Source organism: Micromonospora sp. SYSU B005 (genome assembly GCF_055362685.1).
In genome coordinates, this window is record NZ_JAXCFU010000009.1 from 168,982 (window position 1) to 280,791 (window position 111,810).

A 111,810-nucleotide genomic window follows, 5' to 3' on the forward strand; every position below is an offset into this window, starting at 1 on the left:
CCACGATCTCGTCGTAGACCTCGGCGTACCGCCCGGCCAGGAACGCGCCCCGGTTGATCACCATGTCGATCTCGTCCGCGCCCGCCTCGACCGCCGCGCGCACGTCGGCGAGCTTGATCTCCAGCGGCGCCTGACCGGACGGGAACGCGGTCGCCACGCTGGCCAGGTGCACGCCGCTGCCGCGCAGCACCTCCGCCACGTACGGGACCATCGACGGGTAGACGCAGACGGCGCCGACGTGCGGGCAGCTCGGGTCCGCCGGGTCGGGGCGCAGTGCCTTCGCCGCCAGCGCCCGCACCTTGCCCGGGGTGTCCGCCCCTTCCAGGGTGGTCAGGTCGACCATCCGGATCGCCAGGTCGATCGCCTCGGCCTTGGCGGTGGTCTTGATGGAGCGGGTGCCGAGTTGTGCCGCCCGCTGCTCCGCGCCGACCTGGTCCACGCCGGGCAGGCCGTGCAGGAAGGTCCGCAGAGCGGTCTCGGATCGTCCCAGCTCGGTGAGGTCCGACCGGGCCGACGTCGTTGTCGCCGTCATGCCCCGAATAGTACGCACCCGCGAGTCGAGTGATCTTGCTCACGAACGACCGGTCGTGAGCGTCATACGTGAGCGGTGTCGCTGGTCGTACCGCACCCGCCCTGCGCCCGGCCGCCAAACGGTAGGTTGAGCGATCGTGGACGTAACCGTCATTGACCATCCGCTCGCCCAGACGCGGCTGACCGCCATGCGGGACGCCCGGACCGACTCGTCGTCGTTCCGGGCCGCGCTGCGCGAACTCACCACCATGCTGGTGTACGAGGCCGCGCGCTCCTTCCCGGTCGAGAAGTACTCGATCCAGACCCCGGTCACCGCCACCGAGGGCAGCCGGCTGGCGAACCCGCCGCTGCTGGTGCCGGTGCTGCGGGCCGGTCTCGGCATGGCCGACGCCGCGCTCGGCCTGCTGCCCGAGTCGTCGATGGGCTTCGTCGGCCTGGCCCGCGACGAGGAGACGTACGAGCCCCGGGCGTACATGGAGTCGCTGCCGCGCGACCTCGCCGGCCTGCCGGTGCTGGTGCTCGACCCGATGCTCGCCACCGGCGGCTCGCTGGAGCACTGCTGCCGGCTGCTCGCCGACCGCGGCTGCACCGACATCACCGTGCTGTGCGTGCTCGCAGCGCCGGTCGGCATCGAGCGGCTGGAGCGCTCCGGCCTGCCGCTGCGCCTGGTCACCGCCTCGATCGACGAGGGCCTGAACGACTCGAAGTTCATCGTCCCCGGCCTGGGTGACGCCGGCGACCGCCAGTTCGGCGGCATGCCCCGCTTCTGAGACCGGTCCGGTGCGGAGGGACGCCCTCCGCACCGTGGACCGGCCCTACCCGGCGAGTCGATGCGCGGGGGTGCGGGGAGGCGCTAGCGTTCCGGGCCATGACTGGTGTTGCGCTCGCCGAGGAGCTGCTGCTCCTCGCGTATGACGACGAAACCGGCAAGGCCACCATGCCGCGGATCAGCCTGGATCTGGGCATGGCCGCCGCGGTGCTGGTCGAGCTGGCCCTGGCCGGACGGGTCGCGTACGCGGACGGGAACCTGGCGGTGGTCGACCCGGCCCCGACCGGCGAGCCGATCGCGGACGCCGTACTCGCCAAGATCGCCGCGGACACCCCGCACACGCCGTCGTCGTGGGTGCAGCGACTGCGGCACGGGCTGCGCGACCGGATCCTCTCCGACCTCTGCGGCCGGGGCGTGGTCCGCGACGTCGACGAGACCGAGCTGGGCTTCATCCACGTGCACCGCTACCCGGTCGCCGACGCCTCGGTCGAGGCGGACATCCGGCAGCGGCTGGCCGACGCGCTGACCAGCGGGCAGCTCCCGGACGAGCGGACCGCCGCGCTCGCCACGCTGGTCGCGGTGCTGCGGATGGAACCCGCGCTCGGACTGACCGGCTCGGCCGCCGAGGACGCCGGCCGGCGCCTGGAGGAGATCGCCGCCGGCGCCGGGTTCTCCGGCACGGTGAGCCTGGACGACAGCGTGGTACGCCCGTCGATCAGCCTGGTCATCGCCGCGCTGGGCCAGGCCGTCGACGCCGCCCTCGGCAAGCGGTAAGGAAGGGCCCCTTCTTAACGCGAGGCGTTAAGAAGGGGCCCTTCCTTACATCCCGGTCAGAGGCCGAGGGCGGCGGCGATCTCGTTGCGCAGCTCGGTCACCGCGGCACGCGCGCGCTGCCGGGCCGCGGGCACGTCGCCGCCGGTCACCGGCTCCACCACCTCCAGGTACGCCTTGAGCTTCGGCTCGGTGCCGGACGGCCGGATCACCACCCGGGCCGCGCCGGTGCGCAGGATCACCACGTCCGCGTCCGGGAGCAGGTCGGACGCCTCGGTCACCGGCTGCCCGAGCAGCGCGGTAGGGGTGGCCGCCCGGATCCGGGCCATCGAGTCCGCGATCACCCGCAGGTCCTCCACCCGGACCGAGAGCTGCTCGGTGTGGTGCACGCCGAACTCGGCTGCGAGCTCGTCCAGCCGGTCGAGGAGCGTACGGCCCTCGGCCTTGAGACCGGCGGCCAGCTCGGCGACGGTCAGCGCGGCGGTGATGCCGTCCTTGTCCCGGACGTGCTCCGGCGCGACGCAGTAGCCGAGCGCCTCCTCGTAGCCGTACACGAGCGGCTCCCGGCCGCCGCCGGCCCGGACGATCCACTTGAACCCGGTGAGCGTCTCGTCGTAGGGCAGGCCCCGGGCCGCCGCCATGGCCCGCAGCAGCGCCGACGACACGATGGTGGTGGCGTACAGGCCGGTCACGCCGCGCCGCATCAGGTGGTCGGCGAGCAGTGCGCCCACCTCGTCGCCGCGCAGCATCCGCCAGGACCCGGCGTCGCGTACCGCAACCGCGCAGCGGTCCGCGTCCGGGTCGTTGGCGATGGCGAGGTCGGCGCCGGTGCGGTCGGCGAGCGCGACCAGCAGGTCCACCGCGCCCGGCTCCTCCGGGTTGGGGAAGCTGACGGTCGGGAACGCCGGGTCCGGCTCGGCCTGCTCGGGCACCACGCCCGGCACGCCGAATCCGGCGCGTGCGAACGCGGCGGTCAGCACCGCGCCGCCCACCCCGTGCAGCGGCGTGTACGCCACCTTCAGGTCGCGCGGTCCGGCCGGGTCCACCACGGCGGCGGCCCGCTCCACGTACGCGGCCACCAGGTCGTCGCCGAGTACCTGACCGGCCGGGCCGAGCGGCACCGCCGCGAGCGGGCCGACGGCGCGGATGGCCGCCTCGATCCCGGCGTCGGCGGGCGGCACGATCTGCGCGCCGGCGCCCAGCTCACCGCCGAGCTGAGCGCCCAGGTAGACCTTGTAGCCGTTGTCCTGCGGCGGGTTGTGGCTGGCGGTGACCATCACGCCGGCGACCGCGCCGAGCTGCCGGACCGCGAACGCCAGCACGGGCGTGGGCAGCGGCCGGGGCAGCAGCAGCGCCGGGCGGCCCGCGCCGGTGGCCACCTGCGCGGTGCGCTCGGCGAAGGCCAGCGAGCCGTGCCGGGCGTCGTACCCGATCACCAGCGGGCCCTCGCCGCCCTGGGCGGCGAGCCAGCCGACGAGCCCGGCGGCGGCCTGGGTGACCACGGCGAGGTTCATGCCGTTGGGCCCGGCCCGCAGCGGGCCGCGCAGCCCGGCGGTGCCGAAGGTCAGCGGACCGGCGAACCGGTCGGCCAGGTCGGCCGCCGTGCCGGGCAGCCCGTCGAGGACCGCGCGCAGCTCGTCGCGGTCGGCCGGGTCCGGGTCGTCGTCGAGCCAGCGCTCGGCGCGTACGCGAAGGTCGTCAAGGTCAGTGGTTTCCGCCGCCATTGCCTCATGAAAGCACGGCGGCGGATCACCACCGACCGTCGGCCTCGACTCAGTTCGCCGCCGTGAGCTGGAACGAGCCGACCATCGCGTCGAAGATCGGCTTGCTCTCGGCGAAGGTGGCGTCGCTGGAGGAGAGGTAGAACGAGTAGACCTTGCCGCCCTGGACCACGCCCCGCCACACGCCGTGCCGCTTCTCGTCGCCCTCGCCGCAGGTGTACTCGAACTCGGCGGCCGGCTTACCGGCCAGCGTCGTCTCGGTCATCGCGAGCTGTTCGTAGGGTTTGGCGCACGACTTGCTCTTGTCGCGGAGGTTGCGGGAGGCGAACTCGGCCCAGCTGACCGACGTGCCGCCCCAGTTCTCGGCCAGCACCCGCACCTTGCGGCTCTGGTCCTGCGGGTCGACGTAGTCGACGAAGACGCCACCGGTCTTGCGGTCCCAGCCCTTCGGCACCTGGACGGTGATGTCCTTGACGGTCTGCTCCTGCATCTCCACCGGCGAGGCGGCGGCCGAGTTCGACGGCAGCGCGCCCACGATCGGCGGGGGAGCGTCGTCGCCGCCGCTGGTCAACGCGATCACGCTCACCAGCAGCACCACGGCGAGGCCACCGGCGGCGGCGAGCTGGACCTTGCGCGGCCACGCCTTCACCCGGCCGAGCAGGCCCTTGGCCGCGCCCAGCGGGCCGCCATCACCGGCGGCGGCCGGTGCGGTGGCCGGGGTGGTCCACGCCTGGCCGGTGCCGGGCACCGACCACTGGTTGCCGCCGCCGTACACCGGCTGGGTGGCGTCGACGGTGCGGCCGTAAGCGGCGGGTACCGCCTGGGTCGCGTCCGCACCGGCGCCCGCCCCGAGCCGGACCGTGGCGTCCGGCGAGATGCGCTGGGTGGCCTCCGGCGTGCCCGGCCCGGACATCGCGCCGGTCGGGGTGTGCAGCGGACCGGCCAGCGCGTCGGCGCTGGTCTCGTCGAGCGCGGCGGCACCCGCTGCGGCCTTCTCGGCCTGGGGCCGCTCGCCGCGGCGCAGGGCGGCGAGGCGGTCGGTGAGCGACTCGTCCGGGCCGATCATCGCCCGGCCGCCGATCTGCCCGCTCGGCTTCGGCTCCGCGGCGATCGCCGGCGGCGTGGTCGGGCGCGGCACCGGCACCACCGCGTACGGGTCGGTGACCGAGTTGACGGCGGTCGCGGTGCTGGTCAGCGGCCCGGCGAGCAGCTCGCGCAGGTTGGCGCGGGCGCGGTGCACGTCCATCCGGCGGGCCGGGTCCTTCTCCAGCAGCCCCATCAGCACGCCGGTGAGCGGGCCGCTGCGCTGCGGCGTGGCCGGCGGGTCCTCGACCACTGCGTGCATGGTCTCGATCGGGTCGCCCTTGTCGAACGGGGGCCGGCCCTCGACCGCGGTGTAGAGCGTCACGCCGAGTGAGAACAGGTCGCTCGGTGGCCCGAACTCCTGGCCCATGGCCCGCTCGGGCGAGATGAAGTGCGGCGAGCCGAGCACCATGCCGGGCGTGGTGAGCTGCACGTCGGTGGGCATCCGGGCGACGCCGAAGTCGGTGAGAACGCAGCGGCCGTCGGTGCAGATCAGTACGTTCGCCGGCTTCACGTCGCGGTGCAGCACGCCGATCGCGTGCGCGACCTCCAGCGCGCCGAGCAGCGCGATCCCGATCTTGGCGACGGCGCGTGGCGGGACCGGCCCGTCCTCGATCACCATGTCGGCGAGGCTGCGGGCGTCCAGCAGCTCCATCACGATCCACGGACGGCCGCCCTCGGTGACCACGTCGTAGACCTGCACCACGGCCGGGTGCTGGATCGCGGCGGCGGCTCGGGCCTCCCGCAGCGTCCGTTCGTAGAGCGCGTCGCGATCGCTCGGGGCGAGCCCCGGCGGGAGGACGACCTCCTTGACCGCCACATCACGGCGCAGCAACGTGTCTGTGGCCCGCCAGACCGTGCCCATGCCTCCGTTGCCCACCGGGGAGCGCAGCGAGTAGCGACCACCGATGGTGGTGCCGGGCGCCGCGCGTCCAGTGGGGGGACTGGCCGGTCCGCCGCTCCACGTCGGAATCTGAGTCACAGAAAAGCCACCAGGGGATATCGAGGGGGCTGGGACACAACCCCTCTATCTTGCTGGTTCCGACGCCCGATGCGAAACCCGACGCGGCGGGCGTTTACCTACTCGACGGTATGTGGTCGGTCGCTCACCTCCGGTGGGTCGTGGCCGCGAGGTGTGCGGTATCCCTCACCCACCAGGCGGTCTGCGCGTCCTACCATCCGGTAATGAGCGATGCGCGGTCAAGCGAGTCGGGTTTCCCGATCCAGGGCGTCTACACGGCGGCAGACCTTCCGGCGGACCTGGACGCCCGGCTGGGCGAGCCGGGCGAGTTCCCGTACACCCGCGGGGTCTACCCGACGATGTACACGTCCCGGCCCTGGACCATGCGACAGTACGCCGGGTTCGGCACGGCGACCGAGAGCAACGCGCGCTACCACCAGCTACTGCGCGCCGGCACCATGGGCCTGTCGGTCGCGTTCGACCTGCCCACCCAGATGGGGTACGACTCGGACGACCCGATCGCGCACGGCGAGGTCGGCAAGGTCGGCGTCGCCATCGACTCCATCGAGGACATGCGCACGCTGTTCGGCGGCATCCCGCTGGACAAGGTCTCCACCTCGATGACCATCAACGCGCCCGGCTCGGTGCTGCTGCTGCTCTACCAGCTCGTGGCCGAGGAGAACGGCGTGCCGGGGGCGGCGCTCAACGGCACCATCCAGAACGACATCCTCAAGGAGTACATCGCCCGGGGGACGTACATCTTCCCGCCGAAGCCCTCGCTGCGGCTGGTCGCCGACACCTTCGCCTACTGCCGGGCCGAGGTGCCGAAGTGGAACACCATCTCCATCTCCGGCTACCACATGGCCGAGGCCGGCGCGTCGCCCGCGCAGGAGGTCGCGTTCACGCTCGCCAACGGCGTGGAGTACGTCCGCGCGGCGCTCGCCGCCGGGCTGGCCGTCGACGACTTCGCGCCCCGCCTGTCGTTCTTCTTCGTGGCCCGCACCACGCTGCTCGAGGAGGTCGCGAAGTTCCGCGCCGCCCGGCGGATCTGGGCCCGCCTGATGCGCGACGAGTTCGGCGCGAAGAACCCGAAGTCGATGATGCTGCGGTTCCACACCCAGACCGCCGGCGTGCAGCTCACCGCCCAGCAGCCGGAGGTGAACCTGGTCCGGGTGGCGGTGCAGGGCCTCGGCGCGGTGCTCGGCGGCACCCAGTCGCTGCACACCAACAGCTTCGACGAGGCCATCGCGCTGCCCACCGAGAAGGCGGCCCGGCTGGCGCTGCGGACCCAGCAGGTGCTGGCGTACGAGACGGACCTGACCGCGACCGTCGACCCGTTCGCCGGGTCGTACGTGGTGGAGGCGATGACCGCCGAGGTGGAGGCGGCCGCCACCGAGCTGATGGACCGGGTCTTCGACCACGGTTCGGCGGTGGACGCGATCGAGGCCGGGTTCCAGAAGCGGGAGATCGAGCAGTCCGCGTACCGGATCGCCCAGGAGATCGACTCGGGTGAGCGGGTGGTGGTCGGGCTCAACCGGTTCCGGATCGACGAGGAGGAGCCGTACGAGCCGCTGCGCGTCGACCCGTCGATCGAGGCGGCACAGGGGGAGCGGCTGGCCCGGCTGCGCGCCGAGCGGGACTCCGGCGCGGTGGAGCGGGCCCTGGCCGAACTGCGTGCCGCCGCCGAGGGGGACGCCAACGTGCTCTACCCGATGAAGGAGGCGCTGCGCGCCCGCGCCACAGTCGGCGAGGTCTGCGGGACGCTGCGCGAGGTGTGGGGGATCTACCGGCCCAGCGACCGGTTCTGAGTCGTCCGTCGGCGGCCCCGCCGCGCACCCTGAGTGCGCGGCGGGGCCGCTTTCGCGTGTGCGATTCGGCGATTCGGGTAACCGGATCGGGTGAACGGGACGGACAGCCTGTGCGGTCGGCGGTCGGGCGCTCGTGTCACCGTCGGGAGTCTTCCGGCAGCCGACGGTTGTCGTGCAATTGTCGGAGCGGCAGTTAATTGCCACGACTAATGCGACAATTCGGAACGACGGGTCGTTATTTGTGACCGATGAAACGGTTACGCGTTGTAGGAGGTGGGAGGCGGATGACGGCGTTCGACCGCGATCTACCTGCTGTCCCGCAGATATTCGAGCCCTCCCACCAGGGCATTCGTGACGCTGCGCGGTCCGACCGCTACGCGAAAGATGTTGCGCAGCGTCACCGTCGGAGGTCTAGGCTGTCTGCTGTCCGACCCGAAGATCCATCCACTTCTAGTGATCGAGAATTCGACGTGACGAGTGCGTTGACGCTGCCTTCCGGCGGCCCGCTGGCGTCGTCCCGGCCCGAGACGCCGACCGGTTACCAGCCCCTGCCCTTCGAGCTCGACCATCTGCTCGCTCTGCGCGTACCGGGCCTCATCGAGACGCGCCGTCACATCCACTCCCACCCGGAGCTGTCCGGCGAGGAGTTCGAGACGGCCGCGCTGGTGCACCGGGAGCTGTCCCTCGCCGGGCTGAAGCCGCGTCTGCTGCCGAAGGGCAACGGCGTCATCTGCGACATCGACGGCCGCCCCGACGGCCCGGTGATCGCGCTCCGCGCCGACATCGACGCGCTGCCGCTGAGCGACCCGAAGGACGTGCCGTACCGCTCGACGGTGGAGGGCGTCTGCCACGCCTGCGGCCACGACGTGCACACGTCGGTGATGCTCGGCGTCGGCATGCTGCTGGCCCAGCTCGCCGACACCGGCCGCCTCGACGGCCGGGTCCGGCTGATCTTCCAGCCGGCCGAGGAGATCCTGCCCTGCGGTTCGCTGGAGGTCATCGAGGCCGGCGGCCTGGACGACGTGGTGCAGATCTTCGCGCTGCACTGCGACCCGAACCTGCCGGTGGGCAAGGTCGGCCTGCGGGTCGGCCCGATCACCGCCGCCGCCGACAACGTCACCGTCCGGCTGACCGGGCCGGGCGGGCACACCGCCCGCCCGCACCTGACCGTCGACCTGGTGGACGCGCTCGGCCGCCTGGTCACCGAGGTGCCGACGCTGATCAGCCGCCGGGTGCCGGCCAACAGCGGGCTGCTGCTGGTGTTCGGCCACGCCTCGGCCGGCACCCGTTACAACGTCATCCCGTCCGAGGCGTGCGCGGCGGGCACGCTGCGGGTGATGGACCGCGACACCTGGGACCAGGCGCCCAAGATCGTGGCTCAGGTGGTGCGCGACGTGCTCGCCCCCACCGGCGCCACCGTCGACCTGGAATACCTGCGCGGCCGGCCCCCGGTGACGAACGACGCCCGGGCCATCGGTGTGCTCACCGCGGCCACCGCCGCCGCGCTCGGCCCCGACGGCATCGCCGAGACGCCGCAGAGCATGGGCGGCGAGGACTTCTCCTGGTACCTGGAGCACGTGCCGGGAGCGCTCGCCCGCCTCGGCGTCGGCCGTAGCGGGCCCAACGTGGACCTGCACCGGGCCTCGTTCGACGTGGACGAGCGCGCCATCGAGGTCGGCGTACGCCTCATGGTCCAGACCGCGCTGCGGGCACTGGCGGCGGCGCGCTGACCGGACCGTCGGCCGGCCCGGCCGGGCCCGGCGGCATCGGGCCCAGGCCGGGCGGCGGCATCACGCCCGGGCCGGGCGGCGGCGTCCGCCGGGCCCGCACCCGGCGCCGCCACAGGAGCAGCAACCACAGCGGTACGCCGATCACTACCGCGAACGGCAGCACCGCGCCGAGCACTGTGAGCAGGACCCGGGCCGAGGCCAGGAACGCCGTCCAGCCGCCGCCCAGCCCGGCCAGGAAGCCCAGGTCGGCCTCCTCCTCGGCGGTGCTGGCGTCCTGACCGAGGAACGTCACCGTGATGGTGGACAGCGAGGTCAGGTCCGCGAGCCGGCGCTTGCGGGCCTCCAGCGCGGCCAGGTCCGCCTGCCGGGTGCCCACCTCGTTCTCCAGCCGCACCAGCTCGTCCACCGACGTGGCCCGGGCCAGCAGCTTGCGGGAACTCTCCACCCGCGCCCGCTGGGTGGCGATCCGGGCGTCCAGGTCGACCACCTGCTCGGTGACGTCCTCGGTGCGGATCTCCCGGCGCTCCTGCCGGCCGAGACCGGCGAGCCGGTCGATCACCGCGCTGAACCGGTCCGCGGGCACGCGCAGCGTCAGCGCCGCCCGCGCCTCGGCGGGCTTGGCTCGACCGCCGGTCCGCGCCGACGAATCCGCCGGCCGCCGTCACCGCTGTGGTGGCTTCCCGTGCGGCGGCCTCCACATCGTCCACCCGGACCTGCATGGTCCCGGTGTAGATGATGGACCGCTGGTCGACCCGCAGGTCCGCGCCACCGGTGCCGCCCGGGGCGGCCTGGTCGCTGTCCGCACCGCCCTCGGCGGCCGCGTCGCGCCCCGCGCCCCCGTCGGCGGCCGGCGCGGCCGAGTCGCTGCCGGAGTCCCCGCCCGCGCCGCAGGCGCCCACACCCAGTGCCGCTATCAGACCCACAGCCACCAGGGCCACGCCCCGGAGTCGTCGTCCGCCCATACCCCGTACTCCGATCGTCGGCGGCCCCGACTGCCGGGACCGATACCTCGGACGTGACGCGTGGTCGCGCCGGTTCCGGCAGACTGCGCTGAGGACATCACGATTCGATAATCGAGGAGTCACGATGCAGGTGACCAAATTCGCCCACTCCTGTCTCCGACTGGAGCACGACGGTGCGGTGCTCGTCGTCGACCCGGGTGTCTTCAGCGATCCGGCGGCGCTGGACGGCGCGGACGCGGTGCTGATCACCCACGAGCACCCGGACCATGTGGACGTCGGCGCGCTGACCCGGGCGCTGGAGCGGCGGCCGGTGCCGGTGCACGGTCCCGCCTCGCTCGCCGGGGTGCTCGGCGACGCCGCCGAGGCGCTGGTGACGGTCGAGCCCGGACAGTCGCTCACCGTCGCCGGGGTACCGGTGCGGACGTACGGCGGGCAGCACGCGGTCATCCACCCGGACATCCCGGTGATCCAGAACATCGGCTACCTCTTCGCCGACGTGGTCTACCACCCGGGCGACGCGTTGTTCGTGCCCGACGACGTGCAGGTGGACACGCTGTTCGCCCCGATCCACGCGCCCTGGTCGAAGTTCTCCGAGGTGCTCGACTTCATCCGGGCGGTCGCGCCACGCCGGGCGTACGCGCTGCACGACGGGCTGCTCAACGACAACGGCTTCGGTGTGCTGGACCGGCAGTACACGGCGATGTCCAACACCGACTACCGCCGTCTGGAGCCGGGCACCCGGATCGACGCCTGACCATGGCCGAGGTGCCCGAGGAGGTGATCCGGCGGCTCTACGCCACGCCGCCGGACCGGTTCGTCGCGGCCCGGGACGCCGCCGTCGCGCAGGCGCGGCAGTCCGGTGACCCGCGTACCGCCCGGGAGATCGGCAAGCTGCGCCGGCCCACAGTGGCGGCCTGGCTGGTCAACCTGCTGGCGATCCGCCGACCCGAGCTGGTCGCCGACCTCACCCAGCTGGCCGAATCGCTGCGCGCCGCGCAACGCGACCTGCGCGGCGGCACGCTGCGGGAACTCTCCGCGCAGCGGCGCGCCGTCGTGGGCGCGCTGGTGGCGGAGGTACGCCGGCTCGCCGCCGCCGAACCCGCCGCGCCCTCGGCCGGGAAGCTGCCGCTGGGCGAGGTGGAGGCGACACTCAACGCCGCGCTGTCGGACACCGAGGTGGCCGAGCAGGTACGCGCCGGACGCCTGCTGCGGGCCAGCCACTACGCCGGGTTCGGTGAGGTGCCCCGCCCCCAGCTGCGGCTCGTGACAGGGGGCGAGGAGGCGCCTGTCGTACCGGATCGGGCGGCCGAGCGGGCCGACGCGCGCCGGGCCCGCGACGAGCGGGCGGCGCGGGCCGAACGGGCCGGGCGGCGGCGGACCGCGACCCGGGAGCTGACCCGGGCCCGCGCGGACCTGGACCGGGCCGAGAAGGAGCTGGCCACGGCCGACGCGGCCGAGCGGGACGGCGCCGCGACGCTGGACCGGATCGAGACCGAACTGGCCGAGCTGGAACGTCGCCGGGCCGTGGCCGAGCAGGAACTGAGCCGGGCCCGGCTGGCCCGCCGCGGCGCGGAACGGGCGGTCACCGCGGCCCGGCGCCGGGCCGGTGAGGTGGAGGCCGTGTTGGAGGCGCTGGACGCCGAAGAGGGGGATGCCGACACCGGTGACCACCCGGCAGACTGAGCGTGATGAATGGCTACGGTGGAGTCACGGCGACGGGCGGCCGATGACTCCGGAACAGCTCGCCGCCGCCTGCAAGCCGCTGGTGCTCGAACTCGGGGAGGCGTTCGCGCGCTGCCCGTCCACGCTGCGCCGGGCGCGGCTGCTCGGCATCTCCGGGTGGGCCTTCTACATCACCGGGCGGGCCGGTGCGCTCGGTGACGTCCGCGCCGAGACCGTCGCCGCGGCGCTCGGCTTCATCGCCCCGGAGGCGGTCACCGACGGCTGGGACGCCGCCGCGCGCACCGTCCCGCCACTGGAGGTGGCCACCGCCAACCTCGCCGAGTGCTGCCGGTGGGGCACCGCCCGGCTGGGCGACGGCGCCGAGTCGTCCCGGCTCGCCGCGCTGCTGGGCCGGGCGGTCGACGCGGCGGACGGCAGCGGCATGCCGCTGTTCGCCGCCTGGCGGGCCATGCCGGTGCCCGACCCGTCGCCGGGTGCGCGGGCGGCTGTCGGGATGCTGCTGCTGCGTGAGCACTTCGCCGGGGCGTACCTGCTGGCGGTGCGCGCGGCCGGGCTGACACCGCTGGAGGCGGTGCTGGCCGGGCCGGAGGGCGAGGCCGGTGCCGCCGCGTGCGGCTGGGTGCCCCCGTACCCGCCGGTCGGGCCGCTGGTGCGGCGCCGGCTGTGGGCCGAGGCGGTAACCGACCGGCTGGCGTCGGCGGCGTTCCGCGTGCTGGACGCCGCCGAGGGCGCTGAGCTGCTGGGTCTGCTCGGCGCCGCGCGGCAGCGCGCCCGCGGCGGATAAATGGGAGGCGATCCGGCCGGTGCGGCTGCCAGGATCTGGCCCGTGACGCTTCCCGCCGGCTGGTCGGCCCGCCGCCCGACCCTCGACGACGTGCCCGCGATCCTGGCGGTGGTGCACGCCGCCGACACGTTCGCCGTGGGCCACCCGGACTTCGACGACGAGGACGTGCGGTCCGCGCTGACCGCGCCGTTCGTCGACCCGGCTCGGGACTCGTGGCTGGTCACCGACCCGGACGGCACGGCGGTGGCCTGGTCGATCCTGGCCAACCCGAGCGGTGTCGGGCGGGAGTGGGTGGACGTGCTCGTCGACCCCGACCGCGGCGCCGACCTGCGCGCGCCGCTGCTGGCCCGGCTGCTGGAACGCGTCGCCGAACGGGCCGCCGAGCGCGGCCTGCCCGCGCTGACCGCCCGCGCCGGGGTGTACGCGCCGGAGACCCGCTGGGCCGGTGAGCTGGCCGAGGCCGGGTTCACCCGGATCAAGCGCTACATCCGGATGAGCCGCTCGCTCGCCGACCTGCCCGCCGAGCCGGCGCCCCCGCCCGGGGTGACGGTGCGGCCGCTGCGCGCCGACGACGAGGACGACCTGCGGCTGTTCCACCGGATCTACGACACCGCGTTCCGGGACACCCCCGACCACGACCCGCTCGACTTCGCGCAGTGGCGGGACCTGCTGCCGTCGTACGGCAAGGTCTGGGACGAGTGGTTCCTGGCCGAGGTCGACGGCGAGCCGGCCGGTGCGCTCCAGTCCTCCGACCAGGCGCTCGACCAGGACCGGGGGTGGGTGCGGACGCTGTCGGTGCTGCCCGCGTACCGGCGCCGCGGGGTGGGCGCGGCGCTGCTGCGCCGGGCCTTCGCGGTCTACGCGGCGAAGGGCCGCGCCGGCGCCGGGCTCGGCGTCGACCTGGCCAACCCGACCGCGCCGGTCACGCTCTACCGCTCCGTCGGGCTGGTGGAGGAGCACTGGGCCGACATGTACGAGCGGAGCGTGCCCGCCTCGCGGGTGTGACCCGGCACCCCTCGTACCGGGGTCGCCGAGCGCGGGTACGGCCGCCCGGCGCACACTGTGGGTGTGGGAGACGCGCTACGCCGACGCGGTGCCGGTGGGGCGGGACCGCAGCTCGGTGACGTAGTCGTCCGGCGCGCCCGCCTTCTCCGCGGCGTTCGCGAGCTCCGAGAGGTACCACGCGGTGGGCAGCCCGCCCTCGTACCCGTCGAACACGTAGACCCACGCCGTCACGTCGCCGTCGAGCGTCGAGACGCGGACGGTCAGCTTGCGGTACGTCCCGGAGGTCACGCCCTCGATCTCGTCGAGCTGCGCGGCGTCGTACGGGTGGATGTCGTAGAGCGCCACGAACACCCGGTCACCCGGGGACTCGACAACGGTGCTGACCGAGCCCTCCCAGCCGATGACGTCCTCGCCGGCGAAGGTGAGCCGCCAGCCCTCAAGCCAGCCGGTGCCCACCATCGGCGAATGCGGGCAGTAGGCGCGCATGCGGGCGGGATCCAGGTTCGAGCCGTAAGCAGCGTAGAGACCCACGGCGACGACGATAGCCCGGCTGGCGGGTGGGGGAGAATACGACAGTGCGTGTCGGACGGGACGGGGAGAAGAAAGTCACTGTGAGCACAGACGAGGGGCGACTGCTGTGAGCCAGATCGTGATCATCGGCGGCGGGCCGGCCGGGTACGAGGCGGCTCTGGTCGCCGCGCAGTTGGACGCCGATGTCACAGTGGTCGAGGCGGAGGGCGCCGGCGGCGCCTGCGTGCTCTCCGACTGCGTGCCCTCCAAGACGTTCATCGCCAGCTCCGAGGTGGTCACCGGCTACCGGGACACCGAGGAGTTCGGGGTGCACTCCGACGGCCTGGAGGCGGTCACCGTCGACGCCTCGGCGGTGCACGAGCGGGTCAAGCGGCTCGCGCTGGCCCAGTCCGCCGACATCCACACCAAGCTCGTCAAGGCCGGCGTCGAGTTCGTCGCCGGCACCGCCCGGCTCGGCGAGGACACGCTCGGCCACACCCACCGGGTGATCGTCACCCCGGCCGACGGCGGCGCCGAATACTCGATCGCCGCGTCGACGGTGCTGGTCGCGACTGGCGCGACCCCCCGCCAGCTGCCCACCGCCGTACCGGACGGCGAGCGCATCCTGACCTGGCGCCAGGTGTACGACCTGCCCGACCTGCCCGAGCACCTGATCGTGGTCGGCTCCGGCGTGACCGGCGCCGAGTTCGCCAGCGCGTACCTCGCCATGGGCGTCAAGGTCACGCTCGTGTCCAGCCGGGACCGGGTCATGCCGCACGAGGACGCCGACGCCGCGATGGCGATCGAGCGGGTGTTCCGCAACCGGGGCATGAGCATCCTGAACAACTCCCGCGCCGAGGCGGTCCGCCGCGTCGGCGACGGGGTCGAGGTGGTGCTCTCCGACGGAAGGCAGGTCACCGGCTCGCACGCGCTGATCGCTGTCGGCTCGATCCCGAACACCGCCGACCTGGGCCTGGCCGAGTACGGCGTGGAACTGGCCCGGGGCGGTTACGTGACGGTGGACCGGGTCTCCCGTACCAACGTGCCGGGCATCTACGCGGCGGGTGACTGCACCGGCGTGCTGCCGCTCGCGAGCGTCGCGGCCATGCAGGGCCGGATCGCCATGTGGCACGCGCTGGGCGAGGCGGTCCGGCCGCTGCGGCTGCGTACCGTCGCCGCGAACGTCTTCACCGACCCGGAGCTGGCCACCGTCGGCGTCTCCCAGGACGAGGTGGACGCCGGCAAGACCCCGGCCCGCCAGGTGATGCTGCCGCTGTCCGGCAACGCCCGGGCGAAGATGGACGACCTGGCCGACGGCTTCGTCAAGCTGTTCTGCCGGCCGGCGAGCGGCCAGGTGATCGGCGGCGTGGTGGTGGCGCCGAAGGCGAGCGAGCTGATCCTGCCGATCACGATGGCGGTGGAGAACAACCTCACCGTCAACGAGCTGGCGCACACCATCACCATCTACCCGAGCCTGTCCGGCTCCATCACCGAGGCCGCCCGCCAGCTCATGCTCCACGAGCTGGAGTAACCCCCTTTTTGCTCGTCGACGGCGCTGGGGTTGGGGCGAGGGCGGCTCGGGAGGGTGGCGTGCAGGGCCAGGGTGGCTATGACGGCTGTCTCCGTGAGGATGAGCAGGCGCTCGATCAGGCCGAGCAGGGCGCGGTCGCCGGGGTAGGCGGACCAGATCATCGCGCCCGCCAGCACCAGGCTGGCCACTGTCAGCCCGCGTAGCCAGGTGGCGGCTCCGGCGACCGGGTGACGGGCCAGCAGCCAGCCGGCCACCGGCAGGGCCAGGAACGACAGCACCGAGGCGTAACGGTGCACGTACGCTGCGGTGTCCATCGGTGTGCCCGGCTCGTTCGTGGGCACCACGGCGGCGGCCAGCAGCCCGGCCGACCAGGCGGTCAGCAGCGCGAGCGGCACCCGGCCCGCTCCGGCCCGGCGCAGCGACGGCAGCAGCACCAGGCTGGCCGCCGCGAGCACCGCCATCGCGGTGTCGATGACGCCGCCCCGATCGGAGACGGCGAAGTCGCTGACGGTCAGCGACCAGGGATCCAGGTCGTCGCTCACCTCGAGATGACCGACCATCGCGAGCACCGCCGCCAGGACGATCCCGCCGAGGGCCAACAGGCCGCTGCTCCGCGTTCCAGGCATACGGCCAGCCTGTCGCCGTAACCGCCCCAGACGGATCCGGGACCACCACCCACTTCGCTCCCCGGGTCGTCCCCTACCGGACCCCCGAGAACCGCGTCAGGTGAGGTCGGGTCGAGATGGATCGTCCGCCCGGTCTCCCGCCGGTTGCGCGGCGGCGATCGACGCCAGCATCTGTTCTCTGAGCTGCCCGCGCCGGGTCACGCGCTCGGCGTCATTCCATGCGGGATCGATTCGCCGAGCCCTGGCCTTGACGTCGTGCCACGCCGCCGCATCGCTCATGACCTGTTCTTCCTTCACGTCGATCAGGTGCTCGGGGGTCAACTGCCGGTCGAGTCGGCGGTGGCCTCGGCGCGGGTCTGCCGGTTGCTGCTGATCCAGGTCATCGCCCACCCGGCCAGCGCGAACCCGGCCGCGGCCACCCCGCCGATCAGCAGCAGCCGCCACGCCGAGTGGGTCAGCGCCGTACCGCCCAGATGGCCGACGAGCGCGCCGTAGCTGGACCACGCGAGCGCCGCCGCCGCCTCGTAGGGCAGGAACAGCCGGTACGGGTAGCGGCTGCGCCCGGCCGAGAAGCAGGCCGCCATGCGGCCACCTGGTACGAAACGGCAGAGCAGGATCACCATCGGCCCCGGCTCGCGCAGCCCACGGGTGACCCGGGTGACCGCCCGGCGTGCCCGTCCCGGTGTCGTGGCGCGCGCCGCGCGCCGGGTCGGCGTACTGCGGCCGATCAGGTAGCAGGCCAGGTCACCGATGAACACACCGGCAGCGCCGACCGCGATGGTGAGCGGCAGGCTGAGCCCGCCGTACACGGTCAGCGCCCCGCTGGTGATCATGACGAGCTGGGTCGGCACCACCGGGACGAAGGCGTCGGCGATCAGCAGGATCAGCAACAGCGCGTACGCCCACATGGGCGACGCGACGTCAGAGATGAGCTCGGCCACGACCGCCACCTCGCCGGAGTTCTCCGTTCGACCGGATCGAGCCTGACGCCGTGTCCGGCGTCACCACCACCGGCCCCGCCGCACGGTGACAGCCGACACCGGCAGGCCGTAGGTGTGAAACGAGGCGGCCCGCCCGCGGGTGACGGGCCACCGGCGCGTACACCACGGGGCGGGGCGGCGCATCGTCGATTCCCGGCGTACCGTTGGTCGGACGCGGCACCGGAGTCGTCGGGTCCCCCGTTCCTGACGACCGGGCCGCCGCGGGTCGCCGGCAGGTCCCGTGCCGGCGACCCGCACCCACACTCCGAAACTCAGGTGCGCCGTCGATGCCCGCGCGCCTACGGTCGGGGCATGCGCAGCGCGGTAGTGACCACGACGCCGGGTGTTCCCGGCGCGCCGCACTGACGTTTCCGTCGACGAGGCCCCGGGGCGATCCGCTCCGGGGCCTCGCGGCGTACCGGGCCTGCTCGCCTCCGGGTCGTACCCGATCAAGGAGAGCGACATGATCGACCACCGCAGGCTCGGCCGGGACCTGGAGCTGTTCGTCTCCGACCCGCTCGCGGGCGCCGGGCTGCCGATCTGGCTGCCGGCCGGCGCCGCCGCCCGGCACGCCGTCGAGGAGTACGTCCGGGAGTTGGAGCGCCGGGCCGGCTACCGGCACGTCTACTCGCCGCCGCTCGGTAAGCGGGAGCTGTTCGAGCTGTCCGGGCATCTGGGCTACTTCGCCGACGACATGTTCCCGCCGATGCGGCTGAGCGCCGACGACGAGTTCGTGCTGCGCCCGGCGCTGTGCCCGCACCACGCGCTGGTGTTCCGCGCCCGCGGCCGCTCCTACCGCGAGTTGCCGCTGCGGGTCGCCGAGCTGGGCGGCATGTACCGGGCGGAGCGCTCCGGTGTGCTTGGCGGGCTGTCCCGGGTGCGCGCCATCTCGCTCAACGACGCGCACAACTTCTGCGCCCTGGAGCAGGTCGGTGACGAGGTCCGCGAGATCCTGCGGCTGATCGGCGAGGCGCACGCGGCGCTCGGCGTCCGTCCCGCCGGGTTGCGGCTGTCGCTGCGCGGGCCGGGCCAGCGGTACGTGGGCGACGACGCCGGCTGGGCGCGGGCCGAGGAACTGCTCCGCGCCGCGCTCGACGGGGTGGACGTCGTCGAGGCGCCGGGCGAGGCCGCGTTCTACGGCCCGAAGATCGACATTCAGATCGTGGACGCGGCCGGCCGGGAGTCGACCATCTCCACCGTCCAGCTCGACTTCGACAAGCCGGAGCGGTTCGACCTGTCGTACACCGACTCGGACGGCCGCCGGAAACGGCCGGTGATGGTGCACCGCAGCCTGGTCGGCAGCATGGAGCGGCTGTTCGCGTACCTGATCGAAGTGCATGAGGGCGCGTTCCCGGCCTGGTACGCCCCGGTGCAGTTGCTGCTGCTCCCGGTCGACGCGGCCCAGGCCGAGGCGGCCGTCGGGCTGGCTCGCCGGGCCGAGGCGGCCGGGCTGCGGGTCGAGGTGGACCACGCCGGTTCGCTGGGTGCCCGGATCCGGGACGCGTCCCGCCGCCGCGTCCCGTACACCGGGGTTCTGGGCCCCCGGGAGGCGGCCGACGGTTCGGTCTCGCTGCGCCTGCGCGACGGCCGGGTGCTCGACCCGATGCCCGCTGCCGAGGCGCTGGGCCTGGTCGGCGCGGTGGTCGCGAGCCGGTCGGCGGCGCTGCTGCCGGCCTGACCCCGGCCCGTCCGGGTGCCGGTGAGGCGCCCGGACGGGGACCGGTGTCGGACCTGTGGCCGGGTCCACGTCAGTTCCCGACCGGCGTGCCGGCACCGGCCCGCATCCCCGGCGGGCCGGCCGGGGCGGGCGCCGGCACCTCGTCTTCGATGACCGCGCCGCTGAACTGCGCCCGGTAGAGCCGGGCGTACGCGCCACCGGCGGCGACGAGCTGGTCATGGGTGCCCTGCTCGACGATCCGGCCCTGCTCCATCATCAGGATCAGGTCGGCGTCGCGGATCGTGGAGAGCCGGTGCGCGATGACGAAGCTCGTCCGGTCCGAGCGCAGCGCCGCCATGGCCCGCTGGAGCAGCACCTCGGTCCGGGTGTCCACCGAGCTGGTCGCCTCGTCCAGGATCAGCAGCGACGGCTCGGCCAGGAACGCCCGCGCGATGGTGATGAGCTGCTTCTCCCCGGCGCTGACGTTGCTGCCCTCCTCGTCGATCACCGTGTCGTAGCCGTCCGGCAGGCTGCGGACGAACCGGTCCACGAACGTCGCCCGGGCGGCGGCGAGGATCTCCTCCTCGGTGGCGTCCGGCCGGCCGTAGGCGATGTTGTCCCGGATGGTCCCGCCGAACAGCCAGGTGTCCTGCAGCACCATGCCGATCCGGCCGCGCAGGTCGTCGCGGCGCATCGTGGCGATGTCCACCCCGTCCAGCGTGATCCGCCCCGCATCGAGCTCGTAGAACCGCATGACCAGGTTGACCAGCGTGGTCTTGCCGGCACCGGTGGGACCGACGATGGCGACCGTGTGACCCGGCTCGGCGACCAGCGACAGGTCGTCGATGAGCGGCTTCTCCGGGTCGTACCGGAAGGAGACGTGCTCGAACTCGACCCGCCCGTGCGGGTCGGCGACCCGGACCGGCTCGGCCGGGTCGGGGCTCTGCTCGTCCGCGTCGAGCACGGCGAAGACCCGCTCGGCCGAGGCCACCCCGGACTGCAGCAGGTTGGCCATCGACGCGACCTGGGTGAGCGGCTGGGTGAACTGCCGCGAGTACTGGATGAACGCCTGCACGTCGCCGAGGCTCATCGAGCCCGACGCCACCCGCAGGCCGCCGACCACGGCGATCGCGACGTAGCTGAGATTCCCGATGAAGAACATCGCCGGCATGATCAGCCCGGAGACGAACTGCGCGCCGAAGCCGGCCCGGAACAGCTCCTCGTTCTTGGCGTGGAAGGCGGCCTCGACCTCCTTCTGCCGGCCGAAGACCTTCACCAGCTCGTGCCCGGTGTACGCCTCCTCGATCTGGCCGTTCAGCTCGCCGGTGTGCTTCCACTGGGCGATGAACTTGCCCTGCGACCGCTTGGCGATCTGACCGGTGACCACCACCGACAGCGGCACCGCGACGAGCGCGACGACAGCCAGCAACGGCGAGATCCAGAACATCATCGCGAGTACGCCGACGACGGTGAGCAGCGACGTGAGCAACTGGCTCAGCGTCTGCTGGAGCGTCTGCGACACGTTGTCGATGTCGTTCGTGACCCGGCTGAGCAGCTCACCGCGGGGCTGCTTGTCGAAGTAGGGCAGCGGCAGCCGGTTGAGCTTGTCCTCCACGTCGGCGCGCAGCGTCAGCACCGTGCGCTGCACCACGCCGTTGAGGACCCAGCCCTGCGCCCACTGGAGCATGCTCGCGCCGACGTAGAGCACCACGGCGAACGCCAGCACCCGGCCCAGCGCGTCGAAGTCGATGCCGGCGCCGGGGATCACGTCCATCCGAGCCAGCATGTCGGCGAAGTTGCCGTTGCCCTCGGCGCGGGCCGCCTCCGCCGCCGCCTCGGTGGTGGTGCCGGGCGGGAGCTGCCGCCCGATCACCCCGCTGAAGATGATGTCGGTGGCGTGGCCGAGCACCTTCGGCCCGATGACGCTGAGCCCGACGCTGGCCAGGGCCAGCGCGAGCACGCCGGTGAGCTGGAGCCGGTACGGCCGCAGCCGCGCCAGCAGCCGCCGTGCCGAGGGCCCGAAGTTCATCGCCTTCTCGGCCGGCATGCCCATGCTCATGTGCGGCGGACCACCGCCGGGCCGCCGCCCGGCCGGAGGCAGCCGCGTCGGCTCGTTCTTCTGCTGCGGCACCGACGACGTCATGCGGCCACCTCCGCCGTCTGCTGCGACGCGACGATCTCGGCGTACGTGGGGCAGCTCTCCAGCAGTTCCTCATGTCGTCCCATCCCGACGACACCCCCGTCCTCGAGCACGATGATCTGGTCGGCGTCGACGATCGTGGAGACCCGCTGGGCCACGATCACCACCGCCGCGTCCGCGGTGACCGGCTTGAGGGCGGCCCGCAGCCGGGCGTCCGTGCCGAGGTCGAGCGCGGAGAAGGAGTCGTCGAAGAGGTAGATCTCCGGTTTGCGGACGAGCGCGCGGGCGATGGCCAGGCGTTGCCGCTGGCCGCCGGAGACGTTGGTGCCGCCCTGCGCGATCGGCGCCTCCAGCCCGCCCGGCATCTCGGCGACGAAGTCGCGCGCCTGGGCGATCTCCAGCGCGGCCCACAGGTCCGCGTCGGTGGCGTCCGGGTTGCCGTAGCGCAGGTTGCTGGCGACCGTGCCGGTGAACAGGTACGGCCGCTGGGGCACCAGCCCGATCCGCCGCCACAGCTCGTCCGGGGCCAGGTCCCGTACGTCCACGCCGTCGACCAGGACGGCGCCGGCGGTCGGGTCGACCAGCCGGGGGATGAGCGTGAGCAGCGTGGTCTTGCCGGCGCCGGTGGAACCGATGATCGCGGTGGTGCGGCCCGGCTCGGCGCGGAACGAGATGTCGTGCAGCACCGGGGCGCTCGCGCCCGGGTACTGGAATCCGGCGCCGCGTAGTTCCAGTTCGCCGCGGCCGGTGACCTCGGTGACCGGGTCGGTGGCCGGCACCACCGACGAGTCGGTGTCCAGCACCTCCTCGATGCGCTCGGCGCAGACCGCGGCCCGGGGCACCATCATCAGCATGAAGGTGGCCATCATGACCGCCATCAGGATCTGCATCAGGTACTGCAGGAACGCGGTGAGCGCGCCGACCTGGATCTGACCGGAGTCGACCCGTGCCGCGCCGAACCAGAGCACCGCGACGCTGGAGACGTTCAGCACCAGCATCACGATCGGGAAGATCAGCGCCTGGAGCCGTCCGATCCGCAGTGCGGTGGTGGTCAGGTCGGTGTTGGCGACCCGGAACCGGTCGGTCTCGTACGGCTCACGGACGAACGCCCGGACCACCCGGATGCCGGTGATCTGCTCGCGCAGCACCCGGTTGACGGTGTCGATCCGGGTCTGCATGAGCCGGAAGCCCGGCACCATCCGGCGGATGATCAGACCCAGCGCGACTGCGAGCACCGGTACGCAGACCAGCATCAGCCAGGAGAGCCCGACGTCCTCGCGCAGCGCCATCACCACGCCGCCGACGCTCATGATCGGCGCGGCGACCAGCATGGTGCAGCTCAGCAGCACCAGCATCTGCACCTGCTGGACGTCGTTGGTGTTGCGGGTGATCAGCGACGGCGCCCCGAACCGGGCGACCTCGCGGGCGGAGAAGCTGTTGACGCGCCGGAAGATCGAGCCGCGTACGTCGCGGCCGAACGCCATCGCGGTCTTCGCGCCGAAGTAGACGGCGGCGATCGAGCAGGCGATCTGGAGCAGGCTGACGAGCAGCATCCACCCGCCCGTACGCAGGATCTGGTCGGTGTCGCCGACGGCGACGCCGCGGTCGATGATGTCGGCGTTCAGGCTGGGCAGGTAGAGCGAGGCGATCGTGCCGACGAACTGGAACGCCACCACGGCGGCCAGCCATCGTCGGTACGGGTGCAGGTGTGTGCGGAGCAGGCGGATCAACACAGATGGCTCCCCGTTGGCGGCTCGGTGTCGGACTCGCTGTCCCGGTTCAACCGACGGAGGTCCCCGTCGGACATGCCGGTGATGATTTCGATCAGGAACTGGCGGATCACCGCCCGGTTGGCCGGGTCGGCGTCGACCGACGTCAGCGGCCGGTCGCTGTGGATCATGTCGCTGATGGCGCGGGCGTGTTCGCCGCCCTTGTCGGTCAGCGTGAGCCGGACCGTGCGGCGGTCCTCCGGGTCGCGGCGGCGGCTGACGAAGCCGTCGCGTTCGAGGGTGTCCGCGATGCCGGTGAGCGTGGCGGGCCGGACGAAGCACAGCTCGGCCATTTCCCGGTGGCTCACGTCGCCGGCCCGGAGGAGGATCATCAGGACCCGCATGCCGGCGGACGTGAGCCCGTGTTCGGCGAGGTAACGCCCCCAGTGCTGTTCGACCACGTGTCCGGCGATCGAGATCAGCCGGCCGAGTGGCGCGTGGTGCAACGCGTCGGGGAAGCGGACGAGCGGGCCCATGTTCACGAGCGTCAGGTTAGCCCCCGAACCATCAGGGCCCAAACTAATTCTGAGAATCTCCTCAGCCGCGATCGGCGCGGGTGCGTGGCGGCTCGTCCGGGGCGGTGGCGACGTACTCCCGCATCACCTCGCTGACCTCGCGCAGGAACGCCGTGGTGGCCTCGGCCTGCTCGGGGGTGAGCCGGGCGACCGCCCGGTCGACGCCGACGAGCATCGGGCGCAGCGCCTCCAGCACCTCGCCGACGGCGCTCTCCGTGACCTGGAGGCTGAGCCGGCGCCTGTCGTGCGGGTGCGGGGTCCGGGCGACGTGACCGGCCTGCACGAGCCGGTCGACAAGCGTGGTCGCCGAGGCGGACCGGATGCCGAGCCGGTTGCCCAGCTCGACCGGGCCCAGCGGATCCGGGCTGGAGACCAGGTGGTCGATCGCGGCGGCGTCGGTCGCGTTGAGGCCCAGGCGGCGGGCCAGCGCGGCCCGCGTGTAGCCGGCCAGACGCAGCACGTCGCGCAGCGCGCGGGACGCCTCGCTGCTCGGTGGCGCGACCCGCGCGGACTCTCCGGTTGGCGGCACCCCCTCCATGGGGTAAAGCTAGCATCTCAGGTAGCTAGAAAATCTAGCTAAAGCGGGAGGATGCCATGCGCGGCGACGGGCGCGGACGCTGGTTCGGGCTGCTGGCCATCAGCCTCGGCGTAGCGATGATCATCGTGGACGCCACGATCGTGAACGTCGCGGTGCCGCAGATCATCCGGGACCTCGACATCACCTCCACCGACGCGCAGTGGGTGCAGGAGGCGTACACCCTGGTCCTCGCCGCGCTGCTGCTGGTCGCCGGCCGCTTCGCCGACCGGTCCGGGCGGCGGCGGATGTTCCTCGTCGGGGTCACCGTGTTCGTGGTCGCCAGCGTGCTCGCCGCGCTCGCCGGCTCCGGCGAGACGCTGATCGCCTCCCGCGTGCTCCAGGGCGTCGGCGGGGCGATGATGCTGCCCACCTCGCTCTCCCTGCTCAACGCCAACTTCACCGGCCGGGAGAAGGGCATCGCGTTCGCCGTCTGGGGCTCCACCATCGGTGGTGCGGCGGCGCTCGGGCCGCTGCTCGGCGGCTGGCTCACCACCACGTACTCCTGGCGGTGGGCCTTCGGCATCAACGTCCCGGTCAGCCTGGCCGTGATCGTGGCGACGCTCGTGCTGGTGGCCGAGTCCCGGGACGAGCGGGCCGAGCGCGGGCTGGACCTGCTCGGCGCGCTGCTCTCGGTGATCGGCATGACCGGCGTGGTCTTCGCGCTGATCGAGGGCCGCACCTACGGCTGGTGGGAGCGGGAGCGGCCGTTCAGCCTCTTCGGGCTGGACTGGACCGCGTCGATCTCGCCGGTGCCGGTGGCCGCGCTGGTCGGCCTCGTCGCGCTCGGGATCTTCCTGGCCCAGCAGGTACGCCGCAACCGGGCCGGCCGTCCCGCGCTGCTCGACCTGTCGCTGTTCGGCATCGGCTCGTTCCGAAACGGCATCCTGGCCGCCGCGATCGTCAGCCTGGGCGAGTTCGGCCTGCTGTTCGCGCTGCCGCTGTGGTTCCAGAACGTGCTCGGCTACAGCGCCTTCCGGACCGGCCTGGCGTTGCTGCCGCTCGCCGTCGGCAGCTTCCTGGCCAGCGGCATCGGCGCGCCGCTGACCCAGCGCTTTGGTGCGGCCCGGGTGGTGCAGCTCGGCGTCGCCGCCGAACTGGTCGGCGTGGCCGGGCTCGGGCTCGTGGTCGCGCCGGACACCAGCTGGTGGGCGCCACTGGGCTTACTGTTCGTGTACGGCGTCGGCGTCGGCCTGGCCACCGCCCAGCTCACCGGCGTATCCCTGTCGCAGGTGCCGGTACGCCGCAGCGGCCAGGGCTCGGGCCTGCAGAGCACCGCCCGGCAGGTCGGCTCCGCGCTCGGCATCGCGGTGCTCGGCACCGTGCTCTTCGCCGGCCTCGGCGGGCTCCTCGGCGACCGGCTGGCCGATCAGCCCGGACTCACCCCGGCCCAGCGGGACCAGGTGGTGAGCGCGGTCAAGGAGAGCGCCGGCGCGGCGATCGGCGGGCTGGAGGCGGACCCGCGTACCGCGCCGATCGCCGAGGAGGCGAAGGCGGCGTTCTCCGAGGCCACCCGGTACGCGGCCTTCGCGGGCGCCGGATTCCTGCTGATCGGCCTGGTCGCCTGCCTGCGCCTGCCGGCCGTTCGCCACGGGGAGACCGGGGCCTCCCCGCCCGCCGAGGCGGAGCCGGCCCGCGCCTGAGCCGGGTCCCGCCGGTCTCGTCCCGCCGGCTCGGCGCGGGCGGGCGGCCGGGTCGACGGCGGGTCATCCGCCGAGGGCCACCGCCAGCGCCGCGGCCACGAAGACGACCTGGAGCACGGTACGGACGCCGAGCGGCGTCACCGGGCGCCCGGCGAGCGTGAGCCGTCGCCGGGCGGCCGACACGTTGGCCGGGAACATGGCGAGCATCAGCAGTGCCAGCCCGGCGGCCGCCGGGCGCGCGGTGGCCGGGAACAGCAGTGCGAGCGCGCCGGCGAGTTCCAGCACGCCGGTGACGGTGACCAGCAGGGCCGGCCGGGGCAGCGCCGGCGGGACCATCGCGATCAGGTCGGCGCGGCGGGACGCGAAGTGGGCCACGCCGGTCAGCACGAACATCAGCGCCAGCCCCACCCGCAGCGCGGGGTGCCACCCGTCCAGGGCGTCCACGCCGAGCAGGCCGGCGATCCGGGCCAGCGCGGTGCCGGCGAGGAGTGCGATCAGGGGTGCCATTGTCGATCCCTCCGACGAGCATCTTGTCGCTGACAAGATTGCGTCGACGGGTGCCATCTTGTCAATGACAAGTTAGGGTGACGGCATGGCCTCGTACCACCACGGCGACCTCCGCCGCGTCCTGCTGAGCACCGCCGCCGAGGCGATCGCCGAGTCCGGTCCGGCCGCGCTGAGCCTGCGTGAGCTGGCCCGGCGCGCCGGGGTCTCGCACGCCGCGCCGGCGCACCACTTCGGCGACAAGGCCGGGCTGCTCACCGCGTTCGCCACCCAGGGCTTCGACCTGCTCGCCGACGCGTTGCGGCAGGCCGGGGACGACCTGCTCGACAGCGGCGTGGCCTACGTCGGGTTCGCGGTGCGACACCGGGCGCACTTCGACGTCATGTTCCGGCCCGAGCTGTACCGGGCCGACGACCCGGAACTGGTCGCCGCCCGCGCGCGGTCGGGGGCACTGCTGCGCGGCGGGGTCGCCCGCCACACCGGGCGGGAGCCGGACGCCGACGCGCTCGCCGCCTGGTCGATCGTGCACGGCTTCGCCACGCTCTGGCTCTCCGGCGCGCTGCCACCACGGGTGGGCGACGACCCGGAGGCCGCCGCCCGTACCGTGATCAGGCGGTTGTTCGACTGAGCCGGCCGGACGTCACCAGCTCGTCGGCAGCGGCATCCCCTCGGTGTAGCCGGCGGCGCTCTGCACGCCGACGAGCGCCCGCTCGTGGAACTCCTCCAGGCTGCGCGCCCCCGCGTACGTGAACGCGCTGCGCACCCCCGAGATGATCTCGTCGATCAGGTCCTCGACGCCGGGCCGGTTCGGGTCCAGATACATCCGGGCCGAGGAGATGCCCTCCTCGAAGATCGCCTTCCGGGCCCTGTCGAACGCGCTGTCCTCGGCCGTACGGGCGCTCACCGCGCGCGACGACGCCATGCCGAAGCTCTCCTTGTAGCGCCGCCCGTCGGCGTCGGTGTAGAGGTCGCCGGGGGACTCGTAGGTGCCGGCGAACCAGGAGCCGATCATCACGTTCGAGGCGCCCGCGGCCAGCGCCAGCGCGACGTCGCGCGGGTGGCGTACGCCGCCGTCGGCCCAGACGTGCCGCCCCAGCGAGCGGGCCGCCGCGGCGCAGTCGAGCACCGCGGAGAACTGCGGACGCCCCACGCCGGTCATCATCCGGGTGGTGCACATCGCGCCCGGCCCGACGCCCACCTTCACGATGTCCGCGCCCGCGTCGACCAGATCGCGTACGCCGTCTGCAGTCACCACGTTCCCGGCCGCCACCGGCACCGGCGGGTCCAGCCGGCGGACCGCCCGCAGGGCCTGGAGCATCCGCTCCTGGTGCCCGTGCGCGGTGTCCACGACGAGCGTGTCCACCCCGGCCTCCAGCAGCGCGGCGGCCTTGCCGGTGACGTCACCGTTGATGCCCACGGCGGCGGCGATCCGCAGCCGCCCCCGGTCGTCGGTGGCCGGCTTGTACAGCGTGGCGCGCAGCGCGCCCTGCCGGGTCAGCACGCCGACCAGGCGGCCGTCGTCGTCCACCACCGGCGCGAGCCGCCGCCGGCCCGCCGACAGCCTGTCGAATCCGGTACGCGGGTCCGCGTCCGCCGGCACGGTGTGCAGCTCGGTCGACATCACGTGCCGGAGCTGGGCGAAGCGGTCCACCCCGACGGTGTCCGCCTCGGTCACCACGCCCATCGGCCGGCCGGCCGCGTCGACCACGACCACCGCGCCGTGCGAGCGCTTCGGCAGCAGGTGGATGGCGTCACCGACGGTGTCGGTCGGGCCGAGCGTGATCGCCGTGTCGTGCACCAGGTGCCGCTGCTTGACCCAGCCGACCACGTCGGCGACGACCTCGATCGGGATGTCCTGCGGGATCACCGCCACCGCGCCGCGCCGGGCCACGGTCTCGGCCATCCGCCGGCCGGCGACGGCCGTCATGTTCGCCACCACGAGCGGGATCGTGGTGCCGGTCCCGTCGGTGGTGGCCAGGTCGACGTCGAGCCGGGAGCCCACCTCGGACCGGTTGGGCGCCATGAAGACGTCGTTGTAGGTCAGGTCGTGCGCGGGGACCGCGCCGTGAAGGAACCGCACCCGGCCATCATTCCCGCCCGGCGGCGCTCCCGCCCGCCGTGGTGGCTCAGACCACCCGCCCTCGCGCTGTTAAGAAGGGGCCCCTTCTCTACCGCACGCGTTACGAAGGGGCCCTTCCTTACACCTCAGGCGATGGTGCAGATCGCGGCGCCGGACGTGATCACCGCGCCGACCTCGGCGGCGAGCCCGCTGACCGTGCCGGCCTTGTGCGCGTGCAACGGCTGCTCCATCTTCATCGCCTCCAGCACCACGACCAGGTCGCCCTCGGCCACCTCGTCGCCGTCCGCGACGGCGATCTTCACGATCGTGCCCTGCATCGGGGAGGTGAGCGTGTCCCCGCTGACCGCGGCGCCCGCCTTGCCCCCGCCACCCCGGCGGGCCGGCTTCTTCGCGGCGGGCGCGGCTGCCGCCGTACCCGCGCCGAGCCCGGCGGGGAGGACGACCTCCAGCCGCTTGCCGCCCACCTCGACCACGACGGTCTCGCGCTCGGCGGGCTCGTCGGCGGCGCCGGCGGTGGCGGTGAAGGCCGGTACGGTGTTGTCCCACTCGGTCTCGATCCACCGGGTGTGCACGGCGAACGGCTCGGCGGTGAACGCCTCGTCGCGGATCACCAGGCGGTGGAAGGGCAGCGCGGTCGCCATGCCCTCGACCACCATCTCGTCGAGCGCCCGGCGGGCCCGCTCCAGCGCCTCGGTACGCGTCTCGCCGACGATGATCACCTTGGCCAGCAGCGAGTCGAAGTTGCCGCCGATCACGTCGCCGGCCGAGATGCCGGTGTCCACCCGCACGCCCGGCCCGGAGGGCAGGCGCAGCGCGGTGACGGTGCCTGGCGCGGGCAGGAAGTTGCGGCCCGGGTCCTCGCCGTTGATCCGGAACTCGATGGCGTGCCCGCGCGGCGTCGGGTCCTCGGTGAAGCGCAGCTTCTCGCCGTCGGCGATGCGGAACTGCTCGCGCACCAGGTCGATGCCGGCGGTCTCCTCGGTGACCGGGTGCTCGACCTGGAGCCGGGTGTTCACCTCCAGGAAGGAGATCGTGCCGTCCGCGCCGACCAGGTATTCCACGGTGCCGGCGCCGTGGTAGCCGGCCTCCCGGCAGATGGCCTTGGCGCTGTCGTGGATCTGGGCCCGCTGGGCGTCGGTGAGGAACGGCGCGGGGGCCTCCTCGACCAGCTTCTGGTGCCGCCGCTGCAGCGAGCAGTCCCGGGTGCCCACCACGATCACGTTGCCGTGCTGGTCGGCCAGCACCTGCGCCTCGACGTGGCGCGGCTTGTCCAGGTAGCGCTCGACGAAGCACTCGCCCCGGCCGAACGCGGCGACCGCCTCGCGGGTGGCCGACTCGAACAGGTGCGGGATCTCCTCCATGGTGCGGGCGACCTTGAGGCCGCGACCGCCACCGCCGAACGCGGCCTTGATGGCGACCGGCAGGCCGTGGTCGACGGCGAACGCCATCACCTCGTCCGCGTTCGCGACCGGGTCCGGGGTGCCGGGCACCAGCGGCGCGCCCGCGCGCTGCGCGATGTGCCGGGCGGTCACCTTGTCGCCGAGGTCGCGGATCGCCTGCGGGGTGGGGCCGATCCAGGTCAGCCCGGCGTCGATGACGGCCTGGGCGAAGTCGGCGTTCTCGGAGAGGAAGCCGTAGCCGGGGTGCACCGCGTCGGCGCCGGAGCGGGCCGCCACGTCGATCAGCTTGTCGATGCGCAGGTAGCTGTCGGCGGCGGTGTCACCGCCGAGCGCGTACGCCTCGTCGGCGAGCGTGGCGTGCAGGGCGTCCCGGTCGGAGTCCGCGTAGACGGCGACGCTGGCCAGCCCGGCGTCGCGGCAGGCGCGGATGACGCGGACGGCGATCTCGCCGCGGTTGGCGATGAGAACCTTGCGCACCTTGTGGCTCCTCCCGGGAGGTCGTTGCCGGGAGTTTAGCGGCCGAGCTGCGGGGCCTAACGATCGCTCAGTGTGGGATGCGGCACTGTAGTCAAACTTGGTTATTACGCTTGTCCCGTGTCGGCAACGAGGATGATGATTCTTGGCCTGGTTCGGTGGATGCAGCCGGTGCACGGCTACGACGTGCGCCGCGAGCTGCTCAGCTGGAGCGCGGACAAGTGGGCGAACGTGCAACCGGGCTCGATCTACCACGCGCTGCGCAAACTCACCGACGAGGGCCTGCTCCGGACCGTCTCGGTGGAGCAGGTGGGCGCCCGCCCGGCGCGCACCACGTACGAGGTGACGGCGAAGGGGGAGGACGAGTTCGAGACGTTGCTGCGGGCGCAGTGGTGGCAGCTCCACGAGCCGCCGGACCCGTTCGTGGCGGCGTTCTCCTTCCTGCCGGCGATGCCGCGCGAGGAGGCCGCGGCGGCGCTGCGCAACCGGGCGAACCTGCTCCGGGCCGGGGTCGAGTCGACGCGCGCCTCGCTCGACTCGGACTGGGTGCGCACCCGCAAGCCGGTGCACGTCGGGTGGATGTTCGAGCTGTGGCTGGCCCGCGCCGAGGCGGAGTCGGCCTGGTGCGAGCGGATCGCGGAGCGGATCGAGTCGGGAGTGTCTTACCTGCCCGATGGGATGGAACGGGCCGAGGGCTGGTCGGGCTGGTCCGACGGCTCCCGGTGACACGACATAATCAACGTTGACTAAAAGAGCTATATCGCGTTAGCCTCGGCGGGAATCGCGGGGGATTCGTGCGTCCTCGCGGACGATCGGCGGCCGCTCAGGTCCGCCCGGACGACCAGGAGCAGAAATGATCGAGACCAGGGGGTTGCGGAAGTCGTACCGCTCCCGCGCGGGTCGCGAGACGAAGACAGTGGACGCGGTCCGCGGCGTCGACCTCGACGTCGCAGCAGGGGAGATCTTCGGCTTCCTCGGGCCCAACGGCGCCGGTAAGACCACCACGCTGCGGATGCTCGCCACGCTCATCGAGCCGGACGGCGGCGAGGCCACAGTGGCCGGCGCCGACCTGCGCAAGGACCCGGCCGAGGTGCGCCGCCGGATCGGCTACGTGGCCCAGGGCGGCAGCACCTGGGACGAGTCGAGCGCCCGCGAGGAGCTGGTGCTCCAGGCCCGCCTCTACGGCATCGGCAAGGCCGACGCGCACCGCCGTGCCGAGCGCGCGCTCGAAGCCTTCCAGCTCACCGAGTACGCCGACCGCAAGTGCAAGACCTACTCCGGCGGTCAGCGCCGGCGCGTCGAGATCGCGCTCGGCATCATCCACGAGCCGAAGATCGTCTTCCTGGACGAGCCGACCACCGGCCTCGACCCGCAGAGCCGCGCGCACATGTGGGACGAGATCCGCCGGCTGCGTACCGAGGGGATGACCGTCTTCATCACCACGCACTACCTGGACGAGGCGGACGCGCTCTGCGACCGCATCGCGATCATGGACCACGGCGAGGTGGTCGCCGAGGGCACACCGGCCGAGCTGAAGCGGGAGATCTCCGGCGAGGTGGTGATCGTCGGCCTGGACGCCCCGAGCACCCCGCGCGCCGCCGAACTGCTCGACACCGAGGCGTACGTGAGCAAGCTGGAGACCGTCGACGAGGGCGGCCTGCGCCTCTACGTCGACGAGGGCGCCACCGCCATCCCGCAGGTGCTGCGCCGGCTCGACCACGCCGGGCTGGACCTGCGCTCGATCGAGCTGCACCGCCCGAGCCTCGACGACGTCTTCCTCACCAAGACCGGCCGCTCGCTGCGCGAGTCCTGACCCCCGGAGAAGCTGTCATGAAACTCGCCCGCGACACCTGGCTGATCTTCCAGCGCCAGACGCAACTGCTGCTGCGCAACCCGGTGTGGATCTTCGTCGGCGTCTTCCAGCCGGTGATGTACCTGCTCCTGTTCGCCCCGCTGCTCAAGCCCGCGCTGAACGCGCCCACCCAGGCCGCCGCGTACAAGATCTTCGTACCCGGCCTGCTCGTGCTGCTGGCCATCTTCGGCGGCCTGTTCCAGGGCTTCGGTCTGATCGCCGAGCTGCGCGCCGGCGTGATCGAGCGCTCCCGGGTCACCCCGGTCAGCCGGCTCGCCCTGCTGCTCGGCCGCTCGCTGCGCGACGTGGTCTCGCTGATCGCGCAGGCGATCATCATCACGCTGCTGGCGCTCGCGTTCGACCTGCGCGTGTTCATCGGCAACCTGCTCCTGGCGTACCTGATGCTCGCCCTCATCGCGCTGATGACCTCGGCCGTCTCCTACGGCATCGCGCTCAAGGTCAAGAGCGAGGACGCGCTCGCCCCGCTGATGAACACCGTCGCGCAGCCGGTGCTGCTGCTCTCCGGCATCCTGCTGCCGCTCACCTTCGCCCCCGGCTGGCTCCAGGGCGTGGCCAAGTGGAACCCGTTCTCCTGGGCGGTCGAGGGCACCCGCGCGCTGTTCAACGGCGACCTCGGCAACGACCGGGTGTGGCAGGGCCTCGGCATCATCGCGGTGCTCGCCGCCGCAGGCGTTTTCTGGGCCGCCCGCCAGTTCGCCCGCAGCGTCCGCTGAGCAGGGGAGACCTACCTCTCAGCAGGGGCGGGGCACCGGCCGGTCGCGCGTAGCGTGGGCCGGTGCCCCGCCTCACCCGTGACCGGATCACCTGGCTGACCTACGCCCAGCTCGGTCTGTGGGGCTTCTTCCTCTACGGGTTCGGCCCGGTCGTACCCCTGCTCCGCGACGAACAGGGCACCAGCGCCGCCGTCGCCGGCCTGCACAGCACCGGCATCGCGGTGGGCGCGCTCGCCGGCGGCGCGCTGTTCGCCCCGGTCGCCCGACGCCTCGGCCGTGCCCCGGCCATCTGGCTCGGCCTCGCCGGCGTCGCCGCGGGCGTGACCGCGCTCGGCCTGCTCCGCCCGCTACCGGCCACGCTCGCCGCCGTCGCGGTCATCGCCACCTTCGGCATGATGGTCGTCAGCGGCGTGAGCGTGGTGCTCACCGCCCGGCACGGACCCACCGCCCCGGCCGCGCTCACCGAGGCCAACGCGGCCTGCGCCGGCATGGGCATCCTGGCGCCGCTGACCATCGGCGCCACCGTCGACGCCGGTCTCGGCTGGCGACCGCTGATGGCCGTCGAGGTCGGGCTGATCACGCTCGTCGCGCTGGCCGCCCTGACCTTCCGGGTACGCGGGCCGAAACGCGCCCCCGCTGACGCGGCTGCCGGCACACCCGTCCCCGTGGTCGTCGCCACCCGGGTGCCCGCCGTCCCCGCTTCCGGGGAGCCCGTCTACTCCGGTCCCGGTGCGGCGGGGCGGCTGCCGCGTGCGTACTGGATCGCCTGGGTCCTGATGTCCGTCACCGGGTCGATCGAGGTCTGCCTGTCGCTGTGGACAGCCGACGTGCTGCGGACCCACGCCGGGCTGAGCGCGGGCGGGGCGTCGGCGGCGGTCGCCGCGATCGTCTGCGGCATGTTCGCCGGCCGGATCGCCGGTGGCCGGGCCGCGCTGCGCTGGGCGCCGGTGCCGCTGCTGCTCGGCGCGCTCACCGTCTCGATGGCCGGGTTCGCGCTGTTCTGGGGCAGTACGGTCGGCTGGCTCGCGGTCACCGGGCTGGTCGTGCTCGGGCTCGGCAACGCGCTGCACTACCCGTTGGCGATCTCGATCGCGCTCGCCGTCGCCGGCCCGGCCGCCGACAAGGCGGCGGGCTGGTCCGCGTACTCGATGGGTGTGGGTTTCGGGATCGCGCCGGTGGCGCTCGGGTGGGTGGCCGACGGCGTCGGCCCGCACCCGGCGTTCCTGCTGCTGCCCGCGTTCATCGCGGTGGCGGTGCTGCTGACGGTGCGGCTGGGGCGTGCCCTGCCCGCGCCGGTCCGCGCGGCTTGATCGACTCCACTACGGCGAGGTGGCGGTATCCGGTGCTCAGGGATCCCGCCACTTCGGGGAGGTTGTGTTCGGCCGGCTAGAGCACCCGGGCGAGCGTGACGCCGTCGGCGATGGGCAGCATGACCGCCTCGACGCGGACATCAGCGATCACCGCGTCGTTGAACGCGGCGATCGCCCGGTCGTCGGCGTTGCGCGGGGCGAGCACCCGGCCGTCGCGCAACGTGTTGTCGACGGCGATCACCGCGCCGGGACGCATGCGGGGCACCAGCTCGTCCCAGTAGATCGGGTAGCCGACCTTGTCCGCGTCGATGAACGCGAAGTCCAGGTAACGCTCGCGGGGCAGCTCGCGCAACGTCTGGGCGGCCGGGCCGATGCGCAGCTCGATGCGGTCCTGCACACCGGCGCGCTGCCAGTAGCGCCGGGCCACGCCCGTGTACTCCTCGGAGATGTCGAAGCAGGTCAACCGGCCGCCCTCGGCCAGCCCCCGGGCGATAGCCAGCGAGGAGAGGCCGGTGAACGTGCCGACCTCGACCGCCTGCCGTACGCCGAGCAGCCGGGTCAGGAACGTCAGGAACGCGGCCTGTTCGGGTGCGACCTGCATGACCGCCTCGGCGGGCAGGGCCGCCCGGGTCTCCTCGGCCAGCTCCTGGACGATCTCGTCCGGGGCGGACCCGTGGGCCACCAGGTAGGCGTGCAGTTCCGGGGTGAGCGGCAGCGGCTTCGTGGTCATGTCCGGACGTTAGCCGAGATGTTCGATCTCCTGGCCCCCGGGCGCGATCTTCGTCCACAGGTCGACGATGCTCAGCTCCACCTCGGCGAGCAGCCGGCGCAGCAACGGCAGGGACAACCCCACCACCGTGCCCGGATCACCCTCGATCCCGGTCAGGAACGCCCCGCCCAGCCCGTCGATGGTGAACGCGCCGGCCACCGCCAGCGGCTCGCCCGTCGCCACGTACGCGGCGATCTCCTCGTCGCTGATGTCGGCGAAGTGCACAGTCGTAGAGGCGACGGCCTCGGCGCGGGACTCGTGGGTCACGTCGATCAGGCAGTGCCCGGTGTGCAGGACGCCGCTGTGCCCGCGCATCCGCTGCCACCGCCGGGTGGCGTCCGCCGCGTCATCGGGCTTGCCGAGGATCTCGCCGTCGAAGGCGAGCACCGAGTCACAGCCGAGCACCAGCGTGCGCTCGTCCGGCGACGGTCGCAGCCGATCACGTACCGCCTGCGCCTTCAGCCGGGCCAGCTCCAGGCACAGATCCTCGGCCCGATCGCTCACCACCTGCGACTCGTCCACGCCGCTGACCAGCACGTCCGGTTCGATCCCGGCGGCCTGGAGCAACTTGCGGCGGGCGGGGGACTGCGAGGCGAGCACGAGGCGCACCGGTACGGAGGTCGACACCCCGCCGACGCTACCGGCTGACCCTCGGCGGCGGGTCGTCGGCACGTCGGCGCCGCCGCCAGAACAGGTAGCCGCCGCCCGCCGCCACCAGCACACCGAGGGTGGCGAGCCCGCGTACGGTCGCTGCTTTGTTCCTTCCCTTCTCGGGTGCTGTCTCCGCCGATGCCGGCGGAGTCACCTGGGAGGACTCGAAGCCGAGCGGGGGGACGTCTGCGGTGAGCGCGGCGACCAGGTCGATGACGCCGTAGCCGTACTGGTCGTCGCGACCGGGTGGTCCCTTGTCGACGGCGGTGGCGGTCAGCCGGTGGGCGACTTCCTGGGCGGGCAGGTTGGGGTACTTGGAGCGGATGAGAGCAGCAGCCCCGGCAACGATCGCAGTCGCATCGGATGTACCGGTGCCGACTCGATAGCCCCCGTTGAGCCCGGTGCTGTAGATGTCGACGGCCGGCGCTACGACATCAATTTCCGGCCCGGCGACGGAGATGTCAGCATGGCGCCCCTCTCGATCGACGCCGCCTACTGCGATTACACCTGGCTCGCGAGCGGGGTAACCGACGAGCGGGGAGTTGGAGGTGTTGCCGGCTGCTGCGACGACAACGATGTCGGCGCTAAGTGCAGCCCTGACTGCTTGTTGTAGCTCAACATCAGCCCCGGCTGTCAGCGATACGCTGATTACCTGGGCGTGGTTCTCGATCGCGTAGCGTATGGCCATTGCGAGGGCGGCAGAAGTGCCGTCCTCGTGAGCTGGAGACGTATAGATCGGCAATATCTTCGCCTGCGGGGCTATGCCGATGGCGCCATGGGTGTTTTGTCCGTTGGCCGCTATTAACCCGGCCATGCCAGTGCCGTGCCCGTCCTTATCCTGTTGTCCATTCCCGGAGCCGCCCGGAATAATGTCGGTGCCTGGCATCAAGTTGTGCGCAAGGTCTGGATGTAGGGTCACTCCGCTGTCAGGAACAGCAACAACAATGCCCTCGCCGCGGCTGATGGTGTGTGCTTTGGATGCTTGCAGGTATTGCAGGTGCCACTGGCTTAACTGCCCTCCGAGAGGGCTGCTGCCTATATGGAGCGATATGGCCATTAGTAGGACGGCAGGTGTAACAGCTTGGAGTCCTGGCATGTTCAACGAGGAAGGCCGATTGCCGGACCCGGGTCTATCGGCCCCTCATCTTCGGGTGCCTGTACAACGGGATCGACCCCCTCGCTAGTCCTCCACGGATTATCGGAGTCCCAAGTGCCTTGCTCGTCCGGCTTCCTGGATGCCCTGTTCAGAGGCCCGAAGCTGCCGGATCCTGCTGTAGTGGGACTGCCGCCGAGTGGGTGCAGATTTGTAGCGTTAATGTGCTGCGCATTGCGCCCCGCCCCTGGTCGCGATCCCGCTCCTCCAGTGGGAGCTGTCCCGGCTGCTCCGCCACCAATGACGCCGCCCACGGGATTTACCCTACGAGGACCGCCGCTGGCCGGCTGAGTCATGCCCGGAGGAATGTTGCCGCCTATCAGCCCTCCTATTGGTGCTGAGCGTGTAGGGCTGGCAGGTGAGACGGATCCAGATATCGGACTTCCTTGGATCTGATTCGGGCGCGGAGGCCCTGGCCTTGCCGAAGGAGGCAGCACAGGGTTGATGCCTGTGGCCGATGGAGTGCTTGGTAGAGCGGTCGGAGGGCTTGGCAGGGCCGGAGATGGAGGCGGCGGATTCACTGCGCTGCCCACGCCGCCCAATATCGGACCAGTGCTGGGCGCTGGAACCATGGGCGTGGTCTGGGTGGCAGTGCGCGGCTGGTTCGTCCTGGCAGCCGGGGTTGCTGGTAGTGGTACCGCGATGATCGGCGGGATCACGGGTGCGACAACCTCTGTCCCAGGCCGCGCGGAAATGTCATCTACCTTTGGCACCGGCTTCGGTGGCGGCTGGCGCAGCATGACCTGGGCGTGCTGGAGTTCGCCGCTCAGCCCCGTCATCAACCCGCGCGCCCGTACGTTCAACTGCTCCAGGTCGTCGTCCGTCACCGGGGGCCGTTCCGGCAACCGGCTGCCCGCAACCGCCTTCGGGTCGGCGATCGTCGCCTCGTACGCCTGCTTCTGCCGCAGCTTCTTCGCGTACTCCTCGTGCAGTGGTTGCAGCTCGGCCCGCGCGCTGCCGATGGCGCGTGCGGCGGCGGCCAGCGCGTCGTAGTTCGCGGCGGCGGCGTCGTGGGTGCGCTGTACGCGGTCGATGAGCTGGTCGAGTTCGGCGATGTACGCCCGCGCGGCGGCGTTGGTCTCCGGCGGCCACGCCTCGGCCAGACCGCGCCGGTATTCGCGCAGGCGGCTCAGGTGGGCCAGGGCGAGGTCGCAGACCTTGCGCCAACCGGCGACCTGCTTCCACTGGCCGGCGGTGTCCTGGTCCTGCACGCACGCCCACATGCTGAGGACGTCCATCAGCCGCCAGTCGGTCAGCCCGGAGGTGCGTCCGCTGCCCCGTTCGATCACGGCAGGATCACCCGGCTCTGTTCGGGGGCGGTGGGGTCGGCCAGTGGCGGCATCGGGCGGGCGACGGTGGCGGAGGGGCCCGCTAGCGCCCGTTCCACGTCGGCCACGCGGGCGGAGGAGAACGCGTCGGCGTCGCCGTAGCGGGCGGCGATCCGCCCGGCGGCGTCGGCGAGCCGGCCGGTCGCCGGTGCGAGGTCCCAGACCGCGCTCACCGCGGCGGTCTGGGTGTCGTGGTGGGCCTGAAGGAACTGGACCAGCTCGATGAAGGCGTCGGCCGGGTTGGGCACCGGGGCCTTCATGTCGTCGGCGATGTAGGACAGGTGCGGCGAGTAGTTGCGCGTCACCTCGTCCTGGAGGCGGTCGGCGAACTCCCGCATCTGTCGGATGTCGGCCTCGATGCCGCCGTAGCCGCGCAGCCAGCCGGCTGGCTGGTTGTCCTCCGGGATCATCGGAGCCTCCTGCCCGTCACCACACGGTTTCCCTGAGTGAGGTTAATGGCTCGAAGCTGATCCCGGCAGCCCCGCCCCGTCGTCGCGAGCGGGAGGTGAGGTCAGCGGGGGAGGGCGGAGGCCCGCCACGCGCCGGGGCCCGCGACGGGCCCGGCCAGGGCGGGGCGTGCGCTGCGCGCCCACTGCGACACGGGGGCCGGCGCGGCGGCCTGGGCCGGGCGGGTGCGCACCACGATCGCGCCGACCAGAGCGGCCAGCTCCTCGGCGGTGGGCACGCCACGGACGATCCGGAACAGCGGCTCCTCGGCAGACATGACCCCAGGGTACGCGTCGCGAATTCGACCTTCGCCGTACAGTGGCGTGCCGACGGTGTGGGCGTCGCAGCGGCCGGGTACGGTTTCTGCGATGTCGAACGCGCTCCCCCAACTCGTCGCCGACCGGTACCGGCTTATCACGCCGCTCGGTCAAGGCGGCATGGGCCGCGTCTGGAAGGCGCGGGACGAGGTGCTGCACCGGGACGTGGCCATCAAGGAACTGGTCCCGCCCCCCGGCCTCACCCCGGAGGAGCGCCGCGAGATGCGCGAGCGCTCGCTGCGTGAGGCGCGGGCGATCGCCCGCCTCAACAACATCAACGTGGTCCGCATCTTCGACGTGCTGCGCACCGACGGCGATCCGTGGATCGTCATGGAGTACGTGGCGTCGAAGTCGTTGCAGGACACCATCGCCGAGGACGGCCCGGTCACCCCGGCCAAGGCGGTCGAGATCGGCCTCGGCGTGCTGAACGCGCTGAAGGCCGCGCACAAGGCCGGCATCATGCACCGCGACGTCAAGCCGGGCAACGTGCTGCTCGGCGAGGACGGCCGGGTGGTGCTCACCGACTTCGGCCTGGCCACCATCCCCGGCGACCCGAACGTGACGCGCACCGGCATGGTGCTGGGCTCGCCCGCGTACATCTCTCCGGAGCGTGCCCGCGAGGGCACCGCCGGCCCGGAGGCGGACCTCTGGTCGCTCGGCGCCACGCTCTACGCGGCGGTCGAGGGCAAGTCGCCGTACGCGCGCCCGTCGGCGATCGCCACGCTCGCCGCGCTCGCCACCGAGCCGATGCCGCCGCCGCGCAACGCCGGGCCGCTCAAGCCGGTGCTCCAGGGCCTGCTCCGCAAGGACCCGGACGAGCGGATCACCGCCGAGGTGGCCGAGCGCATGCTGCGCAAGGCCGCCGGTCGGCGGGCCAAGAGCATCTCGCTGCTCGACGGCGTACGCCGGCCCGGGCCGAACGGTCCGCGCGTGCCGCGTCCGCCGCTGGTGCCCGCGCCGCGCCCGGCCGACCAGGCCGAACGCGCCGCGTCCGGGGTCGCCGCAACCGGGGGTACGGCGGCAGCCGCCGACCCGACGGCGAAGGTGCCGGCATCCACCTCGGACGCCGGGCCCACCGCGGTGACCCCGCCGCCCGCCGACCCGACGGCGAAGCTCGACCCGGCGCCCTCGACCGACGAGACGCTTGTGGACGACGAGGCCCGGGTGGACGGCGTCGACCCGGCGCTGGACGAGACGCGGCTCGACGGCGACCCGGTCACCGACACCCCGGCGCCGGTCAGCCCGGCCGTGACCGGCTCCGCGCCGGTCAGCCCGGCTCCGGTGCAGGAGGCACCGTCGACCGGCCGGGCGACGGTGCTGCCGGTCGAGAAGTCCGCGCCGAACCGGCGCAACCTGCTGATCGGTGCGCTTGTAGTGCTGCTGCTCGTCGGCCTGGTGGTGGCCGTGCCGCTGCTGACCAACGGTGACGACGGCGACGGCGGTGAGCCGACGGCCGGCACCTCGGCGTCGGCGGCGCCGCCCGCGCCGAGCGAGAGCGCGTCGCCGAGCGCCCCGGCCACTAGTGCGTCGGCCAGCCCTTCTCCCTCGGCCAGCCCGTCTGCGTCCGGGGCCGTGTTGCCGGCCGGCTGGCGCCTCTACACCGGCCCGAACGGCTTCAAGGTGCCGATCCCGAACGGTTTCGAGGCTCGGGTCCGCAGCGACAACGTCGTGCTCTACGAGGTCGGTGGCGCTCGGCGGGTGCTGTTCATCCAGTGGACGCCGAACCCGAAGCCGGACGCGTACGCCGACTGGCAGGGCCAGGAGAAGTACCGCGCTTCCCGCGTCCGGAACTACAAGCTGGTCGGCATCACCAAGTGCGACCCCTACTTCCGCACCTGCGCCGACTGGGACTGGCTGGAGACGCGCGACGACGGCACCCGGTTCCACGTGCGTAACCGGGGTGTGGCGACCGCCAGCAACAGGGGCTTCGCGCTGCGCTGGGAGGTGCCCGCGAAGGACTGGGACGCCAACCTGGCCAACTGGGAGATCATCACCAAGGGCTTCGTGCCGGACCGTCAGAACTGACCGGGAATCCCGCGGTCACGAAACTCGCTCGCATGGCTTTCCGTCCTCGGGGGTATGAATCCCTCCGACGACGGAAGGAGGCGCGACATGGGTTACCGACGGAGGTACACCGGCCCGCGGCTGGCACTGTGGATGCTCGTTGCGCTCGGCGACGTCGTACTGCTCCTCATCAGTGCCGGCCTGTCCGCGCCGGTCGCGGTCCTCGGCGTGCTGACGCTCACTGTCGCCGGTGTGGCGGCGTGGCGCCTGACGCGCCGGACGCCGGTGCCCGTCCCGGCCACCGCGCGCCGCAGAGCCTGACCTCGGGGTACGACGACAGCGGGACCGCCTCGTGACGAGGCGGTCCCACTTGTGTCGCACGTATGTCAGGCGGTGTTGTTCGCCAGCGCGATCAGCCGGCTGCGGTCACCGTTCCAGTAGTTGCGGTCGACGTTGCCGCTGATCCCGGAGACGGCGCCGGTGCTGGTGTACTGCCAGAAGCTCCACACCGGGGCGCCGGCCGGCAGCGTGCCGGGCGCGCTGGCCCAGCGGGCGAGCCACAGCGGGTGGTTGGCCCACGGGCCGGTCCAGCTGCCCGTGCACTGGTTCCACCAGCTCGTGGTGGTGTAGATGACCGCGTACCGGCCGGTGCGGGAGCGGTAGGTGTTCAGGAAGTCCTGGATCCAGTTGCGCATGCCGGTGGTGCTCAGGCCGTAGCAGTAGCCGCCGCTGTACGGGTTGCCCTCGATGTCCAGCGCGGCGGGCAGCGTACGGCTGTCCGCCGACCAGGCGCCACCGTTGCTGGCCAGGTAGTTGGCCTGGGTGGAACCGGCGGAGATGTTCGGCCGGGCGAAGTGGTACGCCCCGCGGATCACCCCGGCGTTGTACGCGTTGACGTAGTTCGCGTTGAAGTTCGGGTCCTTGTAGCTCGTACCCTCGGTGGCCTTGATGAAGGCGAACTGGATGCCCGAGTTGCGCACGCTGGTCCAGTTGATGCTGCCCTGGTACCGGGAGACGTCGATCCCGGGCGTGGTCGCGGCGGCGGCCGGTCCGGCGGTCGCCACGAGGGCCGCGGCCGCGGTGGCGGCGGCGGCCAGGCCGGCGGCGAGAAGCCGGCGCACGGAGAGTCTGGTACGGGCCATGGTTGCCTCCAGAGGGACGTCCGTTGATTGATGCCCATCTTTGGAGGTTAGTGCCCTAGATCGCAATAGGAAGAAAGGAAATTTTCATACACGATCGTCGTTCGCCCAGGTGGCGCGACAGTTGCGGATCAGCGCAGGTCGCTCGGGTCCATCGCCCAGCGGAACGGCTCGGTGACACTGAGCGTCTCACCCGCCTTGGCGACGGCATCCTCGACGTAGTGCGCGCCGTCGAGCCGGTGCAGCCGCAGCGAGTGGCTGTCGCCGTCCTGCTCGACGAGCAGGTACCACGGGATTCGGGCGATCGCGTAGAGCTGCATCTTCAACACCCGGTCGACGCCCGCGTTCCAAGGCGAGACGACCTCGCCGACCAGCGCCACGCGTTCCGCGTCCAGGATCGCGCCCTCGCCGTCGGCATCTGTGACGACGAGGTCGGGGATCATGACCCGGTCGACGCCGAGCCGAACGTTGACGCCGTGGTGAACGAGGAGACCGGCCGGCGCGACCGTCGACTCGACGGCGTTCGCCAATCGGCGCACCACCCGCTGATGCCGCAGGTCCGGGGCGGGGCTGATGATCAGTCCCCGGTCGAACAGTTCGACGCGGTGGCGGCCGTCGCCCATCGCGAGGTAATCGGCCTCGGTCAGCGGGGTCACGGACGCAGCCGTTACCGGATCCACTCGACATCATCTCCGTTCCAGTTACTGCCCGGCCAAGTCTGACCGGCTGCGGGAGCACGCCGGTCGAGCGACACGGCTCGGGGCGGTAGGCTCCCCGCCCATGCCCCTGATCGACGGTCTCACCACGCTCTGGGACACGCTGACCAGCGCCCAGCCGGACCCGCCGCCGCTGCTCGTGGTGGTCACCGCCGTGGTCGCGCTCGCGGTGGTCGTGGCCCGGTTGCCCTGGCGGATCGCCCGCAACGCGGTGACCATCGCGCACGAGGGCGGCCACGCGCTCGTCGCGCTGCTCACCGGCCGCCGGCTGCACGGCATCCGGCTGCACTCGGACACCTCCGGGCTCACGCTGTCCGCCGGTCGTCCCACCGGGCCCGGCATGATCCTCACGCTGCTCGCCGGGTACGTCGCACCGTCGCTGCTCGGCCTCGGTGGCGCGTGGCTGCTGGCCGGTAACCGGATCACGCTGCTGCTGTGGCTCGCGGTGGCGCTGCTGCTGGCCATGCTGGTGATGATCCGCAACCTGTTCGGCGTGCTGTCGCTGCTTGTCACCGGCGGCGTGGTGCTCGCCGTCTCCTGGTACACCTCGCCCGAGGTGCAGGCCGCGTTCGCCTGGACGTCGGTGTGGTTCCTGCTGATCGGCGGCGTACGGCCGGTGTTCGAGCTGCACCGGCAACGCGCCCGGGGCCGGATGCCGCAGTCCGACGCCGACCAGCTCGCCCGGATCACGCCGTTCCCGGCGCTGTTCTGGGTGGGCGTGTTCCTGCTGGTGAGCGTGGGCGCGCTGGCCGCCGGGGCGCTGCTGCTGGCCGGCCCGATCCTGGCCGACGCGGGGCTCACCGGCTGACCGGGCCGAGCCGCACCGCTGCGCGCCGCGCCAAGTCGGCCCGCAGCGCGCCGTATCGCGTCGCGGAGCGGGCCGCTACGCGGCAGGGCAGAATCGGACCGTGCGATACGTGATCATCGGAGCGGGCGCGGTCGGCGGCACCATCGGCGTACTCCTGGCCGACGCCGGCCACGACGTGACGCTCGTGGCCCGTGGCGCGCACCTGGACGCGCTGCGGGAGCGGGGTCTGACGCTGCGCACGCCGGACCGTGACGTGACGGGCCGGCTCCCGGCGGTGGCCGGGCCGGACGGGCCGCCGCTGCCAGCGGACACCGTGCTGGTCCTCACCGTGAAGTCGCAGGACACCGTGGCGGCGCTCGACGTCTGGGCGGACGCCCCGGTCGAGGGCGGCGGGACGGCGGGCGAGCGGCTGCCGGTGGTGCCGGCCCAGAACGGCGTGGCAAACGAGCCGGCCGCGCTGCGGCGCTTCGCCCGCGTACACCCGGTGTGCGTGTGGCTGCCCGCCACCCACCTGGAGCCGGGCGTGGTGGTCGCCAACGGCCATCCACATCCGGGCATGCTGCACATCGGCCGCTACCCGACCGGCGCCGACGACACCAGCCGGGCGGTCGCCGCCGACCTGACCGCGGCCGGGTTCGTCGCGCCGGTCCGCGACGACGTGATGCGCTGGAAGTACGGCAAGCTGCTCGCCAACCTCGGCAACGGCCTCCAGGCGCTGCTCGGCCGGGACGTGCCGGAAACCCTGTCGAAGCGGGTACGCGCCGAGGGCGAGGCGGCGCTCGCCGCAGCCGGCATCGCCCACACCACCGTCGAGGAGGAGGCCGCCGAACGCGGCGACCGGGTGTCGCACCGGCCGGTGGGCGGCGAGGAGCGCTCCGGCGGCTCCACCTGGCAGAGCCTGGCCCGTGGTGCGGGCTCGGTCGAGACCGACCACCTCAACGGTGAGATCGTGCTCCTCGGGCGCCTGCACGGCGTGCCGACCCCGGCCAACGCGGCGGTGCAGACGGCGGTCCGCCGGGCGGTCCGGGACCGGATCCCGGCCGGCGGCTTCCCGCTCGGCGAGTTGGAGAAATTGCTCGGCTGAGCGGGCAACCCGCACCGCGCCGCCAGGCGTGTCCCTCACGAACACGGGGAGGTGGCAGGTGCCCGACAGCGACGGCTTCGACGAGTTCTACCGGGGCAGCCGGCAACGGCTGCTCGGCTTCGTCTACGTGCTCACCGGTGACCTCGCCGAGGCGCAGGACGCCGTGCAGGAGGCGTACATCAGGGCCTGGCAGCGGTGGTCCACAGTGCGCGGGTACGACGACCCGGAGTCCTGGGTGCGGGTGGTGGCGAGCCGGATCGCGGTGAGCCGCTGGCGCAGCCTGCGCAGCCGGGCGCGCGCCTACCTGCGGCACGGCGCGGTGGCGGACGTGCCGGCGCCGAGCACCGAGACGCTGGACGTGGTCGCCGCGCTGCGCCGGCTGCCCGAGGCCCAGCGCACCGCGATCGCCATGCACTACCTGCTCGGCATGCCGGTCGCCGAGGTGGCGCGGGAGACCGAGGCACCGATCGGCACCGTCAAGGCCCGGCTCTCCCGGGGGCGGACCGCGCTCGCCGGGCTGCTCGCCGTGGTGGACCTGGAGGAGGAGGCGGCAGATGCCTGACGACGTCGCACTCGTGGAGTTGCTGCACCGGGATCTGCGCAACGTCACCTGGCCGGAGCCGGAGGCGATCCGGGCCACCGCCCGGCGGCGCAGCCGGCGCTCCGCCGCGCTCGCCGCGGCCTCGGTGGTGGTCGTCGCGGCGCTCACCGCGTCACTCGTGGACCGGGCCGGCGCGCCGCCACCGCCCGCCGCCGGTGCCGTCGACGGGCGGGGGGAGATCGTGGCCGAGGCGATGCTGGAACCGGCCGACGTCCCCGTACCGACCGGGGAACGGCTCGGCGAGACCGGCCTCGGCGAGCCGGTCCGGGTCGACGACCTGCTTCAGGTCTGCGCCCGGGAACAGGGGCGGCCGGCCGAGGAACCGCGCTCGCGCTACTCACGGGGGCAGACCCTGATGGAACCGCCGACCGAGCCCGCTACGACCATCGGATCGGTTCTCACCCAGGACGTCTACCGGATGGCGCCAGGCGAGGCGGGCCGGTTCGTCACCGACCTGGAGGGCACAGTCGCGGCCTGCGGCGCGTGGCGGACGACCGGCCAGGTCTACACCGAGCGGGGGACGGTCAGCGCCGAGGTCGTGCACCGCTGGTACGTCGCGGCGAGCGGTTTCGCCGGAGATCAGGCGCTGCTGCTGCGGCACGAGGCGACGGTGGCGCCGGACGAGACGACCGGCCGGCCGCCCGGCTACCCGCCGTTGTTCGAGGACCGGCTGGTCGTACGGGTGGGTGATCTGGTGACGGTGCTGCTCCCGTCCGGCCGGCTGCGGACCGACCTGCCCATGGGTCAGGCGCCCGAGGCCAGGGTGACCGAGGAACAGGTGCGGCAGATGGCCCGGGTCGCGGCCGAGCGGATGTGCGTGGCCGCGAACCCCGGCTGCTGACGCCGGTGCCCCCGCCGTCTCAGCGGCGGGGGCACCAGGGCCGGCTACAGCGGGATGTTGCCGTGCTTCTTCGGCGGCAGCGTCTCGCGCTTGGTGCGCAGCACCCGCAGCGCCCGCACGATCTGGGTACGCGTCTCGTGCGGCGGGATCACCCCGTCGACGTAGCCGCGCTCGGCGGCGATGTACGGGTTGGCGAGCGTGTCCTCGTACTCGGCGATCTTCTCGGCGCGGACCGCGGCCGGGTCCTCGGCGTTCGCCAGTTCCGAGCGGTAGAGGATGTTCACCGCGCCCTGCGCGCCCATCACCGCGATCTGCGCGGTCGGCCAGGCGAAGTTCAGGTCCGCGCCCAGGTGCTTGGAGCCCATCACGTCGTAGGCCCCGCCGTACGCCTTGCGGGTGATGACGGTGACCTTGGGGACGGTGGCCTCGGCGTACGCGTAGATGAGCTTCGCGCCGCGGCGGATGATGCCGTCCCACTCCTGGCCGGTGCCGGGCAGGAAGCCGGGCACGTCGACGAAGGTGAGCACCGGGACGTTGAACGCGTCGCAGGTGCGCACGAACCGGGCCGCCTTCTCCGACGCGGCGATGTCGAGCGTGCCGGCGAACTGCATCGGCTGGTTCGCCACCACGCCTACCGGGCGCCCCTCGACGCGGCCGAAACCGACCACCATGTTCTGCGCGTACAGCGGCTGCACCTCGAGGAACTCGCCGTCGTCGAGCACGTGCTCGATGACCCGGTGCATGTCGTACGGCTGGTTCGCCGAGTCCGGGATCAGCGTGTCCAGCTCGCGGTCCTCGTCGGTGACGTCGAGGATCGCGGGCGCGTCGAAGACCGGCGGCTCGTCCAGGTTGTTCGACGGCAGGTACGACAGCAGCGCCTTGACGTACTCGATCGCGTCCTCCTCGTCGGTGCCGAGGTAGTGCGCGTTGCCGCTGCGGGTGTTGTGGGTGCGGGCGCCGCCCAGCTCCTCCATGCCCACGTCCTCGCCGGTGACCGTCTTGATCACGTCGGGGCCGGTGATGAACATGTGCGAGGTCTGGTCGACCATGACGGTGAAGTCGGTGACCGCCGGGGAGTAGACGGCGCCGCCCGCGCACGGGCCCATGATGAGCGAGATCTGCGGGATGACGCCGCTGGCCCGGACGTTGCGGAAGAAGATCTCGCCGTAGAGGCCGAGGGACGTGACGCCCTCCTGGATCCGCGCGCCGCCGGAGTCGTTGATGCCGACGACCGGGCAGCCGATCTTCATGGCGAGGTCCATCAGCTTGACGATCTTCTCGCCGAAGACCTCGCCGAGGGAGCCGCCGAAGACGGTGAAGTCCTGCGAGAAGACGCAGACCTGCCGGCCGTCGACGGTGCCGTAGCCGGTCACCACGCCGTCCCCGTACGGGCGGGTCTTCTCCAGCCCGAAGTTGGTCGAGCGGTGCCGGGCGAACTCGTCCAGCTCGACGAACGAGCCCTCGTCGAGGAGCATCTCGATCCGCTCGCGGGCGGTCTTCTTGCCCCGCGCGTGCTGCTTCTCGACCGCGCGTGCCGACCCGGCGTGCACCGCCTCGTCGAGCCGTCGCTCCAGGTCCGCCAGCTTGCCGGCGGTCGTGTGGATGTTGAACCCGGTCTCGGTAGTCACCCGTGGAATATAACGATGGTTCAGGTGTCTGAGGCTGTGCAGTGCGCCTCATCCGGGCCGTAGGCTGGCGGGATGCCCGGCTCGCCGTACACCGATCTGGACCGACCGCCGCTGTCGGCGGCCCGGCTGCGGCGCGCGCTGGTCGCGCCGCACGGGCCCTGGCGCCGCCTGGAACTGCTGGCCGAGACCGGCTCGACGAACGCCGACGCGGTGGCCGCGGCGCGCGCCGGCGAGCCGGAGGGCCTGGTGGTGGTCGCCGAGCGGCAGACCTCCGGCCGGGGCCGTCGGGGCCGCGTCTGGCAGTCGCCGCCGCGCGCCGGTCTCGCCACGAGCGTGCTGCTGCGGCCCGGCGAGGCGGACGCCGAGCGCGGCTGGACGCCGGTGCCGGTCACCGGGTACGGCTGGCTGCCGTTGCTCGCCGGTGTCGCGCTGGCCGAGGCGGTACGCCTGCTGGCCGAGCTGGACGCGCGGCTGAAGTGGCCGAACGACCTGCTGGTGGACGGCGCGAAGTGCGCCGGGGTGCTGGCCGAGGCGGTGCCGGGGGAGAACGACAGGCCGCCGGCGATCGTGGTCGGTGTCGGGCTGAACGTGACGCTGCGCGCCGACGAGCTGCCGGAGAACCCGACCGGGCTGCCGGCCACCTCGCTCCAGCTCGCGGGCGCCACCGCCACCGACCGGGATCCGCTGCTGCGGGCGCTGCTTCGCGCGCTCGCCGACTGGTACGAGCGCTGGCGTGACGCCGGCGGGGACGCGGAGGCCAGCGGGCTGCGCGAGGCGTACCTGGCCGGGTGCGCCACCGTCGGCCGCCAGGTGCGGGTGCTGCTGCCCGACGGCAGCGAGGCGCACGGCACCGCCACCGGCGTGGACGCCGACGGGCAGCTCCTGGTGGAGACGGGCGCCGAGACGCTGCGGCTGGCGGCAGGCGACGTGCTGCACCTGCGGTGAAGGAAGGGCCTCTGTCGACGAACCACGGGTAGCCGTCCGCGCGGCCGATGCCGGCCGGGCGCGCCGACCGGTTACGGTCAGCGCGTCCTGTTCTGCGAGGAGGTTCCCCCGTGGCGTTCCCCGAAGACGTGCTCACCGAGGACGAGCACGTCGTGTTGCACCTGCACCCGCACTGGAAGGCCCTGATCCGGCCGGTCCTGGTGCTCGTGCTCGCCGTCGCGGCGGTCGTCGCCGGCTGGCTCCTGCTGCCCGACGGCACCGGCGGCACGATCGCGCTCTACGCGATCGCCGTGGTCGCCCTGGCGCTGGTGCTGTGGCTGGGCCTGTGGCCGTTTCTGGTCTGGCGCACCACGCACTACCTGTTCACGAACGAGCGGGTGCTCCTCCAGCAGGGGGTGCTGTCGCGTAACCGGCGGGACCTGCCGCTGACCCGGATCAACGACCACGCCATGCACCAGCGTTTCGTGGAGCGGCTGCTCGGCTGCGGCACGCTGACCATCGAGTCGGCGGGTGAGCGCGGCCAGTCGGTGCTGCACGACGTGCCGGGCGTGGACAGGGTGCAGACGAAGCTCTACGAGCTGGTCGAGGCGCACCACGACAAGCACAGCCTGGGTGACGGCGAGATGCGCGAGATCCTGGCCGACATGAGCGAGGGGAAGTCCCTGCGCGAGCAGCCCTGACCCGTTGACGGAGAAGGCCGGCACCCCGGGTCAGGGGTGCCGGCCTTTCTCGTGGTTCAGCGGCGGGCGCGGCGGGGCTGGAGTTCCGCGGCGAGTTCGGCGTCCAGGTCGGCACCGAGCGCCCCACCGAGTCCGGCGTCCGCCGGTGCGGGGCGGCCACGCGGTGGCGGGAAGTCGGCCACCCGGCCGGTGCCCGGAGGCGGTTCCTCCTCCTCCAGCTCGCTGACCGACTCGGCCAGCTCGGCCACCGGGTCCATCTCGGCGACGTTGTCCCACTCGTCACGCGGCACCGAGTGCCAGGTCTCCTCGGCGTGCCTGGGGACGGGCTGGAAGACGAACGTCCGGTAGGACCAGAAGCGGAACAGCGTGGCCAGCAGGACACCGATGGTCTTGGCGACGTTCAGCGCGAGCAGGCCGTGGACGCCGAGGCCGTACTTGGCCAGGGCCAGGACGCCGAGCTCGATGAGCAGACCCGCGCCGTTGAAGAGGAAGAACAGGACGTATTCGCGCCGGAGTGCCGATTTCGGTCGATCACGGTACGTCCAGTGACGATTCATCAGATACGACGTGATCGTGGCGACAATCGTCGCGATCACTGTCGCCTTCAGCTGACCGTCACGGAAAACCGTGAGTGCCAGCGCATTGAACACCGCGTAATTGATGACGGTGTTGATGCCGCCGACGATGCCGAATTTGAGCGCCTCGTGGATGAACTTCTGCCAGCGCTCGGGCAGCAGACGGACTCCAGGCATGCGGAACACCTTAGGCAGTTGGCTGGGCCGGCTGGGCCCGGCGGGTCGGGATGGGCGGTTCGTCACGCCCCGGACTCTCGGTCGTGGCTCGTTGCCGGAACGGGAGGTGTTCCCGCCTCGACGAAGACGAACCGTCGGTACGACCAGAACCGGAAGAGTGTTCCCAGGCCGGTGCCGACGATGAAGCTGGCGAGGTTGTCGGCCAGGGGGGTCTGGAACACCGCGGGCCAGATCGCGCCGAGCCCGTAGTGGCTGATCGCCAGGCAGGCCACCGCGATGCCGAGGCCGACCGCGTTGAAGAAGAAGAACAGGGCGTACTCGCGGGCCGGGTTCGACCGCTGCCGGTGCCGCCACGTCCAGAACCGGTTGCCGAGGAAGGCGACTGTCGCGGCGATCACCGTGGAGATGGTCTTCGCGGCCAGCGGCGGCATGTCCCGGCCGCTGGACAGGTAGTTGAAGAGGACGAAGTCCACGACGAAGGCGAGCCCGCCGACGGTGGCGAACTTGCTCAGCTCGTGGATGAGATGACCGAAACGGTCGAGCAGTGCTCCGATCGGACCCCGGCGGGTCTGCGGAGCCCCCGGTTGGTCTCCGGTCATCGTCGCGGCCACCCGCCGAGAGTACCGGTTGTGCGGTAACCGGGCGGACTCCAACGGCGAGTCGGCCACGACGGCTTCGCCGCGGCCGTCTCGCGCGGGCCGCCCGGGTCGGAGAGGCGTCGCCCGTTCTCGATGTCCGTGAGCAGAGCGTAACGCGCTGTGCGAATCTGTGGAGCGCATCACGGAATCGTCTTTCGCGACATGTTCGTACGCTTCCCCGCGATCGGACGTCCGTGTCACTCCGGTGCCGGACCCGGCCGTCGAAGGTTCACCGCAGGATTTGCGTGAAACTGCGCGCGAAAGCGGGTATCAGATCGTGATGCCGCAGCGTGGCCGTACCTTGTGCAGTTCTTCACAACCAGTCCCACTGACTGACGAGGCAGTCCGGTTTACGCTGAGCCCAATCCCAGGTTTCCACGAGGCGGCGTACCAGCCCGCCGGAACTCGTGCACCCCATAGATCGGTCAGCGTCGACCACAAGGAGAAGTGACATGGTTGCTCCGGCTGCTGTTCGGGGAATCGATCAGGCCCCGACGTCCCACCCCAAGCTGCTGGCCTGGGTACGTGAGGTCGCGGAACTGACCACCCCCGACCGCGTGGTCTGGGTGGACGGGTCTGATGAGGAGTGGCGCCGCCTCACCGACGAACTCGTCGAGAACGGCACCCTGATCCGACTGAATCCCGAGAAGAAGCCCAACTCGTTCTACGCGCGTACCGACCCCACGGACGTCGCCCGGGTGGAGGAGCGCACCTTCATCTGCTCCGCCGACGAGGCGGACGCCGGCCCCACCAACAACTGGATGGCGCCGGCCGAGATGAAGCGGACGATGACGGAGCTGTACCGCGGCAGCATGCGCGGGCGCACCATGTACGTCATCCCGTTCTGCATGGGCCCGGTCGAGGCCGAGAGCCCCATGTTCGGCGTGGAGATCACCGACAGCCCGTACGTCGTCGCCTCGATGCGGATCATGACCCGGATGGGGTCTTCGGTCCTGGAGGCGATGGGCGACGACGCCGACTTCGTGCACGCGCTGCACTCCATCGGCGCCCCGCTCGCGCCGGGCGAGCAGGACGTGGCGTGGCCGTGCAACGAGACCAAGTACATCTCCCACTTCCCGGAGACCCGGGAGATCTGGTCGTACGGGTCCGGCTACGGCGGCAACTCGCTGCTCGGCAAGAAGTGCTACTCGCTGCGTATCGCCAGCGTGATGGGGCGCGACGAGGGCTGGCTGGCCGAGCACATGCTGATCCTCAAGATCACCTCGCCGGAGGGCAAGGTCTACCACATCGCGGGCGCCTTCCCGTCGGCCTGCGGCAAGACCAACCTCGCCATGCTGGAGCCGACCATCCCGGGCTGGAAGGTCGAGACCATCGGCGACGACATCGCCTGGATGCGGTTCGGCGCGGACGGCCGCCTCTACGCGGTCAACCCCGAGTACGGCCTGTTCGGCGTCGCGCCCGGCACCGACTGGAAGACCAACGCCAACGCCATGCGGACGCTGGACCGGGGCAACTCCATCTTCACCAACGTGGCGCTGACCGACGACGGCGACATCTGGTGGGAGGGCATGGGTGAGCCGCCGGCGCACCTGATCGACTGGAAGGGCAACGACTGGACGCCGGAGAGCGAGAACCTCTCCTCGCACGCGAACAGCCGTTTCTGCACGCCGATCACGCAGTGCCCGATCCTGGCCGACGACTACTACGACCCGAACGGCGTGCCGATCGACGCGATCCTGTTCGGTGGCCGCCGCCGGGACACCATCCCGCTGGTCACCGAGGCCCGCGACTGGGTGCACGGCGTCTACATGGGCGCCACGCTCTCCTCGGAGACGACCGCCGCCGCCTCCGGCGCGGTCGGCGTGGTCCGCCGCGACCCGATGGCCATGCTGCCGTTCATCGGCTACAACGCCGGCGACTACTTCCGGCACTGGATCGAGATGGGCAAGGGCGCGGACGGCGACGAGGCCAAGCTGCCCAAGATCTACTACGTGAACTGGTTCCGCAAGGACGCCGAGGGCAACTTCCTCTGGCCGGGCTTCGGCGAGAACTCCCGCGTGCTCAAGTGGGTCATCGAGCGGCTGGAGGGCCGGGCCGAGGCCGTGGAGACGCCGATCGGCATGGTGCCGGCGCAGGACGCGCTCGACGTCGAGGGTCTGGACATGACCCCGGAGGACGTCCGGATCGCCCTGAAGGTCGACGCGGACGAGTGGCGCAACGAGCTGCCGCTGGTCACCGAGTGGTTCGAGAAGTTCGGGGACAAGCTCCCCGGCGTGCTCTGGGCCGAGCTGGACGCGCTGCGCGCCCGGCTGGACGCGGAGCCGCAGAAGTAACAGGTGTGCCTGTTGCCCGCGCCGGGCAACATCGGATGCCATGAGGACGGCCGCTGAACCTGTCGAGGTCCGGCGGCCGTCCGCCGTCCGGGCGCTCACCACGCTGCTCGCCGTGACCGCGGCGGCCACCGTCGTGGTCGAGCTGCTCAACTACTGGTACGCCCCGGAGCAGGAGTTCGGTCTGGCCGTACGCACCGGCTGGGCGATGCTCCGGTCGCTCGGCTTCCTGCTGCTGATCGGCCACGTGAACAAGGGACGGGTGGGTGCCCGGCCGTTCGGGCTGATCCTGGCGGTGACCACGATCTTCGCGGTCGGGCGGCTGATCGTGCCCCGGCAAGGGGTGCCCGCGCTGCCCGGCCTGGTCGGGTTCGCCGTGCTCACCGCGCTCTGCGTCGCCGTCGTGGTGCTGCTCTACCGCTCCGAGGCGATCCGCGCCCATCTGGTTCGGCACCGCAAGGGTCTGGTCGTCGAGGGCGGGACGATCGCCTGGCGGGAGGTGGCGCCGAAGCGCCCGCAGGCGAACGGCTGGCTGCTCACCGCCCGCGTCGCGGCGTTCACCTACAGTCCGCTGATGCTCGTGCCCGCGCTGGTGGCGACGGGTGCCGTGCTGGACGGGCGGCTGGCCGCCGTACCGGCATTGATCTTCTGGTTCGGCGCCGGCATCGCGGTCAGCTACGCCGTGCTGTTCTGCACCGCCTTCCTGCTGCGTGACAAGGCGTGGGCGCGGAAGGGCCTGGTGGCCGTCACCCTCGGCGTACTCGCGATCGACCTGCCCCTGTGCTGGTGGCTGCTCGGCATCGACGGCCTGATCCGCGACGGCGCCCCCCTGGTGACGGCCGCCGCCCTGACCCTCTGGTCCCTGACCCGAGCCACCCGCACCCCCACCCCCACCCCACCCCGTTGATCATGAAGTTGGCGGCGATTTCGGCTCTCCGTTGATGCAGCCAACCTCATGATCGTCGCCCGGGGCGGGGTGCGGCGGGGCAGGATGAGGGGGTGTGGGACGTCGTGGTGGTGGGGGCGGGGCCCGCTGGGGCCGCCGCGGCGCTCGGCGCGCGGCGGGCCGGGGCGGCGCGGGTGCTGCTGCTCGACCGGTCCGACTTCCCGCGCGACAAGGCGTGCGGGGACGGCATCGCCGCGCACGCGCTGGACGTCCTCGCCGAGCTGGGCGTGACCGGCGCTGTCGACGGCTACGCGCCACTGCCCGCGCTGCGCCTCGTGGGGCCCGGTGGCGGCACCGTCGCCCGGACGCTGCCCCGGCCCGCGTACACGGTGCCCCGCGAGGTGTTCGACGCACGCCTGGTCGCGGCGGCGGTCGCCGCCGGTGCGGAGCTGCGGCGGCACACCGTACGCCGGGTGGAGATCGCCGCCGACCGGGTGCTGCTCGACGGCGAGCTGTCCGCGCGGGCGGTGGTCGGCGCGGACGGCGCCGGATCGGTGGTACGGCGCGCGCTCGGTCACCCGGTCAACCCGGACCGGCACCTGGCGCTCGCCATCCGGGGCTACGCGCCGGCGCCGGCCGGGCCGCCGGAACAGCTCATCGTGACCTCGGCGGCGCGCTGGCCCGCGTACGCCTGGGCCTTTCCGATCGGCGACGGTCGCGCGAACGTCGGGTACGGGGAGGTGCTGCGCGGCGAACCGCTCAGCCGCGCGCACCTGCTGGACCGGATGGCCGTGCTGCTCCCGGGCGTCGACCCGGCCACGGTGACCGGGCTGCGGGCGCACCACCTGCCGCTGTCCACCCACCGGCCGGCGCCCGGCCGCGGACGGGTGGTGCTGGCCGGGGACGCGCTGTCGCTGATCAACCCGTTCACCGGCGAGGGCATCTTCTACGCGCTGCGCTCCGGGGCGCTCGCCGGCGCGGCGGCGGCCGGCTCCCCGGCCGAGGCCGCCCGGGCGTACGCCGCCGCGCTGCGCGCCCGGCTCGGCACCCACCTGCGGCACAGCTCGGTGGCGGCGTGGCTGGCCCGGCGGCGCCGGGTGGTCGACGCGGTGGTCGGCGTGGCCCGGCGGGACGAACGCGTCTACCGCACCGTGGTGGAGCTGGGACTCGGCGACGGCCGGCTGGACGCGCGCACCCTGATGGCGATCGGGGCGGACCTGCCGCGACCGCGGCGGACCGTCTCACCGTCAGGTGATATGCCACCGAGACACTGATCTCTCCCGCGGGTCGCTACCCTGCAAGGTGATGACTCTGCGGAAACTCCTCTACTCCGTGTACGAGCGCCGGCTGACGGCGAAGCTCGCGGGCAAGCCCGTACCCGCACACGTCGGCGTGATGTGCGACGGCAACCGCAGATGGGCCCGGGAGATGGGCTTCGTCGACCCGAACGACGGCCACCGGATGGGCGCCGAACGGATCAAGGAGCTGCTCCGCTGGTGCGACGCGGCAGGCGTCGGGCACGTCACACTCTGGCTGCTCTCCACCGACAACCTCTCCCGCCCGGCCGCCGAGCTGGACCCGCTGCTCCAGATCATCGAGGACCTCACCACCGAGCTGGCCGAGGAGGGCAACCCCTGGCGGCTGCGGATGGTCGGCGCGCTCGACGTGCTGCCGGCGCAGCACGCCGCCGCGCTCAAGGCCGCCGAGGAACGCACCCGCGACCGCGACGGCGGGGCTCAGGTCAACATCGCGGTCGGGTACGGCGGGCGGCGCGAGATCGCCGACGCGGTCCGCTCGCTGCTGGTGGAGCACGCGGCGAACGGCGGCACGATCGAGGAGCTGGCCACCTCGATCAACGTCGACCACATCTCCGAGCACCTCTACACGAAGGGGCTGCCGGACCCGGATCTGATCATCCGGACCAGTGGCGAGCAGCGGCTCTCCGGCTTCATGCTCTGGCAGAGCGCGCACTCGGAGTTCTACTTCTGCGAACTGAACTGGCCCGACTTCCGCAAGGTCGACTTCCTGCGGGCCCTGCGCTCCTACGCCACCCGCCAGCGCCGCTTCGGCACCTGACCCACCCTCGCCCCCGCCCGCGCCGCCCCAGCCCCGCCGCCCCGCCCGCCCGCCTCGGCGATCTTGCACTTGCTGCCCCGACAAAGGGGGCATAAGCCGCGCCCTCGGGGCAGGAAGTGCAAGATCGCGGGGAAGAGACCGGGCCGCGCGGAGACCGGGGTCAGCGGAGGTGGGGCAGGGCTGAGGTGAGGAAGTCGGCCAGGGCGGCGGGGGAGTCCAGGGTCAGGTCGGCGGCGTCGGCCACCTCGTGACCGGTCTCCGGGTTGGCGACCGCGACGCAGACGCCGAGGAAGTCGGGATCGTCGGCGGCGCGGGCGCGCAGCGCGGTGAACGCCTTGATGTCGGAGACGTCGTCACCGAAGTACCAGGCGCCACCGGCGTCCCGGACCGTCTCGCCGATCACCATGCCCTTGTCCCGGTCGACCGGAGGCTTCAGTTCCAGCACCATCCGGCCCGGCTGGGCGCGCAGCCCCAGCCGCTCGGCCTGGGCCCGGCCCCACTCCTGCACCAGGTCGCCGAGCTGCGGGGCGGTACGCCAGTGCAGCGCGACGGAGAGCCGCTTGTACTCGACGAGCGCGCCGGGCGGCAGTTCGGCGCGGGCCTGCTCGGCCAGCTCCGACATGGTCGGCACCCACGGCAGGGCGGCCGGCTCGGTGACCGTCTCGCCGCCGGAGTGGCTGTGCTCCAGGCCGTAGAGCCCGTACAGGTCGATGCCGGTGAGGCCGCCGAGGTGGTCGCGGAGGAAGTCCACCGGGCGGGCGGAGACGATGGCGATCCGGCGGACGTGCGGGGCGAGCGCCTCCAGCGCGGTGAGCACGTTGGGCGCGGGCCGTACGGCCGTGGGATCGTCGTCGACGGGCGCCAGGGTGCCGTCGAAGTCGAAGAAGAGGACGACGTCACCCGCGCGGTCGGCGGTGGCACGCCAGGCGTGCTCCGCGTTCAACGGGGTCTTCGGCTGCTGGTTGCCCAGATTCAACGGCGGCACGCGCGTCAGCGTACCCCGCGCCGGGCGGCGTATTCGTGGCCGAGATGTGACGTCGGAACGACGTGGTGATCAGCGTTCGGCGGCTCCTCGTCCCCGGCGACCGAACGGCACCACGGCCGCCTCCTGCCCGTGGCTGAGCAGGTAGCCCTCCACGAAGCCGGTGTTGCGGTCGCCGGTGTGCGCCTCGATCTCGTTGAGCCGCGCCACCAGGAACTCGGTGAGCGCGCTGACCCGGTCGTTTAGCCGATCGTGCAGCTCGGCGACGACGGCGAGGATCACCGCGGTGCCGGCTGTGGTGAGCGCGAAGAGGTTGACGACCAGGGGAAGCTGCCCGCCGTCCAGTACGCCGACCACCACGTTGCCGGTCACGCACGATGTCAGCGACACCACCGCGACCACGACTGCCAACCATTTCAGGGTCATGGACAGACCCCTCCTTCTGTCCCGCAGGGCTGGGTTCGGCTGTGTCCCGTCCCCCCGCCGATGACGAGCCCCTAGCAGTACAAACGTGGACGCTAGCGGGTCCGATCCGTCCCCGCGGCGAAACGATCGGGTCCGACCTTCCGTTCTTTCGCCATCTGAGGAACTACCCGGCCTGTTTCCCCCTATTTCGGACACCGCCCGGCAGTGTCGGGCGATATGCGAGGTAACGAATGGTTTCTCGAATGTGGAACTTCTCCGCGTCGGACACGGTCGGGTCGACCAGCCGGCGCAGCAGCGCCTCCACGTCCGGGTCCATCGGGGGCGGGGCCGGCGCGGGACGCGGCCCGGCGGCCCGGTCCCAGCCGAGCGCGGTGAACGCGGCGGCCGGATCGAGCCCCAGCCCCTCGCAGAAGGCGACCACCCGCTCGGCCTCCGGGTCGCTGGCCCAGTCGCCGCGTACCCATCGGTTGATGGTCTGGCGGGAGACGCCGGTGCGCCGGGAGACCTCGGTGCCGCTCCAGGCCCGCAGCGCGCGGGCGTCGTCGAGCGCGCGCCGGACGAAGGTGGCGAACGCGATCTTCCGTGCGTTGGTCGTCTCGGTCACCCCGTGACGGTACGGCCAGTCGGTCCCGGGAGGGCGGCTCGGCACGCTGCTGTCACGCCGACGTGACGCTGATCGCGGATTTCCGGTAAACGATCCAGTGCTGCTCCTGAGGGGTGTCACCCGGGCAGAATAGATGGACGCCAGTACGGCGGCAAAGGCCTGAAAAGCTGATACTGTCACGCTCATGAGACAACTTACGTTGTGTCACGTGCTTGAGACGACGAGTGCTCACATGCGTCACTCCGCGGGTGCCGAGGGGGTCTCGTGACCGAACTCGCGACCCGTGCCCAGGCCTTCGGGCTGATCGCGGACGGAGTGTCCGCCGGGCTGAGCGCCCCCTGGCGTCTCTATCTCGCCCGCGGGTGCCGGTACCTCTCACTCAGCGTCGGCGACCGGGGGGAGTGGGACGCGTGGCGGACCCACCTCGGCTGCCCCGAGCTGAGCGTGCGGGTCTACGACTCCGGCGGCGAGATCCGCCGGGCGTCGGTGGCCGAGGTGATCCTCGACGGATGCCGGATCAGCGTCGAACTGGTCGAGGAGGTCAGCACCGACGACCTGGAACGGCTGCTGGTGGTCGACCCACTTACCGGGACGGACGAGCGATGACCCCCTTTCTCGCCGTGGTGCTCGTCCTCGTGCTCGGCTCCACCTGCTACGCGGCCGGCCGCCTGCACGGCCAGCTCAGCTACCGCATCGGCTACCGGTTCGGTTACCGCCAGGGCTACTTCGACGGCGACCGGGGCGCCTGGAACCGCCGCCGGCGCGACGCCCAGGCGGCCATCGCCTCCGCGCTGTCCGGTCCCGGTCCCACGGTGGTGACGTCGGCCGGGCGCTCGGCCGTGCCGTTCGCCGGCACCTCAGTACCCGCGGCGGTCGCCGCCCGGCCCGGCTCCGCCCCGGCCGTCCGTGTCACCGCCACCGGCCGGCTCGGCGCCGTCGGGCGGGTGGGCACCACGTACACCGGATCGTCGTTCGGCGCGGCCGGCGCCGGACCGCGGGCCGGCACGCTGGTGCGCCGCCAGGGCTGAGGCCCGCGCCGCGTCGCGGCGCCGCAGTGGACGACCGGCCGGGGTGCGCGCAGGGGGCATGCATCCCGGCCGGTTCCGGTCCGCCGGTCACTCGAACGGGTGTACGTCCGGCGAAGACCGGACGATGATCCACGCGCGCCTCTAGCCCCGCGGCCCCGGTGCGATTAGCGTCTAGGCATGGCACGGGGTTTTCCCGGGCCAGCCGGACAGCCCGGACCTGCGTCCTCGCGCACGGGGCCCGCATCCGACCCCGTGTCCTCCGGGCACCGGAAGAGGCGGAACTCGGGTGGCCGGGTGCCCATCCGCGGAGCAGGCCTGTGACCACTCGCCGTACCCCCGCCGGAGCCGAGCAGACCCCGGCCTCGACCGCCCCGACCCGCCGGACCACCCGCAGCCGCCGCGGCGCCGCCGCCGAGGCCGAGGAGCCCCGACCAGCAGGCCAGGCCTTCGTCCTGGACACCTCGGTCCTGCTGTCCGACCCGGCCGCCTTCCACCGCTTCGCCGAGCACGAGGTGGTGTTGCCGCTGGTGGTGATCTCCGAGTTGGAGGGCAAGCGACACCACCCCGAGCTGGGCTGGTTCGCCCGCCAGTCGCTGCGCATGCTGGACGAGCTGCGCGTGCGGCACGGCCGGCTGGACCGCCCGGTGCCCGCCAACGACCAGGGCGGCACGCTGCGGGTGGAGCTGAACCACACCGACGACGGGGTGCTGCCGCCCGGCTTCCGCAACGAGTCGAACGACGCGCGCATCCTGTCCGTGGCGCTCAACCTGGCCGCCGAGGGGCGTGAGGTCACGCTCGTCAGCAAGGACATGCCGCTGCGGGTGAAGGCGGCCTCGGTGGGCCTGCGCGCCGACGAGTACCGGCACGGCCAGGCCAGCGATCCGACCTGGACCGGGATGGCCGAGCTGGACCTGGCCGAGGAGGAGATCGGCCGGCTGTACGCGGGCGAGGCGCTCGACGTCGACGCCGCGGCGGGCCTGCCCTGCCACACCGGTCTGGTGCTGCACTCGGGGCGGGGCTCGGCGCTGGGGCGGGTGCTGCCGGACAAGACGATCCGGCTGGTTCGGGGCGACCGGGAGGCGTTCGGCGTGCACGGGCGCTCGGCGGAGCAGCGGATCGCGCTCGACCTGCTGCTGGACGAGTCCATCGGCATCGTGTCGCTCGGCGGGCGGGCCGGCACCGGCAAGTCCGCGCTGGCGCTCTGCGCCGGCCTGGAGGCGGTGATGGAGCGTCGCCGGCACAAGAAGGTGATCGTGTTCCGTCCCCTGTACGCGGTCGGCGGCCAGGAACTCGGCTACCTGCCCGGGTCGGAGTCGGAGAAGATGTCGCCGTGGGCGCAGGCCGTCTTCGACACGCTCGGCTCGGTGGTGCACGAGAACGTGCTGGAGGAGGTCACCTCGCGCGGGCTGCTGGAGGTGCTGCCGCTGACCCACATCCGCGGCCGGAGCCTGCACGACGCGTTCGTCATCGTGGACGAGGCGCAGTCGCTGGAGCGGGGCGTGCTGCTCACCGTGCTGTCCCGGATCGGTCAGGGGTCGCGGGTGGTGCTTACCCACGACGTGGCCCAGCGGGACAATCTGCGGGTCGGCCGGCACGACGGGGTGACGGCGGTGATCGAGGCGCTGAAGGGGCATCCCCTCTTCGCGCACGTCACGCTCAGCCGATCGGAGCGTTCTCCGATCGCCGCTATGGTCACCGATCTACTGGAGGACATCCCCGGCTGACTGCCGCCTTTGCCCTACTTTGTCCGCATTTTCAGGGTGACGCAGATCACTTTTAGGCCCGGCCATTTCCCACCGGCCTCACTGTGCGCAATGGTGTCCATCGAGCGTCACCTACCACTCGGGAGCCGGACACGGCCCGGAGTCACACCGGTACCGGTGCGCTCACGGCACCCGGCGTGACCCGACCCGGCCATGCGCGTGCCGTGTCCCTGCCCCCGACGAAGGGAAACTTCGTGAGTCGGCTCTGGAGCCGGTTCGGCGCCCGTACGGCCGCTGTCGCGCTGCTCTCCGTGGGCGTCGCCGGCGGCTTCTATCTGGGTGAGGACCGACAGACCCAGCAGCAGGGCCTGACCGCGCAGGTCGGCCTGGAGGTCGACCAGGCGGAGTACGCGTACCAGCGCGACCGGCTGTCCGACCACCGCGTGGACTCGTCCCGGCAGCGCGCCGCCGAGTACCAGGCGAAGCTGCGTGCCGCCGCGGCGGCGAAGGAGGCCGCCGAGCGGGCCAGGAAGGCCGAGGCGGCCGCCGCCACCCGCAAGAAGGAGCGGGCCGCAGCGGAGGAGGAGGAGACGAAGATCAAGCCGTACGACGGCCCGATCCCGTCCTCGTGCGCGGAGTACAGCGGCAACCGGAAGATCGGTTGCGCCGTCATGCTCGACAAGGGCTTCGGCATCGACCAGTTCCCCTGCCTGGACAAGCTGTGGACCAAGGAGAGCGGCTGGAACCCGAAGGCTTCCAACAGCTCGTCCGGGGCGTACGGGATCCCGCAGGCGGTGCCGGGCAGCAAGATGGCCTCGGTGGCCGACGACTGGAAGACCAACCCGGCGACCCAGATCACGTGGGGTCTCGGCTACATCAAGGGCCGGTACGACACCCCCTGCGGCGCCTGGCAGAAGTCGCAGAGTTCGGGCTGGTACTGACATCACGACGACGGCGGGACACGCGGGGAGACCCGGTGTCCCGCCTTCGTCGTACCGGCCCTCGACTGGCGGCCTGCCACTTTTGCTGATAGCTCTTGGTAGGTGACCTGGCACGGCGGCCCCAGCGGCGACCCCTACCGGTTCGGCACCGACGCGTTCTACGCGGCGCTCGGCCGGGCCTTCGTCGCCATGTGCGCGGTCGTGCCGGTGCTGTTCCTCATCGAGGCGCTCGACGTCGGCCTGCGACTCGGCCTGGACTACACCGCCGGCATCATCCCGCAGCGGCTCCAGGGCCTGGACGGCGTCTTCTTCTCACCGTTCCTGCACGCCGGCTGGAACCACCTCTACAGCAACAGCATCCCGCTGATCCTGCTCGGCACGTTCGTGCTCGCCGCGGGCACCCGCCGGTTCCTCTGGTCCACCGCCGTCATCATCCTGGTCAGCGGCCTGGGCGTCTGGTTCACCGGCTCACCCAACTCGGTGGTGGTCGGCGCCAGCGGAGTCATCTTCGGCTACCTCGGCATCCTGCTCACCCGGGGCGTGGTGGAGCGGAGCTGGTGGAACTTCGCCGTCGGCCTGCTGGTCGGGTTGCTCTACGGCTGGCAGCTGCTCGGCATCCTGCCCACCGACGAGCGCATCTCCTGGCAGGGTCACCTGTTCGGGCTGCTCGGCGGCGTGGTCGCGGCGATCCTGTTCCGCCGCCGCAACGACACCGGCGAATCCGACCGCCTCGGCTCACCCAGGATGACGCTGCCCTGACGGCGCGTTGATCGAAGCGCGGGACATGCTTGCCCGGGGCCACCCGCCCGCCTACCGTTTCGGCATCAGCACGGGGTGATCCGAAGCGGAAAGTGACGGTACGCCATGCGCGAGGTCGATGTCGCCGTGATCGGGGCCGGTCCCGCCGGGCTCTTCGCCGCCTACTACGCCGGTTTCCGCGGACTCTCCGTGTCGGTGATCGACGCGCTGCCCGAGCCGGGCGGCCAGGTCACCGCGATGTACCCGGAGAAGCTGATCCTCGACGTCGCCGGCTTTCCCGCGATCAAGGGCCGTGAGCTGGTCACGAACCTGGTCGCCCAGGCCGCGCCGTTCCACCCCGACTACCGGCTCGGCGTACGCGCGGAGAAGCTGTCCTACCTCGACGGCCGGCCGGTGCTCGGCCTGGCCGGGGGCGAGCAGCTCACCTGCGGCGCGGTGCTGGTCACCGGCGGGCTCGGCAGCTTCACGCCCCGGCCGCTGCCGGTCGCGGAGAGCTTCACCGGCGGCGGCATCGTCTACTTCGTGCCGCAGCCCACCGAGCTGACCGACCGGCACGTGCTCATCGTCGGCGGCGGCGACTCGGCGTTCGACTGGGCCGCCACGCTCGCCCCGCTGGCCCGGTCGGTGACGCTGGTGCACCGGCGGGACCGCTTCCGGGCGCACGCCGCCACCATCGATCGTGTCCGCGCGCTGCCGGTGCGGATCGTGGTGAACGCCGAGGTGAGCCGGCTGTACGGCGAGGAGACGGTCACCGGCGCCGAGCTGACCGTACGCGGCGGCGAGGCGGAGACGCTGCCGGTGGACACCGTGGTGGCCGCGCTCGGCTTCACCGCCGACCTCGGCCCGCTCGCCGAGTGGGGGCTGAACATCGACCGGCGGCACATCGTGGTGGACAGCGCGATGGCCACCAACCTGCCCCGGGTGTTCGCGGCCGGGGACATCACCGAGTACCCGGGCAAGGTCCGCCTGATCGCCACCGGCTTCGGCGAGGCCGCCACCGCCGTGAACAACGCGGCTGTCGTCATCGACCCGACCGCGCACCTGTTCCCCGGTCACTCCTCCGACGGCACCTGACGCCGATCGGCGTCAGGGCAGGCCGACCAGGTCCGCCATCAGGCCGATCTGGTGGTCGAAGTACTCGTCGCGGTGCGGTAGCGCCCGGTTGATCCGGCCGAACAGCTCGAAGCTGATCAGCCCGAACAGTTGGGTCCAGCCGGCCATGCCGCGCGCCAGCAGCGCGGGCGGCACGTCCATGCCGAGCAGCCCGACCAGTTCGGCCACGTCGCCGCGGAGCGGCTCGGGCAGTTCCTCGTCGGGCGGGGCGAGCCGGCCGGAGGCCAGGCCGTCGCGCAGGATGCCGACCAGGGTCACCGGTGGGCGCTGGGCCGGCGCGACGGTGTCGTCCGGGGCCGCGTACCCGGGCACCGGGCTGCCGTAGAGCAGCGCGTACTCGGCGGGGTGGGCCAGCGCCCACGTACGGGCGGCGCGGCAGGCGGCGAGCCACCGTCCGCGCAGGTCGGCCTGGTCGGCGGCGGCGTCGGCCGCCTCCACCGCGTCGCCGAGCGCGTCGTACGCCTCCAGGATCAGCGCGGTGAGCAGGTCGTCGCGGCTGGGGAAGTAGCGGTAGATCGCCGAGGAGACCATGCCGAGGTCGCGGGCGACAGCGCGCAGGGAGAGGTTCGCGCCGTCGGTGTCCAGGTGGCGGCGGGCGACCGTCTTGATCTCTTCGATCATCCCGGCGCGGACCCGGGCGCGGAGCGAGGGAGCGACCATGCCGTCACTCTGCCACGGATGAGAGCAGCAATCAAAAGAGAGAGCACTGCTCTTGACGCGGGCTGCTCGCATGAGTCATGCTCTGTTTCGAGAGCGGTGCTCTCGCTTCGAACAACTGCTTCAGTGAAGGTGGACCTGTCATGGCACTGCACGTGATCGTCGGCGCCGGCCCCGTCGGCACCGCCACCGCCCGCCTCCTCGCCGAGCGCGGCGAGCGCGTGCGCGTGGTCACCCGGCGCGGCACCGGCCCCGAGCACCAGGCGATCGAGCGGGTGGCCGCCGACGCCGCCGACGCGGACCGGCTCGCCGCGCTCACCGAGGGCGCGGCCGCGCTCTACAACTGCGCCAACCCGGAGTACCACAGGTGGCGGACGGACTGGCCGCCGCTCGCCGCCGCCCTGCTCACCGCCGCCGAGCGCAGCGGCGCCGTGCTCACCACAGTCGGCAACCTCTACGGGTACGGCCCGGTCGACGCCCCGATGACCGAGGCGACCCCGCTCGCCGCCACCGGCGTCAAGGGCCGGGTCCGCAACCGGATGTGGGCCGACGCCCTGGCCGCCCACCGCGCCGGCCGGGCCCGGGTCACCGAGGTACGCGGCTCCGACTACATCGGCCTCGGCGGCAACTCGCTGCCCATGATGGTGCTGCCCAAGGTGCTCGCCGGGCAGCGGGTGTTCCTGCCGGTGGCCTGGGACGCCCCGCACACCTGGACGTACGTGGGCGACGTCGCCCGTACCCTCGTCGCCGCCGCCACCGACCCGCGGGCCTGGGGCCGGGCCTGGCACGTGCCGAGCGCGCCCCCGATGTCCATGCGGGCGCTCGCCGACCGGGCGGCGGAGCGGGCCGGGGCGCCGGCGCCCCGGCTGACCCGGATGCCCTACCCGGTGCTCTGGCTCGGTGGCCTGGCCGACCCGTTCGCCCGGGAGATGCGGGAGACCGCGCACCAGTTCGCCGGGCCGTTCGTGATGGACTCCACCGCCGCGAGCGAGACGTTCGGGATCGACGGGACGCCGCTGGACCGGGTCGTCGACGAGATGGTCACCGGCCTGCGTGCCGCCGCGCCCGCCGCCGCCCGCTAGGGGCGGCGGGCCGGGCCGAGGGCGGCGACGAGCACGGCGACCATGGTCAGCGCCGCACCGAGCAGCGTGTCCAGCCCGGGGTGCGAGGCGGCGGTCGGCAGCACGAGGTCCAGCAGTACCGCGCCGACGATCTGCCCGGCGATCGTGGCCAGACCGAGCAGCAGCACCCCGGTGAACCGGACGAGGGCGGCGGCCAGCGCGATGAACACGATGCCGATCGGACCGCCGAGATAGAGCCACGGCTCGCTCGGGAACGCGCCCGCCGGCCGGCCGCGTACCGCCAGGTCCACCGCGAGAGTGACGAGCAGCGCCGCCGTGCCGACGGTGAAGTTGACGAGCGTGGCGGTCATGGCGCTGCCCGCCGCCGCCCGGACCCGCCCGTTGACCGCCTGCTGCCAGGCGATGCCCACCCCGGCCGCCAGCGGCAGCAGGGCCAGCGCCAGCGCGTCCGGGTCACCGAGCCGGTCGCCCACCGCCAGCAGGACGGCGAGCACGGTGAGCACCGCGCCGATCAGCCGGTTCGGGGTGACCGGCTGCGGGCCGGTCGGACCGATGCCGGCCCGGTCGACGAACAGGCTGCTGCCGGACTGCCCGGCCACCACCGCGACGGTGAAGACCGCCACGCCGAGCGCGCCGATGGTCAGCCCCTGCGTCGCCACCAGGAACGCGCCGCACACACCGCCCAGGCACTGCCACGGCCGCAGCGTGCCCGCGCGCAGCGCGCCGCGCAGGGCGGACATTCCCCGCCGGCCACCGGGGGTGGCGGGGACCAGCACCAGCAGGATCAGCAGACCCACACCGAACGAGACCACCGCCGCGGCGATCCCGTCGGCCAGGCGTACGCCCAGCTCGCCGTTGATCCGGGACTGGACGGCGACCATCACGCCCGAGGCGGTGGCCAACCCGACACCGGCGACACGTCGCCCGGCCGACAGCGTCGGGGGTGCCGATGGTGCCGCCGTCCCGGCCCTGCTCACTCCTGCTCGGCCAGCGGGCGGCCGTCGAAGTCGACAGCCGAGTAGAGCGCGAGCTTCTCCAGGCGGTGGTACGAGTCGATCACCCGGATCGTGCCGCTCTTGGAGCGCATCACGATCGACTGGGTGTACGCCCCGCCGGAGCGGTACCGCACGCCGCGCAGCAGGTCACCGGAGGTGACACCGGTCGCCACGAAGAAGCAGTTGTCGCCGGTGACCAGGTCGTCGGTGAACAGCACCCGGTCCAGGTCGTGCCCGGCGTCCAGCGCCTTGCGGCGCTCGTCGTCGTCCTTCGGCCAGAGCTTGGCCTGCAACATGCCGCCCATGCACTTGAGCGCGCACGCGGCGGTGATGCCCTCCGGGGTGCCGCCGATGCCCATCAGCACGTCCACGTCCGACTCGCCGCGGGCCGCCGCGATGGCGCCCGCGATGTCTCCGTCGGAGATGAACCGGATCCCGGCACCGGTACGCCGGATCTGCTTGACCAGGTCGTCGTGGCGCGACCGGTCCAGCACGCACACGGTCACCTCGGCGGCGTCGGTGCCCTTGACCTTGGCGATCCGGTTGATGTTCTCGGCCACCCCGGCGTTGATGTCCACCACGTCGGCGTACATCGGGCCGACCGCCAGCTTCTCCATGTAGAAGACCGCGCTCGGGTCGAACATCGCGCCGCGCTCGGCCACCGCGAGCACCGCCAGCGCGTTCGGCATGCCCTTGCTCATCAGCGTGGTGCCGTCGATCGGGTCAACCGCCACGTCCACCTCGGGGCCGGTCCCGTCGCCGACCTCCTCGCCGTTGAACAGCATCGGGGCGTTGTCCTTCTCGCCCTCGCCGATCACCACGACGCCGCGCATCGGGATCGAGTTGATCAGCTTTCGCATGGCGTCGACAGCTGCGCCGTCGCCGCCCTCCTTGTCGCCCCGGCCGACCCAGCGGCCGGCGGCCATCGCCGCGGCCTCGGTGACCCGGACCAGATCGAGGGCGAGGTTGCGGTCGAGATCCTGGGGCGTCCGCGTCCTGGTGGTTGTCATGGCGGCCTCCTCGCGACGTTGCGGGGTGGGACCGGCGGCCACCGCCGCCGGTTTTGTCGCTGATCCTCACACGATCTCAGGTTCGCCGTCCCGGCGGGGCGGAGGAGGCCAGGATCACGTCACCCGGTGGGCTGCGACAATGGCCCTGTGGAAGCCGCACAGCCTGCCGACCGCACACCGACCGACGCCACCCCGCCGGAGGGCCAGCCGCCGGTCCGACCGGACGGCGGCCCGGCCCCGTCCGAGGGGCAGCCCGCGCTGGTCGAGCCGGCTGCCGCGGCCGGCGAGCCCGCGCCCGCCGAGCCCGCCCCGGCGGCGGGCAAGGCCCGGTCCGAGCGGTCGCCGAAGGACATGGCGCTGTCCCTGCTGATCCTGCTTGTCCCGATCGCGCTGCTGCTCGCCTTCTACCGGGGCTTCCTCGGCGGCGATTCGCCGGTGACAGTCGACCCGGCGCCCGCGCTGGAGCAGGCCCGCTCCGCGAACGTCTTCCCGGTCAGCGAGCCGACCGGGCTGGGCGACGACTGGCGTACGGTGAACGCCCGCTTCCGGACCGAGCCGGACGGTTCGACGCTGCGGATCGGGTACGTGACCCCGGAGGGCCGGGGCGCGCAGCTCGTGGAGAGCAACGTCCCGGCGGAGAAGCTCCTGCCGGCCGAGCTGACCGAGGGGCAGCCGCAGGGCGCTGCCGACCTGCCCGGCGGGCTGAGCTGGCAGCGTTACACCGCACGCGGCAACGAGCAGGCGCTCGTCCTGCTGGAGCCGAACCGCACGGTGATCGTGGTCGGTGACGCGGGCGAGACGGAGCTGCGCAAGCTCGCCACGTCGCTGCGCTGACGTCCTCCCTCCGGGTGAGGCGGGATTGCGGATCCCCGCTTCCGGGAACAGAAGGGACATCGAGCCCGGACGACCCACCTGGAGAGGTTGACGTGAAGATACGACGCTTCAGCGCCACCGCGTTCGCCGCGGCGCTGCTCATTCCCGGCCTGGCGGCCTGCAACGGCAACGGGACGACGTCCGACGCCTCCGCGACCCCGAGCGCCTCCGGCAGCGTCGCACCGAGCGCCACGGCGTCCAGCAGCGCGGCCAAGCAGGCCCTGCTCGACTCCACGAACGCGATCCGCGAGGGGAACTTCAAGTTCTCCATGACCGGCGCGGGCTCCACCGCCGAAGGGCAGGTGCACGAGCCGAGCCAGAGCGCCGACATGCGGATGACCATCGGCGACCCGTCGTCGGACCTGATGATGAAGCTGGACCTCATCCACGCGAAGCCGGACAGCTGGGTCAAGCTGGAACTCGGCGGCACCGCCGCCGCGCAGATCCCCGGCGTGAAGAACCTCAACACCGGCAAGTACCACCACCTCGACCAGAACCGGATCAAGGGCAACCGGGCGCTGGGCTTCGACTTCGAGAAGCTCGACCCGGCCGGCAGCGCCGTCCTCACCCAGGGCGTCACCGAGGTGCGGCAGACCGGCGAGGGCGCGTACGAGGGCACCGTCGACGTGTCGAAGGCCGCCCAGGCGGGTTCGCTCGACCCGGCCGTGATCACCGCGCTCGGGGCACAGGCCCAGTCGGTGCCGTTCACCGCCAAGGTCGACACGCAGGGCCGGCTCAGCGAGATGGTGCTCAAGATCCCGGCCGCCGGGCAGAGCGCCGCGCAGGACCTGAAGATCACCTACACCGACTACGGCAACGCGGCGCCGGCCCAGAAGCCCTCGGCCGACCAGGTCGTCGAGGCGCCCGCCGAGCTGTACAACCTGTTCAACTGACGTCTGCGGTGGGGTTCGGCTGGCGCGCCGAACCCCACCGTCAGTCCTCGGCGCGCTGGCGGGCGGCGTCGATGCGGGCGCGCGCGCCGTCCAGCCAGCGCTGGCACACCCCGGCGAGCTGCTCGCCGCGCTCCCAGAGGGCCAGCGACTCCTCCAGCGAGGTGCCGCCCGCCTCCAGCTTCTCCACCACCGAGGCCAGTTCGGCGCGGGCCTGCTCGTAGCTGAGCTGTTCGTCCTGCTTCGTCCCGGTCATCGTCTCTCTTCCCTCACCCGTCGACGGTCGCGGTCAGCTCGCCCTCGGCGAGGCGTACCCGGAGTGGATCGCCCTTGGCGACCTCGGAGGCCGCGCGGACGACGTGGCCGTCGGCGCGCTGCACGATCGCGTAGCCGCGCTCCAGCGTCGCCGCCGGGGACAGCGCGCGCAGCCGGGCCAGCGTGTGCCGCAGGTCGTCGGTGGCGCCCCGCAGCCGGTGCTCCAGGGACCGCCCGGCGCGGTCGCGCAGCGCGGACACGTCCACCGCGCGCTGCTCGACCATCACCTGCGGCCGGGCCAGCACCGGGCGGGAGCGCAGCAGGTCGATCCGGTGCTGCTCCCGGTCGACCAGGTGACGCACCGCCCGTTCCAGCCGGGACCGGGCCTGGCCGATCAGGCGGACCTCCTCGGTCAGGTCCGGCACGATGCGCTTCGCCGCGTCGGTCGGGGTGGAGGCGCGCACGTCGGCCACGTAGTCGAGCAGTGGCGCGTCCGTCTCGTGGCCGATCGCGCTGACCACCGGCGTGCGGCAGGCGAAGACCGCCCGGCACAGCGCCTCGTCGGAGAAGGGCAGCAGATCCTCGATGCCGCCGCCGCCGCGGGCGATGACGATCACGTCGACGGCCGGGTCGGCGTCGAGCACCTTCAGCGCGCCGACGATGTCGGGCACCGCGCTCGGCCCCTGCACCGCCACGTTGATCGTGCGGAAGTCGACGGCGGGCCAGCGGCGGCGGGCGTTCGTCAGCACGTCCCGCTCGGCCGCCGAGGCGCGGCCGGTGATCAGGCCGACCCGGCCCGGCAGGAACGGCAGCCGCCGTTTGCGGGACCGGTCGAACAGGCCCTCGGCGGCGAGCAGCTTCTTGAGCTTCTCCAGCCGGGCCAGCAGCTCACCGAGGCCGACCTGGCGGATCTCGTCGGCGCGCAGGCTGAGCGTGCCCCGCGCGGCGTAGAACTCCGGTTTGGCGTGCAGCACCACCCGGGCGCCCTCGCGCAGCTCCGGCGCACCCGCGTCCAGCACGTCCCGGTTTGTGGTGACGGTGAGGCTGAGATCGGCCGACGGGTCGCGCAGCGTGAGGAAGACGGTGCTCGCGCCCGGGCGACGGCTGATCTGCGCCACCTGGCCGTCGACCCACACCCAGCCCAGGCGGGCGATCCAGGCGCCGACCTTCTGGCTGACCACCCGGACCGGCCACGGCTCCTCAGCCGTGCTCCGTCCGTCCGGGCTGCTCCGCCCGTCCGGCGCCCCCCGGCCGTCCTCTCCCGCGCTCACCCGCCCACCCTACGGCCCGGGACCGACAGCGCCCGCGCGCGCCTCGCGGCCGCTGCCGTGCGGGAGGACGGCACGTACGATGGGCGGGTGACTGACGCTGAGACGACTCCCCGGACCGGCAAGCGCGTGCTCCTGGCCAACCCCCGCGGCTACTGCGCGGGCGTGGACCGGGCGGTGCAGACCGTCGAGGAGGCGCTGAAGCTCTACGGCGCGCCGATCTACGTGCGCAAGCAGATCGTGCACAACAAGCACGTGGTGCGCACGCTGGAGGCCCAGGGGGCGATCTTCGTGGAGGAGAACGAGGAGGTGCCGGAGGGCGCCACCGTCATCTTCTCCGCCCACGGCGTGGCCCCAGAGGTCTACGAGCAGGCCAAGCAGCGCTCGCTGCGGGCGATCGACGCCACCTGCCCGCTGGTCACGAAGGTGCACCACGAGGCCCGGCGGTTCGCCGCGCAGGACTACGACATCCTGCTCATCGGGCACGAGGGGCACGAGGAGGTCATCGGCACCGCCGGTGAGGCTCCCGCCCACATCCAGCTCGTCGACGGCCCGGACGGCGTCGACAAGGTCACCGTGCGCGACCCGGAGAAGGTGGTCTGGCTGTCCCAGACCACGCTGTCGGTGGACGAGACGCTGGAGACCGTGGCCCGGCTCAAGAAGCGGCTGCCGCTGCTCCAGTCACCGCCCAGCGACGACATCTGCTACGCCACCTCCAACCGCCAGCACGTGGTCAAGGAGATCGCCCCCGAGTGCGACGTGGTGATCGTGGTCGGCTCGCGCAACTCCTCGAACTCGGTCCGGCTGGTCGAGGTGGCGCTCGACGCCGGAGCCCGCGCCGGCTACCTGGTCGACTTCGCGCACGAGATCGAGGACGCCTGGCTGACCGGCGCGAGCACGGTGGGTGTGACCTCCGGCGCGAGCGTGCCCGACGAGCTGGTCCAGCAGGTGCTCGCGCACCTGGCCGAGCGCGGCTTCGGCGACGTCGAGGAGATCACCACCGCCGACGAGCGGCTGACGTTCTCGCTGCCGCAGGAGCTCAAGCGCGACATGAAGGCCGCCGCCGCGGCCCGCGGCTGACCGGGAACGGATCGACCGGCCGCCGCGTCCAACCGACCATGAAGACTCCTCGTACGGTGCTCGTCGCACTGCTCGCCGGCCTCGCGCTGACCGCCTGCGCCGCACCCGGCGACGGGTCCGCCGATTCCAGCCCGAGCCCGAGCCCGAGTACGACGGGAGCCGCCCCCGTGACCAGCCAGCCCGACCCCGGTACGAGCCCGAAGCGTCCCGGCCCCTCCTGGAAGGGCGGCCCGTCGACCCCGCCGGGGGTCGGCGGCACCGTCATCAGCGGCACCGTGCAGGCCGGCGTCGAGCCGAACTGCCTGCTGCTCGACGGCCACCTGCTCGTCGGCGGGCCGCGCGACGTGCTCAAGGCCGGTGCCAAGGTCGAGGTCACCGGCCGTCCCGAGCCCGGCATGATGACCACCTGCCAGCAGGGCACCCCGTTCGTGGTCGAGTCCGCCCGCCGCGCCTGACCTCGCTACTGAAGTCCCGGCCGGCAGGCCGCCAGAGCGTCGAACCATCTGTTGTCAGACTGGGCGGCTCTGCGTCACCTGCCGGGCGTCGTCCAGCCCTGGACGTCTCCACAGCGTCAGAACGGCAATCGTGAGAAGCACAGCGCCGATCCATGCACCGAGCCGCAGAAACACGAATCCAAATCCAAGCCAGACCGGGATCGGCTCCGCCGGCGCGCTGAGGGCCTGGCCAAGGGCCAATGCGCTCACGGCCGCGGCCGGTAGCAACGCGACGCTGCCGGTGATGAAAAGCACCACGACCGGCTGGCTTTCAGCGGCCGGCCGACGCCGCATGTGATGTGCGATGCCGGCGATCATCCACCAGCCCGCAATCGCCCCCAACGCCGCACCGGCCAGGGCCGCGGGCGACGCCAGCGCGGGGGCGGTGCGAGTTACCGAGGCTTGAACGCCCACGCGATCAGCGTCGACGACGCCCTGTGAGCCCATTTCGATCCGCCAACCATCGCGATACGCCACGAAGGTCGGGCAGCATGTCTCGTCCAGGACGGGCCCGACGTCCCATCCCGCCTGCCGCAGCGGATCGCGGGCGTCGTTGACGGCAGAGACTGCGGCGGACCGGTCCGGCCAGGTGCTCAACCAGCTCACTGAGCCGGGACGGTAGCCGTCGGTCCCGAGTAGTAGATCTTTCCAACCTCGCTCGGCGTCCGGAGCGAAGACCGCCTCGAGCCGATGAGGTCCCTCGGAGTTTGCCGGCAGAGCCGGTGCGATCATCCTTTGCGCTTCCCCGTCGGTCGGCAGCGCAGGCGCGGTCTGCCAGGTCAAGAAAGACAGGAAGGAAGCCGCGGCGACGGCGCAGAGCAAGGCCGCCACGAATGCCGCCGAAAGCTCCCACCTTCCCCGAACAGCCAGCTTCTCACGGGCCGTGCCGATCAACGCCGCGACCACCCGTCGTGGCCGAGCTGATGGCGATCGGGTCATGATTTCCCCTTAAGCGGTGCTGCGGACGCGGTCAGGGCGGTGCTCACCTTAACACCCTGAGCCCATTGAAATGCGGTTGAGAATTAATGGAGATGAAATGAATTGGTGCGGGCGCTTGACGCCCGCACCAATTCATTTCACGCTTTGGTTCGCTTAGTAGATCCAGACACCGTTGTAGATGCGGATCCAGCTTCCCTTACCGTAGAACCATCCACGGTAGAAGATGCGATGGGTGGTCGACCTGAAGCAGTCGGTGTCGCGCCAGCCGAAGTAGGAATTCGAGCTCTTTCCGCTGGGAAGGTTGCCGTACGGCCCGGTCACCGAGCATGAGGTGTGGCTCGACGAATCGCGGCTCAGGTTGAGCGTCTTTCCGCTCCGGTTGTGCACGACCCCACAGAACACGTTGCACGAAGTGCCGTTGGTGCAGTCCGGTGGCGGTGCGAGGGTTCTGAACGCGCCACCGCCCTCCTCGCAGTCCAGCGATGGGATGGCCAGCTTCGCCTCGGCCACGTCGAGGTCGAGCCCTGCGGCGTCGATCTCTTCCTGAGTCGTGCCGAGCTCGACGATGATGATGGTTTCCTCTGGCTCGTCAGCCCATGCTGCGCCGCTGTTCGGAAGAGTCAGGCCGCCAATTGAAATGGCCAGCGCACCCAATGTCGCCAACAATGCGCGACGGATTCCCCGCATGTGCACCTCGTTATCTGGAAGGGGTGTTGCGGACACCATACATAGACATCGAAGTATCGGCAAGTATCTAAGGTTGGCCCGGCTGAACTGCCTTAATGTCCGTTATGTCAAAGGGGGCATCGCGCATTTCGGCAGTCTGAGAGAATACGGTCTGTCCCGACTCGGACGGGCAGGCGGAGCTGCCGCATGCGCTTTGACGAGCCGCGCTGTGGCTCAGAATTCGTGGTGGCGAAGTTCGGGTGCCTGCGGCTGCCTCGGCGCCAGCTCGACCTGCGCCGGCGCGGCCAGCTCGTCGTCGGAGACACCCAGCTCGGCCAGCTTGCGGGCGCTGACGAGCACTCGCGCCTCCAGCGACCCCACCGCCCGGTTGTACGCCGTCACCGCCCCGCTCAGCGAACTGCCGAGCTTGCCCACGTGATCGCCCAGAGTGGACAGCCGCCCGTACAGCTCGCGGGCCAGCGAATGGACGGTCGCGGCGTTACGCGCCAGCGCCTCCTGCCGCCACGAGTAGGCCACCGTGCGCAGCAGCGCCACCAGCGTGGCCGGCGTGGCGAGCACCACGTTGCGGGCGAACGCGTGCTCCAGCAGGGACGGGTCGCGTTGCAGCGCCACGTCGAGGAACGGGTCCGCCGGCACGAACAACACCACGAACTCGGGCGTCTGGTCGAACGCCGACCAGTAGGACTTGGCCGCCAGGCCGTCCACGTGCGCGCGCAGGTGCCGGGCGTGCGCGTCCAGGTGGGTGTCGCGCCCCCGCTCGTCGCGCGCCTCCATCGCGGTCAGGTACGCGTCGAACGGCGCCTTCGCGTCCACCACCACCGTCCGGCCGCCGTGCAGGCGCACCACCAGGTCGGGGCGTACCCCCTGGTGGTCGGTCGCGGCGGTGACCTGCTCGCTGAAGTCGCAGTGTTCGAGCATGCCGGCGGCCTCGACGATCCGGCGGAGCTGGTGCTCGCCCCAGCGGCCGCGTACCTGCGGCGCGCGCAGCGCGGCGACCAGCTGCTTGGTCTCGGTGCGCAGCTCGCCGGAGACGGCGCTCATGGACCGCACCTGCTCGCGCAGCTCGGCGTACGCGTCCACCCGGTCCCGCTCCAGCTCCGCCACCCGCTGCTCGTAGCGGCGCAGGGTGTCGTGCAGCGGCGCCACCGCGCGGGCGACCGCCTCCTGGGACTGCGCCGTCGCCTCGTAGCTGAGCGCCCGCATCGACTGCTCCAGCCGGCCCTCACCGGCCTGGGTGGCGGCGAGCGTCGCCTCCAGGCGGGCGATGTCGGCCGCCGCGCGCGCCCGCGCGGCCAGCCAGCCCACCGCGCCGCCCGCGGCGAGGCAGAGCACCACCACGGCCAGCGTCGCAAAGCTCATGGCCAAGAGCTTGCCAAACGGGTACGACGAGCGCCCGGTGGGTACGTTCGAGTCATGGAGTTCGCGTTGTGGCTGGTCCTGATCCTGCTGCTCGGAGGTGCGTTCGTGTTCTGGCGGAGGGGCAGCAGATCGCGCCGGTCGAACGAGCTGGCCGACGCCCGCGCCGAGGCGCAGCGCTGGTGGGAGCGGCTCGGCGGCCAGCTGATGAACCTGCACGGCGACGCCCCGGCGGTCCGGCAGGCGCTCGCCGACGCCGGTGAGCGCTACAACGCGGCCGGTTCGCAGCTCGAGCAGGCCACCACGCCGCGCCAGTTCGGGCTGGCCCGGGAGACCGCGCTGGAAGGGCTGGCGTACATCCGGGCGGCGCGGACCGCGATGGGCATCGACCCGGGCCCCGAGCTGCCGCCGCTCGCCGCCGCCCAGGGTACCGGCGCGCTGACCAAGGAGCGCCAGGTCGACGTGCAGGGGCAGACGTTCCGGGCCGGCCCGCAGCCGGGGAACGCGACGCCCTACTACTACCCGGGTGGCCGGTTCCAGGGGCGGCCGGTGCCGGCCGGCTGGTACTCCACGCCCTGGTGGAAGACCGCGCTCGGCGCGGGCGTCGGTGTGGTCGGCGGCCTCCTGATCGCGGACGCGCTGTTCTCGCCCGCGTTCGCCGACCCCGGGTACGACGCCGGTTACCAGGAGGGCTTCGGCGACGGCCAGGACTTCGGCGACCAGGGCGACATGGGTGGCGGCGACGCGGGCGGCGGTGGTGACTACGCCGGTGGCGACTTCGGCGGCGGCGGGGACTACGGCGGCGGTGACTTCGGTGGCGGTGACTTCGGTGGTGACTTCGGCGGCGGCGACTTCTAGCCGACGCCGCCCCGCGCGGCGGGCGCTGCTCGCGACGCGCCGCGCGCAGGCGTTAAGAAGGGCCCCCTCTTATGCACGAGGCGTTAAGAGGGGGCCCTTCCTTACACGTCAGCCGGTGTTGCGCATGCCGGCGGCGATGCCGTTGACGGTGGTCAGCAGCGCCCGCTCCAGCGCCGTACCGTCGTTCGGGGCCCGCCGCCCACCCGGCGCGGTCGCCACCGCTCGCCCGGCGGCGCCGGATTCGCGGTACTGCCGCAGCAACGCCACCTGGAGGTGGTGCAGCGGCTCCAGGTAGGTGTCCCGCACGGCGAGCGTGCGCTGGAGCACCGGCGAGTTGTCCAGCAGCGCCGGTGCGGCGGTGACCGCGAGCACCTCCTGCTTGGTCAGCTCGTACTCCTGCTCGATCTTGTCGAAGATCGGGTGCAGCTTCTTCGGCACCAGCGTCTCGACGTACCGCCGGGCGATCGTCAGGTCGGTCTTGGTCAGCATCATCTCGACGTTCGACAGGAACGTGCGGAAGAAGTGCCAGTTCCGGTTCATCTCGGCGAGCACGTCGGCCAGCCCGGCCGCCCGCGCGGCGGCCAATCCGGAGCCCACACCGAACCAGCCCGGCACGATCTGCCGGGTCTGCGTCCAGCCGAACACCCACGGGATGGCCCGCAGGCCGGACAGGCCGGCGCCGGTGTTCGGGCGCTTCGCCGGCCGGGAACCGATGTTCAGCGCGCCGAGCAGCTCGGTCGGTGTGGAGGCCCAGAAGTACGCGGGCAGGTCCGGGTCCTCGACCAGCGACCGGTACGACCGGAACGCGGACTCCGACACCACGTCCATCGCCGCGTCCCAGCGCTCCAGCATCTCGGCCGGCTGCCGGGGCGCGGTGTGCAGCAGCGTGGCCTGGAGCACCGCCGCCACTGTCAGTTCCAGGTTCTCCCGGGCCAGCGCCGGCAGCGTGTACTTGTCGGAGATGACCTCGCCCTGCTCGGTCACCTTGATCGCGCCGTCCAGCGTGCCGTACGGCTGGGCCAGGATCGCGTCGTGCGTGGGGCCGCCCCCACGGCCGACGGTGCCGCCCCGGCCGTGGAACAACCGCAGGTGTACGCCGTGCCGCGCGGCCACGTCCCGCAGCGCGCGCTGCGCCCGGTGGATGGACCACTGGCTGGTGGTGATGCCCGCCTCCTTGTTGGAGTCGGAGTAGCCGAGCATCACCTCCTGCACGTCGCCCCGGGCCGCCACGAGCGCCCGGTACGCGGGCAGCGACAGCAGCTCGTCCAGCAGCTCACCGCCGGCGTTCAGTTCGGCCGGGGTCTCCAGCAGCGGCACGATGCCGATGCGGGCCCGCCCGGAGTGCACGTCCACCAGGCCGGCCTCGCGGGCCAGCACCACGGCGGCGAGCACGTCGTCCACGCCGAGCGTCATCGAGATGATGTACGACTCGATCACTTCGGGGCCGAACCGGTCCTGCGCCTCGCGGATCGCCGCGAACACGTCGAACGTCTTGCGGGCCGACTCGGTGAGCGGGCTGTCCTGGGTGGAGAGCGGCCGGCGGCCGGTCAGCTCGTCGGCGAGCAGCTTGGTGCGTTCCAGCCGGGACAGCGCCGGGTAGTCGGACACCTCGCCGACCGCCTCGTAGAGCTGGGCCAGCACCTCGTGGTGCTTCTCCGCGTGCTCCCGGATGTCCATGGTGGCCAGGTGCAGGCCGAACGCGGACACCGTACGGATGGTCGAGGCCAGCCGCCCGACGGCGGTGAGCTGGCCGGAGTTGCGGGCCAGCGACGCGCGCAGCAGTTCCAGGTCGGCGATCAGCTCGGACGAGCCCCGGTAGTCGCGCCCCGGCACGTGCGGGGTGTCGGCGCGCAGCCGCTCCCGGGTGTTGGCGAGCTTCGCCTTCACGCACCGCGCCTTGAGCCGGTACGGCTCCTCCGCGTTGACCCGGCGGAACCGGGGCGCCACCTCTGGTAGCGCGTCCAGGTCCTTGGCCAGGCTGGCGGACAGGTCGAGCGACACCGCACGCAGCCGCCGGGACACGCTGACCTCGGTGATCAGCTCGTCCATCGCCTTCTCGGTGGCGGCGATGCCGTGCTCGTGCTGGATGCGCAGCACCTCGCGGGTGACCACCGGGGTGACGAACGGGTTGCCGTCGCGGTCGCCGCCGATCCAGGTGCCGAAGCTCAGCGGGCGGGACGTCGGTGACGTCTCCACGCCGAGCGTGCGCAGCGTGTCGGCGAGGTCGTCGAGGACCTGCGGCGCGGCCTCGGCGTACAGGTCGCGCAGGTAGTAGATCGCGTTGCGCGCCTCGTCGGTCGGATCCGGCCGGTCCAGCCGCAGCTCGTCGGTCTGCCACATGAGATCGAGCAGTTCGGCCAGGCGGCGGTTCGCCGGGCCCTCGTCGCTGGCGCCGTAGAGGATCGCGTTCGCGGTCTCGGTGTCCAGCTCGTCGGCCACCGCGCGCAGCTTGGACAGGATGGACCGGCGGGCCGCCTCGGTCGGGTGGGCGGTGAAGACCGGGCGTACGGCCAGCCGGCGGGCCGCGGCGGCGATCTCCTCGGCCGGTACGCCCCGCTCGGCGATCATCTTGGCCGCCTGGTCCAGCCAGCCGCCGTGGGTCGCGCGGCGGCGGCGCAGGTCCCGGGCGCGGTGCACCTGCTCGGTGATGTTCGCCAGGTGGAAGTAGGTGGAGAAGGCGCGGGCCAGCTTCGTGCCGGTGGTGACGTCGAGCCCGGCGAGGCGCTGGGCGGCGGCCGGCGCGTCGGAGCGGACCTGGGCGCGGATCTCCTCGACCAGGTCGAGCAGCGGGCGGCCCTCCTGCCGGGCGAGGGTCTGCCCGAGCAGCGTGCCGAGGCGGCGGATGTCGGCCCGGAGAGCGGCGTCGGGGCCGTCGTGGTCGTGCTGGTCGGTCACGGTTGCGCTCCTTACGCGAGGACGAAGGACAGCGCTGTCCGACTCCTCTGGATGGTATCCGCGCGGCCCCGGCGGACAGGAGGGGGACGGCGTGATGATCTGCACTCTGGGACGGCCCGCCGGTCAGCCCCGCTCGACGGCGTGCCGTCCCGGCGCAGGTCGCCGGCGGGCGCGGAACATCGTCGCGGTGAGCAGACCGGCCAGGCCGGCGGCCACCCAGATCAGCAGCCCGGCCAGTGCCCAGCCGCCGCCACGCCAGTCGAAGTAGATCGCCGACTTGAACAGGTCGGTGGCGAGGCCTGGCACGTTCCAGCGGTGCATCCCGCGCAGGAACGGCGGCAGGAACTCGGGCGCGTAGATGCCGCCGGAGCCGGGGTTGCCGAGCACCACGAGCAGCAGGATCACGATGCCGGTGCCGAGCAGCCCGAGCCAGCCCTGGACGGCGGCGGCGACCATCCCGGCCGCGAACGCGGCGAGCGCGCCGACCGCCGCCACCGTCGCCACCTGATCGGGGAACACGCCGAGCACCGGCCCGACGAGGATCGCCCCGATGACGCCGAGCAGGATCGCGTGCACCGCGAGCGTGGCGATCCGCAGCCCGGCCCGGCGCAGGTCGCGCGGGCTGGTCCCGAGTGAGATGCCGAGCGCCGTGGACGCCAGGTAGCCGCCGAGCACCACGCCGACGGCCAGGTAGAACGGGACCAGGCCGCGCGGGTCGTCGGCGGAGACCGGCACGTCGTCGGTGACCTCCAGTGGCACCCCGGCCTGCCGGGCCGCCTCGGTGAACACGTCGGTGACGAGTTCGGTGGCGGCGGGCGCGCCCGCGCTGGCGGTGGCGAGCGTCAGGCCGCCGCCCGGGGCGGAGCTGAGCACCGCGTACACCGATCTGTCGGTGAGGCCGTCCTGGGCGGCGCCGCGGCTGTCGTACCCGACGGGTTTGATCGTGTCGGTGCGGGCGCGGACGGCGGACATCACGGCCTGGGCCTGCTGGTCGCTCGTGACCACGGCGACCGGCACGTCACGCGGGTCCGGCTTGTGCAGCGCGCCGACGTAGGCGGCGATGAACGCGCTCGCCAGCGCCAGGGTGCCGAGGATCAGCGCCGCCGTGCGGGGCAGCCAGTCCCGGGTACGCAGCTCCGGCTCGTCGTCCACGGCCACAGCCTATTGCGGGCATATGCCCGGCTCATGGGGTTTCGCCTGGTGAAAACCGGTGGCCCGGGCCGGTAGCGTCGGACCATGCAGGCACCCGTCTATCCCGCCAAACCGCAGCCCGGCGACCGGGTCGCGGTCGTGTCACCCTCCGCCGGCCTGCCGGGTCTCTTCCCCCATGTGTACGAGCTGGGCCTGCGCCGGCTCCGCGACGAGATGGGTCTGGAACCGGTGGAGTACCCGACCACCCGCGTCATGGGCGCCGACCCGCGTGACCGGGCGCGTGACCTGACCGCCGCGTTCGCCGACCCGACGATCACCGCCGTGCTGGCGACGGTCGGCGGGGACGACCTGATCACCGTCACCCCGTACCTGGACGACGAGGTGTTGCGGGCGAACCCGAAGCCGTACTTCGGCTACTCGGACAACACCAACGTGCTCAACCACCTGTACCGGCTGGGTGTCGTCGGCTACCACGGCGGCTCCGTGCTGGTGCACCTCGGGCGCTCCGGAAAGCCGCACCCGCTCACGCTCGACTCGCTGCGCGCCGCGCTGTTCACCACCGGCTGGTACGAGCTGACCGCCGCGACTGAGTGGGGCGACGAGCCGCGCGACTGGCGCGACCCGGCCACGCTGGCCGAGGAACCGCCGATGTACCCGTCCGAGGGCTGGCGCTGGCACGGCCCGGCCCGGGTGGTGCAGGGCCGGACGTGGGGCGGCAATCTGGAGATCCTGCACTGGCTGATGGCGACCGACCGCGTTCCGCGCGCGGCCGACCTGGCCGGCTCGGTACTGGTGCTGGAGACGTCGGAGGAGATGCCGCCCGCGCAGGAGGTATTCCGGATCGTGCGCAACATGGGCGAGCGGGGTCTGCTCGCCGCCGTCCCGGCGATCGTGGTGGGCCGCCCCAAGGCGTGGGACTTCGACCGGCCGCACACGGTCGCGCAGCGGCTGGCCTGGGCCGCCGACCAGCGGGCGGCGATCCTGTCGGCACTCGCCCCCTACGCCGGCGACCCGGTGGTGGTCTTCGACGTCGACCTGGGCCACACCGACCCGCAGGTGATCATCCCGTACGGCGGCGAGATCCGGGTGGACGCGGTGGAGCGCCGCATCGCCGTGCGCTACTGACCCGCCTTCACCCGCCGCCTCACCCCTCGGTTGGCGGCGTGGGCGACGCAGGCAAGATCCACTCCGTTTCGCCGAGGTGGCGGCATTGGAGGGCGTTGAACCCCGCCATTTCGGGGAAGTGGAGTGGATCTTGCATGCGAGGATCAGACGATCGCGAAGGCGCGGACCGGGAACGTGCCCATCCCGGCCACCCGCGGCGGTGCGGCGGTGAACCGGAAGCCGGTCGGAGGCAGGGCGTCCAGGCCGGTCAGGTGCTCCACGATCGGGATGCCGGCGGCCAGCAGACCGGTGTGCGCCGGGCGCTGACCCGCTGCCGCCGGAGTCATGTCGTCGATGTTGATCGAGTCGATGCCGACGAGCGCCGCGCCCGCCTCGGCCAGCCACTGCGCGCCGTCACCGGTCAGGTAGGGCGCCTCCGGAGCGGCGTACGCGTCGGTGCCGAAGTGCGCGTCCCAGCCGGTGTGCAGCAGCACCGCGCACCCGGCCACGTCGTACGGGGCGAGCATCAGCCGGTCCACCGCCCGCGTACCGGCCGGCACGCGTACCACCAGGCCGGGCAGGTCGGCGAGGCGGTCCAGCGGCATTCCGGTCAGGTCCGGGCCGTCGGCGAAGCGGTGCGACGGCGTGTCCACGTACGTGCCGGTGTTGGCGATCATGTCGATCCGCGCGACGTGGAACTCGACACCGGGCGCGTACCGGCCACGGGACTCCTCCCGGGTCAGCCAGTCGGTGACCTTCGGGGCGGGCCAGCCGGGCAGCGTGACCATGCCGTCGGTGACCACGTGACTCAGTTCGACGAGCTTCCGCCCGCCGCCGGCCGGTGCGGCCACCCCACGCCCGCCCTTGTGCGGCTCCTCGACGACGGTCCGGTTGACGATCCGTACCTCGCCGACCATGAGCAGCCCCAGGTGCCGGACCAGCAGCGCGGCCACCTCGTCGTCGGTGACGTCCGGGTGCGGCACGTCCAGCCGGAACCCGTCGGTGCGCAGACCACCGCCGTTGGAGAAAAGCACCTCGGCGTCGAAGACCGTCCGATACTCGACCATCCGCCCACCGCACCACGCCCGGTCGCCGCCGGTCAAGATCGAAGATCGGGCGGACCCGGATCGTCGGTGGAGAGGGATAGGCTCGAACGGTGCACCCCCCGTCCGGCTGGACGCGGGGTCGTCGTCGTGTGTCGATCCGCTGGAAGTGATCACTGATGCTCACCGGACTCTTCTCCGCCGCCCTGGCCGACCCGGGGCTGGCCCGGGCGCGTGACCTGGCGCGCTCCGGTGCCGCGCAGGTCGACGGGCTCGACCTCACCGCCCCGGCCGCGCTGCGCCCGTTCGCTGTGGCAGCGGTCGCCGCCGACGAGCCGGCCGGCGGCGCGGGCCGCCCCGTACTCGCGGTCACCGCCACCACCCGCGAGGCCGACGACCTGGCCTCCGCGCTGGGCAGCCTGCTGCCGCCGGAGCAGGTGGCGGTCTTCCCGTCCTGGGAGACGCTGCCGCACGAGCGCCTGTCGCCCCGATCCGACACGGTCGGGCGGCGCCTCGCCGTGCTGCGCCGCCTCGCCCACCCGGACGCCGCCGACGCGCACGGCCGCACCGGGCCGCTGCGGGTCGTCGTCGCGCCGGTCCGGTCACTGCTCCAGCCGCAGCTCAAGGGCCTCGGCGACCTGGAGCCCGTCCAGCTCGCCGCCGGGGACGAGGCCGACCTGGAGGAGGTGGCCCGCCGGCTCACCGACATGGCGTACGCCCGGGTCGACCTGGTCACCAAGCGCGGCGAGTTCGCCGTCCGCGGCGGCATCCTGGACGTCTTCCCGCCCACCGACGAGCACCCGTCCCGGGTCGAGTTCTGGGGCGACGAGGTGGAGGAGATCCGCACCTTCGCGGTCGCCGACCAGCGCACCATCGAGGGCGTCGCGCAGCTCTGGGCGCCGCCGTGCCGGGAGCTGCTGCTGACCCCGGCGGTGCGGGAGCGGGCCGCCGCGCTCGCCGCCGAGCACCCCGAGCTGGCCGAGATCCTGGACAAGCTGGCCGAGGGCATCCCGGTCGAGGGCATGGAGTCGCTCGCTCCCGCGCTGATCGGCGCCGACGCGCTGGAACTGCTCGTCGACTGCATGCCGGCCGGCACCCACGTACTCCTCTGCGACCCCGAGCGCATCCGCACCCGCGCGCACGACCTGGTCCGTACCTCGGAGGAGTTCCTCCAGGCCAGCTGGGCCGCGGCCGCCGTCGGCGGCCAGGCCCCGGTCGACCTCGGCGCCGCCGCCTTCAAGACCCTGGCCGAGGTACGCACGGCAGCCCGCGCCCTGCGCCAGCCCTGGTGGACGCTCGCGCCGTTCGGCCTGGTCGAGGCGGACGCGGCACCGGCCCGGCAGCCCTGGGAGGACGAGCCCGCCGAGGTCGACGTCACCCCCGACGACGCCATCGCGGTGAGCCTGGCCGCCCAGCCGGCGCCGCTCTACCACGGCGAGACCGCCCGGGTGGTCGACGACCTGTTGCGCTGGGCCGGCGAGGGCTGGTCGATCGCGCTCGTCTTCGAGGGGCACGGCCCCGCCCAGCGGGCCGTCGAGGTGCTCCGCGACGCCGGTCTCGGCGCCCGGCTCACCGAGGAGGTGCCCGCCGCGCCCGCGCCGGGCGAGCTGCTCGTGTCGTGCGGCTGCCTGACCGCCGGGTTCGTCGACGAGGCGTCGAAGTTCGTCCTGCTCACCGGCAACGACGTCACCGGCGGCCGGGGCACCTCCACCCGCGACATGCGGAAGATGCCCAGCCGGCGGCGTAACACCATCGACCCGCTGGAGCTGAAGGCCGGCGACTACGTCGTGCACGAGCAGCACGGCATCGGCCGGTACGTCGAGCTGGTGCAGCGCACGGTGAACGGCGCCAGCCGCGAATACCTGGTCATCGAGTACGCGCCGAGCAAGCGTGGCCAGCCCGGCGACCGCCTCTTCGTCCCCACCGACCAGCTCGACCAGCTCTCCCGCTACGTCGGCGGCGAGCAGCCCACGCTGCACAAGATGGGCGGCTCGGACTGGCAGAAGTCCAAGGCCCGGGCCCGCAAGGCGGTCCGCGAGATCGCCGCGCAGCTCATCCAGCTCTACGCGGCGCGCAAGGCGTCGAAGGGGCACAACTTCGGCCCCGACACCCCGTGGCAGCGCGAGCTGGAGGACGCGTTCCCCTGGCAGGAGACGCCCGACCAGCTGGCCGCCATCGAGGAGGTCAAGCGGGACATGGAACAGACCGTCCCGATGGACCGGCTGATCTGCGGCGACGTCGGCTACGGCAAGACCGAGATCGCGGTACGGGCGGCGTTCAAGGCGGTGCAGGACGGCAAGCAGGTGGCCGTGCTGGTGCCGACCACGCTGCTGGTGCAGCAGCACTACAACACGTTCGCCGAGCGGATGAGCCAGTTCCCGGTGTCGATCCGGCAGCTGTCCCGGTTCCAGACGCCGAAGGAGACCGAGCAGACGCTGGAGATGGTCGCCGCCGGCACCGTCGACATCGTCATCGGCACCCACCGGCTGCTCCAGGCATCCACCCGGTTCAAGCAGCTCGGGCTGGTCATCATCGACGAGGAGCAGCGGTTCGGCGTCGAGCACAAGGAGCACCTGAAGACGCTGCGCGCATCCGTCGACGTGCTCGCCATGTCGGCCACCCCGATCCCGCGGACGCTGGAGATGGCGATCACCGGCATCCGGGAGATGTCCACCATCGCCACCCCGCCGGAGGAGCGGCACCCGGTGCTCACGTTCGTCGGGGCGTACGACGACCGGCAGGTGGCCGCCTCCATCCACCGTGAGCTGCTGCGCGACGGTCAGGTCTTCTACCTGCACAACCGGGTCGAGTCGATCGAGAAGACGGCACGCAAGCTCCGGGAGTTGGTGCCGGAGGCACGGGTCGCGGTGGCGCACGGCCAGATGGGCGAGGAGGCGCTGGAGAAGGTGATGGTCGGCTTCTGGGAGAAGGAGTTCGACGTCCTGGTCTGCACCACGATCGTCGAGTCCGGCATCGACATCCCGAACGCCAACACGCTCATCGTCGAGCGGGCCGACCTGCTCGGCCTGGCCCAGCTGCACCAGATCCGCGGCCGGGTCGGCCGGGGCCGGGAGCGGGCGTACGCGTACTTCCTCTACCCGCCGGAGAAGCCGCTCACCGAGAACGCGCACGAGCGGCTGGCGACCATCGCCCAGCACACCGAACTCGGCGCCGGCATGTACGTGGCGATGAAGGACCTGGAGATCCGCGGTGCCGGCAACCTGCTCGGCGGCGAGCAGTCCGGCCACATCGAGGGCGTCGGCTTCGACCTGTACGTGCGGATGGTCGGCGAGGCGGTGTCCGCCTTCAAGGGCGAGAGCATCGAGGAGGAGACGGAGGTCAAGGTCGACCTGCCGATCGACGCGCACCTGCCGCACGACTACGTGGCGGTGGAGCGGCTGCGCCTGGAGATGTACCGCAAGCTCGCCGAGGCCCGCGACTCCGAACGTCTGCGCGAGGTGGTCGCCGAGATGACCGACCGGTACGGCGAGCCGCCCGCGCCGGTGCAGAACCTGGTCGCGGTGGCGCGGTTCCGGCTGCTGGCCCGCCGCTACGGGCTGACCGACGTGTCGATGCAGGGCAAGCACATCCGGTTCGGCCCGCTGCCGTTGCCCGACTCGAAGCAGATGCGGCTCAAGCGTTACCACCCGGACTCGGTCTACAAGCAGGCGCTCGACCAGGTCAGCGTGCCCCGGCCGAGCACCCGGCGGATCGGCGGCGAGCCGTTGCGCGACCAGGCGCTGCTGGAGTGGTGCGGTCAGCTCCTGGCCGACGTCCTCGGCAAGCCCGAGGAGTTCGCCGGTGTCGCCCGGTCCGGGGCGGGTGCGCGATGAGGTGGGCGGAGTCACAGGCCGGTACTCGGCGTGAGAGAGTGACCCTCATGCGTGCTCGCCGTTCCCTCGTCGCTGTCAGCGTCGCGGCCCTCGCCGCGTTCTCCCTCGCCGCCTGTGGCCGATCCGCCCCGGACGTCGCCGCGTACGTCGGCGACACCCGCTACTCCGTCGACCGGGTCGACGCGATCTACGAGGACGCGCAGCGGCAGTACGCGGACGCCGTCCGTAGCCAGGCCCCGCAGACGCCGTCGCCGGCGGAGCTGCGGTCCTCGGTGACCCGGCAGGACGTGCTGAACCTGCTGGTCGCGATCGACCTGGGCAAGCGTGTGGCGGCCGAGAAGGGCCTCCAGGTCACCGACCAGATCTCCCCGGAGCAGATCCAGCAGGCGCTCCGCATGCCGGCGACCACCGAGTACACGAAGCTGTGGGGCGAGTGGGTCGACCTCTCCGGCACGCTCCAGCAGAGCCTGCCCCCGGCCGACCTCAGCGACGAGTCCCTGATGGCCGTCTACCACGCCCTTGAGAAGACCGGGGCGATCCAGCCGGGCCTGAGCGTCGACCAGGTCCGGCAGGCGTTCGGCGAGGCCGGCTTCGTCCGCACCGCCACCGCGCTCAGCAGCGCGCTGCAGGAGCAGGCCGACAAGTCGGATGTCCGCGTCAACCCCCGGTTCGGCGTGACCGGTGTGCCGTCGCTCGTGAACACCGGCCAGTCGTTCGTCTTCTACTCCCTGCCGTACGTCGGCAAGGACGGCCCGGTCACCGACATCTCCACGCCCGAGGCGCCGGCCTCCGGCTCCCCGGCCCCCGGAGCCGCATGACCGCGCGGATCGTCCTGCTCGTCACCTCACCACGGCTGCCCGCCGGCCTGCTGACCTCGGCCGCCTGGGACGCCGTACGCTCCGCGCCGGTCCTCGCCGGTGCGGAGAGCGAGCTGACCCGGGCGGTCCGTACGGCCGGCGCCGAGGTGAGCGTGGTGACCGAGGGCGCGACCCAGTCGCTGCTCGACGCGGCCGCCGCGCACGGCGGGGCGGTGTGGCTGGCCGGCCCGGCCGGCGACGAGGCGCTGGCCCGTGAGCTGGGGCTGCGGCTTGCCCGCGAGCCCGGGCTGGCCGAGCTGGAGCTGATGTACGGCTCGTGGGATCCACCAGGCGCCCGGCTGCTCGACGCGGTCGAGGTGATGGACCGGCTGGCCTCCCCTGGTGGCGACCCGTGGAAGCGGGCGCAGACCCACCGCAGCCTGGCCGGTTTCCTGCTGGAGGAGTGCTACGAGGCGTACGACGCGATCAGCGCCGACGACACCGACGCGCTCCGCGAGGAACTGGGCGACGTGCTGCTTCAGGTGCTGCTGCACGCCCGGCTGGCGGAGAACCTGCCGGAGGGCGAGAGCTGGACCGTCGACGACGTCGCGGGCACCCTGGTCGACAAGATGGTGCGACGCAACCCGCACGTGTTCTCCGGTGAGCCGGCCGGTTCGATCGAGGAGATCGAGGCGAACTGGGAGCGGATCAAGCGGGCCGAGAAGACCCGTGAGTCGGTGCTCGACGGCATCGCGCTGAGCCAGCCCGCGCTGTCGCTGGCCGCGAAGATCCTGGACCGGGCCGGCCGGGTCGGCCTCGCCGTACCGCCCCCGCTGGCCGAGTCGCAGGTGGACCCGGAGGCCCGGCTCGGCGCGAGCCTGCTGGCCACAGTCGCCGCGGCCCGTCAGGCCGGTATCGACCCCGAGGCCGCCCTGCGGCGGGCCACCTTGGCGTACGCCGAAGCAGTCAGAGCCGCCGAACGCCCCACCCCCACCAACCCCGCCTGACGCCCCCTCCCCCCTCCCCTCTCACGGCGATCTTGCACTTTCGGCCCAGGCTGTGCCGTAAATGCCCCATCTGCCCGGGCGCAAAGTGCAAGATCGCCGAGTCGACTGGTCGGCTTTGCTCGGCCGCGGCCCTCCCGGCAGTCGAGATTCGCTGTCCGCATCCCGGGGTGAGGCGCGCACGCGGCCGGCACCCAGGTGCCGGCCTTCCGGGCGGACTCGCGGTGGTGATCAAGGGGTTTGGGTCGCGGGGCGGGAGGGTGGGCGGGGTGATCGGTAGGGTCGGGGGATGGAGTCGTTCGTGCCGCTGGCGGAGCGGATCGTGGAGGCGTTGCTGGAGAGCCGGCCCGGGCTGGCCACCTCCGTCGGAGACCACCGCTACGACGATCGGCTGCCCGACCTCTCCGCCGACGCCCTTGCCGCGGACCAGGCGATGCTCAAGGACGCGGCCGACGCGCTCGCCGAGATCGACCCGGACGCGCTCGACCCGGCGGAGAGCGTCGACCACGCGCTGCTCACCAGCCTCGTCGACCGAGGACTGTTCGAGGCCACCGAGATCCGCGGCCACGAATGGGATCCGCTGCGCCACAATCCGGGGCCGCTGCTGCACGCCCTGCTGGCCCGTCCCTTCGCCCCGGCCGAGGAGCGCCTGACCAGTCTCGCCGGGCGTCTGTCGGCCGTACCCGACGCGCTGTCGACGGCGCGCGCGACGCTGCGGGACATGCCGCGGGTCCACGCGGAGACGGCGGTCGGGCAGTTCGCCGGTACGGCGGCGCTGATCCGCGACGAGGTACCCGGCCTGCTGGCGGAGGCGCCGGCGATGCACGACCGGGTCGGCCCGGCGGCCACCGAGGCGATCGCCGCGCTGGAGGAGTTCGTGGCCTGGCTGCGGCAGGGCCTGGCCGCCGACGCCGGCCCGGGGCGTGACCCGCGGCTGGGCCGGCGGCGGTGGGAGGCGCGGCTGTGGCACACGCTCGACACCGAGCTGAGCGCCGCCGAGGTGCAGCGCCGCGCCTGGGCGAACCTCGACCGGGTCACCGAGGAGATCCGCGCGGCGTCGGTCGAGCTGGTCGGTGGTCCGGCCGACGACGAGACGGTACGCCGGGCGCTGGACCTGCTCGCCGCCGAGCACCCGGACGACGCCACGATCGTCGATCTCGCCTCGGTCACGCTCGACGAGGCGAGTGACTTCGTCCGCCACCACGACCTGGTCAGCATGGTCGGCGACCCGTGCGTGATCCAGGAGATGCCGGAGTTCGCGCGGGGCGTGGCGGTGGCCTACTGCGACTCGCCGGGCCCGCTGGAGACGGCCGACGTACCGACGTTCTACTGCATCTCGCCCACCCCGTCGGACTGGCCGGCGCAGCGGGTCGAGTCGTTCTACCGCGAGTACAACGACCACATGATCCGCAACCTGACCGTGCACGAGGCGATGCCCGGTCACTTCCTCCAGCTCGCGCACGCCCGCCGCTACGACGGTCCGACCCGGGTACGCGCGCTCACCGAGTCGGGTGTGTTCGTCGAGGGCTGGGCGGTCTACGCGGAGGAGCTGATGGCCGGGCTCGGCTTCGGCGGGCTGCCGGTGCGGTTGCAGCAGCTCAAGATGCAGCTCCGGATGACCATCAACGCGCTGCTGGACCAGCTCGTGCACTGCGACGACCTGCCCGAGTCGGAGGCGATGGCGCTGATGACCGGGCGCGGTTTCCAGGAGGAGGGCGAGGCGGCCGGCAAGTGGCGGCGGGCGCTGCTCACCTCGACGCAGCTCTCCACGTACTTCGTCGGTTACAGCGAGATGGCCGACATCGCGGCCGCCCGGCCGGACGGTGTGCCGCTGCGCGACTGGCACGACGCGATGCTGGCGTACGACTGCCCGCCGCCGCGCCACCTGCGCACGCTGCTGGGGGTGTGAGGCTCACCGCCGGCGGCGACCCGCCTGCGGTCACCGCCGGGCGGCGACCGCGTCGATCAGCCAGCGCGACAGGGAGTACGCGGGCGGCAGCTCGGCGGGCAGCGCATCCACCGGGAACCAGCGCGCCTCGGTCAGCTCGGTGCCGTCGACGACGGGTTCGGCGGCCGGGTCGGTCACCTCGGCGGTGAACCCGGCGAGCAGCGTGCCGGGCCCGGACAGCGCCCACGGCTGGCTGTCCACGTAGACCGGTCGCCGCAGCGTCAGGCCGACCTCCTCGGCGACCTCGCGGTGTACCGCCGCCTCCAGCGACTCGCCCGCCTCGACGAACCCGGCGACGAGCGCCCACAACTCGCTCGGCCCCTGCGTGTGGCGGACCAGCAGCAGTTCGCCGGGGCCGTCGGCCGCCCCGGGGCGGGTGATCGCGGTCAGCACCGCGACGGACAGGGGCAGGAACGAGGTGAGCCCGCAGTCCGGGCAGCGCCGTGCGGTCTCGCCCGGCACGTCGGTCAGCTCGGCCCGGCACGCCCCGCACCACCTGTGGGTACGTCGCCAGGTGACCACGGCGAGCGCCCGCCCGGCGAGATCCGCCCGGGGTGCGGGCAGCTCGGCGGCGAGGCCGCGCCAGCCGCGCCACCGGCCGGGCAGCGACTCCGGATCGGTCACCTCGGCCGCCCACGCCGGGACGCCGTCGAGCGTGCCGACCGGGATCCAGGCGAGGTCGCCGGGCAGTCCGCCGATGCGCAGCGGCTGCTCGTCCGGGCCGGTCAGCAGCTTCCGGCCGGCCACCGGCAGCGCCAGGTCGTCCGGTCGCGGCGGCTGCCCGTGATCCGCCGCGGGCCGGAACCCGGGCGTGGTCACGACGTGGACGGGCGGCGGTCCACCACACCGGCGCCGGCCGGAACCGCGAACGCGGCGGCCTCGACGCTCTCGGTGTAGCGGCTCAGCGTCACCTCGGCGGGCTTGCCGTCGAGCGTGCCGGAGAAGCTGCCGAGGACGCCCTCGTTCGTCACGCAGGCGGTGAAGCGTTCCCCGTCGTGGGTGACGTCGACGCAGGTGGCGTGGTGGCCGGCGAGCGTGGTGTCGCTCTGCTCGATGACCGCCTCCGGCGCCAGCGCCGCGTCGGTGAGCAGCCGGATCACCGCGGGTGGCGTGACCAGGCCCTGCTTGCGCGCCTCGTCGTAGACGATCACCGACGGCTTGCCGGCGGTGAGCACCGGTGGCGAGACGGTGCAGGAGGTACGGGCGGCGGTGCTGGCGCACCGGGTCACCGACTCCTGGGTCACGGTGATCTTGCCACCGGGCCAGGTGTACGTGGACCGCAGCGGCTTCTTGGTCTGCGCGATCGAGGCGGTCCGGCCGCCGTCGAGCTGGTAGTCGGCGGCCCAGGTCTGCTCCAGCGCCCGGTCCATCCGCGCGGCGAGGTCGTTGACCAGGTCGGCGCGACCGAGTGCGACGTTCGCGTCGTCCAGGGCCTGACAGCCGGTGACCGAGAGCGACGCGATGACCGAGGCGGCGAGCACGCGGAGAGTCGTCGAGGCGGCAGGCATGATGCCCAGCCTTGTCGATCGACGCAACGTCTCGCAAACCGGTTGCCGGTTGACGACCGGTAATCCGGGAATGTCCGTCTCAGCAAGCGCCTCGGGGGCCGCCCCGAGCGGGGTACGGCAGGGCGGGGACCGATACGCTGCGTTCAACACCTGCCTCAGCCGCACCGTCGCGGCCCATACGGACCGGAACCACACAAACGAGGAGCGACTCAGTGGCAACCATCGAGGGAATCGTCGCCCGGGAGATCCTGGACTCGCGGGGCAACCCGACGGTCGAGGTCGAGGTCGGGCTCGACGACGGCACGATCGCCCGCGCCGCGGTGCCGTCCGGCGCCTCCACCGGCGCCTTCGAGGCGGTCGAGCTGCGCGACGGTGACAAGGATCGCTACCTGGGCAAGGGTGTCGAGAAGGCGGTCGCCAACATCGAGGACCGCATCGTCGACCAGCTCATCGGCTACGAGGCCAGCGAGCAGCGGCTGATCGACCAGAAGATGATCGACATCGACGGCTCGGACAACAAGGGCGAGCTGGGCGCGAACGCCATCCTCGGCGTCTCCCTGGCCGTGGCGAAGGCCGCCGCCGGCAGCGCCGAGCTGAGCCTGTTCCGCTACCTGGGCGGCCCGAACGCGCACCTGCTCCCGGTGCCGATGATGAACATCCTCAACGGTGGCGCGCACGCCGACTCGAACGTCGACATCCAGGAGTTCATGATCGCGCCGATCGGCGCGCCGACGTTCCGGGACGCGCTGCGCTCGGGCGCCGAGGTCTACCACGCGCTGAAGTCGGTGCTGAAGAAGAAGGACCTGTCGACCGGCCTGGGCGACGAGGGCGGCTTCGCCCCGAACCTGCCCACCAACGCCGCCGCGCTGGACCTGATCGCCGAGGCCGTGGAGAAGGCCGGCTACCGGCTGGGCACCGACATCGTCTTCGCGCTCGACGTGGCCGCCACCGAGTTCTTCGACAACGGCACCTACACGTTCGAGGGCAGCGCCAAGAGCGCCGAGGAGATGAGCAACTACTACACCAAGCTCGCCGGCGACTACCCGATCGTGTCGATCGAGGACCCGCTGGCCGAGGACGACTGGAGCGGCTGGGCCACGCTAACCGCCGCGCTCGGCGACCGCATCCAGATCGTCGGCGACGACCTGTTCGTGACCAACCCGCAGCGCATCGCCCGGGGCATCGCCGAGCAGGCCGCAAACGCGGTGCTGGTGAAGGTCAACCAGATCGGCTCGCTCACCGAGACGCTCGACGCCGTCGACCTGGCCCACCGGGCCGGCTTCAAGTGCATGATGAGCCACCGTTCCGGCGAGACCGAGGACACCACCATCGCCGACCTGGCCGTCGCCACCGGCTGCGGGCAGATCAAGACCGGCGCGCCGGCCCGCTCGGACCGGGTGGCCAAGTACAACCAGCTCCTGCGGATCGAGGAGGAGCTGGCCGACGCGGCGCGGTACGCCGGTGCCGGCGCGTTCCCGCGCTACCGTTCGGCCTGAGCGAGCGCTCCGGGGGAGGGGTGTGACGATGCAGCAGCGCCGCACACCGGGTGGCCAGCGGCCCGCCCGTCGGCCGGGTCAGCCCGGCCGGACGGGCGGCGCCCGGGTCCGGTCCACGGCACGCGACAACGGCGTCCGCGCGGAGGCGCGCGCCGCCGGCCGGTCACCCGGCGCGTCCCGTGCCACCGACGGCGTACGCTCCGCGAGCCGCCCGGCCGCGGCCCGGCGTACCGCCGCCGGTGGTCCGGTCAAGCGGCTCACCGCACCCCAACCCCGGCGCTTCACCGGGCGCGCCACGGTGCTGTTCGCGGTGCTGATCGCGCTCGCCCTGGCGTACACCTATCCGGTCCGGGTCTACCTGGACCAGCAGGCCGACATCGAGCGGATGGAAGCGGCGCAGGCCGCCCAGCGGGCCGAGATCGACCGGCTCACCGCCGAGGCGGCCAAGTGGAAGGACCCGGAGTACGTCAAGACGCAGGCCCGGGAGCGGTTCTTCATGGGCAAGCCGGGCGAGACGCTGCTCGTGGTGCTCTCCGACCCGGAGGGCGCCGCGAAGGACGCCGGCAAGGGCGCGAAGCCGGGGGCGCCGAAGCCGCCCGAGCCCTGGTACGACACCCTGTGGTCGAGCGTGCGGGCGGCCAACGCCGACCGCGGGGACAAGTGAGCTTTGATTCGAGAGGCACAACCTTGAGCGTCGTACCACCGCAGGAGCCGGCGGCGGACTCCGTACCCCCGCCGGAACGCCAGCCGGCCACCGAGGCCGACCTGGCCGCGGTGGCCGCGCAGCTCGGACGCCCGCCTCGCGGCACCCGCGCGGTGGCCCACAGGTGTCCGTGTGGTCTGCCCGACGTGGTGGAGACGACGCCCCGGCTGGCCGACGGCACGCCGTTCCCGACGCTGTTCTACCTGACCTGCCCGCGCGCCACCGCGGCGTGCAGCCGGCTGGAGTCGGCCGGGCTGATGAAGGAGATGGCCGAGCGGCTGGCGGAGGATCCGGAGCTGGCGGCGCGGTACCGGGCGGCGCACGAGGACTACCTGACCCGCCGGGAGGCGATCGGTGAGGTGCCGGAGATCGCCGGCATCTCGGCCGGCGGCATGCCGGGGCGGGTGAAGTGCCTGCACGTGCACCTCGGGCACGCGCTCGCCGCCGGGCCGGGGGTAAACCCGTTCGGCGACGAGACGCTGGCGCTGGTGGAGAAGTGGTGGGCGGCCGGCCCCTGCGTGGACGTGCCGCCGGCGGAGTGAGATGAGCGCCGACGAGATCACTGTGCGCCGGGCCCGCACCACCGACGTGCGTGGCATCCGGCGGCTGGTGGACACCTACACCGACGACCGGCGGCTGCTCAGCAAGGCGACTGTGACGCTGTACGAGGACGTGCAGGAGTTCCGGGTCGCGGTGACGCCTGATGGCACTGTGGTCGGCTGCGGCGCGCTGCACGTCATGTGGGAGGACCTGGCCGAGATCCGGACGGTGGCGGTCGACCCGTCCTGCCGGGGCCACAAGATCGGGCATCGGATCGTCGGCGGGCTGATCGACGCGGCACGGGAGCTGGGCATCGCCCGGATCTTCGTGCTCACGTTCGAGACCGGCTTCTTCGGCTCGTTCGGTTTCCGCGAGATCGACGGCGCACCCGTCCCGCAGCCGGTGTACGAGCAGCTCCTGCGCTCGTACGACGAGGGTGTCGCGGAGTTCCTGGACCTGGAACGGGTCAAGCCCAACACCTTGGGCAACACCCGAATGCTGCTGCGCCTCTGAGCCGGGGTGGGGGCGGGCTGCCGTAGGGTGGGCGCCGTGAGTGCGCGTGTGGCAGCCATCGACTGCGGGACCAACTCGATCCGACTGCTGATCGCCGACCTGCCCGAGGCGTCGGCCGGGGAGGCGGCGCCACTGGTGGACGTCTCGCGGCGGATGGAGATCGTCCGGCTGGGGCAGGGCGTCGACCAGACCGGCATGCTCGCACCGGAGGCGATCGAGCGGACCCGGGTGGCGCTCGCCGACTACGCAGCCGAGATCGAGAAGTCCGGCGTCGAGCGGGTACGCATGTGCGCCACGTCGGCCTCCCGCGACGCCTCCAACGCCGCCGACTTCCGCGCCATGGTCGAGCGCACGCTCGGCGTACCGCCCGAGGTGGTGACCGGCGACGAGGAGGCACGGCTGTCGTTCACCGGCGCGGTCCGCGGCCTGCCCGCCGACGCCGAGCCGCCGTACCTGGTGGTCGACATCGGCGGCGGCTCGACCGAGTTCGTCGTCGGCACCCGCGCCGACGGCGTGCGCGGCGCGATCTCGGTGGACATCGGCTGCGTCCGGATGACCGAACGGCACCTGCACGGCGACCCGCCGACAGCGGCGCAGATCGCCGCCGCCGAGGCCGACATCGCCGCGGCCGTCGACCGCGCGCTCGCCGCGGTGCCCGGCCGCGAGGCCGCCACGCTGGTCGGGCTCGCCGGTTCGGTCACCACAGTGGTCGCCCTGGCCGAAGGGCTCCAGGAGTACGACCCCAGTCGCATCCACCACGCCCGCGTCTCGTACGAGCAGGTGGCCGAGGTGACCGCCGACCTGCTCGGCAAGAGCAGCGAGCAGCGGCTGGCGTACCCGGTGATGCACCCGGGGCGGGCCGACGTGATCGGCGCGGGCGCGCTGGTGCTGCGAGTGATCATGGAGCGGGCCGGGATGCCGTCGGTGGTCGCCTCCGAGCACGACATCCTCGACGGCATCGCCTGGAGCCTGGCGGCGACCTCGAGATAGGTGGTTTCCCTGCGTGCGGCCGGTATGATTTCCATATGGTCACCACGGTCAATCTTCCTGACGGACTGCACGAACGGCTCAAGCAGCTTGCCGAGCAGGAGCACCGGTCGATGAACGCCACCATCGTTGTGGCCGTCGAGGAGTACGTCTCGGCGCGCAATCATCGTGCCCGCGTGCGGGATCTTGCGCGAGAGGTTGCCGAGCGTGACGCTGAGCTGCTGCGGCGGTTGGCGGAGTGATCAACTATCTCGAGGTCGACGACCTCGTGGAGATCGCCTCGATCGTGTTGGGTGAGACGCCGCAGGTCCGTGACTTCGGTCTGCTCTCTTCGGCGGTGGTCCGCCCGGCCACCGTGGCGTTCGGCCAGGAGGCTTATCCCGATCTCTGGACCAAGGCGGCCGCGCTGCTGCACTCGGTCTGCATGAACCATGCGCTGATTGATGGGAACAAGCGTCTCGCCTGGGCGGCGGGGCGGGTGTTTCTGGCCCTCAATGAGGTGCCTATCCAGGATGTCGACGTTGATCAGGCCGAGGCTCTCGTGATGTCGGTGGCCAGCGGCACCCTGACCGAGGTCTCGGACATCGCCCGCGAGCTCCGCAAGCTCTATGTCTGAGCCATCGGCGGAAATGCTGTCGCAGATGCCGGACGGCATCGCCTGGAGCCTCGCCTAGCCCTCTGGCTCTCTCGCCGCCGCCTCCTCAGGCGGTGATCAAGGAGTTTGTGTCTGGTCAGGGCGCCCGTGAGGACGCCAACTCCTTGGTCAACGAGGAGGGTGCGGCGCCAGCCCGTCGCCAGTTCGGGGCGGTGTTCCTTGATCCACTTCTCCACGTCAGACGCTGCTCCTCGACTGCCGACGTGACCGCGTCGCCCTGTCGATCCACATGGCGGGCTGCCTGTTCGACGCCACCGCCGACCTGATGGCCGCCAACCCGAACCCGGCCGACCTGTTCGACCGTTTCATCGGGTGGACCGCTCGCCGGTAGGTGTTGTGTCGTTGACGGTAGTGCGCATTGCGCACTAGTGTGCTGAGCGTGGATACCACGCAGCTCCTCAAGGGCGTGCTCGACCTGGCGGTGCTCGCCGTGCTCAAGGACGAGGACGGATACGGCTACGACATCCTGCGGCGGCTGCGCGAGGCCGGCCTGACCGAGGTCGGCGACGCCTCGGTCTACGGCACGCTGCGCCGGCTGTTCGCGGCAGGCCTGCTCACCACGTACGTGGTGCCGAGCGAATCCGGGCCGCACCGCAAGTACTACTCGCTGAACGCGGCCGGGCGTGACCAGCTCACCCGCTCCGGCAAGACCTGGCGCTCGTTCGCCACCACCATGGACGCACTGCTCGACGATCGGGGGATGGCGGCATGACCGTCATGGGGCAGGAGATCACGGACTACGTCGACCGGGTACGCGCGGCGCTCGCCGACCTGCCGCCGGCGGTCCGCGACGAGCTGACCGAGGACCTGCCGGAACACCTCGCCGAGGTGGCAGCCGAGGGCGACGGCGCACTCGTGGACCGGCTGGGCACCCCCGAGGCGTACGCGGCCGAGCTGCGCGCCGCCGCCGGTGCCCTGCCGAGCCGGCGGCCGGCGCGTTTCCACCGCCTCGCCGAGGCCCGGCGGGAGGCGGCCACCCAGCTGCGTCTGCTCGACCGCCAGCTCGGCCCGGTGCTCGGGCACGAGACGGTGAGCGACTTCCTGCGTCCGCTGCGCCCGGCCTGGTGGCTGCTCCGCGGCTGGCTGGCCGCGCTGATCGTGGCGTGGATGGTGGACGGCCGGTCCGGTTTGGTGCCCCGGCTGGACGGCAACAGCTCGATGGGGATGCTGCTGCTCATCGGCGCGATCGTCGCGTCCATGTGGTGGGGCCGTCGCTCGGCCGGGATCACCGGGTGGCGGCGGCAACTGCACCAGATCGGCACCGCCGCGCTGCTGTTGTTCTCCTTCGCCGTGCTGGCTCAGGTGGACGAGCGCGCCGACACCGACAGCTACGGCAGTTACGAGCAGACGTCGGTGGACCACCGGTACGAGCGGATCGAGGACGTCTTCGTCTACGACCAGCAGGGGCGGCTGATCCGCGACGCACGGCTCTTCGACCAGAACGGCGTGCCGATCACGCTCGGCTGGCCGAGCTGCATGGCCGACACGGGCGCGGTGCCGGAGATGCGTAACACCTACCCGTACTGCCCGGAGTTGGCGCCGTTCGGCCCGCCGGTCTCGCCGTCGATCGCCCCGCCCGCACCCGCGCCCACCGACAGCATCACCCCATCCGCGGCCCCGCCGCCCGCCCCGTCCACCCCCAGCGCTTCCCCGGAACCCACGTCAACCCCCTGAGTGCGCTCGACCGCGCGAGATCTTGGAAGGAAACGGCCCTCATAAGGGCCGCAATCTTCCAAGATCTCGCGCGGAGCCGCTGTCAGGCGATGGCGGCGATGTCACCGTCGTCGAAGTAGATCGCCTGATGGAGTCGGCCACCCAGGGCGGCGGCGAATCGGGCCACCACCTCTTGGCCGGAGATGTTTCCCTGCTCGATCTGGGAGACCCGTCCCTTGGTGACGCCCATCCGGTCGGCGACCTGCTGCTGGGTCAAGCCGCGCGCTCGCCGTACCTCCGCGAGGCGATGGCCGACGACCTCGGCGAGGAGTTCCTGCTTACCCGCATCGACTGCCTCTTCCCCGCCGGCCCGGGCGACGTGGTCGGCGCGGATGTCCTGCCACCGGGAGTAGTCGCTCATGCCTTTCCCTCCTCTCGTGCCCGGTCCTTGAGGTAGAGCTCGTAGCGGTGCTCGGCGACGGGAATGGCCTCCTGATACCACGTCTCCCATCGGCCGGACTTGTCGCCGGCGACCAGGAGGATGCTCGACGAGGGGCCGTCCGAGTCCTGGTCCGTGCTCGGCCAGGAGGTCGATCACCTGCACCACCCGCGCATGGGTGGACGCGTCGAGAGTGTCGAGCCACTGCCGCACCTCGTCGACCAGGTAGACGTCCCAGTCTCCAGCCACCACGGGAGCTGGTTTAGCAATCGCTATACCCGGCGTGTGTGCCTGTCCGGCGGTTCGACAGGAGGTGAATGCCACTGTTGTTCCGTCTTCCCCGCGCCGGTGACGGCGTGGCACGCTACCGGCACGTATCAGCCAACTGGGCGACCAGCCAATGATGACTGACCGCTAGGAGGACGGGCCCATGGGCGAGATGGTGAGCTTCACCGGCAACGGGGGGACGAGCGAGGGGTATCTCGCGATACCCTCCGGCGGTGCGGCCAGCCCGGCGGTCATCGTCATCCAGGACTGGTGGGGACTGGTGCCCCACGTCCGGGCCGTGGTGGATCGCTTCGCCGAGGCCGGCTTCGTCGCCCTCGCGCCCGACTTCCGGCACGGCGGGCCGGCCGTGAAGCCGACCGAGCCGCGACTGATGCTGAACAGCTCCCAGATGGACGAGGCGGCCAGCGACATCGCCGCCGCAGCCGAATACCTGGCGAGCCGGTCCGAGGTCGCCGGCAAGGTGGGCTGCGCCGGGTTCTGCGCGGGCGCCAGCCTGGCCCTGTGGTCCGCCACGTTCTCCGAGCGCATCGTCGCGACCGCCGGGTTCTACCCGCGCCTGCCCTGGGAGGGCATGGCCACCGACTGGGCCGACTACGCCGGGAAGGCAGCGCTCATCCACTGCTCCGAGGCGGACGGCCTGTCCGCCGCCGACGGGGTGCAGAGCGTACGCCGGTCCATCGAGTCCGCCGGTGGCACCTGCCAGACGTTCGACTACCCGGGCACCGCGCACGCCTTCTTCAACGAGGACCGGCCGGAGCACTTCGACCAGCGGGCGGCCGCCACCGCCTGGGCCCGCACGCTGGAACTGTTCCGGGCGAAGCTTGGCTGAGTCGCGTACCCCGCAGGACGTGGTCGCCCGCGCCGCGCGGGCGGCCGACCTGGCCGACCTCGACGGCGCGGTCAGCGACTGCTTCGCCTGCCCACGCCTGGTGACGTGGCGAGAGGAGGTCGCCCGGGTCAAGCGGGCGGCCTTCCGCGACCAGGACTACTGGGGACGGCCGGTGCCCGGCCTCGGGCCGGCGGACGCCCGGATCGCGATCCTCGGCCTGGCGCCGGCCGCGCACGGCGGCAACCGCACCGGCCGGATCTTCACCGGGGACCGGTCCGGTGACGTGCTGTTCGCCGCGCTGCACCGCGCCGGGCTGGCCAACCAGCCGACGAGCGTGTCCGCCGACGACGGCCTGACGCTGCGCGACACCCGCATCTTCGCCGCCGTGCGGTGCGCGCCGCCGGACAACAAACCCACCCCGGACGAGCGGGACACCTGCGCGCCGTGGCTGCACCGCGAGGTCGGGTTGATCCGGCCCACGCTGCGCGTCGTGGTCGCGCTCGGCGCGTTCGCGTGGGCCGCGTGGTGGCCGGTGCTACGCCAGGTGTACGGCCAGCGACCGCCCACTCCGCGACCGGTGTTCGGCCATGGGGCACACTGGTCCGGCGAGTCGGTGCCGGCGTTGCTGGGCTGCTATCACGTCAGCCAGCAGAACACGTTCACCGGCCGGCTCACACCGGCGATGCTGGACGACGTGTTCACCCGGGCGAAGGACCTGGCCGGGGTGGACTGAGGAACACCTGAGGCGGTGGGATGGATTTCGGCGTACTGCGCAGGTGGTGGCCGGTCGCCGCGGTGGCGGTGCTGCTCGCGCTCGCCGCGTTCGCCGCCGGTCACTCCGCCATCGGGGCCAGCCGGATCCCGCCCGCCGCCGACACCATCCCGTACGTGCCGGACTACCCCTCGCCCGAGGCGGTGCCGTCGATCCCGGTCGAACCCCGCGACGTGGGCGAGTCCACGTCGGGCGGTGTGCCCGACTGGCTGGCCACCACCGCCGTGGCGTTGCTGTTCGCGGCGGTGCTGGGCGCCGTCGGGTACGTCCTGTGGAACGTGCTCCGGGGCGCGCTGCGGCGCACGACTCGCGCGGTGCCGGTGCGGCGCTCGCGGCGTACCGCGGAGGGGACCGCCCGTGAGGTGGTGGCCGCGCTCGACGCCGGACTCGTCGAACTGGACGACCGCTCCACCGACCCGCGGACCGCTGTGATCGCCTGCTGGGTACGCCTGGAGGAGGCCGCCGAGGACGCGGGTGTGCCCCGGCACACCGGTGACACCCCGACCGACCTGGTCGGCCGGCTGCTGCGCGGCGACCCGGCGGCCGGGATCCCGGCGATCGCCAGTGCCGACGTGCTCGACGGTTTCGCGCACGTCTACCGGGAGGCCCGCTACGCCACGCACCCGGTCGACGAGCACACCCGGGACCAGGCCCGCGCCGCGCTGCGCCGGTTGCGCGGCGAGTTGACCAGCCTGGCGGGGGAGGCGTCGTGAGCACCAGCATCGACGACCTGATGTCGTTCGGCGAGGAGCCCGCCGGGGAGGCCGAGCGTCCGTCCGGTGGCGGCCGGGCGCGCGCGCTGCTGCGGACCGCCGCGGTCACCGCGGCCGTCGTCGTGGTGATCGTGGTCGGGCTGCGCGCGGTCGGCCTGAAGGTGCCGATCTGGATCATCGTGGCCGGGGTGCTCGCCGTGCTCGCCGTACGCCGGGTCACCACCGCGCTCTCACCCCCGCCGCCGCCCCGCGCGGGTGCCCGGGCGCCCGCCGGCGAGGAGCCCGGCACCTGGAACTGGTCCGCCCGGGACGCGCTGCGTACCGCGATCAACGGCTGGGAGCGCCCGCTGGACTGGTCCGCCGACAACCGGGAGCGGTTCACCGAACGCATCCTGCCGCGCCTCGGCGAGCTGGCCGACGAACGGCTGCGTCAACGGCACGGCGTCACCCGTGAGTCCGACCCGGCCCGCGCCCGAGCCCTGCTGGGCGAGCCACTGTGGACGTTCCTCGCCACCCCCGTCCGCCGCACTCCGTCGCCGCGCGACCTCGCGGCGATCGTCGCCGAACTGGAGAAGATCTGATGAACGACGTGGACCGGAGCATGGCTCCCGCCGAGGTGGGCCGGCTCGCCCGGGCCGTGTTGGAGGCGGTCGGCACCGTCGTGGTCGGCAAGCGGGACGCGCTGGAGCTGGTGCTGGCCGGCATCCTCGCCGGTGGTCACGTGCTGCTGGAGGATCTGCCCGGCCTGGGCAAGACGCTGACCGCGCGCTGTTTCGCGCAGGCGCTCGGGCTGGACTTCCGGCGCCTCCAGTTCACCCCGGACCTGCTGCCCGCCGACGTGACCGGCTCGTTCCTCTACGACCAGAGCAGCGGCGACTTCGCCTTCCGGGCCGGGCCGGTGTTCACCAACCTGCTGCTCGCCGACGAGATCAACCGGACGCCGCCGAAGACGCAGTCGGCGCTGCTGGAGGCGATGCAGGAGAAGCAGGTCTCGGTGGAGGGCGTGACCTACCGCCTCGACGAGCCGTTCCACGTGCTCGCCACCGCAAACCCCATCGAGTACGAGGGCACGTACCCGCTGCCGGAGGCGCAGCTCGACCGGTTCCTGCTGCGGGTCTCGTTCGGCTACCCCAGCCACGACGAGGAGTGGGACGTGCTGCGCCGCCGGATCGCCCGCCGCCGCGAGGAGGCGGAGATCAAGCCGGTGGTGGACGCCGCCACGCTGCGCGCCATGCAGGCAGCGCTGGAGGACGTGGTGGTCGAGGACTCGGTCGGCCGATACATCGTGGCGCTGACCGCCGCCACCCGGGAGCACCCGTCGGTGCTCGTCGGCGCGTCCCCGCGCGGCTCGCTGGCGCTGCTGCTGCTGTCCCGCGTCCGGGCGGTGCTCGCCAACCGGGACTACGTGGTGCCGGAGGACGTCAAGGCGGTGGCGGCGCCCGCGCTGGCGCACCGGATCACGCTGCGGCCGGAGATGTGGCTGCGCCGCGTCGACCCGTCGTTCGTGGTCGGCGAGGTGCTGGAGTCGACGCCCGCCCCGGCCAGCGGCGCGCTGCCCAGCTACGCCGCCGGACGCTGATGGACCGGGCCGACGCGGCGAGCGGCTGGGCGCCCACCTGGGCGCTCGGCCGGGCCGTGCTGCTCACCGGCGTACTGCTCGTGGCGGCAGTCCTGCTCGGCCGCATCGACCTGGTGGTGCTCGCCACGCCGTTCGCGCTCGGGACCGCGTACGCGCTGCGTCGCCGCCCCGCCGGGCTGCCCGAGCTGGAACTCGGCGTGGGGGACACCCACCTGGTCGAGGGCGCGCCGCTGGCCGCCACCGTCGCCGTGGCCAACCCCGACCTGATCGGGTACGACCTGGCTGTGGTCCGGACCCGGATGTCGCGCTGGCTTCGGGTGGAGCAGGTCGGCTTCGGCGGCACCGGGCTGGACGTGAGCCGCTCCGGCGGGGCGGACCGCCCGTTCGTCACCTCCGTGCCGCGGGGCAGCGCCGTCGACCTGGAGCTGACCGGCACCGCCCTGCGGTGGGGGCGGCACCCGATCGGCCCGGCCGGGGTGCGGGTCGCCGCCGCCGACGGGCTGCTGGTCTCCCGCGCGGTGATCACCGACCCGATCCGGGCGCGGGTCTATCCGCGTACCGAGCCGTTCGACGCGGTCGAGGCGATGCCCCGGGCCGCCGGGCTGGTCGGCGGGCACCGGTCGCGGCGGCCGGGCGAGGGCGGCGAACTGGCCGGGGTACGCGTGTTCGCACCCGGCGACCGGCTGCGCCGGATCGACTGGCGGGTGTCGCTGCGGGCCCGCCAACTGCACGTCGCCGCCACGCTCTCGGACCGGGACGCCGAGGTGGTGGTGCTGCTGGACGTGCTGGCCGAGGCCGGACGTTCCGGTGGCGTGAACGGCACCGCGTCGGTGCTGGACACCACCGTGCGGGCCGCCGCCGCGATCGCCGAGCACTACCTGCACCGCGGTGACCGGGTGTCGATGCTGGAGTACGGCCCGGCCGCCCGCCGGCTGCGTCCGGCCACCGGGCGGCGGCAGTACCTAACCGTGCTGGAGTGGCTGCTCGACGTGCAGGCCACCACGTCCCCGCACGAGCCGTACGACCAGGTCTTCGGCCCGCAGGTGCTCTCCTCGGACGCGCTCGTGGTGGTCCTCACGCCGCTGCTCGACGAGCGGTCCGCGCAGATGCTGGCCCGGCTGGCCCGGGGTGGCCGGTTCGTGGTGGCGGTGGACACGCTGCCGGCCGAGCTGCCGATGCCGAAGGAACGGGGCTGGGCCGAGGTGGCGTACCGGCTGTGGCGGCTGGACCGGGACACGATGATCGGCCAGCTCCGCGAGCACGGCGTGCCGGTGGTGCGCTGGGCGGGCGCGGGCAGCCTGGACGAGGTGCTGCGCGACGTGGCCCGGCTGGCGACCGCCCCGAAGGCGGGACTGCGGTGAGCGCGAGGAACGCAGCGAAGCGGAGTCCCGCAGTCGCGAACGAAAGGCCGGCTCAGTGACGGACGCCCTGGTCGAGCGGGTGCGGGCGCTGCGGTACGCGGCCGCCCGGGTCAGTCCGCTGCCGCTGCTCGTACGCGGCGGCATCTTCCTCACCGTGCTGGCCGGCTTCCTGCTCGCGTACCCGGTGCAGGCCCTCACCCCGCGCTCGCTGCTGGCCATGACGGTGGCCGCGGTGCTCCCGGCGGCCGGGCCGCGCCGGATCTGGCCGACGTTCACCGCGCTGGTGACAGTCGGCGGCTGGCTGCTGGCCACGCTCGGCTTCGACCGGCCACCGGCGCTGTGGCGGCTGCTCGCCGTGGCGACGCTGCTCTACCTGGCGCACTCGCTCTGCGCGCTGGCCGCGCTGCTGCCCTACGACGGGCTGATCGATCCGGACGTGGTGCTGCGGTGGCTGGGCCGGGTGGGCGGCGTGGTGCTCGCCAGCGCCGTGCTCGGCGTGGTGCTGGCGTGGCTCGGGGGAGTGGGCGGCACGGACGGCTCCCAGGCCGCGACAGTGGCGGGACTGCTGGTGGCGGTGGGACTGAGCGGCTTGCTGGGCTGGCTGCTCCGGCGCAGATGACCCAGCGTTCCGGGGACGTTGCGCAGGTCACACCGGTTGTGCTCCGTCACAGAAGGGGGTCTCGCGCGGGATTACCCGAAGCACCCGGGGAAAGATAGATGACGTGAACCCGAAGCGGATCCTTGTCGTGGGTGCCGGTCACGTGGGCCTGTACGCCGCTCTGCGCCTGTCCAAGAAGCTGAGCAGGCGTGAGGCGGAGGTCATCGTCGTCGACCCGCAGCCGCACATGACGTACCAGCCGTTCCTCCCGGAGGCATCGGCGGGCAACATCTCCCCTCGGCACGCCGTGGTGCCGCTGCGGCGGGAGTTGCGCAAGTGCACCGTGGTGGCGGGCACCGTCACCCGGATCGACCACGACCGCATGACCGCCGTGGTGCAGCCGATCAGCGGCCCGGCCCGGGAGATCCAGTACGACCACGTGGTCGTCGCCCCCGGCTCGGTCTCCCGCACCCTGCCGATCCCCGGCCTGCACGAGAACGGCATCGGGTTCAAGACCATCGGCGAGGCCATCTTCCTGCGCAACCACGTGCTGGACCGGCTCGACGTGGCGGCCTCCACCACCGACCCGGCGGTCCGCAGCCGTGCGCTGACGTTCGTCTTCGTGGGCGGCGGCTACGCCGGCATCGAGGCGCTCGCCGAGATGGAGGACATGGCCCGGGACGCGCTGCGCTACTACCCGGAGCTGAAGCCGGAGGACATGCGCTGGGTGCTCGTCGAGGCGACCCAGCGGGTGCTGCCCGAGGTCGACCGGGACATGGGCGCCTACACGGTGCAGCAGCTGATGAAGCGGGACATGGACATCCGCCTGGACACCCGGCTGGAGTCCTGCGTCGACGGTGTGGTGAAGCTCTCCGACGGCGACAGCTTCCCGTCCGACACCATCGTCTGGACCGCCGGTGTGAAGCCGTCGCCGATGCTGGACGCGACGGACTTCCCGCGTGACGAGCGCCGCCGGGTCACCTGCCGGCCGACGCTGCAGATCGTGGACGGCGACCGGGTGGTCGAGGGCGCGTGGAGCGCCGGTGACTGCGCCGCCGTACCGGACCTGACCAAGGAGCCGGGCAACTTCTGCTCCCCGAGCGCCCAGCACGCGGTGCGGCAGGCGGCGCGGATGGCCGACAACATCGCGAACGTGATCCGCGGGCGCGAGCCGGTCGACTACAAGCACAAGCACGCCGGCAGCGTGGCGAGCCTCGGCCTGCACAAGGGCGTGGCGCAGGTCTACGGCATCAAGATGACCGGCTGGCCGGCGTGGTTCATGCACCGGACGTACCACATGTCGCGGATCCCCTCGTTCAACCGCAAGGTGCGCGTGGTGGTCGACTGGACGCTGGCGTTCTTCCTCAAGCGTGAGGTGGTCGCGCTGGGCCAGCTGCACGACCCGCGCGAGGAGTTCGCCGAGGCGTCCGCCCCGCCGGTCGCCGCGCGCGTCTGACGCGTTTCGGGTAAGGGCCCTTTCCGTACGGGAGGGGCCCTTCGCCGTGTCCGGGTTCAGAAGCGCCAGGTCCAGGCGTCGGCGAGCCGCGTACCCGGCCGCCCGAACAGCTGCTCCACGCTTCGGCGCAGCATCTCCGCGTGCGGCGTGTCGTCCGTCACCGCGACGCACGAGGCGTGCCAGAACTCGACGTCCCGCGCGGCCTGGCGGCGTTGCCGGTCACCGATCGCGGGCACCACGCCCCGGCGGGCCACGTCGGCGAGCAGCGCCGAGGTGGGACGCTGCCAGGTGCCCATGGTGGCCGAGCCGTGCGGGCCGTACGGGCCGATGAAGAAGCCCTCCGGCATGGCGAACGCGACGCCGGTGGCGGTGGCCCAGCGCATCGGCCAGGGATCCTGCGGGGTGGCGGTGGGCACCGGCACCAGCACCCCGCCGGGGTGTACGCACTTCCGCCAGTGGCCGCCGGTGACGAACTCGGGCAGCGGCGGCCGGTCCATCGTGGGCAGCGGCGTGGGAAGGACACTGAGCAGCGCCGCGCCGACCGCGAACGGGACGACCCGGCGGGCCCGCCCGGATTCGCCGAGTGCCCGGTGCACGGCGAGGGTGAGCACGGTGCCGGCGAGCGGCAGCACCGCCAGCGCGAAACGCATCGGCAGCGCGCCGTCCACCACCGGCAGCTCGGCCAGCAGCGCGTACGGGCCGGGAATCCCGGTCCGCTCGCCGCCCGCCACCACCTCCGGGCCGAGCGCGAGCGCGGCCATCGTCAGCGCCCCGGCCACGAGCGCCACCACCGGGGCCCGCCGCCCCAGCCAGACCGCGCAGGCGGCGGCGACCAGCAGCAACGGCCAGCCCAGGAACGTGGTGAACTCGGCCGGGCCGGTGGTGAGCCGTACCGCCTCCGGGCTGCCGAACACCGTCAGCGCGGACAGGCGGGTCCAGCCGATCAGGTCGGCGGAGAAGTAGGCGGGCGGGAACATGCCGTCCGCGACGCCCTGCGGGCCGGCGAACTGCACCCACAGCGGGTACGCCAGCACCGGCAGCGCCAGCCCGGCGGCGACGAGCAGGCCACCGGCGAACCCGGAGCCGGCCCGGCGCAGCAGATCCCGGTCGGCCAGCCCGTACGCGACGGCGGTCACCGCCAGGGTGAGCGCGGCGAGGAACAGCACCTCCTCGCCGACGAAGACCTGCACGGTGACGACCGCGGCGAGCCCGGCCGCGGAGGAGGCCATGCGGCGGCGGTCCGGACCGTCCGGGCGACCGGCCGGGTCGGCGGCGCGCAGCAGCCGGACCACGAGCCAGACCAGCACCGGGACCAGCCACTGCGCGGTCATGTGCAGGTGGCCGTTGCTCTGCGAGACCATGCCCGGCCCGAAGCCGCAGAGCGCCGCGCCGAGCGCGGCAGCGAGCCGGCGGGCCCGCAGGACGCGGGTGAACAGCAGGTACCAGGCGAGCGCCGTACCGGCCATGTTCACGGCGACGAGCAGCGCGAACGTGACAGGCGCCCCGAACGCCAGCGTGACCGGGGCGAGCAGCACGCCGAGCGCCACGACCGAGGTGTTCGCCATCAGGTTGACCCCGTCCGGCGCGTTCAACCGGCCGGTGACCAGGCTCAGCTCGCCGCGCAGGGCACGCGCGTCCAGCGCCAGGAACCACTCGTACAGCGTCTGGTCCGCCGGGTTGAGGGCGAGTGCGCGCGTGCCCGGCGCCGGCCAGAGGCCGTGGGTGAGCCAGGCGGCGAGCGCGACGAACGCCAGCCCCACGAGCAGGTCCGCGCGGTGCCGGCGGACGGCGGCCGTCACCCGCCGCGCGACCCCCGCCGGACCGGCCGCCCGGCGGTGATCGGGCCGGAGGGCCGGGCGGGCGGCGCTGGTCACGGCCTCGACCATAACGGCCGCACCCGCCGGGGTACGCCGCGTCGCGGCCGAGCCGCTACGGTGAGATCTGCACCGCCGCGTGTCGACGCGCCGGTGTCACCCGCCCGGGTGGTGGAACGGCAGACACGGCCGCCTTAAAAGCGGCTGCCGCAAGGCGTGCGGGTTCGACCCCCGCCCCGGGCACGTCAACTCTCAGCTTTCCCACAGCTAGCCGTAGCGCGCGCGATTGCGCCCACGTCTACCCTGGAGTAGCACGTCTTTCGTGCGATCGACCCCCTGAGGGAGGCCTGAGAAGTGAAGACCTCGAACCCGGTGCTCGCCCGGCTCGGCCAGGCGGCAGAGCGTGAGCGGGCGGCCGGGTACGCCCAGCCCGGGCCGTACGGTCAGCCCGGATACCCCCAGCAGTACCCGCAGCAGCAGTACCCGCAGCAGCCCTACGCCCAGCCCTACCCGGGCGGCTACGGCCAGCCGGTGGCCCCGCCCACCGTGACCCCGATGACCCTCGACGACGTGGTCGTCAAGACGGTCCTCATGCTCGCCATCCTCGGCGCCTCGGCCGCGGCGGCCTGGGTACTCGTGCCGGACTCGCTCGTCGGCGTCGCGTGGATCGGCGCCGCGGTGGTCGGCCTGGTGCTCGGCCTGATCATCTCGTTCTCGCGGATGGCCAACCCGGCGCTCGTCGTGGCGTACTCGGTCATCGAGGGCGTCTTCGTCGGCATGGTCAGCAAGGCGTTTGAGTCGCTCTACGACGGCATCGTGCTCCAGGCGGTCGTGGCCACGTTCGGCGTCTTCTTCCTGATGGCGATGATCTACAAGGCGCGGATCATCCGGGCCACGCCGAAGTTCGCCCGGATCATGGTGGCGATCATGGCCGGCCTGTTCGGCGTGATGCTGGTCAACCTGGTGCTGGCGCTGTTCGGCGTCAACACCGGCCTGCGTGACGGCAGCCCGCTCGCGATCGGCTTCAGCCTGGTCTGCATCGTGGTGGCGTCGCTGAGCTTCGTGCTCAACTTCGCCGACATCGAGGAGGGGGTCCGGATGGGCCTCCCGCAGCGCTACTCCTGGACCGCCGCCTTCGGCATCGTGGTCGGCCTGGTCTGGCTCTACATCGAGATCCTGCGGCTGCTCAGCTACTTCCAGGGCGACGACTGACATCACGCCCTCCCCGACGACGCCCGCCTGCCGCATCCGCGGCGGCGGGCGTCGCCGTTTCCCCGTCCCCGCCGGGCCGCCCGGGGCAGAGTGGGATCCGGGTACGTGGGCGGGAGGTGGTCACGGTGCGCAGTGCCAACCCGGTGCTGGACCGGCTGGACGACGTCGGCCGCGCCGAGCGGCAGGTGCTCGGGGTCGGTACCGCCGACACGATGACGGTGGCCGACGTGGTCAGCCGGACCGTGGGTCTGCTGCTGGTCACCGGTGTCACGGCGGCGGTGTCCTGGGTGGTGGTGCCGCAGGCCGCGTGGATCTCCGCCGCGCTCGCCGGGAGCGCGCTGGCCAGCCTGGCCCTGGTGCTCGTCATCTCGCTGAAGCAGATCACCAGCCCGCCGGTCATCGTCGGGTACGCCGTTCTGCAAGGGCTGCTTCTCGGAGTGGCCAGCCGCGCCTTCGAACTGGTCTATCCGGGCATCGTGGCGCAGGCGGTGGTCGGCACGTTCGGCGTCTTCCTCGGCATGGCCGTGCTCTACCGGGCCCGTCTGGTCCGCGCCACCCCGCGCCTGGCCCGGCTGGTCATCGGCATGCTCGTCGGGATCGTGGCGATCGGCCTGGTCAACCTGTTCGCGTACCTGTTCACCGGGCGGCAGGGGGTGGTGGTCTACAGCCTCAGTGACCGGGTGGGCTGGTTGCCGTACCTGTTCTCGGTGGTGGCGATCATCGCGGGTGCGCTCAGCTTCATCCTCGACTTCGACCTGGTCGAGCGGTCGGCCGCGAACCGGCTGCCCCGCCGCTACGCGTGGTACTGCGCCTTCGGTCTGCTGGTCGGGCTGATCTTCCTGTACTGGCAGATCCTCCGCCTGCTCAGCTACGTACGACGCTGACGCCGGCTGAACATGCTCCGGCCGGGTGTCGCCGTAGACTCGGCGGCGATGAGCGCAGCGGAACTGGACCGGGCGGTGACCCTGCTGGTCCGACAGGTCGGGCACTGGCAGCAGCCGCGCTGGTCGGCCAAGGCGGACGGCGGGAACGTGTCCCGGGCCGACCTGGTGCACAAGCTGGTCCAGGAGATCGCCAACCTGGCCGCCGACGCGGCCGGTGAGCCGCGCCGCGACGTGCCCCGCCTCCCCAGCGACCTGGCCCTGCCCGACCAGCTCCGCGTGGTAGCCGCCGATCTGACCCTCGCCGCGCCCCCGGACCAGGTCCTGGCCACCGCCACCGACGCGGTGACCCGAACCCGCACCGCCCTCTGACCCTCCGCTCCGGCCTCGTTGATCATGAAGTTGGCGGCGACAAAACGGACGTCGATCGCCGCTAACCTCATGATCGACGGAGGAGGGGGACGGTCAGGGCTTGAGCCAGCGGCGTACCTTGCGGTGTCTTGAGCGGTCGCGGGCCCGCAAGACGGCCGGGCGGTCGTGGCCGGCGGCCTCGGCCTGCCTCGCGTGCAGCAGACCGTAGGTGAACGTGTTCTCGCCGTCGGCGTACGCCTGGAGCGCCTGCCGTCGCAGCACCTCCCGGGTGACCACCGAGTCCTGGTGGGTGCCGAGCAGGTCCTGGAGCGCCTTGAACCGCTTCACCAGGCGAGCGGCCCGCTTGCCGGCGGCCGGCTCGCGCACCTCCACCGCGTAGCGGGCGGCCTTGAGCTTCTTGCGCGCCTCGTGCAGCGCGGCGTCCCCGTCCGGCCCGGTGGTGGCGAGCGCCCGGTCCAGCCGTGTGTCGGCGCGGCGTACCGCCTTGCGGATCCGGCGGTCCGTCCAGCGCCGGCCGACGTCGGCGGGCGGGGCGTCGGCCAGCCGGTCCAGGCGGGCCAGCAGGGCGGGGTAGCGGTCGGAGTCCAGCGCGGACCGCAGCGCGATGGTCGCCTCGGCCAGGTCGGCGGCGAACCGTTCGCCGATCCGCGCCGCGACCGGGCCGAGCACCAGCTCGTCCGGCAGTTCGTGCACCGCCTCGGTGAGCCGGGCGGCCATCACCTGGGTGTCGCGGACCCGGCCCAGCTCGCCGCCGAGCCGGCGCAGCTCGGCCCGGACCGCCTCGCTCTCCCGGCGGTCCCACAACCCCCGGAAGGTACGCAGCGTCGCCCGCAACCGGCGGGTCGCCACGCGCATGTCGTGGATCGCGTCCTCGTCCCCCTGGTACGCGGCCGCGTGGTTGCCGACGATCGCGTCCCGCTGTGCCCTGACGTACGCGAGGACCGGTCCCGCCGGACCGTCCGGTTCCCGGTCGTCGAAGCGCTCGATCCGGCCGGCGACGGCCCGGTGCGACTTGCTGACCGCCACCTCGCGGGCTCCTGCCGCGCGCAGCCGCTCCCCGAGGGCGTCGAGCAGCGCCTCGTCGCCCTCGACCAGCTCGATCTCGATCTCGTGCCAGGTCCGCGCGGTGCCGTCCACCAGGTCCTCGGACCGGACGTCGTCCTCGGCCACCTCGGCCAGCACCCGGCCGTCCGCGTCGAGCAGCCGGTGCTCCCGGCGGCGGTTGACGACCCGGGCCGCCGGAGCGACAGGGCGACCGCGCGACGCGCCCCGGATCAGCGCGACCAGCTCGGCCGGCGGGCCGTCGTCGGACGCCCCGGCCGGGAACTGGTGCTCCACCCGGGCGCCACCCACAGCGCCCACCTTGAGGTGCCAGCCCGCGTCGTGCCCGCCGGTACGCCGACGCAGCGCGTGCCCGCTGCGCAGCAGGAGCAGGTCGACGGTGTCCCAGTAGACGGCGTCCAGATCCGAGACGGTGGCGTCGGACATGGTCACGACGCCACCGCACCCGGTCAGGTCGGGCAGCCGGAAACCCTCGTCGCCGGAGTACTTGCGCTCACGTTCCACGACGGTCGCCATGCGGCCTCCCGTACCCGGCCCGCGCACCGGCGAACCGGTCTCAGCTCAGTCGTTCGAGCACCATCGCCATGCCCTGGCCACCGCCGACGCACATGGTCTCCAGACCGATGGTCTTGTCGTGCCACTCCAGCGCGTTCAGCAGCGTGCCGGTGATCCGGGCACCGGTCATGCCGAACGGGTGGCCGACGGCGATCGCGCCACCGGCGACGTTCAGCTTCTCCTCCGG

General features: G+C 72.5%; 110 protein-coding genes, 1 tRNA gene and 2 pseudogenes (2 of these 113 cut by a window edge). 67 read left to right on the plus strand and 46 right to left on the minus strand.

Annotated elements, in window-relative coordinates; all coding sequences use genetic code 11:
- Window positions 1-532, minus strand: partial view of a deoxyribose-phosphate aldolase gene (gene deoC, locus SM452_RS21275; protein ID WP_262012581.1) — the 5' portion only. Its footprint begins 428 nt before the window's first position; only the first 532 of its 960 coding nucleotides appear in the window; the start codon lies at window positions 530-532; its stop codon lies off the left edge, out of view.
- Between the two features lie 136 nt (window positions 533-668).
- Here deoC and upp point away from each other — a divergent pair, with 136 nt between their 5' ends.
- Together upp and SM452_RS21285 are read left to right on the plus strand one after the other, a co-directional pair.
- Complete coding sequence (upp, locus tag SM452_RS21280; RefSeq protein WP_120571672.1) at window positions 669-1,301, plus strand: uracil phosphoribosyltransferase; 633 nt, start codon at window positions 669-671, stop codon at window positions 1,299-1,301.
- Window positions 1,302-1,399: 98 nt separating this feature from the next.
- Complete coding sequence (locus SM452_RS21285) at window positions 1,400-2,074, plus strand: GOLPH3/VPS74 family protein (protein ID WP_194798627.1); 675 nt, start codon at window positions 1,400-1,402, stop codon at window positions 2,072-2,074.
- Between the two features lie 56 nt (window positions 2,075-2,130).
- Here SM452_RS21285 and SM452_RS21290 read toward each other — a convergent pair whose 3' ends face one another.
- Window positions 2,131-3,795, minus strand: a complete 1,665-nt coding sequence (locus tag SM452_RS21290; protein ID WP_463840546.1) for a phospho-sugar mutase — start codon at window positions 3,793-3,795, stop codon at window positions 2,131-2,133.
- A 49-nt stretch (window positions 3,796-3,844) separates the two neighbouring features.
- Complete coding sequence (locus SM452_RS21295) at window positions 3,845-5,857, minus strand: serine/threonine-protein kinase (RefSeq protein WP_262012579.1); 2,013 nt, start codon at window positions 5,855-5,857, stop codon at window positions 3,845-3,847.
- A 203-nt stretch (window positions 5,858-6,060) separates the two neighbouring features.
- Between SM452_RS21295 and SM452_RS21300 the strand changes: the two genes are divergently transcribed.
- Both SM452_RS21300 and SM452_RS21305 read left to right on the plus strand, forming a co-directional pair.
- Window positions 6,061-7,644, plus strand: coding sequence for an acyl-CoA mutase large subunit family protein (locus SM452_RS21300; protein ID WP_135243294.1), 1,584 nt, complete (start codon window positions 6,061-6,063; stop codon window positions 7,642-7,644).
- 470 nt (window positions 7,645-8,114) lie between these two features.
- On the plus strand, window positions 8,115-9,374 hold the full coding sequence (locus tag SM452_RS21305; RefSeq protein ID WP_262012578.1) for an amidohydrolase: 1,260 nt from the start codon (window positions 8,115-8,117) through the stop codon (window positions 9,372-9,374).
- On the opposite strand, the pseudogene SM452_RS21310 reads toward SM452_RS21305, so the two are convergent.
- Window positions 9,331-10,336: pseudogene (locus SM452_RS21310) on the minus strand (DUF4349 domain-containing protein). The gene SM452_RS21305 and the pseudogene SM452_RS21310 overlap by 44 nt on opposite strands.
- Window positions 10,337-10,460: 124 nt before the next feature.
- Here SM452_RS21310 and SM452_RS21315 point away from each other — a divergent pair.
- The 4 genes from SM452_RS21315 to SM452_RS21330 are packed head-to-tail and all read left to right on the plus strand — an operon-like array spanning window position 10,461 to window position 13,808.
- On the plus strand, window positions 10,461-11,090 hold the full coding sequence (locus tag SM452_RS21315) for an MBL fold metallo-hydrolase (protein ID WP_463840547.1): 630 nt from the start codon (window positions 10,461-10,463) through the stop codon (window positions 11,088-11,090).
- A 2-nt stretch (window positions 11,091-11,092) separates the two neighbouring features.
- Complete coding sequence (locus SM452_RS21320) at window positions 11,093-12,019, plus strand: hypothetical protein (RefSeq protein ID WP_463840548.1); 927 nt, start codon at window positions 11,093-11,095, stop codon at window positions 12,017-12,019.
- 43 nt (window positions 12,020-12,062) lie between these two features.
- Entirely contained in the window at window positions 12,063-12,803 is a 741-nt protein-coding gene (locus SM452_RS21325) for an SCO6745 family protein (protein WP_262012574.1), read from the plus strand.
- A 42-nt stretch (window positions 12,804-12,845) separates the two neighbouring features.
- Entirely contained in the window at window positions 12,846-13,808 is a 963-nt protein-coding gene (locus SM452_RS21330) for a GNAT family N-acetyltransferase (RefSeq protein WP_402809671.1), read from the plus strand.
- 75 nt (window positions 13,809-13,883) lie between these two features.
- Here the strand turns inward: SM452_RS21330 and SM452_RS21335 are convergent, their stop codons facing one another.
- Entirely contained in the window at window positions 13,884-14,339 is a 456-nt protein-coding gene (locus SM452_RS21335; RefSeq protein WP_262012572.1) for a gamma-glutamylcyclotransferase, read from the minus strand.
- Between the two features lie 106 nt (window positions 14,340-14,445).
- Here SM452_RS21335 and SM452_RS21340 point away from each other — a divergent pair, with 106 nt between their 5' ends.
- Window positions 14,446-15,849, plus strand: a complete 1,404-nt coding sequence (locus SM452_RS21340) for an NAD(P)H-quinone dehydrogenase (RefSeq protein WP_357207881.1) — start codon at window positions 14,446-14,448, stop codon at window positions 15,847-15,849.
- Here SM452_RS21340 and SM452_RS21345 read toward each other — a convergent pair.
- The 3 genes from SM452_RS21345 to SM452_RS21355 all read right to left on the minus strand — a co-directional run bounded on the left by SM452_RS21345 (window position 15,783) and on the right by SM452_RS21355 (window position 17,416).
- Window positions 15,783-16,475: a DUF998 domain-containing protein gene (locus SM452_RS21345; protein WP_463840549.1), complete on the minus strand. Its 693-nt coding sequence runs from the start codon at window positions 16,473-16,475 to the stop codon at window positions 15,783-15,785. The two genes, SM452_RS21340 and SM452_RS21345, sit on opposite strands and share 67 nt — an antisense overlap.
- Window positions 16,476-16,571: 96 nt before the next feature.
- Window positions 16,572-16,796, minus strand: a complete 225-nt coding sequence (locus SM452_RS21350; protein WP_355506709.1) for a hypothetical protein — start codon at window positions 16,794-16,796, stop codon at window positions 16,572-16,574.
- Entirely contained in the window at window positions 16,793-17,416 is a 624-nt protein-coding gene (locus SM452_RS21355; protein WP_366622728.1) for a DedA family protein, read from the minus strand. Before SM452_RS21355 ends, SM452_RS21350 begins: the two co-directional genes overlap by 4 nt.
- Window positions 17,417-17,918: 502 nt before the next feature.
- On the opposite strand from SM452_RS21355, the gene thrS reads away from it, so the two are divergent.
- Entirely contained in the window at window positions 17,919-19,133 is a 1,215-nt protein-coding gene (gene thrS, locus SM452_RS21360; protein WP_355506705.1) for a threonine--tRNA ligase, read from the plus strand.
- A 70-nt stretch (window positions 19,134-19,203) separates the two neighbouring features.
- Here the strand turns inward: thrS and SM452_RS21365 are convergent, their stop codons facing one another.
- From SM452_RS21365 to SM452_RS21380, 4 genes are all read right to left on the minus strand, one after another.
- Window positions 19,204-21,255, minus strand: a complete 2,052-nt coding sequence (locus tag SM452_RS21365) for an ABC transporter ATP-binding protein (RefSeq protein ID WP_315985910.1) — start codon at window positions 21,253-21,255, stop codon at window positions 19,204-19,206.
- Window positions 21,252-22,985, minus strand: a complete 1,734-nt coding sequence (locus tag SM452_RS21370) for an ABC transporter ATP-binding protein (protein ID WP_262012566.1) — start codon at window positions 22,983-22,985, stop codon at window positions 21,252-21,254. Before SM452_RS21370 ends, SM452_RS21365 begins: the two co-directional genes overlap by 4 nt.
- Complete coding sequence (locus SM452_RS21375) at window positions 22,979-23,497, minus strand: MarR family winged helix-turn-helix transcriptional regulator (protein WP_262012753.1); 519 nt, start codon at window positions 23,495-23,497, stop codon at window positions 22,979-22,981. The genes SM452_RS21370 and SM452_RS21375 overlap by 7 nt, the downstream gene beginning before the upstream one ends.
- A gap of 61 nt (window positions 23,498-23,558) precedes the next feature.
- Entirely contained in the window at window positions 23,559-24,074 is a 516-nt protein-coding gene (locus tag SM452_RS21380; protein ID WP_262012565.1) for a MarR family winged helix-turn-helix transcriptional regulator, read from the minus strand.
- A gap of 56 nt (window positions 24,075-24,130) precedes the next feature.
- On the opposite strand from SM452_RS21380, the gene SM452_RS21385 reads away from it, so the two are divergent.
- A complete protein-coding gene (locus SM452_RS21385; RefSeq protein ID WP_355506702.1) occupies window positions 24,131-25,753 on the plus strand; it encodes a DHA2 family efflux MFS transporter permease subunit in 1,623 nt (540 codons plus the stop codon).
- Between the two features lie 63 nt (window positions 25,754-25,816).
- Here the strand turns inward: SM452_RS21385 and SM452_RS21390 are convergent, their stop codons facing one another.
- The gene (locus SM452_RS21390; RefSeq protein WP_355506700.1) at window positions 25,817-26,260 is read right to left on the minus strand and encodes a DoxX family protein; all 444 of its coding nucleotides are present in this window, start codon (window positions 26,258-26,260) and stop codon (window positions 25,817-25,819) included.
- An 85-nt stretch (window positions 26,261-26,345) separates the two neighbouring features.
- On the opposite strand from SM452_RS21390, the gene SM452_RS21395 reads away from it, so the two are divergent.
- A complete protein-coding gene (locus SM452_RS21395) occupies window positions 26,346-26,885 on the plus strand; it encodes a TetR/AcrR family transcriptional regulator (protein ID WP_262012562.1) in 540 nt (179 codons plus the stop codon).
- 12 nt (window positions 26,886-26,897) lie between these two features.
- Here the strand turns inward: SM452_RS21395 and SM452_RS21400 are convergent, their stop codons facing one another.
- Both SM452_RS21400 and SM452_RS21405 read right to left on the minus strand, forming a co-directional pair.
- A complete protein-coding gene (locus SM452_RS21400) occupies window positions 26,898-28,337 on the minus strand; it encodes a GuaB1 family IMP dehydrogenase-related protein (protein WP_262012561.1) in 1,440 nt (479 codons plus the stop codon).
- A gap of 125 nt (window positions 28,338-28,462) precedes the next feature.
- Window positions 28,463-30,214 carry an acetyl/propionyl/methylcrotonyl-CoA carboxylase subunit alpha gene (locus SM452_RS21405; protein WP_355506697.1) on the minus strand — a complete coding sequence of 584 codons (1,752 nt, stop codon included), beginning with the start codon at window positions 30,212-30,214 and terminating at the stop codon, window positions 28,463-28,465.
- Window positions 30,215-30,346: 132 nt separating this feature from the next.
- Here SM452_RS21405 and SM452_RS21410 point away from each other — a divergent pair, with 132 nt between their 5' ends.
- From SM452_RS21410 to SM452_RS21425, 4 genes are all read left to right on the plus strand, one after another.
- Window positions 30,347-30,937 (plus strand): PadR family transcriptional regulator, encoded by a 591-nt coding sequence (locus tag SM452_RS21410; protein ID WP_120571651.1) that lies wholly within the window; start codon window positions 30,347-30,349, stop codon window positions 30,935-30,937.
- Between the two features lie 127 nt (window positions 30,938-31,064).
- Complete coding sequence (locus tag SM452_RS21415) at window positions 31,065-32,024, plus strand: ATP-binding cassette domain-containing protein (RefSeq protein WP_262012559.1); 960 nt, start codon at window positions 31,065-31,067, stop codon at window positions 32,022-32,024.
- Between the two features lie 17 nt (window positions 32,025-32,041).
- Window positions 32,042-32,797 carry an ABC transporter permease gene (locus tag SM452_RS21420; RefSeq protein WP_013284036.1) on the plus strand — a complete coding sequence of 252 codons (756 nt, stop codon included), beginning with the start codon at window positions 32,042-32,044 and terminating at the stop codon, window positions 32,795-32,797.
- Window positions 32,798-32,859: 62 nt separating this feature from the next.
- Complete coding sequence (locus SM452_RS21425; RefSeq protein WP_463840550.1) at window positions 32,860-34,107, plus strand: MFS transporter; 1,248 nt, start codon at window positions 32,860-32,862, stop codon at window positions 34,105-34,107.
- 76 nt (window positions 34,108-34,183) lie between these two features.
- Here the strand turns inward: SM452_RS21425 and SM452_RS21430 are convergent, their stop codons facing one another.
- Genes SM452_RS21430 through mycP form a run of 3 tightly spaced genes read right to left on the minus strand, consistent with a single transcriptional unit; the run spans window position 34,184 to window position 36,584 of the window.
- Window positions 34,184-34,837 (minus strand): O-methyltransferase, encoded by a 654-nt coding sequence (locus tag SM452_RS21430; RefSeq protein WP_355506694.1) that lies wholly within the window; start codon window positions 34,835-34,837, stop codon window positions 34,184-34,186.
- Between the two features lie 9 nt (window positions 34,838-34,846).
- Entirely contained in the window at window positions 34,847-35,503 is a 657-nt protein-coding gene (locus SM452_RS21435; RefSeq protein ID WP_262012556.1) for a Maf family protein, read from the minus strand.
- A 10-nt stretch (window positions 35,504-35,513) separates the two neighbouring features.
- Entirely contained in the window at window positions 35,514-36,584 is a 1,071-nt protein-coding gene (gene mycP, locus SM452_RS21440) for a type VII secretion-associated serine protease mycosin (protein WP_463840551.1), read from the minus strand.
- 789 nt (window positions 36,585-37,373) lie between these two features.
- Here mycP and SM452_RS21445 point away from each other — a divergent pair.
- Window positions 37,374-37,673, plus strand: a complete 300-nt coding sequence (locus SM452_RS21445; RefSeq protein WP_463840552.1) for a hypothetical protein — start codon at window positions 37,374-37,376, stop codon at window positions 37,671-37,673.
- A 292-nt stretch (window positions 37,674-37,965) separates the two neighbouring features.
- On the opposite strand, the gene SM452_RS21450 is transcribed toward SM452_RS21445, so the two are convergent.
- Together SM452_RS21450 and SM452_RS21455 are read right to left on the minus strand one after the other, a co-directional pair.
- Complete coding sequence (locus SM452_RS21450; RefSeq protein WP_121684324.1) at window positions 37,966-38,418, minus strand: hypothetical protein; 453 nt, start codon at window positions 38,416-38,418, stop codon at window positions 37,966-37,968.
- Between the two features lie 101 nt (window positions 38,419-38,519).
- Window positions 38,520-38,732, minus strand: coding sequence for an acyl-CoA carboxylase subunit epsilon (locus tag SM452_RS21455; protein ID WP_013284043.1), 213 nt, complete (start codon window positions 38,730-38,732; stop codon window positions 38,520-38,522).
- Window positions 38,733-38,823: 91 nt separating this feature from the next.
- On the opposite strand from SM452_RS21455, the gene SM452_RS21460 reads away from it, so the two are divergent.
- Both SM452_RS21460 and SM452_RS21465 read left to right on the plus strand, forming a co-directional pair.
- Window positions 38,824-40,797 (plus strand): serine/threonine-protein kinase, encoded by a 1,974-nt coding sequence (locus SM452_RS21460; RefSeq protein WP_463840553.1) that lies wholly within the window; start codon window positions 38,824-38,826, stop codon window positions 40,795-40,797.
- An 87-nt stretch (window positions 40,798-40,884) separates the two neighbouring features.
- Window positions 40,885-41,097: a hypothetical protein gene (locus tag SM452_RS21465; RefSeq protein ID WP_091047495.1), complete on the plus strand. Its 213-nt coding sequence runs from the start codon at window positions 40,885-40,887 to the stop codon at window positions 41,095-41,097.
- Between the two features lie 65 nt (window positions 41,098-41,162).
- Here the strand turns inward: SM452_RS21465 and SM452_RS21470 are convergent, their stop codons facing one another.
- Together SM452_RS21470 and SM452_RS21475 are read right to left on the minus strand one after the other, a co-directional pair.
- Window positions 41,163-41,918: a GH25 family lysozyme gene (locus SM452_RS21470; RefSeq protein WP_262012553.1), complete on the minus strand. Its 756-nt coding sequence runs from the start codon at window positions 41,916-41,918 to the stop codon at window positions 41,163-41,165.
- A 128-nt stretch (window positions 41,919-42,046) separates the two neighbouring features.
- Window positions 42,047-42,595 carry a Uma2 family endonuclease gene (locus SM452_RS21475; RefSeq protein WP_262012552.1) on the minus strand — a complete coding sequence of 183 codons (549 nt, stop codon included), beginning with the start codon at window positions 42,593-42,595 and terminating at the stop codon, window positions 42,047-42,049.
- A gap of 100 nt (window positions 42,596-42,695) precedes the next feature.
- On the opposite strand from SM452_RS21475, the gene SM452_RS21480 reads away from it, so the two are divergent.
- The 4 genes from SM452_RS21480 to SM452_RS21495 all read left to right on the plus strand — a co-directional run bounded on the left by SM452_RS21480 (window position 42,696) and on the right by SM452_RS21495 (window position 45,965).
- Entirely contained in the window at window positions 42,696-43,439 is a 744-nt protein-coding gene (locus SM452_RS21480) for a M50 family metallopeptidase (RefSeq protein WP_184977352.1), read from the plus strand.
- Between the two features lie 100 nt (window positions 43,440-43,539).
- The gene (locus tag SM452_RS21485) at window positions 43,540-44,523 is read left to right on the plus strand and encodes a ketopantoate reductase family protein (RefSeq protein WP_262012551.1); all 984 of its coding nucleotides are present in this window, start codon (window positions 43,540-43,542) and stop codon (window positions 44,521-44,523) included.
- Window positions 44,524-44,581: 58 nt separating this feature from the next.
- Window positions 44,582-45,085 carry a SigE family RNA polymerase sigma factor gene (locus SM452_RS21490; RefSeq protein ID WP_194798594.1) on the plus strand — a complete coding sequence of 168 codons (504 nt, stop codon included), beginning with the start codon at window positions 44,582-44,584 and terminating at the stop codon, window positions 45,083-45,085.
- Entirely contained in the window at window positions 45,078-45,965 is an 888-nt protein-coding gene (locus SM452_RS21495) for a hypothetical protein (protein ID WP_355506685.1), read from the plus strand. The genes SM452_RS21490 and SM452_RS21495 overlap by 8 nt, the downstream gene beginning before the upstream one ends.
- Before the next feature lie 44 nt (window positions 45,966-46,009).
- Here the strand turns inward: SM452_RS21495 and SM452_RS21500 are convergent, their stop codons facing one another.
- Window positions 46,010-47,593: an acyl-CoA carboxylase subunit beta gene (locus tag SM452_RS21500; RefSeq protein WP_013284052.1), complete on the minus strand. Its 1,584-nt coding sequence runs from the start codon at window positions 47,591-47,593 to the stop codon at window positions 46,010-46,012.
- Window positions 47,594-47,665: 72 nt separating this feature from the next.
- Between SM452_RS21500 and SM452_RS21505 the strand changes: the two genes are divergently transcribed.
- Window positions 47,666-48,538, plus strand: a complete 873-nt coding sequence (locus tag SM452_RS21505; protein ID WP_463840554.1) for a biotin--[acetyl-CoA-carboxylase] ligase — start codon at window positions 47,666-47,668, stop codon at window positions 48,536-48,538.
- A 110-nt stretch (window positions 48,539-48,648) separates the two neighbouring features.
- Window positions 48,649-49,218, plus strand: a complete 570-nt coding sequence (locus tag SM452_RS21510) for a PH domain-containing protein (RefSeq protein WP_262012548.1) — start codon at window positions 48,649-48,651, stop codon at window positions 49,216-49,218.
- Window positions 49,219-49,274: 56 nt separating this feature from the next.
- Here SM452_RS21510 and SM452_RS21515 read toward each other — a convergent pair whose 3' ends face one another.
- Both SM452_RS21515 and SM452_RS21520 read right to left on the minus strand, forming a co-directional pair.
- Complete coding sequence (locus tag SM452_RS21515) at window positions 49,275-49,970, minus strand: GtrA family protein (protein ID WP_463840555.1); 696 nt, start codon at window positions 49,968-49,970, stop codon at window positions 49,275-49,277.
- Between the two features lie 62 nt (window positions 49,971-50,032).
- Window positions 50,033-50,569 carry a GtrA family protein gene (locus SM452_RS21520; protein ID WP_194798954.1) on the minus strand — a complete coding sequence of 179 codons (537 nt, stop codon included), beginning with the start codon at window positions 50,567-50,569 and terminating at the stop codon, window positions 50,033-50,035.
- A gap of 491 nt (window positions 50,570-51,060) precedes the next feature.
- On the opposite strand from SM452_RS21520, the gene SM452_RS21525 reads away from it, so the two are divergent.
- From SM452_RS21525 to SM452_RS21540, 4 genes are all read left to right on the plus strand, one after another.
- Complete coding sequence (locus tag SM452_RS21525; protein ID WP_402809726.1) at window positions 51,061-52,902, plus strand: phosphoenolpyruvate carboxykinase (GTP); 1,842 nt, start codon at window positions 51,061-51,063, stop codon at window positions 52,900-52,902.
- 40 nt (window positions 52,903-52,942) lie between these two features.
- Window positions 52,943-53,806, plus strand: coding sequence for a hypothetical protein (locus tag SM452_RS21530; protein WP_357207910.1), 864 nt, complete (start codon window positions 52,943-52,945; stop codon window positions 53,804-53,806).
- A 92-nt stretch (window positions 53,807-53,898) separates the two neighbouring features.
- A complete protein-coding gene (locus SM452_RS21535; protein ID WP_355506673.1) occupies window positions 53,899-55,059 on the plus strand; it encodes a geranylgeranyl reductase family protein in 1,161 nt (386 codons plus the stop codon).
- A gap of 31 nt (window positions 55,060-55,090) precedes the next feature.
- A complete protein-coding gene (locus SM452_RS21540; RefSeq protein WP_013284060.1) occupies window positions 55,091-55,861 on the plus strand; it encodes an isoprenyl transferase in 771 nt (256 codons plus the stop codon).
- Window positions 55,862-56,021: 160 nt separating this feature from the next.
- Here SM452_RS21540 and otsB read toward each other — a convergent pair whose 3' ends face one another.
- From otsB to SM452_RS21555, 3 genes are all read right to left on the minus strand, one after another.
- Window positions 56,022-56,846 (minus strand): trehalose-phosphatase, encoded by an 825-nt coding sequence (gene otsB / locus SM452_RS21545; RefSeq protein WP_463840556.1) that lies wholly within the window; start codon window positions 56,844-56,846, stop codon window positions 56,022-56,024.
- Window positions 56,847-56,915: 69 nt separating this feature from the next.
- Window positions 56,916-57,269 carry a hypothetical protein gene (locus SM452_RS21550; protein ID WP_013284062.1) on the minus strand — a complete coding sequence of 118 codons (354 nt, stop codon included), beginning with the start codon at window positions 57,267-57,269 and terminating at the stop codon, window positions 56,916-56,918.
- 163 nt (window positions 57,270-57,432) lie between these two features.
- The gene (locus SM452_RS21555) at window positions 57,433-57,873 is read right to left on the minus strand and encodes a helix-turn-helix domain-containing protein (RefSeq protein WP_355506670.1); all 441 of its coding nucleotides are present in this window, start codon (window positions 57,871-57,873) and stop codon (window positions 57,433-57,435) included.
- 264 nt (window positions 57,874-58,137) lie between these two features.
- Between SM452_RS21555 and SM452_RS21560 the strand changes: the two genes are divergently transcribed.
- The 6 genes from SM452_RS21560 to SM452_RS21585 all read left to right on the plus strand — a co-directional run bounded on the left by SM452_RS21560 (window position 58,138) and on the right by SM452_RS21585 (window position 63,378).
- Window positions 58,138-58,479: a hypothetical protein gene (locus SM452_RS21560; protein WP_262012540.1), complete on the plus strand. Its 342-nt coding sequence runs from the start codon at window positions 58,138-58,140 to the stop codon at window positions 58,477-58,479.
- Complete coding sequence (locus SM452_RS21565) at window positions 58,476-58,901, plus strand: hypothetical protein (RefSeq protein ID WP_120571626.1); 426 nt, start codon at window positions 58,476-58,478, stop codon at window positions 58,899-58,901. Before SM452_RS21560 ends, SM452_RS21565 begins: the two co-directional genes overlap by 4 nt.
- Before the next feature lie 317 nt (window positions 58,902-59,218).
- On the plus strand, window positions 59,219-60,625 hold the full coding sequence (locus SM452_RS21570; protein WP_355506667.1) for a PhoH family protein: 1,407 nt from the start codon (window positions 59,219-59,221) through the stop codon (window positions 60,623-60,625).
- Window positions 60,626-60,858: 233 nt separating this feature from the next.
- Window positions 60,859-61,545, plus strand: coding sequence for an aggregation-promoting factor C-terminal-like domain-containing protein (locus tag SM452_RS21575; protein WP_262012538.1), 687 nt, complete (start codon window positions 60,859-60,861; stop codon window positions 61,543-61,545).
- A 102-nt stretch (window positions 61,546-61,647) separates the two neighbouring features.
- Window positions 61,648-62,304, plus strand: a complete 657-nt coding sequence (locus SM452_RS21580) for a rhomboid family intramembrane serine protease (RefSeq protein ID WP_013284068.1) — start codon at window positions 61,648-61,650, stop codon at window positions 62,302-62,304.
- A gap of 105 nt (window positions 62,305-62,409) precedes the next feature.
- Window positions 62,410-63,378, plus strand: coding sequence for an NAD(P)/FAD-dependent oxidoreductase (locus tag SM452_RS21585; RefSeq protein ID WP_463840557.1), 969 nt, complete (start codon window positions 62,410-62,412; stop codon window positions 63,376-63,378).
- 12 nt (window positions 63,379-63,390) lie between these two features.
- Here the strand turns inward: SM452_RS21585 and SM452_RS21590 are convergent, their stop codons facing one another.
- Window positions 63,391-64,077, minus strand: a complete 687-nt coding sequence (locus SM452_RS21590) for a TetR/AcrR family transcriptional regulator (protein ID WP_135243339.1) — start codon at window positions 64,075-64,077, stop codon at window positions 63,391-63,393.
- 140 nt (window positions 64,078-64,217) lie between these two features.
- Here SM452_RS21590 and SM452_RS21595 point away from each other — a divergent pair, with 140 nt between their 5' ends.
- Window positions 64,218-65,156, plus strand: a complete 939-nt coding sequence (locus SM452_RS21595) for an NAD-dependent epimerase/dehydratase family protein (RefSeq protein ID WP_463840558.1) — start codon at window positions 64,218-64,220, stop codon at window positions 65,154-65,156.
- Here the strand turns inward: SM452_RS21595 and SM452_RS21600 are convergent.
- Together SM452_RS21600 and glpX are read right to left on the minus strand one after the other, a co-directional pair.
- Window positions 65,153-66,037, minus strand: coding sequence for a DMT family transporter (locus SM452_RS21600; protein WP_463840567.1), 885 nt, complete (start codon window positions 66,035-66,037; stop codon window positions 65,153-65,155). The two genes, SM452_RS21595 and SM452_RS21600, sit on opposite strands and share 4 nt — an antisense overlap.
- 92 nt (window positions 66,038-66,129) lie before the next feature.
- Complete coding sequence (gene glpX / locus SM452_RS21605; protein ID WP_262012534.1) at window positions 66,130-67,161, minus strand: class II fructose-bisphosphatase; 1,032 nt, start codon at window positions 67,159-67,161, stop codon at window positions 66,130-66,132.
- A 147-nt stretch (window positions 67,162-67,308) separates the two neighbouring features.
- Between glpX and SM452_RS21610 the strand changes: the two genes are divergently transcribed.
- Window positions 67,309-67,995 carry a DUF4245 domain-containing protein gene (locus SM452_RS21610; RefSeq protein WP_366625736.1) on the plus strand — a complete coding sequence of 229 codons (687 nt, stop codon included), beginning with the start codon at window positions 67,309-67,311 and terminating at the stop codon, window positions 67,993-67,995.
- Between the two features lie 92 nt (window positions 67,996-68,087).
- Window positions 68,088-68,927 carry a hypothetical protein gene (locus tag SM452_RS21615; protein WP_463840559.1) on the plus strand — a complete coding sequence of 280 codons (840 nt, stop codon included), beginning with the start codon at window positions 68,088-68,090 and terminating at the stop codon, window positions 68,925-68,927.
- A gap of 40 nt (window positions 68,928-68,967) precedes the next feature.
- Here SM452_RS21615 and SM452_RS21620 read toward each other — a convergent pair whose 3' ends face one another.
- Together SM452_RS21620 and xseA are read right to left on the minus strand one after the other, a co-directional pair.
- On the minus strand, window positions 68,968-69,180 hold the full coding sequence (locus SM452_RS21620; protein WP_120571616.1) for an exodeoxyribonuclease VII small subunit: 213 nt from the start codon (window positions 69,178-69,180) through the stop codon (window positions 68,968-68,970).
- 13 nt (window positions 69,181-69,193) lie between these two features.
- Entirely contained in the window at window positions 69,194-70,450 is a 1,257-nt protein-coding gene (gene xseA, locus SM452_RS21625; protein WP_194798573.1) for an exodeoxyribonuclease VII large subunit, read from the minus strand.
- Window positions 70,451-70,537: 87 nt separating this feature from the next.
- On the opposite strand from xseA, the gene SM452_RS21630 reads away from it, so the two are divergent.
- Both SM452_RS21630 and SM452_RS21635 read left to right on the plus strand, forming a co-directional pair.
- The gene (locus SM452_RS21630; RefSeq protein WP_262012530.1) at window positions 70,538-71,527 is read left to right on the plus strand and encodes a 4-hydroxy-3-methylbut-2-enyl diphosphate reductase; all 990 of its coding nucleotides are present in this window, start codon (window positions 70,538-70,540) and stop codon (window positions 71,525-71,527) included.
- 38 nt (window positions 71,528-71,565) lie between these two features.
- Window positions 71,566-71,982 (plus strand): hypothetical protein, encoded by a 417-nt coding sequence (locus SM452_RS21635; protein ID WP_355506653.1) that lies wholly within the window; start codon window positions 71,566-71,568, stop codon window positions 71,980-71,982.
- Window positions 71,983-72,036: 54 nt separating this feature from the next.
- On the opposite strand, the gene SM452_RS21640 is transcribed toward SM452_RS21635, so the two are convergent.
- The 3 genes from SM452_RS21640 to SM452_RS21650 form a co-directional block, all read right to left on the minus strand.
- On the minus strand, window positions 72,037-72,960 hold the full coding sequence (locus SM452_RS21640) for a hypothetical protein (protein WP_355506651.1): 924 nt from the start codon (window positions 72,958-72,960) through the stop codon (window positions 72,037-72,039).
- Between the two features lie 153 nt (window positions 72,961-73,113).
- Window positions 73,114-73,647, minus strand: coding sequence for a hypothetical protein (locus tag SM452_RS21645; protein WP_318332402.1), 534 nt, complete (start codon window positions 73,645-73,647; stop codon window positions 73,114-73,116).
- A gap of 213 nt (window positions 73,648-73,860) precedes the next feature.
- Window positions 73,861-75,006: a DNA recombination protein RmuC gene (locus tag SM452_RS21650; protein WP_318332403.1), complete on the minus strand. Its 1,146-nt coding sequence runs from the start codon at window positions 75,004-75,006 to the stop codon at window positions 73,861-73,863.
- Window positions 75,007-75,060: 54 nt separating this feature from the next.
- On the opposite strand from SM452_RS21650, the gene SM452_RS21655 reads away from it, so the two are divergent.
- Window positions 75,061-75,861 (plus strand): hypothetical protein, encoded by an 801-nt coding sequence (locus SM452_RS21655; protein WP_355506648.1) that lies wholly within the window; start codon window positions 75,061-75,063, stop codon window positions 75,859-75,861.
- 108 nt (window positions 75,862-75,969) lie between these two features.
- On the opposite strand, the gene ppc is transcribed toward SM452_RS21655, so the two are convergent.
- Together ppc and SM452_RS21665 are read right to left on the minus strand one after the other, a co-directional pair.
- Window positions 75,970-78,756 (minus strand): phosphoenolpyruvate carboxylase, encoded by a 2,787-nt coding sequence (gene ppc / locus SM452_RS21660; RefSeq protein ID WP_262012525.1) that lies wholly within the window; start codon window positions 78,754-78,756, stop codon window positions 75,970-75,972.
- Window positions 78,757-78,879: 123 nt separating this feature from the next.
- A complete protein-coding gene (locus tag SM452_RS21665) occupies window positions 78,880-79,908 on the minus strand; it encodes an ABC-2 transporter permease (protein ID WP_463840560.1) in 1,029 nt (342 codons plus the stop codon).
- 84 nt (window positions 79,909-79,992) lie between these two features.
- Between SM452_RS21665 and SM452_RS21670 the strand changes: the two genes are divergently transcribed.
- Window positions 79,993-81,033 carry a S66 family peptidase gene (locus SM452_RS21670; protein WP_463840561.1) on the plus strand — a complete coding sequence of 347 codons (1,041 nt, stop codon included), beginning with the start codon at window positions 79,993-79,995 and terminating at the stop codon, window positions 81,031-81,033.
- A gap of 143 nt (window positions 81,034-81,176) precedes the next feature.
- Here the strand turns inward: SM452_RS21670 and SM452_RS21675 are convergent, their stop codons facing one another.
- Window positions 81,177-82,079, minus strand: a complete 903-nt coding sequence (locus SM452_RS21675) for a cyclase family protein (protein ID WP_355506640.1) — start codon at window positions 82,077-82,079, stop codon at window positions 81,177-81,179.
- Between the two features lie 155 nt (window positions 82,080-82,234).
- On the opposite strand from SM452_RS21675, the gene mfd reads away from it, so the two are divergent.
- The 4 genes from mfd to SM452_RS21695 all read left to right on the plus strand — a co-directional run bounded on the left by mfd (window position 82,235) and on the right by SM452_RS21695 (window position 89,598).
- A complete protein-coding gene (gene mfd, locus SM452_RS21680; RefSeq protein WP_463840562.1) occupies window positions 82,235-85,888 on the plus strand; it encodes a transcription-repair coupling factor in 3,654 nt (1,217 codons plus the stop codon).
- 47 nt (window positions 85,889-85,935) lie between these two features.
- Entirely contained in the window at window positions 85,936-86,706 is a 771-nt protein-coding gene (locus SM452_RS21685) for a SurA N-terminal domain-containing protein (protein WP_357207936.1), read from the plus strand.
- Window positions 86,703-87,692 carry a nucleoside triphosphate pyrophosphohydrolase gene (locus tag SM452_RS21690; RefSeq protein WP_357207939.1) on the plus strand — a complete coding sequence of 330 codons (990 nt, stop codon included), beginning with the start codon at window positions 86,703-86,705 and terminating at the stop codon, window positions 87,690-87,692. Before SM452_RS21685 ends, SM452_RS21690 begins: the two co-directional genes overlap by 4 nt.
- Window positions 87,693-87,978: 286 nt before the next feature.
- Window positions 87,979-89,598: a DUF885 domain-containing protein gene (locus SM452_RS21695; RefSeq protein ID WP_355506634.1), complete on the plus strand. Its 1,620-nt coding sequence runs from the start codon at window positions 87,979-87,981 to the stop codon at window positions 89,596-89,598.
- Window positions 89,599-89,628: 30 nt separating this feature from the next.
- Here the strand turns inward: SM452_RS21695 and SM452_RS21700 are convergent, their stop codons facing one another.
- Window positions 89,629-90,456: an NAD(+) diphosphatase gene (locus SM452_RS21700; RefSeq protein ID WP_355506632.1), complete on the minus strand. Its 828-nt coding sequence runs from the start codon at window positions 90,454-90,456 to the stop codon at window positions 89,629-89,631.
- Window positions 90,453-91,145: a hypothetical protein gene (locus SM452_RS21705; RefSeq protein WP_262012515.1), complete on the minus strand. Its 693-nt coding sequence runs from the start codon at window positions 91,143-91,145 to the stop codon at window positions 90,453-90,455. Before SM452_RS21705 ends, SM452_RS21700 begins: the two co-directional genes overlap by 4 nt.
- A 212-nt stretch (window positions 91,146-91,357) precedes the next feature.
- Between SM452_RS21705 and eno the strand changes: the two genes are divergently transcribed.
- The 9 genes from eno to SM452_RS21750 all read left to right on the plus strand — a co-directional run bounded on the left by eno (window position 91,358) and on the right by SM452_RS21750 (window position 97,713).
- Window positions 91,358-92,641 (plus strand): phosphopyruvate hydratase, encoded by a 1,284-nt coding sequence (gene eno, locus SM452_RS21710; RefSeq protein WP_013284093.1) that lies wholly within the window; start codon window positions 91,358-91,360, stop codon window positions 92,639-92,641.
- A gap of 28 nt (window positions 92,642-92,669) precedes the next feature.
- A complete protein-coding gene (locus tag SM452_RS21715; RefSeq protein WP_262012514.1) occupies window positions 92,670-93,305 on the plus strand; it encodes an FtsB family cell division protein in 636 nt (211 codons plus the stop codon).
- A gap of 23 nt (window positions 93,306-93,328) precedes the next feature.
- Complete coding sequence (locus tag SM452_RS21720; RefSeq protein WP_135243360.1) at window positions 93,329-93,886, plus strand: DUF501 domain-containing protein; 558 nt, start codon at window positions 93,329-93,331, stop codon at window positions 93,884-93,886.
- 1 nt (window position 93,887) lies between these two features.
- On the plus strand, window positions 93,888-94,397 hold the full coding sequence (locus tag SM452_RS21725) for an amino-acid N-acetyltransferase (protein ID WP_135243361.1): 510 nt from the start codon (window positions 93,888-93,890) through the stop codon (window positions 94,395-94,397).
- Window positions 94,398-94,445: 48 nt separating this feature from the next.
- The gene (locus tag SM452_RS21730; RefSeq protein ID WP_463840568.1) at window positions 94,446-95,387 is read left to right on the plus strand and encodes a Ppx/GppA phosphatase family protein; all 942 of its coding nucleotides are present in this window, start codon (window positions 94,446-94,448) and stop codon (window positions 95,385-95,387) included.
- Window positions 95,388-95,422: 35 nt separating this feature from the next.
- The gene (locus SM452_RS21735; RefSeq protein ID WP_013731632.1) at window positions 95,423-95,626 is read left to right on the plus strand and encodes a ribbon-helix-helix domain-containing protein; all 204 of its coding nucleotides are present in this window, start codon (window positions 95,423-95,425) and stop codon (window positions 95,624-95,626) included.
- Window positions 95,623-96,000, plus strand: coding sequence for a type II toxin-antitoxin system death-on-curing family toxin (locus SM452_RS21740; RefSeq protein ID WP_281600423.1), 378 nt, complete (start codon window positions 95,623-95,625; stop codon window positions 95,998-96,000). Before SM452_RS21735 ends, SM452_RS21740 begins: the two co-directional genes overlap by 4 nt.
- Window positions 96,001-96,418: 418 nt before the next feature.
- Window positions 96,419-96,751 carry a PadR family transcriptional regulator gene (locus tag SM452_RS21745; protein ID WP_030271259.1) on the plus strand — a complete coding sequence of 111 codons (333 nt, stop codon included), beginning with the start codon at window positions 96,419-96,421 and terminating at the stop codon, window positions 96,749-96,751.
- The gene (locus SM452_RS21750; RefSeq protein WP_355506627.1) at window positions 96,748-97,713 is read left to right on the plus strand and encodes an HAAS signaling domain-containing protein; all 966 of its coding nucleotides are present in this window, start codon (window positions 96,748-96,750) and stop codon (window positions 97,711-97,713) included. The genes SM452_RS21745 and SM452_RS21750 overlap by 4 nt, the downstream gene beginning before the upstream one ends.
- An 82-nt stretch (window positions 97,714-97,795) precedes the next feature.
- On the opposite strand, the gene SM452_RS21755 is transcribed toward SM452_RS21750, so the two are convergent.
- Window positions 97,796-98,113: a helix-turn-helix domain-containing protein gene (locus SM452_RS21755; RefSeq protein ID WP_355506625.1), complete on the minus strand. Its 318-nt coding sequence runs from the start codon at window positions 98,111-98,113 to the stop codon at window positions 97,796-97,798.
- Window positions 98,110-98,383: pseudogene (locus SM452_RS21760) on the minus strand (type II toxin-antitoxin system RelE/ParE family toxin). Before SM452_RS21760 ends, SM452_RS21755 begins: the two are co-directional and overlap by 4 nt.
- 178 nt (window positions 98,384-98,561) lie before the next feature.
- On the opposite strand from SM452_RS21760, the gene SM452_RS21765 reads away from it, so the two are divergent.
- The 8 genes from SM452_RS21765 (at window position 98,562) to SM452_RS21800 (ending at window position 105,727) form a co-directional block, all read left to right on the plus strand.
- Window positions 98,562-99,248, plus strand: coding sequence for a dienelactone hydrolase family protein (locus tag SM452_RS21765; RefSeq protein ID WP_135243364.1), 687 nt, complete (start codon window positions 98,562-98,564; stop codon window positions 99,246-99,248).
- 19 nt (window positions 99,249-99,267) lie between these two features.
- Window positions 99,268-99,981 (plus strand): uracil-DNA glycosylase, encoded by a 714-nt coding sequence (locus tag SM452_RS21770; RefSeq protein WP_262012748.1) that lies wholly within the window; start codon window positions 99,268-99,270, stop codon window positions 99,979-99,981.
- Window positions 99,982-100,001: 20 nt separating this feature from the next.
- Window positions 100,002-100,733, plus strand: a complete 732-nt coding sequence (locus SM452_RS21775; RefSeq protein ID WP_262012510.1) for a DUF4129 domain-containing protein — start codon at window positions 100,002-100,004, stop codon at window positions 100,731-100,733.
- 20 nt (window positions 100,734-100,753) lie between these two features.
- Entirely contained in the window at window positions 100,754-101,314 is a 561-nt protein-coding gene (locus tag SM452_RS21780; protein WP_402815138.1) for a hypothetical protein, read from the plus strand.
- Window positions 101,314-102,312 (plus strand): AAA family ATPase, encoded by a 999-nt coding sequence (locus SM452_RS21785; RefSeq protein WP_194798551.1) that lies wholly within the window; start codon window positions 101,314-101,316, stop codon window positions 102,310-102,312. Before SM452_RS21780 ends, SM452_RS21785 begins: the two co-directional genes overlap by 1 nt.
- Window positions 102,312-103,673 carry a DUF58 domain-containing protein gene (locus SM452_RS21790; protein ID WP_262012508.1) on the plus strand — a complete coding sequence of 454 codons (1,362 nt, stop codon included), beginning with the start codon at window positions 102,312-102,314 and terminating at the stop codon, window positions 103,671-103,673. Before SM452_RS21785 ends, SM452_RS21790 begins: the two co-directional genes overlap by 1 nt.
- A gap of 55 nt (window positions 103,674-103,728) precedes the next feature.
- Window positions 103,729-104,292 carry a hypothetical protein gene (locus SM452_RS21795; protein ID WP_262012507.1) on the plus strand — a complete coding sequence of 188 codons (564 nt, stop codon included), beginning with the start codon at window positions 103,729-103,731 and terminating at the stop codon, window positions 104,290-104,292.
- 103 nt (window positions 104,293-104,395) lie between these two features.
- A complete protein-coding gene (locus SM452_RS21800) occupies window positions 104,396-105,727 on the plus strand; it encodes an NAD(P)/FAD-dependent oxidoreductase (protein ID WP_013284111.1) in 1,332 nt (443 codons plus the stop codon).
- Between the two features lie 56 nt (window positions 105,728-105,783).
- On the opposite strand, the gene SM452_RS21805 is transcribed toward SM452_RS21800, so the two are convergent.
- Window positions 105,784-107,613: a DUF6311 domain-containing protein gene (locus tag SM452_RS21805; RefSeq protein ID WP_463840563.1), complete on the minus strand. Its 1,830-nt coding sequence runs from the start codon at window positions 107,611-107,613 to the stop codon at window positions 105,784-105,786.
- Between the two features lie 90 nt (window positions 107,614-107,703).
- Between SM452_RS21805 and SM452_RS21810 the strand changes: the two genes are divergently transcribed.
- The 4 genes from SM452_RS21810 (at window position 107,704) to SM452_RS21825 (ending at window position 110,006) form a co-directional block, all read left to right on the plus strand.
- A tRNA-Leu gene (locus SM452_RS21810) sits at window positions 107,704-107,784 on the plus strand.
- 111 nt (window positions 107,785-107,895) lie between these two features.
- Complete coding sequence (locus SM452_RS21815; protein ID WP_194798542.1) at window positions 107,896-108,753, plus strand: Bax inhibitor-1/YccA family protein; 858 nt, start codon at window positions 107,896-107,898, stop codon at window positions 108,751-108,753.
- A gap of 125 nt (window positions 108,754-108,878) precedes the next feature.
- A complete protein-coding gene (locus SM452_RS21820) occupies window positions 108,879-109,637 on the plus strand; it encodes a Bax inhibitor-1/YccA family protein (RefSeq protein ID WP_262012505.1) in 759 nt (252 codons plus the stop codon).
- A 48-nt stretch (window positions 109,638-109,685) separates the two neighbouring features.
- Complete coding sequence (locus SM452_RS21825) at window positions 109,686-110,006, plus strand: hypothetical protein (protein ID WP_355506617.1); 321 nt, start codon at window positions 109,686-109,688, stop codon at window positions 110,004-110,006.
- Between the two features lie 93 nt (window positions 110,007-110,099).
- On the opposite strand, the gene SM452_RS21830 is transcribed toward SM452_RS21825, so the two are convergent.
- Both SM452_RS21830 and SM452_RS21835 read right to left on the minus strand, forming a co-directional pair.
- Window positions 110,100-111,584: a CYTH and CHAD domain-containing protein gene (locus SM452_RS21830; RefSeq protein WP_463840564.1), complete on the minus strand. Its 1,485-nt coding sequence runs from the start codon at window positions 111,582-111,584 to the stop codon at window positions 110,100-110,102.
- Between the two features lie 40 nt (window positions 111,585-111,624).
- Window positions 111,625-111,810, minus strand: the 3' end of a protein-coding gene (locus tag SM452_RS21835) for an acetyl-CoA C-acetyltransferase (protein ID WP_355506613.1). The gene runs 1,077 nt beyond the window's last position; the window shows 186 of its 1,263 coding nt (coding positions 1,078-1,263); its start codon lies beyond the right edge, outside the window; its stop codon occupies window positions 111,625-111,627.

What these genes read in the sequence shown, in the direction of transcription:
- SM452_RS21285 (WP_194798627.1), top strand. Translation starts at nt 1,400, where the DNA reads ATGACTGGTGTTGCGCTCGCCGAGGAGCTGCTGCTCCTCGCGTATGAC.
- SM452_RS21290 (WP_463840546.1), bottom strand. Translation starts at nt 3,795, where the DNA reads ATGGCGGCGGAAACCACTGACCTTGACGACCTTCGCGTACGCGCCGAG.
- SM452_RS21300 (WP_135243294.1), top strand. Translation starts at nt 6,061, where the DNA reads ATGAGCGATGCGCGGTCAAGCGAGTCGGGTTTCCCGATCCAGGGCGTC.
- SM452_RS21315 (WP_463840547.1), top strand. Translation starts at nt 10,461, where the DNA reads ATGCAGGTGACCAAATTCGCCCACTCCTGTCTCCGACTGGAGCACGAC.
- SM452_RS21320 (WP_463840548.1), top strand. Translation starts at nt 11,093, where the DNA reads ATGGCCGAGGTGCCCGAGGAGGTGATCCGGCGGCTCTACGCCACGCCG.
- SM452_RS21325 (WP_262012574.1), top strand. Translation starts at nt 12,063, where the DNA reads ATGACTCCGGAACAGCTCGCCGCCGCCTGCAAGCCGCTGGTGCTCGAA.
- SM452_RS21345 (WP_463840549.1), bottom strand. Translation starts at nt 16,475, where the DNA reads ATGCCTGGAACGCGGAGCAGCGGCCTGTTGGCCCTCGGCGGGATCGTC.
- thrS (WP_355506705.1), top strand. Translation starts at nt 17,919, where the DNA reads ATGATCGACCACCGCAGGCTCGGCCGGGACCTGGAGCTGTTCGTCTCC.
- SM452_RS21365 (WP_315985910.1), bottom strand. Translation starts at nt 21,255, where the DNA reads ATGACGTCGTCGGTGCCGCAGCAGAAGAACGAGCCGACGCGGCTGCCT.
- SM452_RS21375 (WP_262012753.1), bottom strand. Translation starts at nt 23,497, where the DNA reads ATGGGCCCGCTCGTCCGCTTCCCCGACGCGTTGCACCACGCGCCACTC.
- SM452_RS21380 (WP_262012565.1), bottom strand. Translation starts at nt 24,074, where the DNA reads ATGGAGGGGGTGCCGCCAACCGGAGAGTCCGCGCGGGTCGCGCCACCG.
- SM452_RS21385 (WP_355506702.1), top strand. Translation starts at nt 24,131, where the DNA reads ATGCGCGGCGACGGGCGCGGACGCTGGTTCGGGCTGCTGGCCATCAGC.
- SM452_RS21390 (WP_355506700.1), bottom strand. Translation starts at nt 26,260, where the DNA reads ATGGCACCCCTGATCGCACTCCTCGCCGGCACCGCGCTGGCCCGGATC.
- SM452_RS21395 (WP_262012562.1), top strand. Translation starts at nt 26,346, where the DNA reads ATGGCCTCGTACCACCACGGCGACCTCCGCCGCGTCCTGCTGAGCACC.
- SM452_RS21410 (WP_120571651.1), top strand. Translation starts at nt 30,347, where the DNA reads ATGATGATTCTTGGCCTGGTTCGGTGGATGCAGCCGGTGCACGGCTAC.
- SM452_RS21415 (WP_262012559.1), top strand. Translation starts at nt 31,065, where the DNA reads ATGATCGAGACCAGGGGGTTGCGGAAGTCGTACCGCTCCCGCGCGGGT.
- SM452_RS21420 (WP_013284036.1), top strand. Translation starts at nt 32,042, where the DNA reads ATGAAACTCGCCCGCGACACCTGGCTGATCTTCCAGCGCCAGACGCAA.
- SM452_RS21430 (WP_355506694.1), bottom strand. Translation starts at nt 34,837, where the DNA reads ATGACCACGAAGCCGCTGCCGCTCACCCCGGAACTGCACGCCTACCTG.
- mycP (WP_463840551.1), bottom strand. Translation starts at nt 36,584, where the DNA reads ATGGCCATATCGCTCCATATAGGCAGCAGCCCTCTCGGAGGGCAGTTA.
- SM452_RS21445 (WP_463840552.1), top strand. Translation starts at nt 37,374, where the DNA reads ATGTCATCTACCTTTGGCACCGGCTTCGGTGGCGGCTGGCGCAGCATG.
- SM452_RS21450 (WP_121684324.1), bottom strand. Translation starts at nt 38,418, where the DNA reads ATGATCCCGGAGGACAACCAGCCAGCCGGCTGGCTGCGCGGCTACGGC.
- SM452_RS21455 (WP_013284043.1), bottom strand. Translation starts at nt 38,732, where the DNA reads ATGTCTGCCGAGGAGCCGCTGTTCCGGATCGTCCGTGGCGTGCCCACC.
- SM452_RS21460 (WP_463840553.1), top strand. Translation starts at nt 38,824, where the DNA reads ATGTCGAACGCGCTCCCCCAACTCGTCGCCGACCGGTACCGGCTTATC.
- SM452_RS21465 (WP_091047495.1), top strand. Translation starts at nt 40,885, where the DNA reads ATGGGTTACCGACGGAGGTACACCGGCCCGCGGCTGGCACTGTGGATG.
- SM452_RS21470 (WP_262012553.1), bottom strand. Translation starts at nt 41,918, where the DNA reads ATGGCCCGTACCAGACTCTCCGTGCGCCGGCTTCTCGCCGCCGGCCTG.
- SM452_RS21480 (WP_184977352.1), top strand. Translation starts at nt 42,696, where the DNA reads ATGCCCCTGATCGACGGTCTCACCACGCTCTGGGACACGCTGACCAGC.
- SM452_RS21495 (WP_355506685.1), top strand. Translation starts at nt 45,078, where the DNA reads ATGCCTGACGACGTCGCACTCGTGGAGTTGCTGCACCGGGATCTGCGC.
- SM452_RS21505 (WP_463840554.1), top strand. Translation starts at nt 47,666, where the DNA reads ATGCCCGGCTCGCCGTACACCGATCTGGACCGACCGCCGCTGTCGGCG.
- SM452_RS21515 (WP_463840555.1), bottom strand. Translation starts at nt 49,970, where the DNA reads ATGCCTGGAGTCCGTCTGCTGCCCGAGCGCTGGCAGAAGTTCATCCAC.
- SM452_RS21520 (WP_194798954.1), bottom strand. Translation starts at nt 50,569, where the DNA reads ATGACCGGAGACCAACCGGGGGCTCCGCAGACCCGCCGGGGTCCGATC.
- SM452_RS21525 (WP_402809726.1), top strand. Translation starts at nt 51,061, where the DNA reads ATGGTTGCTCCGGCTGCTGTTCGGGGAATCGATCAGGCCCCGACGTCC.
- SM452_RS21530 (WP_357207910.1), top strand. Translation starts at nt 52,943, where the DNA reads ATGAGGACGGCCGCTGAACCTGTCGAGGTCCGGCGGCCGTCCGCCGTC.
- SM452_RS21540 (WP_013284060.1), top strand. Translation starts at nt 55,091, where the DNA reads ATGACTCTGCGGAAACTCCTCTACTCCGTGTACGAGCGCCGGCTGACG.
- SM452_RS21550 (WP_013284062.1), bottom strand. Translation starts at nt 57,269, where the DNA reads ATGACCCTGAAATGGTTGGCAGTCGTGGTCGCGGTGGTGTCGCTGACA.
- SM452_RS21565 (WP_120571626.1), top strand. Translation starts at nt 58,476, where the DNA reads ATGACCCCCTTTCTCGCCGTGGTGCTCGTCCTCGTGCTCGGCTCCACC.
- SM452_RS21585 (WP_463840557.1), top strand. Translation starts at nt 62,410, where the DNA reads ATGCGCGAGGTCGATGTCGCCGTGATCGGGGCCGGTCCCGCCGGGCTC.
- SM452_RS21590 (WP_135243339.1), bottom strand. Translation starts at nt 64,077, where the DNA reads ATGGTCGCTCCCTCGCTCCGCGCCCGGGTCCGCGCCGGGATGATCGAA.
- SM452_RS21595 (WP_463840558.1), top strand. Translation starts at nt 64,218, where the DNA reads ATGGCACTGCACGTGATCGTCGGCGCCGGCCCCGTCGGCACCGCCACC.
- SM452_RS21600 (WP_463840567.1), bottom strand. Translation starts at nt 66,037, where the DNA reads ATGGTCGCCGTCCAGTCCCGGATCAACGGCGAGCTGGGCGTACGCCTG.
- glpX (WP_262012534.1), bottom strand. Translation starts at nt 67,161, where the DNA reads ATGACAACCACCAGGACGCGGACGCCCCAGGATCTCGACCGCAACCTC.
- SM452_RS21620 (WP_120571616.1), bottom strand. Translation starts at nt 69,180, where the DNA reads ATGACCGGGACGAAGCAGGACGAACAGCTCAGCTACGAGCAGGCCCGC.
- SM452_RS21635 (WP_355506653.1), top strand. Translation starts at nt 71,566, where the DNA reads ATGAAGACTCCTCGTACGGTGCTCGTCGCACTGCTCGCCGGCCTCGCG.
- SM452_RS21640 (WP_355506651.1), bottom strand. Translation starts at nt 72,960, where the DNA reads ATGACCCGATCGCCATCAGCTCGGCCACGACGGGTGGTCGCGGCGTTG.
- SM452_RS21645 (WP_318332402.1), bottom strand. Translation starts at nt 73,647, where the DNA reads ATGCGGGGAATCCGTCGCGCATTGTTGGCGACATTGGGTGCGCTGGCC.
- SM452_RS21650 (WP_318332403.1), bottom strand. Translation starts at nt 75,006, where the DNA reads ATGAGCTTTGCGACGCTGGCCGTGGTGGTGCTCTGCCTCGCCGCGGGC.
- SM452_RS21655 (WP_355506648.1), top strand. Translation starts at nt 75,061, where the DNA reads ATGGAGTTCGCGTTGTGGCTGGTCCTGATCCTGCTGCTCGGAGGTGCG.
- SM452_RS21670 (WP_463840561.1), top strand. Translation starts at nt 79,993, where the DNA reads ATGCAGGCACCCGTCTATCCCGCCAAACCGCAGCCCGGCGACCGGGTC.
- SM452_RS21675 (WP_355506640.1), bottom strand. Translation starts at nt 82,079, where the DNA reads ATGGTCGAGTATCGGACGGTCTTCGACGCCGAGGTGCTTTTCTCCAAC.
- mfd (WP_463840562.1), top strand. Translation starts at nt 82,235, where the DNA reads ATGCTCACCGGACTCTTCTCCGCCGCCCTGGCCGACCCGGGGCTGGCC.
- SM452_RS21685 (WP_357207936.1), top strand. Translation starts at nt 85,936, where the DNA reads ATGCGTGCTCGCCGTTCCCTCGTCGCTGTCAGCGTCGCGGCCCTCGCC.
- SM452_RS21690 (WP_357207939.1), top strand. Translation starts at nt 86,703, where the DNA reads ATGACCGCGCGGATCGTCCTGCTCGTCACCTCACCACGGCTGCCCGCC.
- SM452_RS21695 (WP_355506634.1), top strand. Translation starts at nt 87,979, where the DNA reads ATGGAGTCGTTCGTGCCGCTGGCGGAGCGGATCGTGGAGGCGTTGCTG.
- SM452_RS21705 (WP_262012515.1), bottom strand. Translation starts at nt 91,145, where the DNA reads ATGCCTGCCGCCTCGACGACTCTCCGCGTGCTCGCCGCCTCGGTCATC.
- SM452_RS21715 (WP_262012514.1), top strand. Translation starts at nt 92,670, where the DNA reads ATGCAGCAGCGCCGCACACCGGGTGGCCAGCGGCCCGCCCGTCGGCCG.
- SM452_RS21725 (WP_135243361.1), top strand. Translation starts at nt 93,888, where the DNA reads ATGAGCGCCGACGAGATCACTGTGCGCCGGGCCCGCACCACCGACGTG.
- SM452_RS21735 (WP_013731632.1), top strand. Translation starts at nt 95,423, where the DNA reads ATGGTCACCACGGTCAATCTTCCTGACGGACTGCACGAACGGCTCAAG.
- SM452_RS21750 (WP_355506627.1), top strand. Translation starts at nt 96,748, where the DNA reads ATGACCGTCATGGGGCAGGAGATCACGGACTACGTCGACCGGGTACGC.
- SM452_RS21755 (WP_355506625.1), bottom strand. Translation starts at nt 98,113, where the DNA reads ATGAGCGACTACTCCCGGTGGCAGGACATCCGCGCCGACCACGTCGCC.
- SM452_RS21765 (WP_135243364.1), top strand. Translation starts at nt 98,562, where the DNA reads ATGGGCGAGATGGTGAGCTTCACCGGCAACGGGGGGACGAGCGAGGGG.
- SM452_RS21775 (WP_262012510.1), top strand. Translation starts at nt 100,002, where the DNA reads ATGGATTTCGGCGTACTGCGCAGGTGGTGGCCGGTCGCCGCGGTGGCG.
- SM452_RS21780 (WP_402815138.1), top strand. Translation starts at nt 100,754, where the DNA reads ATGTCGTTCGGCGAGGAGCCCGCCGGGGAGGCCGAGCGTCCGTCCGGT.
- SM452_RS21785 (WP_194798551.1), top strand. Translation starts at nt 101,314, where the DNA reads ATGAACGACGTGGACCGGAGCATGGCTCCCGCCGAGGTGGGCCGGCTC.
- SM452_RS21790 (WP_262012508.1), top strand. Translation starts at nt 102,312, where the DNA reads ATGGACCGGGCCGACGCGGCGAGCGGCTGGGCGCCCACCTGGGCGCTC.
- SM452_RS21805 (WP_463840563.1), bottom strand. Translation starts at nt 107,613, where the DNA reads ATGGTCGAGGCCGTGACCAGCGCCGCCCGCCCGGCCCTCCGGCCCGAT.
- SM452_RS21825 (WP_355506617.1), top strand. Translation starts at nt 109,686, where the DNA reads ATGAGCGCAGCGGAACTGGACCGGGCGGTGACCCTGCTGGTCCGACAG.
- SM452_RS21830 (WP_463840564.1), bottom strand. Translation starts at nt 111,584, where the DNA reads ATGGCGACCGTCGTGGAACGTGAGCGCAAGTACTCCGGCGACGAGGGT.